We start from the raw sequence: 115,343 nt of genomic DNA on the forward strand, positions 1-115,343 counted from the left end.
GCGGATCCACCGAGGGTTCAAAGGACTCCAGGACACCTTGGAAGCATCATTTATTTAAGTTAGATACATATTATATGTACGAAGGCATTTCATTTACACAAGATTCTTGACGCTACCAAAAAATCCCATCTCAACTTTCTATATTACTAGTATTATGGTTTGTCAACACCGTTAATACCAGATTTTGCATACTCTATTTGACTGTATTTCATATTTATCCTATTTTTTTATAAGCTAACAACATCACTCACTTTTATTTTGATTACAATAATTTTAATACTGAAATAAATACACTCTTACCATGTTCACTTCTTATCCCGTTCCAAAACTAAGTACCGGCGAGTAATGTTTCCTCGCCGTAACCATAGAAATACTTAGAATCAGGTTTAATAAACTTATACTCATTAGTATGCCTATCAAAACTAATTGAGAGAGACTCCACCTAGTTTAATTCAAAACCCATTCCGTTCCCCAAGCTCCGCAAACCACTTTGCCGACTTCTTTAACGTTTTAGTTTGCGTATGGCTATCATTACGAATCAAGCCGTAACGATTATGGTAAGCATGATTCCATGACCAACAGTCAATACCACTCCAAACGAAGTAGCCCTGACAATTGGAGCCAGCCGCAATCCCTTTTGCTAAGGCAGTTAGGTGTTCCTTCATAAAATCGATGCGGTAGTCATCTTGAACGACGCCTTGTTTGTCCAGAAACCGTTCTTCACCAGCAACTCCCATACCGTTTTCAGAGATCATCCACGGAATGTTACCATAATTTTTTTGAATATTGCGTGCAATATCAGTCATCGCCTGTGGGTAAATTTCCCAGCCCCGATCAACGTTCATCATTCGACCTGGCATATCGTATTCCTTGAAGTAAATATCAGGCATCCACGGTTGCAAACTCTTTGGGCTGATATCTGGTCGCTGAACACGGAAGGGGTGATAGTAATTAACACCCAAACAGTCAACGGGATTAGCAGCGATAATTGCCAATTCAGTTGGGGTCGCATCCCATAGTACCCCATCCATTGTCAGTCGCTCGACCAACTTTTCTGGAAAATGTCCTAACACCGCTGGATCTAAGAAGAGGTTATTGGACCACAACTCAGCAAATTCCGCAGCCGCTAAATCAGCTGGATCATCTGACGCGGCATACGCTGGCGTCAAATTCAAAATAATCCCAATCTGTTGTTCCGGTCGCACGCAAAGTTCATGAAACCGAGCAACCGTTTTAGCGGATGCCAAATTCATGTTATAGGCGACCTGTACTGCTTTAGGGCCATTAATCACCTGTGGATAATGCCAGCCATACAAATATTGACCATCAACAACGACTTTAGGTTCATTGAATGTATACCAATGGTCGACCCGATCCCCAAATAACTTAAAGCACTGTTCAGCAAACTTAACAAATAATTCAACCACGTGCTTGGACTCCCATCCATGATATTTATCATAGAGTGCCACCGGTAAGTCAAAGTGGTGCAAATTAATATACGGTGTAATGTGGTGAGTCAACATCGAATCAATCACGTGATTATAGAAGGCGACACCATCAGCATTTAAGCTTGCCGTTTCAAAGTCATCAATTAGCCGTGTCCATTGGATTGATGTCCGCAAACCTTGAACCCCCGCCTGCGCCATAAGTGCAAGGTCATGATCATAATCATTATAAAAGTTCGACGCCGTATCTGGTCCAACACCGGCATCGAATTGTTCCGGCTCCGTTGCGAACCAATAATCGAAAACATTCTGATGCTGTTTATGAAAGTTACCTTCTGTCTGGGGGCCCGACGTTGCCGCCCCCCAGACAAAGCCTTCCGGAAACTCTACCATAGTCACGCCTCCTAACGGTTTTGGGATTGTTCAAAATCAACTGCAGCACCCCGCAAGTTCGCTTCATCGGTATACTGACAAGTCACTAACGTTGGCTTTAACGTGGCAATCTTGACCTGCTGATAAATAGCGGTTAAAGCTCGTTGAATACCCGGAATCAGGTCAGAATTGTTTGAGACACCACCACCCAGAATAATTTTTTCTGGATCAAAACTATACTGAATATTAAAGATACCTTGTGCTAGCGCCGCGTACATTGTGTCAATCTCGTGACGCGCCACTCCATCGCCAGTATCTGCTAACTGGTACAACTGCTGACCAGTCATTTTGCCAGTTTGATTCGTTACTTGCTGATACCGGTGAATTGCATTCGGTACCGTTCCTAATTCGCTCAGCGTTCCTGTGGTATTGATTTTTGTGTAACCAAATTCACCACCAAACAGGTGCGCACCGTGCCAGATCTGCTGATTGAAAATCAATGCACCGCCAACGCCGGTCCCAATGACTAGAAATGCTAGGCTCGTAGCACCTTGTCCGGCACCCGTCGATGCTTCCGCCAGTGCGGCACAATTCGCATCATTTTCAATGCTAACTGGCAACTTAAAACGAGCCGTTAATTCTGCTTGAATCGGGAAATTATGGATGTACGGAATTGCACTCGCACCCTCAATTACACCAGTCGCTTGATTAACTGCCCCAGGAGAACTGATCCCGACCCCAACAATCGCCGCTTGGGCCTTCATTTGTTCCACTTCACGCTGCAATAGATCCATGAACGCTGCCTTAGTCGTCGGGGTAGTGACCGCATGGTGCCGAGTTAGTGTCGAATCTTGCCAAACGGCGAATTTGATCGTCGTGCCACCAATATCGATTAATCCCAATGGTGCCATTATGCTCGCCCCGCTTCCGTCAATAATAACGTTTTAATCTCCATTGGCATTAAGGTATCCGTCGTCACTTCTGGTAATTCTTCTTCAAAGAAGTTGACTGCTTGCTTTGATAAACTGGTTGTCACCTTCAATGGTACTTGACGATCACTCAAATTATAGCCACGTACTGTCAATCCAGTACTATTGTTCGCGCGTTTTAAGCTCGTCACGGCAAATTCAGGTGTCGCGAGCGTCAAGTATTGATCGTCCGCTTCCAAGGTACCGGTATGTTGCCACGTCTGTTGGTTACTAAACGGCGTTTGCATTCCTTGCGCCCGTTGGTAACTCGCAATCCGTTGTGCTTCCGACCCATCGGTTAACTCCAAACTATAATTAAAGGTGAACGCCCCTTGGCATTGCGCCTCTGGGGTTGCAAAGTAGCCCCAATCCCCCATTTCACCCACACAACGTAACATCGTCAGCGCAATAGTATTATCTGCTGGCAAAATCTCGTACTCGTTTAAGCCCAAATTACCGACTGTCACACCATTAGCCTCGTTAAAGACACAGGCAAAGGCCTGTTGGTGTTGCGGGTTAGTTGGGTTTTGCCAGTTCTTAGCTGGTCGGTTCGCACGGGTTACGGTCTCGTAGATCGAATCAGCAACGTGGGTTTCGGCAGTCAGTGCCGTCTTGAATAGCACCCGTAATCGGTGATCTTTTGCTTGGTTATTGACATGTGATTCAAATTGTATTTGCCGACTATTAGGATTCAGACGAATCTTCGTCGTTATCGTCAGTGGCACTTTTTGAGTTGATCGCTGTGCTGTTCGCTGCGTGATATCCACAATGGCATGGGTCTCCTTAGCAAGTTGTTCATCCGCGGATGTTGGAACCTCCAAATAATTGATTAATTCCAACTCGCTGCCCAACTCGTCTGCATGCACAACCCGCACCTCCATTGGAAAATCAGTTGAGTAATAGGCGCGCTTATCAGCTGTTTGACGATAGATATATTCGTTACCCATATCACCCGTATCTTCAAACACAAGCATCTGATGGTAGGTCTTATTGGTCTCCCGATTTGTAATCGTTAAACTACCATCATCTTTCACACCAATTTTCAACCATTCATTACTGATTAATCGTGGTTGGGCCTTGACCGTTGCATTTGGCACTAGCGTTTGTGTGGCTGGTTGTAAAGCTAACGTCCGCCAAGCAAATGCTGGCATATTGACCACGTTCAACTCGATTGTGAGTTCAATTGCTTGGAATGGGTCCCGGAACCGATCTTTTGGTAAATCATAATGGAAGGCCACTTGTTGATCGATTAGTCGAAAGGGCACACTTTGACCATGGGCATCAACTACCATTAATTCTGGTAATTCAGCTAATCGCTGTTCAAGTTGGTGGCGTTGCTCCTGAATGGTACCCGTTGCGCTAAAAGCAATCCGGTCCCACTCTACAACAATTCTTGTCAGACCAGTCTTGGTAAAGCCAGTCGTATTAACAACGACAAACGGTTTCGCTTGTTCATTAAAATCTGTCGTATTGATTTTAGCAGTCAGCGTTGTCAGTGCATCGTGGGCAACAAATCGTGCGACTTCTTGTGATTTTGCAAACCGGGTTAACATCTCGCGGTGAACTTCATCGACAGAGCAACCACAAATACTATCATGGGGATGATTTTGCAATAACAATTTCCACGCATAGCGTAACCGATCGTGCGGATAGTCCGCGGCCGGATAAGCCATCGCTGCCAGTGGCTCCGCTTGATTTTCTAGTAACCGTTCGTTCTTCGTATTTTCCTGCTTCAAGTACACCCGACTGGAGGCCGTATTTGCTAAGGTGTACCAACCATCCGTTTCTTGACTCGTTAATTCGCCATGAATTGTACTTAAATCTTTAGGCAAATCTGCGCTCAGAGTCGCTAGGTAATCAGTAAAGTTAGAATGAATAAATTCATAATCAGGGTATAGTTCATTTGCGACCTTAATTGCCGCCGTCACGTCCAATTGAACAGGTTGGTGATCGACACCATTCATCATTAATAAATTATCCGTTGATGCAAATTTTTCAGCATCCGCGAGCTTTTGATCCCAAAACTTCTTAGCAGCCGTTCGCTCAACCGGAATCTCATTGCCGTTGCTATACCAATTAGCAAATAGCAGCCCTAGAATGCGAGTGCCATCCGGACCTTGCCACCACATTTCAGAATATTGAGATGCATAGTCTGCATCTCCAACCTGATTATTAAAACCAGTCGGCGTCACGCCACGACCAAAGGCAGCTGTCTTCAAATTGGCTAGCGTCATCATTTGTGGCGTTTGTCCCATGTTACCAAACGTATCAGGAAAATACCCCAAAGGAACTTCTTGACCATATTCACGCGCTTGATCGCGGCCAATAATCATGTTTCGAACATTGGATTCAGGACTAATCAGAAAATCATCTTGCAGAATATAAAATGGTCCGATTCGTAATTTTCCAGCCTTGATTGCCGCTGCTAATTCAGGTTTACGTTCTGGTCGTACCGCTAAATAATCATCCAGCGCAATCATCTGACCGTCCAAATGAAAACTGTCGAAATCTGAGTCATTTTTAAAAACATCCAGCAAATTATCAATCAGCGTCACTAAGCGCATATGGTGTTGTTCAAACGGCATATACCATTCACGATCCCAGTGGCTGTGTGAAATAACAAAGACCTTCTTCTTCGTCATGTTTACCTACCTCTCAATCTTAAATCCCAGTGTCGTTAACAATAATTCGCAATACATCATATTGGCCCAAGAGAACCATTCACGGGTAAACTGTGTGTCGTCATCGACATCGAACGATTCATGCATTAAATCAGTGTTTCCTGTCGTTTTAATCAACGTTTGTAACGCGGCCAATTGTTGTTCGTGACTATTGGCGGTTAATCCTTCCATCGCAATTGCAATCGGCCAAATATACCGAGCTGGAGTGTGGGGGCTACCTTGTCCAGCTGCTAGTTTACCGCTGTAGTAATACGGGTTTTCCGGGCTCAATAACGTCTGTCGGGTTCGTTGATAATTTAAGTCCAATAAGTCACAATACCCCAGGTAAGGAGCACTCAATAGGCTAGGAACATTGCCATCATCCATTAACTTTGCATGTCCCAAGCCGTCAACTTCGTATGCGTAGACTTTCTCACCATTAGCATTAGTCGTATAACCATACGTCTCAATACCATTACGCACAGTCGTCTGGAGTCGTTGAGCTCGCGCCACAATTTCTGGATCATCCAGAATGCTACTGAATATCGTCTGTAAATAACCAAGGATTACGACCGCAAACATATTGGCAGGCACCAGATACCCATACTCACAAGCATCATCGCTAGGACGAAAGCCGGACCAAATCATTCCCGTATCTGCAACCGGCGTGCCCCGCCCATCGCGAACCAGTGTGTCCTCAGGGCGATCAATCGTTCGAATAAACCGATACGGCGATGTTGCATGGTGTTGTTCAACTTCAAATGTTGTTAATAGCTTTTTGACACCGGTTACAAAATTATTATCAAATTGCGCGGTGACGCCGGTATTCTTATAGAGCAAGTATGCCAACTGCACCGGATAACATAACGAATCGATTTCGAATTTACGTTCCCAAATCCACGGCCCCATATTAGTTTGATCACTTTGATGACCGTGACCATTCGCCGTTTCATTGAAGGCATTAGCATAGGGATCAATCGCCATATTAAAGAATTGCCGCTGAACAACTCTAGTGATCAGGTCAGCAATGGCTGGTTGCTCATGTGCTAATGCCAAGTATGGCCGCACCTGTGCTGTTGAATCACGTTGCCACATGGCTGGAATGTCACCAGTCAAGATAAAGGCGTAACCTTGCTCATCGTCAGAAATGGTAGTTTCAAGCGTATTTAGGAATGTTTTTTGAAATACTGTACCTAATTTGGGATCAAGTGGTTGGCTCAACTGATTAACCTTAGCAACAAACTGTTGGACATGCTGATCTACATAGTTAGTCGTCATTATTGCACTCCTTATTTGATATATCATTTTCACCAATTATAACATTCAATACCGGTTTGTCTATATCAAATTACAACTAATTCTTCCCTTTTTCGTTCAAAAATGATATATTTACACTAAACTCAATTGACCGGAAAGGATCTTTCGATGCCGCAATCAGAACCGCGCTATTTAACCATTTATAATCAATTAAAAAGCCAAATTACCTCTGGAACTTTAACCGATAATGAACAATTACCAACCGAACTTCAGTTAGCTAAAGCTTACAACGTCAGTCGAATCACCTCTAAGCGAGCCCTCACTGAACTAGAAAGTCAGGGGCTAATTTACCGTAAACAAGGTAGCGGTAGTTTCGTGCAACCGACCGACCAGCCAAAGACTAACAAGCAGCTACTACTTGTCCTGCCGTTTCCAACCGATGCTGGTCTAGGCGACTATGCTTCCGGCGTGAGTTTAGCCGCTAGTGAACATCACTATCAAGCTGTTACTATGGATTCCGCGAGTTTCTTTAATCTCTCAGCCAAGGAGATCCACGAAAATTACGCCGGAGTCATTTATTTACCACAGGATTTGTATCAAGAAGCTGAGCGCATTTATCAACTCAAATTGGCACAGGTTCCAGTCGTTATCTTGGATAAGACATTACCTGCGCTTGAGTTGCCAGTCGTTACCGCTGATAACTTCAGTGGCGGCCAAATTGCAACTGATCATCTACTCCAACTTGGACATCAACAGATCTTGTTCTATGCACAACGTAATAACACAGTCCTGCCAAGTTCCGTCTATGAACGCTACTTTGGTTATTTGACAGCCCTCAATCAGCAACACGTTACGCCGGTCACTGCGCTTGCAGATTTACCCACTCTAAACCAATTCAGCACTAATGACTGGTTGACTTATCTTGCAGACCATCAGATCACCGCAATCGTTGTTGAAAACGATCTGACTGCAATCAAGCTGATGAACACTTTACGTAAAGTTGATCCTAAAATCTGGCAGCGGCTTTCAATTGTTGGCTTCGATAATATTCAAGCTGCTAGCCTGACGTACCCTTCATTGACGACCGTTGCACAAGATTTTAAAGGGATGGGGACTAAAGCAGTGTCCTTGCTGTTGAAGACTCCGGTTCAGCCAACTACTGTCCGCTTGCCAGTTCAATTAATTCAACGTGACTCTACTCAACCATTCCAACCAATTTCTAAGGAGAAATAACGATCATGAAAATTGACCAAATTGATATTCGTCAAGGCACCGCCAACAGTCCCCAACACTCTCATGGCAACTGTTTACCATACAGCGGCGTGCCCTTTGGGATGAATTACTTTGCCGTTCAGACTAACGGCGCTAACGGCGCCTGGTTCTTCCAACCAGATACACCGCGATTTGAAGGAATTCGCCTAACTCACCAACCCAGTCCCTGGATTGGCGACTATTGCCACTTATTACTCATGGGCGTCCAATGGCAGGATGCAACTAAGCGGCCAGACTTTGTCGGAAACTACCGGCCAAACGAAGCAACCTTCAATGCGCACCATCTAGCGATTTACGACGATCACTTTAACGTTCAAACTGACTTGGCACCATCAACGTATGGGGCCATTGCTCGCTATGACTTCCAGCAGTTAGAGCTAGCTCATCACGGCCTCATGTTGCAATTTTCCGATCACTTAACCTTTGAATTTACCCCAACGGGCGTCAAATTATCTGTCAGCGACTACCATGGTGGCGAAGACCCTAACCTAACTATGTACGTTGAATTAACGATTTCAGGCTTTGACCGTGCTAATTCTGGCTATTACGACGACCAAAATCATTGGTTTGTAACAACTGAAGGTCATGGTCATGCCCTAACACTACTTTTAGCTAGTGACCAGTCCCTAATCAACTGTCACCTTGCCACATCCTACGTTGATCGCACGCAAGCCCAGCTTAACTTAAAACGACTCCAAGACGCCGATTTGACGGCTCTTGAAAATGTAAGCGCTGCACAATGGAACGACTATTTAAGCCGAGTAACTATTCGCGATCATCACCCTGAGCTTATTCAAACGTTCTATACTTGCATGTACCGACTGTTCTTATTCCCACAACGTTTTTATGAATTGGACGCCAAGAACAAGCCGATCCACTACGATACAAAGTCTAAAACCATCAAATCAGGTCTACTCTATACGAATAACGGCTTCTGGGATACTTCAAAAACCGTTTACGCCCTATTCTCTATCTTAGCGCCAGAACTCTTACCTAAGTTTTTGGCAGGCTTCTTAACAAGCTACAATGAGACTGGTTTCTTACCACGCTGGTTGGCGCCAGATGAGCGGGGAATGATGCCCGGTAATCTAGTTGACTCAATTATTGCTGAAAGTGCTAAGAAAGGTATCGCATTAGAGCTCATGCCTCGTTTACTGGCTGCAATGCGTGATAGCGATTCAAAACCAGTTAAAAATTGCCGTTATGGTCGGCAAGGCAGTGCTGATTACGATCGTTTAGGCTACATCCCCGCAGACAAGTATCCTGAAAGTGTCAATTGGACTCAAGACTATGCCTATAGTGATTATTGCATTGGACAAGTCGCTGACGTATTGGATCAGACAGATATTGCCAACAAGTACTGGCAACTATCCAAGCGTTATCTCAACTTACTTGATCCGCAGACTGGCTTTTTGCGTCCCAAGAATAGCGATGGCCGATTCAAAGAACCCTTTGTCCCTGACAGCTGGGGGAGTGACTACACGGAAGGCAGCGCCTGGCAAAATAGTTACAGTGCCTTTCACGATATTAACGGCTTAATGACTGCCATGGGAGGTCCCAAGCGGTTCGATGATCAGTTGACAGCGCTCTGTAATACGCGCCCTAGTTATCACGTTGGTGGCTATCAGATGGTCATTCACGAAATGAGTGAAATGGCTGCCGTCGATTATGGTCAGGTCGCTATCTCGAACCAGCCTAGCTTTCATTTACCATATCTCTTTAGTTACACGGGGCACCGTGAAAAAACTCAAGTACTCGTAAAGCAGCTCCGGAAGTTATTCAATGCTTCCACTACCGGGTTCCCAGGAGATGAAGATAACGGCTCCATGGCCGGCTGGTTCATCTTCGCATGTTTAGGATTCTACCCAGTTTGTCCAGCTGATGCGAAATACGTGCTCGGAATTCCGGCTTTTGACCACGTTACACTGCACACGGCCGATCATGATATCCAATTAACTACCACTAACAATCACGATCATAATAATTTTGTGCAAACTATGACGCTCAACGGCCACCACTACGACCAAGCCACGATTAGCCATCAACAGCTACTAAATGCAACCAATATTGACGTCCGCTTAGGGCTTGTTCCTGCTAGTGTTACGAACAAATAAAACAATAATCCGCTATTAAAGATCACCTCCGTTGGTTATAAATTGCTAGTGCCACTTTAAGACCTAGCACAACCTATCGAGGTGATTTTTTCTATGTTTCATTAATACAGCTATTGTTAAATTAACCTAATAACAGCAAAAAAGCGTGATCAAGTTGTCTTGATCACGCTTCAAAAATATTACTTGCCTGCTATAGCGTTGAAATCTATGGGATATCTTAGCATCGCAATACCGAGCACTGCTTCTTTAGTGCGACTTACCTGTTTCTTCCTCTTCATCCAACATAATGGAGTTCTGTGTTTCTTTATCGAAGAAGTGCGCTTTGTTAATATCAAAGCCCATCTGCACTTTTGCACCGGGTTGATGAAAATCACGAGAATCAACATTAGCCACAAACTCAGTATTACCAACTTGACTATAGAGCTGGCTAGTAGCACCTAATAATTCAGACACGTTAATTGTGGCTTCAACTGTCGAATTTGGCCACGTATCAATGAAGATCTCTTCAGTATGAATATCTTCCGGTCGAATTCCGAAGACGATATCCTTGCCATTATAACCACGTTTATCTAAAACTTTAGCCATCCCTTCAGGAATTGTTAGTTGTACGCCCTTATGGTCATCAATAACCTGATCTTGATAATTAACATTGAAGAAGTTCATAGCAGGTGAGCCAATAAAGCCAGCAACAAACATATTCCGTGGACGATCATAAATTTCTGAAGGTGTTCCAATCTGTTGAATCTCACCAACTGACATGACAACCACCCGATCAGCCATGGTCATTGCTTCAGTTTGATCATGGGTCACATAGATTGTCGTCGTGCTAAGCCGCTGATGTAACTTGGCAATTTCGGCCCGCATCGATACCCGTAACTTGGCATCCAAGTTAGATAATGGCTCATCCATTAAAAAGATCGGTGCATCCCGTACAATCGCCCGGCCTAGGGCAACCCGTTGTCGTTGCCCACCAGATAAATCAGCTGGCTTACGGTCCAAAAATTCAGTTAGTCCTAAAATTTCAGCAGCTTGGTCAACTCGCTTGGCAATATCATCTTTTTTATACTTACGTAGCTTCAACCCAAACGCCATATTACCCGCAACGGTCATGTGTGGGTATAACGCATAGTTTTGGAAAACCATCGCAATGTCACGGTCTTTCGGCGAGATATCATTCATCACCTTACCGCCAATTTCTAATGTTCCTTGCGTAATATCTTCCAATCCGGCAATCATCCGTAATGTTGTCGACTTACCACAGCCGGAAGGTCCAACAAAGACAATAAATTCCTTGTCCTTAATATGAAGATCGAAGTCATTCACTGAGTTAGTTTCTGCATTTGGATAACGTTTATAAATATGATCTAAATTAATTTCAACCATGATAAATCCCAACCTTTCTGACACTATTAATTGTATTGGAAAGCGTCTTCATTATGAATGGGCAGGTTATTCAAAAAGTTCGCTTTTATTCGGCAATTTTACCAAAAGTTCCTATAAGCACCATTTCAAGTGGAACAACACTTAATTGTCGAATTCAAAAAAAACACCAAGTTGATATATCAACTTGGTGCCGACTTATATGAACCCACACGCCTTACCGGTTTTTCTCACCTGGTATTACCATATTAATCTAATAAGGAAGCGGCTAACGCAAAGTCGCCCACGGTTGCGGACGCATTATCTGCAAAGTGACTGTGTACGATTAAGTCGGTTGGGACTTGCACGTAACCATTGTTTAGCTGATCAAAGTACTGGCGAACCTTGACCATATCGGCGTCGTTAATCACTGAACCACCAAAGATGATTTTTTCTGGCGTCAAGTTAACATATGCATTAAAGGCCATTTGAGCAGCGTAATAGTCAATGTAATCAAATACAGGATTGTCCCGCTGAAGGTTCTCCCCGCGCTCACCGGTCCGTGCCTCAATGGTCGGTCCAGCTGCTACCCCTTCAAAACACTGATTACCGTGGAATGGGCAACTCCCAACAAAATCATCATCTGGATGCAACATTACCGGCGCATGCCCCATTTCCAGATGCGAGTAACCCCCAATAAAGTTGCCGTCCTGAATCGCACCACCGCCAATACCAGTGCCAATCGTGAAATAAACCGCTGCATCAACGGCTTGAGCCTCACCAGCAATGTATTCACCATAGATTGACGCATTAACATCCGTCGTAAAGTAAATCGGCACGTGTAGCGCTGCCGTTAGAATCCCTACAATATTAGTCCCCGCCCAGCCTGGTTTTGGCGTTGCTAGAATATGACCATAATCGGCAGTGCCGTGCTTAATTCCAATTGGCCCAAATGACCCTAATCCAATGGCATCAACTGGATTAGCCTTAAAAAAGTCAATACAAGCCGCCAATGTCTCTTCAGGGGTTAAAGTTGGAATTCGCTTCTTTGCGCCCATTTGATAAGTCTCATCCGCTACTGCTAAGATAAACTTAGTACCGCCCGCTTCAATGCTCCCTAATCTTCTACTCATTCTTTTCACCTTCACTATTTCTTATTAAGATTAATGTACTCAATCGCTACAATTGGTTACGCGTATACTTATCAAAACCAACTTGTTAAAGTTGATTAACTACTCAGGACACCCGCCTTTCGGTAATCACCAGGCGACATCCCCGTTTGTTTTTTGAATAATTTATAAAAATAACTAGAATTTTGATAACCAACCGCCTCAGCAATTTGACCAATATCCAGATCTGAATCTCGTAATAAATCCACCGCGACATCAACACGATAATCATTGAGAAATTGGGCAAAACTACGTCCAACTTCCTGCTTGAACAATTGACCCAGATACACCGCATTGAGATGCAATTCACTCGCTACTGCCGCTAACGAAAGTTGTTCTGGATATCGCTTTTTAATAATCTGGCGCATTGCCAGCACATTTCTTGAAAACTGTTGAGTACCCTGTTCAGTAGCAAGTTCAGCAACCCACTGTAACTGACCTTTAAGATCACTAACGTCTTTGGCGTGATTGATTGCGGCAATGATGGCTGCTTTATCATCAAATTTCGTCAGTCGGTCACTTAGAACCAGCAATACAACTAGTGCGAACTGTCGTGCTAACAAGTCCGACGCATTTGCCTGCTTCATTGCGTCAAATTGGTGGGTTAACCATATTGAAAATCCAGTCAAATCGATGCCATCCAGTGCTTTTTTGACCTCAGAATAACTTGGCAACGTCGATGAAACGCTCTCTTGCGTATCTGGCAGCATCATTCGCAGCCCTGAAGCAGTTTCAAAAAAGTATTGTCTTGCAATCTCACGACGCAATTGAATATAACGCGTTCGCAATTGTCCGACATTCTTAATTGGAGCTCCAATTAGAAATGGCCGATGTGCTACCCCGATCTGATGAGGTGCTTCATTGATAAATATGTTTAATTGGTCAGTCGTCCCTTGAAAGACAATAATAAAATCTTCCCGCTCAGTATAAAAGCCCTTGACCGCTTTTATCACACGTAGGTAATTCACTAAATCTTTAGGCGGTAAGGGGTTTAGTACCCCAATAAGGCGAACGGTTGTTGGTGTGGCAAACTCAATTCCTAGCGCCTGGATAATTTGCAGTTGCTCTGGCTCGCGATCAGTCGTCAGTAATGTCCGTGTCTGTGTCTGAATTGCCAGCGATGCAATCTGATGTTGCTGTTGTTGTGCTTGTAACCGGTCCAAGGCACCTCGCAGTGTTGCCAACAATTCATCAGTATCAATTGGCTTACGTAAATAATTTACAGCATTTTGCTGCAAGCCAGCACGTACATAGTCAAAATCTGAATATCCTGAGATTACGATCAATTCCATTGCTGGTTGAATCTTCTTGGCAGCCGCTACAAATTCTGGGCCCGGCATCTCCGGCATGTTCATATCTGAAATTAAAATATCAATGTCATTATCTTGTAAATACTTTAACGCTAAGCTGGGATTTTGCTCCGTATTCACAATCTCCAACCCCAATGATTCCCAATCAATTAGTAATTTAAGCCCACGTAATAGCATGTATTCATCATCAACTAACATCACTTTCCGCATCACTTAACCCCCTCACGATCATCAAACTGCAGCAATACCGTAACGCCCTGTTGGTCATTACTATTAATTGTCATTTTAAAACCGTCCCCAAAACTATCGTGCATCCGTGAGTAGACATTCTGTAGTCCAATTGAATGCTGTTGTTCAGCTTCTAATGGTTGCTTCAACTTTTGATTCACAGCTTTAACAGCTTCCGGTGACAGGCCGCGGCCATTATCCACGATCTTAACGTGAACGATACCAGCTTCACGCCAAGCCTTTAAACTTAGGGCATTATCCACCCGTGAGAAGTTGACACCGTGCACGAAGTAATTCTCGACAAGTGGTTGCAAACTAAATTTGGGAATCTCAACCGCAGCGACATCGTCAGCGACCGTAAATTGATAAGCTAGCCGATCAGGAAACCGAACTTGATATAAAAAGACATACTTTTCAATAAAACTAACTTCCTGCTTCAGTGTCGTCCGTGATGATAGATCCGTGTTATTTCGCAATAATGCAGCAAAGCTATACACTACATTGGCGAGTTCTGGCTGATGTGCTTCTAACGCAGCCATTCGAATATACTCTAATGTATTAGACATAAAATGCGGGTTGATTTGTGTCTGTAATGCTCGCCGGTTCGCCTCTTGTTGGGCGATCTGTAATTGATAGATCGTATAAATATGCTGATGAATTTCCGTCAACATAGCGTTAATTCCGCCGGCAAGTGTATGCAAGTCTGTCGGTCGCAGATTCATTGGAACTCGTGCATCTAGATTACCATCAGAAACCGTTTGAACAGTATCAACAATTGTATTCAGTTGGTGCTGGTACCGACGAAAAGTCAGCCACAAGCCCGTACTTAGCCCTAGTAACAAAATCAACCCTAATAAAATTAACGGTAGAACATGTCCGATAATCAGACGACTTAATAGATGCCTATTCAAGACTGTCATCACCGTATAACCGGATGATAATTGTTTCGTGGTAACATGATAATCACGCAACATTTTCATGTTGCCCGCCGTTAGTGCCTGGTTCAGATCACGTTGCTGTTGTCGCGTGACCCGTTTACCAGCAAAGTAAAAGACTTCATCATCAGCCTCTGAACGTACCACAACTTGCAAGGGCTGGGTCGCATTCACTTGTGACAACTGCCGCTTGATCTCGCTCTGATCAAAGCTGATACTGAGAACCCCATCCGTTTCTAAGGATGTCTGATTGATTAACGGAGCATTAATTGCAAAACGTTGTTTAACGTCTTTGGCCGGATATAAGGCGCCACCAGGATTAGCTTGTGTCGCAACAAACACCTTATTTTGACTCAATAATCGTAGTGTCAGTTGAGTTACTTGATCATGCTGAGTAAAGAATTGCCGTGACTCAGTTGGCCAGAAAAAGTATGGACTGCCACTAATACTTTTATCAATCGCATAATTGCTGTAATCAGTGATAGACGAATCAAAATATTTTTCGATACTCGGTAAATTACTCGATGAACTTGTCATTTGAGTCGCGAATTGCGCGGCAATTTGTTGATTCTGATTAAGCATTTGACCAACCTGCACGATGGCCGTATTCTCGGCCTGCTCCAAATCCGCATCATAAGCTCGAATACTAACGGTGATAAAGACGGTTGTTGCCAAAACAACCATCACCGAAATGATGGTTGTATATAACTTAATCAGGTGGGCAAAGCTCGCCTGCATAGCATGACTTTTCAGCAACATCTAAACTGCCCCTAGCATCTTATCAATCTTGTCATACCACCGTCGTGACAATCGATCTGCCCCAACCATATAGATTCCAGGACTTAGGAAAAGGATCATCCCTGGCCACTTCAAAGAGATGACGATCAATACGATCGTGCCAATAATAAAGGTCAATAACTGCGTAAAATTACTAAAGAACTGAACAATTGCTAATTTAATGGCATCTTTGAAGGCAACATCGTAGCGCGACCGCAACATCACGGTAAAAATTGCTAAGCTAAAATCAAGAATCAAAGCAAATACGATAATAAATTGAATGAAAATTATCCATAGTGTATGAATCGAAAGGCTTAAATATAAATTATAAGCCAAGACGGCCCCTACCCCTAAGAACAACCAAGTATGCAAGTTCATTTGCCAAAAATGGCGTTTAAAGCGCTGCCATCCTTCCTTAAAGTGATATAACCGATAATCCCACTGCTTATCCATATGCATCTCAGTTACAGTTCGAAACGCCGGTCCAATTCCTAGTACAACCAACCCAGCGACTGTATAAATCCAAAAATAGACGGTCATTATTAAGAAAATAAATACCCGTGTAAAAATCTTATCCGCTGCGCGTCCAATCATTACTGTCTCCTCCTTTTCATAATCTATCTGTATAGTATCAAAATCCATTCATTGATAATAGCGTTTCCACTTCTAGCTTAATGCAAGGATAAACGCTTCATACGGTCGTAATACCACCCGCCCCAGTTGCTCAGGATAATCTTGATAGTTACTGATAATCAACTCAGATGCTCGCTTTGGTAGATCTACCGTAATAAGTGTATCAGCAAAATTAGCGCAAATTAGCCATTGGGTTTGTTGCCAATTCCGAGTGTAGGCAACGATTGGTGACGGTACCGCTGATAACTCGGTAAACTCACCCTGTTGCAACACCGCCGACTGTTTGCGTAATCTAATTAGCCGCTGATACGTCCACCATATCGATTGGTGGTCCGCTTGGGCGGCCGCAACATTGATCCTCGGATAATTGGCATTGATTGCCAACCATGGTTTGCCCGTTGTAAATCCCGCGTGTTGCTTAGCCGTCCATTGCATGGGCGTCCGCGCATTATCACGATTAAAGATATTGATTTTCTGCATGGCGGTACCAGCATCATCACCCTGTGCTCGTAATTGTCGATAAATTGTCCGGGCTTCAACATCGTTAACTTGATCGATAGTTGCAACTGGGCAATCAGTCATACCAATCTCTTCCCCTTGATAGACAAAAGGTGTGCCTTTTAGTCCGTGTAAAGCAATGGCTAACATCTTCGCACTCAGCTCTCGGTACTGACCCGTAGCCCCAAAGCGTGAAACGGCGCGGGGCAGGTCATGGTTACTCCAGAATAAACTATTCCACCCGTGAGTCGCCATCGTCGTTTGGCAAGCATAGAGCGCTTGTTTCAGTTGTGCAACATCAAGTGGTCGCTGTTCCCACTTTTCGCCGCCAACCTGGCGATCAGCCCATAAGTGGCCGAATTGGAAGACCATACTTAATTCTTCGCGCTGCTCATCACTGTACTGTCGCGCATCTTCTGGACTTGCACTCCAGGCTTCACCGACTGTTAAAAAATCACGGTTCCGCCAAGTCTGACGATTCATTTCATGTAAATATTCATGCAGATGCGGCCCATTCACTAAAATTTTTGCACGTGGCTCCTTGGCAATCATATCTATGACGTCCATCCGAAACCCTTCGATTCCCTTATCGATCCAGAAATTCATCATACGATAAATTGCGCGTCGTAAGTCTGGATTCTGCCAATTCAAATCAATCTGCTTTTTTGAAAACAAGTGCAAAAAGTATTGGCCCGTTAGTTCATCTAGCTCCCAAGCTGAACCGCCACTGAAACCAGATGTCAGATCATTAGGCGCATGCCCATCAACAGCATCCGCCCATACATAATAATCGCGCGTCGGACTATCTGGATTCTGACAAGCATCCACAAACCACAGATGCTCATCACTGGTATGATTCACGACCAAATCCATCACGATTTTTATGCCACGCTGAGCCGCTTGAGCGATCAACTGATCCATATCGGCCATCGTGCCATATGCTGGGTCAATCGCCTGATAATCCGCAATGTCATAGCCGTTATCAGCATTCGGACTTTTGTATACCGGGCTTAACCACAGCGCATCCACACCAAGGGTTGCCAAGTAATCGAGCCGACTGATAATCCCAGGGATGTCACCAATTCCATCCCCGTTACTATCTTGAAAGCTACGTGGGTAAATCTGATAAACCGTTGCGCGTTGCCACCAATGTGCTTGCATGCTGCTGACCCCCTATTAGTCTTAATTATGGCCCAATTTGTATGTAGACAAAGAGGTCGTAGTGCCCAGCACCCGACCTCTTTGTGGTAAATGATTTAAGTGTTACTGTTTAGCTAAGAAGGCGTCGTATTGTTTCTGTAATTCTTTTTGAACTTTATCGTAACCAGCGGCTTTGAGCTCTTTGTCCATCTTCTTAATTGTTGGGACTGGGTCGGCAGTACCAGTATTTAAGATATCAAGATACTTACTCATTACGTTCGATAAGTTCGTAATCTCGGTCTTCAATGAACTCGTATCAGGATTGAAACCAAGTGCTGCAGAAGTCTTCGCATCCTTAATAGATTGATCACGCTTCTTAATCATCGCTTCAGTCGTTGAGTCTTGAGTATAAAGGTTCTTGTTATTACCCATCATCCAAGCACCAATGAATGTGTTAGGCTTGTACTTATTGGTTATCTTGATCTTACCCTTAGCCTTGTCCGTAAAGTTCCATTGAGTTCCTTCAAGACCCCAAGTAATGTTGTTAAGCAAGGTCTTATCCGTGTTCAACAGGTTCAAGACTTGCATCGCTTCTTTCTTATGCTTGGAAGTCTTGGAAATTGTCCATACAGCCACTTGGGATTGAGCAGATGACTTATAAGGATCTGTAATGGTCTTAGACTTCATCTTCTTACCGCCCGCATTCGTAATCAAAGCGGAATCGCCGTAATCGAATGGTCCTTGGGTTTCTTGACGTACGAACCAAGTGTTATCTTGTAAGTTATATTGTGTGCTAGACGTTGCAGCATCCTTAGGAATATAACCCTTTTGGTAATAGCTGTGCAAAGTCTTCAGGATTCCTTGCATTTCACTAGTATCGTAGACATTCACAATCTTCTTACTTGAACCACTAGAGTCAATGGCAAATGGTAGCCCATTACCCAATGGGAAGTCCATGTGTTTTGGTGATGCCTTGAACCCTTGACCGATTGCAAAGGCTGCCACTCCTGGTTTTTCTTTATGGAATTTCGCTAAAGCTGACTCCATGCTTGCGTATGAATCAACATCATTAATACTAATATTGTACTTTTTCAAGAATTCATCGTTGAATGTCAGCATATTCTGCGCGTAAATGTTGGCATTGACTGGGAAGCCATATGTTTTACCGTTAACCTTTAGCCCTTTCCAGTAGGCTGAATCAACTTGTTTGTACGCTTTGTTGGCCACACCACCACTCTTTAATTCGCTATTCATATCGGCGTATGCACCCTTAAGTGCATTTGACGTATAGTTTTGCGCAAAGGCCAAATCGTAACCGCTACCAGAAGTAACCATAACATTGTACTTCTGTTCATAATCGCCCCAGCCGATAAAGTTCATCTTTAAATTGATATTCTTGTAAGTCTTATGAATTTCTTTATTCGCCCGTTTAATCATTGCGTCATAGTTCTTCGGCTTATCACCAGGCATATACATATTAACGGTTGTTGCCTTACTGGATGCTGAATCGCTATTGGACTTACCACAACCAGCTAGTGCCACTGTTCCAAATGCTACGGCACTAACTAGGGCCGCACCCTTTACAAATTTATTCATAGCTGTTCTTCCCCCTCGGAAAAGTTTTTTGAAATGACTTATTAATACCCCGAACAGTTAAAACGAATTAAATACGCAACACTACCAAACTAACCTTTGACGCCACCAATCGTCATTCCTTTGACGAAGTACTTCTGGAAGAATGGGTAGGTTAATGCAATTGGTAAAGTTGCAACAACAACGATTGCGAACCGCATACCTTCACTTGGAACATTGGCGGCACCCGCAATTGCGCCATTGGCTTGCATATTTTGTGTCATAAACTGAATATTGTTTTGAATCTTGATGAGTAAATATTGCAATGGTGTGACGCTATCCTTGTTGATGTATAGCAAGGCATTCATCCAATCATTCCAATAACCTAGTGACGTGAATAAACTAATTGTTGCAATCCCTGGAATTGCCAGAGGTACCACGATACTCCGGAAAATCCGCAACTCACTACCACCATCGATCCGTGCCGATTCAATGATTGCTTCCGGAATGGATGTCTTGAAGAAAGTCCGCATGATCAAAACGTTATACACCCCAAAGCTCATCGGTAAGATTAACGCCCAGATATTATCCTGTAGACCTAGCATTTGAGTCACAACCAAGTAAGTTGGCACCATACCTGGAACAAACAGCATAGAAATCAAAGCGAAAATAGTGAAGAATCTAGCATAGGCAAAGTCCTTACGAGAAATTGCATACGCGTACGTCGAACTAAACAAACTGTTCATTATGGTCCCAACAACTGTTACAAAGATCGTAACACCTAATGAGACTAACACTTGATGACCCATTTTAGCGAGATACTGATAGCTCGCAAAGGTCCAATGTTTAGGCCAGAATTGATACCCATACGTCGTAATATCTGATTCTTGTGTCAACGATAAGATAATGATGAAGAAGAACGGTAAGATACACGATAGTGCAAAGATTGCTAGGAAGATGTTGAAAAACAGGTTGGCGCCAGGTCCGAACTTGCGAATCTCAACAGCTGAAATATGTTTTTTCTTACGCAATGACGGCACCCCCTAAAATAATGCTGATTCTGGCTGTTTACGCCGAACCACCCAATTACAAACAATGATTAACAGTGCACCGACAACTGATTGCATTAGCCCAGCAGCCGTTGACATCCCAATATCATTAGTCGTCGTCAACGCGCGGTAAATATACGTATCAAAGGTCTGTGTCACATTAATCAACGTCCCTGATGAACGCGGAATTAGGTAGAATAGCCCGAAATCGCTACGGAAGATCCCCCCAATATTCAAGATCAACATTAACGTTGCAACTGGTAGGATGTGTGGTAACGTCACGTTTTTAATCTGTTGCCATTTATTTGCACCATCCATCATCGCCGCATCATAGTACGATGGATCAATTCCCATGGCCGTGGCAAAGTACAGAATACTGTTGTATCCGATTCCTTTCCAAACCCCTAGGAAGATAATGATAAATGGCCAGACCCACGGCGTATTGTAGAAGTCAATCGGTGTCCCGCCAAATGACTGAATAATATGGTTCAAAATACCCTTATCCGAACTCAAGAAGGCGTATACGAAGTAGGCCAAGATTGCCCATGATAAGAAATATGGAAATAGCATTGAAGTCTGATAAGCTTTCAAAAGTCGTTGGTTGCGCATTTGACTCATGACAATGCCAAAGAAGATGGCAAAGAAAAAGTTCAACAGTAAGAAGGTTAAATTGTACCCAACCGTGTTACGTAACACGATCCAAAAATCTGCCGATTTGAAGAAAAAGGCAAAGTTCTGAAAGCCAACCCACGGACTATGCAGCACACTATAGATGAAGCCTTGATCCGAGTATTGAAAGTTTTGAAAGGCAACAACGTTAGCCAACACGGGAATGTAGAAGAAGATAATTAATAATATCGCACCTGGAGCAACCATGAGCAAGAATACGCGGTTGTCCCATAAACGCTGGAAGAAATTGCGCTTCTTGACAATTGGAACTGCGGCATTTTGTGCCATCGGTTCTCCCTCCTTTCATTATTACACCTGTTATAGTAACCGCTTTCTCAAACGGCAACAATCAACTAACTTAAGGGATATATTGACAAACTCAAGATTTCATCAAAATTAGGTATAATTTCGACACAAAAATCAACAATCTAATCCTGTTAGAATCAACGGGCCACTCTGATTAAAACGTTTATTAAACAACCTAACAATCGAATTAACACGTTGTTAGCATACCAACATCAGCATATCAAGCTAGTGTCGAGCATTGTGTTAGCATCCATTCCATTATCGTTATCAACCAAAATAAAAACGACACCATTTTTTCGGCGTCGTTACGGTTCTATCTAAAATGACAATTCACAGGCGCTCACAATTTCTTTATACAGCCCGTGCCCGACCAATCCGTTATTGCGCTTATCCATTGGTAATAACGGTTCTCGCAATTCAGCTAAGTCATCACGTCCTGCTAGCCATTCATCAATACGCCAAGTAACCGTCTCACAGCGCGCGATTTGACCACCTAATCGAACATCGATAACCTCAAAGCCATTTCCACGCCGTTGTTGCTGCCAAAGCGCTCGAAAATCGCGTAATAATTGTTCCAGTGCATGCTGGCAACTTGTCACCGCCGCTCGAGCCGAGTCAGCCCGTAATTTGGTTACATCAGAATCAGCAAGGGCTACCACTACCTTTAGAGCTCGTTGTTTTACTAAAACCGTCCGTGCCAATTGCTTGTAAAAGGTCACCATCAATTGATTTTCTTGATGGACGTGTACCTGATCAAGCTTCGTCATTAAGTCCAGATAATGAGCTTCAACATCAATAACTGCTAAGTTAGACCGGTATCGCTGCAACATTAGATCCTCATAAAGAATCAACTTGCTCACATTATCAGCATCGACGTTAACTTTACTCGTAAAGTTATCAAATTGATCTAAGAGTCGATAAAAAGTCGCGTTTTCGCCCTGTATCATGGCATATTCTGTATCGATCATCGCCGATGTGACATCCTCGTAATACTGATAAGTTGCAAAAGCTTGTAGGCCATACCACGCTGCACTAAAAGGTACTTCTGCGCCGTCGTCAAACCACATTGTCGCAACTACTTGCTGCACGCCACTCGCTTTGGCAGCTTTCAAGCCCGCGTCAATCGTTGCCAACATCTTACTTTGATTAGGTGCCAAAGCACTCCACGTCCAGATTCCGCCCGCAAACGCCACATCATCACTAAGTTCGAAGTGTTGGGTAAAGCGCTCACGATAAGTCTGTTCATCTTCATGGTAATAGTCCCAATAAACTTGACCGACTGGCGGTAAACTCGCTTTAAAGGCAGGGTCAAAATGCACATCCGGATCATACATTTCATGCTTTGATGAAGCGAATGTAAACCATAAGTCACTCCACATATAAGCTTTTAAACCTAATTTCTGAGTTAACGATACGACTAATTGTAACTGTTGTAAGATAAGTGTTTCTTGATCTGTAAACCCATTTTGATCTAAATAGCGTCCACGGCCAAGCTGATAGGCTTCATCCATCCCAACGTGAATCTTATTAGTTGTGAACGGGGCACTCGCCGCACGCAAAAGATTAGTGAGGAAATCCTTTGTTGCAGGTGCTCCCACCAGTAACGTATCGTCCGTGTCTTTGACTGCCGCATGCGAATCCCACTTTAACGCATTATGCAGATGTGCTAAAGTCTGAACAGCTGGAACGATCGTCACACCAAAACGATCACCATACAAAGCAATCTCATGTAGTTCGGTCTGCTGATAACGACCACGACCACGACCAAAATATGGTGCCTCTGGGATTTCAAACAGATCCTCTAAATATAGCCATAACTCATTGTAACCCATGCTTGCTAGTCGCCGGATGATTTGCTTTATCATTGCAACTGTTGGTACGCCATTACGAGCAACATCGAGCATGGCAGCCAGCACTTCAAATCTTGGTTGCTGTCGAATATCAAATTGCGTTGCTTTCCGGGCTCGACCACATAACAATGCCGCACCATGCATCAACTCTGCCGTACTGCCATATGTGAGACGCGCCTGATCACCATTGCGTTGAATGTGAATACCAGTTGTCGCATGCTGGCATTCAACACTAAGATCGCTTGTCGGCATGATTGCGGCACAAACCGCCTGTACTGACTGTACTTGCTCAGTAGTCAACCCTTGCCACGTTATCATTTAGAAAATTCCTCCTACAAGTTCATTATTTTTTGGGGTCTGACAAGATCTATTTTTGCGACTGAAATATACCATAATGGGAGTACAGTAAACAGGGTAGCGCTTACATTTTTGAATAAAGTTGTTCCGCTAACTATACCAACTTCCCGTATTATTGGTATTTTATCACCTTTATCTCTCGATTAACGTTGGGGCAGCGCCAAAGTACCGCTTGAATACCTTGCTAAAATAATACGGATCTTGATAACCGACCGCATGAGCAACTTGGCGTACTGTGATTGCTTCTTGCATGAGCAGTTGCTTAGCACGTTGCATTCTTAGCCTTGTCAAATAACTAATCGGCGTTTCGCCTTGAATTGCCTTAAACGTTCGTGACAAGTACGCCGCACTAACATGAAGGGAGGCAGCCACCGTTCCTAATGTCAGATCTTCATTGTAATGCACATCCAAGTAATACGTGGCAGCATTGACCAACGCCTGCTGATCTCGACTAACATTACCTTGATGCAGTTCGGTATAATCGTTACTAACACTATTCTCTGGTAAGGATCGCAATAACCAGCAAAGCTGTTCAATCACCATCGCTTGAATTAACAAGGCGTGCCCAAATACGGTGGGGCGCTGACTTTCCGCTACAATTCGTTGGGCATTTGCCATGAATTCTGCCCGATAATCATCAAGACTAATTAACGCATCTTTAAAGGGCAAGTGGTTAGGCACCTGACCAGGTAGCGCGATATGCCGAAAGCCTATGTGCAGTTGAAGGCTTTGGGTATGCGGGGGCTGAGTCTCCTGATGATGAATGCCAGGGTTAAACAGTAGTGCCTGACCGGCAACAACTCGACGCCATTGTCCTTCCACATTGTAGTCTGAATACCCTTCCAACATTATTGAGAGCTCTAGAAAATCATGTTGATGATAGACGTAGGTTCCTGGATGTTCATTTCGAAACGGAAAGGCGTAAAGGACTTCCGGTTCAAATTCACTTAATTGCAACATTGTGATCCCTCCTTACAAAAAAAGACATTAAACTAGTCAAAATAATCTATTCAATGATCCCTCCAATATCATCATACTTAGCCTTGTCAAGTTAGCCAGCTTTAGCTGGTTACTACGGGAGGTTAATCATGAATCCTTATCAGTGGGTCTGGCAATACGCCCGGCACAGCCGCTGGCAAATCATACTAGCTAGTCTCTTAATTACCGTCAATGCACTTGGTGTAGTAGCAGTACCATTATTGGGTGGCATCATTGTTGACGTGGTCATCAATCAACGACATCTCAACTTGCTTCTGCCTTTATTAGCAGGGATGGTCGGTATCACGTTAATTCGAACCGTGATGCGTTACTGCTACATTATCCTCTGGGAACGCGTCGGTCAAAATTCATTGTATGACATTCGCCATGATTTATTCACGAAATTGCAATCCTTAGATTACCCCTTCTTCAACTCTGTCACTAACGGCGATATTATGGCTCGGTTAACTGGTGATACTGATGCAATCCGACACTTTCTATGCTGGGTTACCTATAACACCGCCGAATGTGTCCTATGGTTCTTAACTGCCGTGATTGTCATGGGTTGGCTCAACTGGCAATTAATGCTCGCACTAATTATCCTAACACCCATTATCGCCTGGTTAACGACACGCATGAGTACCGAAGCACACACTGTCTTCTTTGACATCCGTCAGAGCTTCGCCCACTTGAATGCCATGGTTGAAGAAAACATTTCAGGTAATCGGATCGTGCGGGCCTTTGCCCGTGAAGATTATGAAATCGAGAAGTTCCAGCAACTCAATCATGATTACAAGGAAAAGAACATGGCCTCCGCTGCCGTTTCTAGGCGGTACCTACCGACTTTAGATTTTCTTGCATCCTTGTTATCAGTCATTGTTTTACTGCTCGGAAGTATTCTCGTGATTAATCACCAGATGAGCCTAGGACAACTGGTTTCGTTTAACGGCTTTTTATGGATGCTCAACCAACCGATGCGTATGAGTGGCTGGTTAATTAACGATATTCAGCGCTTTTCAGCCGCAACTATTAAAATCCGTTCAATGCTGAACACGCAACCAACAATCATAACCACTAAATCACAACAAGTGGTTCCTATTCGAGGCGCTGTCCAGTTTCAGCACGTCGACTTTGCTTTCCCAGATACACCTCAAGTCAACGCACTTTTGGATATTAATTTTACTGTCGAACCAGGACAAACGCTCGGAATCCTTGGTGAAACTGGCTCTGGAAAAACAACGTTAATGAATCTCATTGCTCGTTTTTATGATCCCACGAACGGCCGTATCTTAATTGACGGACGCGATATTCAGCAGTGGTCGGCCCAAGACTTACGAAACCAAATTACGATTGTAACGCAAGATCTTTTCTTGTTCTCGGACACCATTACCGACAATATTAATTACGGCAATCACGATGCGTCAATACCATTTATCCGCGAGATGGCGGCTATCGCTGATGCCAATAACTTCATCGATCAGATGCCTGACGGTTATGATACCGTTGTCGGTGAACGAGGCGTTGGTCTCTCAGGTGGTCAAAAACAACGGATCTCTCTAACCCGAGCACTTGTTAAAGATCCTCGTATTTTGATTCTAGATGATACGACTAGCGCTCTCGATATGGAGACTGAAGCAACCATTCAACAACGATTGAAAGCGATTACAAAAAATAAGACAGTCTTCATCATTGCCTCTCGGATTTCCTCACTCCGCCATGCTGATCACATCATTGTTCTACGTCATGGTGAGATTATCGAACAAGGCAATCATGAATCTTTACTTGCTCAGAACGGCTACTATGCAGAGACTTATCGTCGGCAACTCGGACTAATTAAAGATGCGAAAGGAGATGAGTAGTGTGACCAAGCGAAACACCTACAACGAAGACGAAGAACTTACCAGCCGCTTTAATTGGCACGACTACGCACGACTTGGCCACTATCTACGACCTTACTCGTGGCGATTGTGCTTTGTGTTAATCACTATTTTAATTGGCAACATCGCCATCATCTTGGGTCCCTATTTGATGAAAATCGCGATCGACACTGCGATTCCTAACCGTAATCTTCCATTGATCTGGGCATTAAGTGGCACATTTCTAATCAGCTTAGTCATCGCATTCCTGTGTTTTCGATATCGTATCTGGGCAATCACCGAGATTGGTCAAAGTTTACTAATTGATATGCGGACTGATCTATTCACCCATTTACAAGAGTTACCATTTGCTTATTTTGATTCTCGACCGCATGGTAAGATTCTGATCCGGGTGGTTAACTATATCAATACACTAAGTGATCTACTGGCAAATGGCTTAGTTAAACTCATATCTGATATTATCTCAGTCCTCGTCACGTTAATATTCATGTTTGCAATTAACTGGCAATTGACCCTTGATAGTCTCGCATTGATTCCAGTACTAGTTTTATGGGCTTACCTGATTCAAAAAAAGCAGCGTCAAGCCTTTCGCAAACTAAGCGATAAACAGTCCAATCTCAATGCTTATATCCATGAAAGCATTGCTGGAATCAAAGTGACGCAAGGTTTCGCCCAGGAGGCCAACGCGATCCAGACCTTTGATGCGGTTGCTGATGACAATCGGCGTGCCTATATGCAAGCTGTCAAAATTCAATACGCGCTCGGTCCAGGGGTGCAAAACATCTCAACAATTACAACTGCACTAATTTACTTTATCGGTATTCAGCAACTGGGGGTCGTTGTCAGTACTGGGACGCTAATTGCCTTTTTAGGGTACATCAATAATTTTTGGAACCCAGTGATTAACATCGGTAACTTCTATAATTCCTTAATTACTGCCACCGCATACTTGGAACGTATCTTCGAAACTATGGATGAAAAACCACAGATTCTCGATACCCCAGACGCCTTTAACTTGCCGCCCATTAAGGGAGACGTCCGCTTCAACAATGTCTCATTTCGCTATGAAGAAGCCGGCCCGTTGACATTACACGACATCTCGTTTCACGCCCAAGCCGGACAAACAATCGCTTTAGTTGGACCAACCGGCGCTGGCAAAACGACGATAATTAATCTATTGTCGCGCTTTTACAACGTCACAACTGGCAATATTACCATCGATAATATCAATTTGCAGCAAGTTACACTCGATTCACTGCGGCAACAGATGGGTGTCATGCAACAAGAAACATTCATCTTTTCGGGCACCATAATGGATAATATTCGTTACGGTCGACTTGACGCAACGGATGACGAAGTTCGTTCGGCCGCCAAAATTGCTCGCGCAGATGCTTTCATTCAAACATTGCCCGCTGGCTATAATACAACGGTTCAGGAGCATGGTAGCAGCTTATCAGCGGGGCAACGACAATTACTCGCCTTTGCCCGGGTTTTGCTAGCCGATCCGCGAATTCTTATTTTAGATGAAGCCACTGCCGCAATTGACACAAAAACTGAAACCTTGTTACAAGAAGGACTTAATGAATTATTAAAAGGACGAACTAGTTTTATCGTCGCACACCGCTTATCCACCATCCAACGAGCGGATCAGATACTTGTGATCAATCATGGCCGCATCGTCGAGGCCGGTCGTCATGATCAACTAATGGCAATGCACGGCGAATACTATCGTCTCTATGACTCTCAGTACCAAATGCTCCAAGATCAAAATTGACAATGAGTGTAATTTAAGGACTGTTTTACTAGCAGTCCTTTTTTACGTGGTAACCCATTATCCTTGCCCAGTTACCATTCGGTCACTTTCTGTAAAAAAGTATAGTTTGTGCACATCTTGATATAGTTTCTCCCTAGGAATAGACCATGTAAGCGGTTAAAATCAAACTATCATGAAGTAATTAGCCACAAAAATGGTCGGTTTGACTATACCAAGTGGAGGTGGGCAGATGGCTAAATACGAGATCTTATTTAAACAATTGCGACTAGCAATCTTACGTGGCGAGTATGCGCCTAACGATCGATTACCAAGCGAAAATGCAATTGCCATCAAGCATGGTGTTAGTCGTATCACGTCTAAGCGGGCATTGAACGAATTGGCCGCTGCCGACCTCGTTTATCGCGTTCGTGGTGGGGGAACCTTTGTTAAGCCTCACAAGAGTACTACTCAACGGCAAATCTTACTGGTACTGCCATTCCCAGAAACAACGTCCTTTGGGGACTATCCAAGTGGCATTCAAGGGACGCTAGCCGGTACGACTTGGCAGTTAAAATTGATGGCTAACGAGCGTTTTATCCAGCTTAACTTAGACGAACTAGCTTCTCAATACGCAGGTATTATCTATTATCCACAAAACTTAGCTACCGAGCTGCCAATCTTAATGCGGCTATACGCGCAAAAAATGCCACTAGTCGTCCTTGATAAACAACCGGCTGCACTTGCCGTTCCCAGCGTTACAAGTGATAACGTCGCTGGCGGTAAAATTGCCTGCGAACACTTACAAAGTCGTGGCCACCACCGAATTGCCTTCTTACCAGAGACGCCATTTTGGCAAACATTTACTGGTACTGTCAGTGATCGTTTTTTAGGCTACTTCAACCATCTAAAGCTAGCTACTAGCGATGCCGCATTGCCTTTACGTTGGGCGCAAGCCTTGCAGGCTTGTACGACGGCTGTTCAATTAAAAGCCTATATCCAAGCACAGAGAATCACCGCAATTATTGCAGAAAACGATGTTGTGGCCCTACGCGCGTTACAGCGACTTCAAGAACTTACTTCCAATAGCGATACCTCAATTGCACTGGTTGGATTCGACAATTTACCCGCAGCTGCCCGAAATAATCCCGCACTAACTACGGTTGTCCAAGACTTTGCTGCAATTGGCGCTAAAGCCGTCGAAGCACTACTCGATCAAATTAATAATCCTGAACATCTTTTTGATGATCAAATCGTTGTTGGCGTCAAGCTGATGGTCCGGTCATCCACTAATCAATATTAGTCATATTTATTTTTCTAGGGAGGTCATGTTGATGGAAACGCAACAACTATTATCAATTTATCCGCAAGCCACGATTTCTCCTCGACCCTCTGTGGCTAAAAATATGGTCTGTGTGGCTATTGATGCCGGCAAATACATTTGTATTGATACTACAAACCTGAGTAATCGCGAGTTGTCACTACTAGAATTATTAACCCATACTAAATCAAACGCGACAACTGGCGATGCATGGTCAGAATTTTTGACAGGCCGCCACACGACCGCCCCGCAGACGACCGCAAAAAAGTTACAACTACTACAATTTAGAGTACGCTTCACCGAACGACATGCCGACCGTTCGCAATGGTTGAGCGCTATCGCTGACACCTTCGAACACGTCTTACACCGCGCTTTTATCACCGCTGACTCTGGATATCTTTTGCTAACAGAGTCATTAACCGATACCAGTGCTGACTTAGCCAGTCTTTTAGCCCTTATTGACAATGATTTTTATACTAATACCCATTTATTCATTGGTAGCACACATAGGTCGAGCCAAGACCTACCAACCACCTTCGCTTTAGAACAACAATTATTCTCACAGAATCAGCAAGACACGATTGTCACCCTTAGTAGCAGTCTTTTACCCTTTTTAGTCAATCAGCACCAACCTGAACTGCAAGCCTTGCGCAATAGTCTCTCCCTGGATTCCGACAATAAGCAGCTAATCCGCGCGCTTTATCATACCCAGGGCAACGTCCGCCAAGCAGCTAGCAAGTTATTCCTACATCGTAATACTCTACTCTATCGAATCGAGAAGTTTGAACGTTGTAACGGTTTAAATCTTAAGAATATGGATGATCTTGTGTATTGCTATTTGCTGACATTGGGGCAAGTTATTAATCAAGTGGAGAAATGAATAGAGTAGCTGCCATTAGCCCATATGATTCGATTAAAAATACGACATTAAATAATATTAGTGAACACCTTATCAGTATAAAAGTACAATAACATAGCGTACTTTATGTAATCTTGGACTAGCATAGCTAGGTTAAGGCTTTCATATTTCTCTTTCACAAAGAACATAGTATTTCAAACTAAAATATCTGTCGTCAATAATCAAGTTTCAACTTGATTACCTGACAACAGATATTTTAAGATCAGAACTTTATTCAGCTATAATCCGTACCACGCTACCGACTTTAAAATCAGGATAATCGCCCTGCTCAACATATAACGTCCCAGGCAATTTAGCCTCCTTTGCACCCGTAAAACTAATAGCCGTATGGCCTAATCTTCCAAGGTTAGTCTGGACTTCGCCACCAACTGCTGTAATTTGATAGACTTGATTGTCGACTTCAAGTTTCATTCCTGCTGTGATTTGCTCACTTATTGGGACAACTTCGATAATAAAGCAAGAAGGCCGTAATGCGTCTGGAGCTTCATCACCAAATAATACTGCCATGCCAATCGATTTAAAATCAGCAGATTCCGCACCTATTTCTAAGACCTTTGTTGAAAAGATAATTCTCTCTTTTGTCATCATACAATACACCTCAAACCTTCTAAAAATTTATTTTGAATATAATCCAAAACTTGCAATCCAAGCAATAAAGACCCGCGGAACGCCGTTGATAAACCGACTATATAACACTGATGGCACCCCAACTTCAACCGTCTTAGAATCAGCCTCAGCTAGTCCTAAGCCAACTGGAATAAAGTCACAACCATTTTGCGTGTTAATCGCGAATAATGCTGGTAATGCATACTGTGGTGGAATATTACCTTTCCCGATTTCAACGCCAATCAAGGTCCCGATAACTTGACCGATAACTGCGCCTGGCCCAAGCAATGGAGATAAGAATGGTAATGAGCAAATAAATCCTAAAACCATCAAGCCCCAGACATTGCCTGCTAACGGCTCCATGATACTGGCAAAAACCTTACCAATTCCAGAGCCATTAATAATCCCAATAATTAATGCCACAAATGCCATAAATGGAATAATAGTATTAATAACTGTTTGAACAGCATCTTTTGCGGCCTGATTAAACGTCGAAACGACTCGCCCAGCACCAATCCCAATCTTAGTTAAGATCCCAGGATTTTTTGTTTGTGCTGTTAGTGTCTTTGTATTATCGAATTTCGTATCGTCATCTACATTCTCAAATTGGTTAGCGCTTTCATTTTGACTGTCAGAAAATTGCTCCTCCTCAGATGTTACCAACATAATCTGATCAACATCTACATTGGAAACATAATTAGCTTCATTCATAAATTGCGCTAAGGGACCGCTCTTACCAGTCGGTAATACGTTAATTGTTTTGATACCCTTCTTGGGATAAATTCCACACCTTAATGTCCCACCACAGTCTACAACCGCTAATGCTGTTTCTTCATCAGGAATTGACGTCTTAAAGCCATCAACAGCTTCCATTCCTGTCAACTTAGCAATCTTATCAACAATTGCTGGTTTATTACCTCCAGTGACATAAACAAATTTATGCTTCGTGATAGTTGGTGTAATAATTAGCGGGCCGCCCCAGCCACCAGAGCCTTTAACAACTTTGATACTATGATATTCCTTTGCCATGATCTCGTTCCTCACTCTCTCAATTAGCCGTTAAATTCAACTTTCTTGGACAAGGTAATCCCTTGTTGTTTGCAAACATAGGCTGTTGTAAAGTCAGTAATCCAACCACCGATAAAGTTCATTACTAGGCCGACTAATAGATATCGAATCGCCAAATCCATTGTATTCAATCCCAACTTCTGAACCCCTTGCGCAATCCCTAACCAAATGAAATACTCGGAAGGATTGATATGTGGGAATACCCCATTACTAGTGTGGCAAAATTGAGCAATCGATGCATACCAACTAGGTTTATAGTATTCTGGCAAGAACCGTCCCATTGAGTGCGCCATAGGATTACCGAGCATAAATGCCGAAACAAACGGTAAAATTAAATAACGGGTTACAGGATTCTTTGACGAAGCTCTGGCCAACTTGGCCATCTTCTTGTCACCAACAAAGGCAATAATCGCGTTCATCAAGACTAACAGCAATAGCACAACAGGAATAATTGATGTCATCCATCCAATTAATGTTTTACCACCACTCTGAAACAGCCCCATAAAGCCCGAGGCCAAATCTGTGACTACTTTCATAGTATTAATGCTCCTTTACGTTCACTTGTTTTTTTCGCAAACTTGCTAAGCCTTTATAATAAATAGATTTCAGCTTTTCAATCATTGGTAGGCTCCAAATTTTGACACTACCATCGAAATCTTGTGGCGTTAGCTGATTTGCTTTGTAATTTAAATAGTTCTTATAGGCATCCAATAGACAAACTCGCGTTAGCTTATCGAATTGTTTTAATTGCTGGTATGAAGCAGCAATTTCCGCAATATTTTTCTGCCGCAGTTGATGCAATTCCCTAAACTTTGCAAAAATCGTAACCCCCTTCATCATTTGAGCCTCTAAGATCGTGCCGTCATCCTTTATCGCTAATAGAATTAGTGTCCCCGACCGTAATTTTTTAGGATTTTTGCCAATTGCTACTGGCGCTAACACTCGTAATTGATGAAAGGTTTTAGAAAAATTCTTAATTTGTCTTAGTCCAAGGAAACCTTGTAATAGAAACGCACTGACTAGGATCACGCCAAAATAAATTAACATTAAATCGCCTCCATCAACTGATTTAATCCTTGATTTTCATCATAATTTTTCAAGTTATTATAAATATTGCTGTTAGCTGTGATACTGCGAATTAGATCGTATACTTGTGCTAATATTTTGCTTAATGTTGCATCTAGTTTATACGGAATTGCGACCAAAAAAACCACGTTTACCTTTTGATTATCGAATACTACCGGTTTTTCAAACACTCCTACTGTTACAAGGATTCGATTTAGTCCAGATTTATCAATAACGTGTGGCAATGCAACCCCATCACCAAAAATACTACTCGATTGTTGCTCTCGATTAAGCCAAGCTTGCATAAAATCTGGTGTCAGTTGACCATGTTGTATCTCTTGATTAATTAATTTTTTCACTCCAGTGACGTAGGTCTCCTGTTCATCAAACTGCGTGACATCAAATCGACACTGCCCCTGATTAACAGCTTCATCAACCAACGAAATTTGAAGACGTTCACGTAACGTTCCTTGATTAAAAATAGAATTCAACCGAATAATAGGCGCGTGGTTAATTAATTCATTATCTGTTAAAAAACTGTTAGAAAAAATCAGTAAATATTTTTCTGGACTCTGCTCCCATTCACTAATTGAGTTAAAAACATCAATCTGCAAATCATCATCTAACATTTCTTTCAATTTCTCGGAAATAAACTTTTTCATACTAGTATTAATGGGCTCAACTAGTGCAACCCGATGAATAATTGGCGCTGCCATGTATTCTTCAAGCTCCATCTGAAAATAGACTGTTAAATAACCAACCTCCTGGGAACGAATCCGAATATTCAATTTAGTGGCAATGGTTGATAATGTTAATTGCGCTAACTCCGTTGAAACTGGATACTTACTTAACATGTCTACCGAGATAAATCCTTCTGACTTGACATCAAAAATAGCCCGATTAATGAGAAATAATAAATGATATCGCAACTCCATCAACAGCCGTTTAAAGTCCAAATTCACATCTAATTTTTGCTTAAGGATTGGAAAAACCGACTGCATTAAATCCTCAACTTCGACCAATCCCACTTGAACTAACTGATTATCATCCTTCGGTAGCTTTCTAATGTTTAATGGGTATGAAATAAACTCCCATTCGCTAGTGCTTAACGAGCTACCAATTATCTCAGTAACTAGATTCCGCAAGCACGCCATCGTTACATCACTAAGAAGTGGATGATAGTTATTAATACGATCATTGATTTGAATGTTATATTTACGTAACCAATTAATAACTGCAATATTTCTTTTAACCATGGTCACAGTATCATTATTATGATCAAGTTTTTTAACAAGATTAAGCAATTTGACATCTGTCGCTTTATCCCAGGTTGCTTCCAGTTCGTAGTATTTCCCGACTAAAGTTCGTGTAATTACTGCATACATATAATCATGTTCAACCGCTAAATGAATCCCACGATTAGTTTTTGTCTCAATTCTGACTTGGTAATAATCAAGCTGTTGTTTGAGCGCTTTTAAATCCTTATTGATAGTGCCACGACTCACAGCCAATGATTCTGCCAAATCATCCAGAATAACGTAATCCGTGATTTGCTGTAACAATTCTTTTAAAATCGTTGCTTGTCGCTTTGAGGGATCATTGAAATCTAAATCCTTTTTCAAAAAATTAGTTTGTAGCTTAGCCATGGCAGAATAATTATTGATAACTAGGTAAAACTTGGCTTGATTAACGTTGATTTTTGCAATACCCACCAAATAATCATTGATTGCACGAATATTCTTGGTAATTGTGACTCTCGAAACAGAAAAATGGGATTGTAATTCTCTTAGTGTCAATGCATCATTATTAATAAAAAAGTTTAATATTTCAAAACTTTGCCTATCCATTGCCTCACCATGCCCCCAACTAAAATTTAAAGGTTAACCACGACTCTTGCCTCCCGCAACGTTAATCGTAACCCCGGTAATGTAACTGGCACGTTCTGATAGTAAATAGTTAACTGCATCCGCAACTTCTGATAGTTTGCCACTCCGACCAAGAGGTGTGGTTGACGTACTCTTATAGCCTGCCCGAATGTCATCAACAGTTTTATGCCGGGTATAAGCTAACGCCTCTTCATAAGAGCGTGTTCTTAGCCCAGTAGCTTCCATAATACCTGGCGCGACACCAACGACCCGAATATTATGTTCACCTAATTCTTTAGCCCACGAACGAGTGAACCCATTAATCGCTCCCTTAGTTGCTGAATAAACACTCTGTCCTTGTGAACCTTCAAGTCCAGCTTCTGAGGACATATTAACAATAACACCGTACTGTTGCTTCTCGAATTGATGGGTAACTGCCTGCGATACAAGGAAGACGCTTTTCACGTTCACGGCAAACATTTTCGCAAAATCCGATTCTGCAAATTCATACTTACCGTGAGGATCCTTGGCGTCAGCCAATAAACGTGGCAAATTGATACCAGCATTATTTACAAGCCCGTCAATTTTTCCTTGTTCATCAACAACCTTTAAGACCAGCCGATTAACCGCTTCCGCATCTGTGACATTGGTTTCAACAAAGTGTAAATTATCATTTTGCTGATCACCTTGATTGAGGTCAGCATTATAAACAATCGCCCCGTTATTCAATAATTCAGTTACAATTGCTTTACCAATACCGGATGAGCCCCCAGTAACAACGTATACCTTACCCGAAATATTAATCCATGAATTATTCATCAAAATCGCTCCTTAATCATTTCTTTTCTTCACAGATAAATATATACGAAAGCGCATACATTATTAATGCACTCTTTTTTCATTGGCTTTTTAAATTAATGGACTAATGATTCATCAAACATTTAGATGTCTGATATAAACTATAAATATTATGCCGAATTATTTTCATTATCGCCATATCATAAAGCAAATTTTGTAATCGACCATTGTAATCAATAACCGTAAAAATAGAGTCGCTTTAAAGAAGCGTATAACTCCTTCAAAGCGACTCTATTAAATAGTCTTATAGCCATATTAATTTGTTTTAAATCGTCACCGTAACAGCTGCTGCCGCAATAATTAGTATCAGTCCACCAATCGTGACCCACATTTCTTTGGTAGTCTTCTTTTGGCCTAAGAACCAAATACCGGTTAACGTTGCCAATACAACGGAGGTTTGTGAAAGAATAAAGCCGGTTGCTAATCCGTTCATATTTGGTTGCGCAGAGATTAAGTAAGTCAACGCCGCAAACGCGAAGAAGAAACCTGAGATGATGTGCGTGTATGACACCCCTTCAACGAGGGCTAACTTTTCACCTCGTGATGCTAAGAACAGGGCATATACGATCGAAACAATAACCATCCCAATTGCTTGGGGAACGAAGGCTTCCTCCCCACCAATATTGGTTGCTTGGGGCGCAGCCGAATAAGCCCAGTACCCGATTTCACCAACTGCTAACCAGATAACAGCTTGGCGTAAGGTCCGGGCGTTACCTGCATCCTTATGTTCAGACCACACTGTTAGCCAGGCACCAATGATAATTCCAACTAAGGCTAGGCCACCCAAGACCTTGTCCATTGCCCCAGGCCAGTCACCTAAGGCGAAGACGCCCCACAGTGATGCGCCCAACAGCTGGAAGGCCGTCGTAATTGGCATTGCTCGTGAAGAACCAACCATCGTAAACACTTTAAATGTCACGATTTGGGCACTTGCCCAACCGATCCCTGATAGAATTGAAAACCAGAGATTCATGCCGCTTGGAAAAGCAATCCCTTGCACCCATGCATAAATCAGCGCAAAGATTAACGTTCCAATAGTTGAACCCAAGATCTGATTAACAGGCCGACCACCAATTTTCGACGCAATCGTGGGGTAAAGTCCCCAACCAAGTAACGGCCCTAAGCCAATTAGTAAAGCGGTAGTATTCATTCCAATCCCTCCATTAATCACCAACTACTTTAAAAAGTAACGCCACTTTCCAATAGAATATTTGAATAAGGTGTCATTTCACCAGTCCGAACAAAGGCCTTGCAGTCAGCCAAGTCCTTCTTCATTTCTTCATGTGGAATGAAGGTAATTGGGGTGTCTGGTAAGCGCTTCTTGATGGCCGTCAACATCTTAGGATTTTGAACTTTAATTTCTTCTGCCAAATAGATTCGTTGTACTTCAAGCTCTTCCAAGACGTTATTCAAGACTTGCATAAAACTAGGAATACCATTATCAACGGCTAAATCGATTTTTTCGGTTGAACTTGGTACTGGCATGCCAGCATCACCAATACTCAACTTATCGAAATGGCCCATCGTTGCAATAACTCGTGACAAATCTGAATTAATAACTTTTGTTTTTTTCATAATTATTTACCCTCCGCGGCTGTAATTTCATTTTTATAAGGAATTGATGGTTGCGCACCGAAACGTTGTACGGCAATCGATGACGCCCGGTTACCATAGCGAATCGCATCTTCAAGATTACTAAAATCTTTATTTAACACACTACTCATCGCGCCAATAAACGTATCTCCGGCTGAAGTCGTATCCACGGCTTCGACTTTAAAAGCTGGTACGATACCATGTCGCCCATCGATATCATAAAACGCACCCTTACTACCAATCGTAATGATAACAGCTGAAATACCGAGGGCGTGTAATGCAGCGGACGCCTTTAACATGCTGGCTTCATCGGTGATTGCAATCCCAGTCAAAGTTTCCGTTTCCGTCTCATTTGGTACAATCATGTCAGTAACTGCTAAAAGTTCAGCGGGGACTTTTTCCATGGCTGGAGCGGGATTCAAGATTATTCTTACGCCAGCGGCCTGTGCAATTTTAAAGGCTTCGACCGTACTATCGACAGCGCTTTCAAATTGTGCAACCACAAAATCACTAGTTTCAATGATATCACGGTGGGCTTCAACGTCTGCTGGCGTAAAGGCCATGTTGGCACCACCATGAATCATAATTTGGTTTTCACCGGCATCATCAACCGTGACGTAAGCTTGACCTGTCGATTGATTAGTCATCTTTGTGATCCCTGCCAAGTTGATCTTTTCCTGCGTCAATAAATCAAGCATGGTTTTACCAGCAGCATCGTCACCAACCGCACCAATAAAGTGGGTATTAGCACCAGAACGTTGCGCTGCGACGGCCTGGTTCGCGCCCTTACCACCACCGGCTGAAAAGATTTCCTTAGTGTGAATCGTTTCGCCAGGCTTTGGCATGTTTTCAACCCGAATCGTCCGGTCTAAGTTGATACTCCCAATAACGGTTACCGTATTCATAATGGTCCCTCCAAATAGTTAAATTAATCTGAATTTAGTTTTTATTAAAACGTTTTATGAAAACGTTTTAATAACTCGTAAAAAATATAACACATCTGAATAATTAATTCAAATGTGCCGTCGAATTTCTTTCAATTAATTTAACTGGTAAGTGGTGTTCTTCCCATGGCTGCTGCGGATTAGCAATACGGTCGAGTAACTGGTTGGCTGTCGTTTGCCCCAACTCAAAAATCGGTTGTGCGATGGTTGTAAGCTGTGGCGCGACATATTGGCACATTTCGACATCGTCATAGCCAATGACACTGTAATCATCCGGTATCCGCTTATCATGTTCAGCCATGCCTAAGTATACACCGAATGCGATTTCGTCATTGACTGCAAAGATCCCCGTAACCCCAGTCGCCAAAATTTCCGGAACAACTTGGCGACCACCCACTTTAGAAAGCGGCGTCGCGATGACATGTACCGCTGTCCGCGGATACACACTATAAAAACCACTAAGCCGCTTTTGGACATTGGCTGACGGTTTTGCTGGAATAAGAACGGCGACTTGCCGGTGTCCCAAATCTTTTAAGTGTTGAGCAGCTTGCCGCCCCCCATCATAGTCATCAGTCAACACAGAATCACTGAACCCTTCGGCGCGCTTTTGGTCTAAGACGATAAATGGGTGACCCTTTTGCCGTAGAATATCATTAATCGCATTATTGGAAACGGCCGAACTTGCGATAATAAAGCCATCCACACCCCGGCGGCTGAGTTCATCCAAATAGACGCGTTCTTTGTCTTCATCCAGATCAGCATTACACAACATCGTGATGAAATTTTGCTGATACAAGACATTTTCAATGCCTCGAAGTAGCTCACCAAAAAAGGGATTCCGGATATCAGGCACAAGGACCCCAATTGTTTTGCTGGTCTTCTTAATCATCCGCTGAGCAAAGTAATCGGGCTCATAATTTAATTCATCCCGGGCCGCTTCCACCTTAGCAACCGTCGCCGCACTAAACTTATCACCATGCCCGTTTAAAATTTGTGACACGGTCGCAATTGAGCGTTCTGCAAGGCGCGCAACATCTTTGATTGTGACTGCCTTATTTTTCATGGGCTTCTCCTCCGTAAAATTAACTCTTGCATTATTGTAGCCTAGAACGCCGAATTTTCCTAACCGAATCTCAAAAATATTTAGTACACCTATAAGTATATCTATATAGTGTGCAAGCCGATAATTTATCCATATCAAGTCTTCATTTTCTCCTCCTCTGAAAACAAACAGTAAAAACTTTCCAGGTAGTTATTCTAAAACCACATGACAAAAAAGCCCGCGCTCATCATGAGCGCGGGCTCCCTTAATTCACAAAGGGCTATTTTTCAGTACCTTGGCCGTCCCATTCACGTTCAATAATCGCCTTTAATTCACTGATTAAAGGTTCGCGTGGGTTAGCGGTCGTGCATTGGTCTTCATAGGCCAGTTCGGCTAATTCGTCGACGGTGGCGTCAAAGTGCTTCTTTTCGACCCGGTTAGCTTTCAAGGATAAGGTCACATCCATTGAGTGAGCCAAGTCAATGTAAGCTTTAACTAAGCTTTCTTTGAGTTCTTCGTCGGTCTTGCCTGGTAACCCTAAGGCCCGGGCAATGTTGGCATAGTCGGCTAAGGCAGTATTATGGTTGTACTTCGGCCACATTGCTAACTTCGTTGGGATTTCAGCATTGTAACGAACGACTTGCGGATAAGTGATCGCAATTGCCAATCCGTGTGGTAAGTTGAATTCCCCGCCTAATTTATGGGCGATCGAGTGGTTGATACCCAAGAAGGCATTGGCAAAGGCCATCCCAGCTAACGTTGAGGCATTGTGCATCTTCTCACGAGCCATCTTGTCACCATCATAAGAAGCTTTCAAGTACTTGAAGGCTAATTGCAAGGCTTGAATTGACCAGCCGCGTGTGAAGTCAGAAGCCATCGTTGAAACATATGCTTCGGTTGCGTGGGTAATTACGTCGAGACCAGTCCAAGCCGTCGTCCGCTTTGGCACCGTTTCAACAAATTGTGGGTCAACGATCGCAATATCTGGTTGCATTGCGTAGTCCGTAATCGGGTATTTGACGTGCGTCTTGGAGTCCGTAATAACCGCGTATGGCGTTACTTCAGAACCAGTCCCAGAAGTCGTTGGAATCCCAATATAAGTTACTTTTTCGGATACTGGTACTTTGTACGTCCGCTTCCGGATATCCAGGAACTTCTGTTTAGCACCTAAGAAGGAAGCTTCTGGGTGTTCATAGAAGAGCCACATCCCCTTAGCGGCGTCCATTGCAGAACCACCACCGAGTGCAATGATTGTATCTGGCTTAAAGGCCTTCATCCGGGCAACCCCTTTGTAGACTGTGTCAGTCGACGGGTTCGGTTCAACTTCTGAGAAGATGTCGATATCAACCGGATCAGTCCGCTTGTTCAAGACCGCCGTTACTCGATCAGCATAGCCAAATTCAACCATCCCAGGATCACAAACTAGGAAAACCTTCTTAATCCCGGCCATGTGTTCCAAGTAGCGAACGGAATTGCGTTCGAAGTAGACTTTGGGAGGCATTTTGACCCATTGCATGTTATTACGCCGTTTTGCCACAGTTTTGATATTAATCAGATCCATATCTGTAACGTTATGAGAAATCGAGTTGCCACCATATGATCCCGTGCCCAGAGTTAATGAAGGCGCCATGTTATTGTAGATGTTACCTAACCCACCAACTGAAGATGGCGTGTTAACTAAGATCCGGCAAGCTGGCATTTGTAAGCCAAATTCTTTGACCAATGCATCATCGGTCGTATGAATCCCAGCAGTATGGCCTAAGCCACCATAGTGAAGTAATTCATTAGCCCGTTTGAACGCCGCTTCATGCGAATCCGCTTTGTAAACGGTCAGAACTGGTGATAATTTTTCGCCGGATAATGGGTACTTGATACCGACACCATTAATCTCCGCAATCAAGACCCGGCAGTCCTTAGCGACATCTTTCAAGCCAGCCATTTGTGCGATTTGATAAGCTGTTTTACCAGCAACTGGACCACGAACTGTGTGCCGGTTAGGATCAATGACAGCATCACTCAAGGCTTGCACATCTTTAGGTTTAACGTAGTAGCAACCCAAACGAATAAATTCAGCTTTAACTTCAGCATAAATTTCCTTGTCGATAATGGCACTATTTTCAGAAGCACAAATCATCCCATTATCAAACGTCTTCGATAAAACAATGTCGTTAACCGCCTGCTTAATGTCAGCTGTTTTTTCAACATAAGTTGGGCCGTTACCAGGACCAACACCCAGTGCTGGTTTACCTGATGAGTAAGCGGCTGTCACCATACTTGGACCACCGGTAGCCAAGATCGTCGCAACATCCGTATGGTGCATCAAGGCGTCGGTTGCTTCAATGCTTGGGTGTTCGATGTATAAAACAGCATCAGCTGGACCACCAGCAGCTTTAATCGCTTCCCGCATCACATCAGCAGCCGCAGAACTACATTTCTGAGCTTGAGGATGGAAACCAAAGACGATCGTGTTACGCCCCTTTAATGAGATCAACGTCTTGAAAACCGTTGTTGAAGTTGGATTCGTTACGGGTGTAACCCCGGCTACGATACCAACTGGTTCAGCAATTTCCATTAGTTGCTCTTCATCGTCTTCTTTAATGACGCCGACTGTCTTATCATGGCGCATGCTGTTCCAGATATATTCGCTGGCGTAGATGTTCTTAATCGCCTTATCTTCAACAACACCCCGACCGGTTTCCTCAACCGCCAACTTGGCTAACTTCATATGATTGTCCAGTGCGGCAACCGCAACCTTTTCACATAAATCATCGATTTGTGCTTGGGTATATGACTTCAAAACAGCTAATGCTTTCTTAGAACGTTGAACTAATTGATCAACTTCGTCAGTAACTTTGCTTGTTTGATTTTTTTCTGTCTTAATCATGAAGTGCTTCCTCCGTTCAATTCCTTTGTGAATTAATTTACAAACTTTATTATAGCCATCCTTGCTCATAATGCAACAAGAATTTGAAAAATTATTTAATATCATCCAAACAGTACACTTATAAACTCATGTTTAGCAGTATTTATAGCCAATAAAAAAATTCAATTGTTAAGTTCATTAATGAACAATAGCAGTCAAAAACAACCGCAAGCTCCTCATTAGCCATGATGAGCTTGCGGTTGTTAAAATTTCATCAGCTTGGATCTTAATCCCTGTCCCGAGTCTTGATTACCGAACAACGATAACTGAAATAGGTGCTTTTCGGGCCAAACGCGGACCAATTGCCCCAGCAATCTTAGAATGTGGAAATTCAGTATCGGCACCGGTCACTAATAGATCTGGTTTAAATTCTGGAATAACTTGCTCTAAAATGACGTCATCCACATCACCGCCTTCATAGACAAGCGGCTCTACTTGATTAACGCCTCGTTGTTCAGCAAGCTGAACATACTCAGCAACAACATCTTCAACGTGTTTCCGTTTAGCTTGGATCTTCGACGGTGTTAATGAATCAAAGATATTGATATCTTCGCTTTCCAGCACCGAACAAATTCCTAACGGAACATCATAGTCGTGGGCCAAAGTCGTTGCGTATCGAAACGCACGTTCTGAAGAGGTATTATCGTCCTCATCAACGGTCAGTAAAATTCGCCGATAGACAAGTGGCTCTTGCATTTTTTGATTTTCCATAGTTAATCTCCTCATTGAAGTGAATTGATATTGACCACTGCCATTATACCAGTTTCAGAATTCAAACGGCACCATTTCTCACACGCATATAATCATAAGCTGATTTCCTTCAAACGCCGCTCTAAATAATTAAGGGTAGCTTTTAACGCTATGATTCCAGCCACCAGTTAGAGTGGCAGCACTCTCCCCATTACTCCGGTAAGGCTTTCAACGTCTGCTTCAACCAATTCACATAGTAGTCTTCTCGTCCGATCGCATGTTGTAAGATCAAATAGTGACCATAATGTTGCTTAGCAGCTTTAGCTTGCGGGAAAACGGTCGCCAATCGCTGTTGTAAGTGTGCTAACTTAGCTGTGTGCAGGGTGAGCTGTTCCTGTAACATCGCTAGTAGGCGTGGATCACGATCCGTTTGAATAAAGTATAGTTTTAAAATAAATTCATCTTTCGTAGCGGTTAAGTCTGGTGTACCGACACTGATCCACTCATGTAACAGCTGCCGACCAGTTGCGGTGATGTGGTAGAGTTTCTTTTCAAGTTTTTCGCCACTGACCGTAATTTCATGCGTGACGTAACCTTGTTCTTCTAGTCGTTTCAATTGCGGATAAATTTGACTATGTTGAGCTTGCCAGAATTCACCGATCTCGTCATCAAAGGCTTTAGTTAGATCATAGCCCGTTAATGGTTGCTGGTTTAATAACCCTAGAATAATAAATTGTAACTTGTTTTTTTGCGCCATTGGAAATTCCTCCTTGACGATTCCTTGATAACAGTATACACTAACCTTGTTGTTTAAAACATGTAATAAATTACATGATTAAAATGACATATTAGACATAAGGAAGGTAATTCTAATGACAAAAACTTTTAAAACACTTGATGACTTTCTCGGCACACACTTTATCTACACTTATGATAACGGCTGGGAATACGAGTGGTACGCCAAGAACGACCACACCGTTGATTACCGAATCCACGGTGGGATGGTTGCCGGTCGTTGGGTCACTGATCAAAAAGCTGACATCGTCATGTTGACCGAAGGCATTTACAAAATTTCTTGGACTGAACCAACTGGGACTGACGTTGCACTAGACTTCATGCCCAATGAGAAGAAACTACACGGTACGATTTTCTTCCCAAAGTGGGTTGAAGAACACCCTGAAATTACGGTCACTTACCAAAACGAACACATCGATTTAATGGAACAGTCTCGTGAAAAGTATGCCACTTATCCAAAACTAGTTGTACCCGAATTTGCCAATATTACTTACATGGGCGACGCCGGCCAAAACAATGAAGATGTAATCAGTGAAGCACCTTACAAAGAAATGCCGAATGATATTCGCAACGGCAAGTACTTTGATCAAAACTACCATCGTTTAAATAAGTAATGTTTCACGTGAAACATTCTGGTCTACAAATTGGATAATTAGCAGTCTGTCCAATCTTTGAAAATTACTAATCATCTGAAAAACATTCATTTAGCAACACTTCAAAAAGGCCTTCATAAATGTCATGACATTTATGAAGGCCTTTTTCGTAATTATTTTACTTAGGCTTCTGTTACATCCAGCGCAACCTGTCCCAGCCCGGCATCGAAGTCGGCTTGCCAGTGCCCCGCGGTCAAATGTGGTGGTAGGACAAACGTCCCCGACGAAACTCGTTGACCAGCCGTTAATGTCTTACCTTGCTCTGCAAGCTTGCCGACTAACCACTTCAATGACTCAAGCGGGTTACCCAACACTTCACTCGCTTGACCAGTTTTAACCGTTTCCCCATCATGGACTAGCGTACACTTTGGCGTTGCCACTGCATCAGCTGAAGCGAATAACTCGGCAGTCTCCCGTTCAGTTCCATATACCACTAGCCCACCGACTGCGGCATCCGCGACCACCAAATTTTTAGGCAAATCGGGAAACCAGTCAGCAAAACGTGAATCTGGCAATTCAAGTCCCGGCGCGACAGTCGTTTTTTGCCATAAATCGGTCAATGAATCGGTGGTTGACAGGTCTTCTTTAGCCTTAAAGACCAACTCCACTTCGACGAGTGGGTCCATTAGTTGCCCGCGTCGAACCGTGGTTGGTGCCGCCAAAAAGTGATCTGCAACCTGGACACCGTACAGCGGCGTATGAGCATCAAACATCTTTTGAGTTTCCGCACTCGTCAACGAGACCTTGTATCCACCAACCGGCTGCTGTTTTAAGGCCGTTAATGCGGCTTGAACTCGATACGCAGCGTCTTCGTCAACGACACTACTTGTAAAATCAGCCATTGTTAACGCATGCTGTGTCTGATAGGCCGTAAATAGCTGTTGTGCAACTTGAGTTTCTGTTTCTGTGGTGGTAGTTGTCATTATAAAACCTCCATTATGTGTTTGTGGTTACTGTTATCCTAATATGTGTTCGTAATGAGGCCGTCTAACCATTGCTAATACGTTAACTCATTACAATTAATCTAGTTGTCACTTCATTATTTGGATGTATTCAGTGCGCCAGCTAATTGTACGGGCGTCTTAAATACGAATTATTAAGACTACGGGTCATAAATATCGTTCATGTTAAAACTATGTGTGCCTAAACGTATAAATTGCACGTTGCTAAAACTATGTGTTAATCGATACACGTGGTATCGTATGTGATCTACCCGGAGTACTCAGTTATACTATGTGTTTTTGATTCCTTGTTGACCTATGTGTTACTCGAGGAGCAAGTCCTCGTGCGACTAGTTACCATTGCCCACATTTGTTGGTAACTAGCCACCTGAATGTCCGATTCCATACTCCTCACCACCTTTAAATCATAAAAAAACGTCCTTTAACTAACTCCTATGAGTTAATTAAAGGACGTCCAGAACGGGTTACCACCTTTATTCGCGACTACTTCACAATAGTCACCTTAGTACGTACAGCAATTGCGATACGCCGGTACATTAATGGGTACCATCCAGCACCATCTCCACGAATTTCGAGGCGCAACTCCAAGGTGATCTATGTTAAGTGGTATTGACTGCCTTACACCAATCCGCAGCTCGCTAACTAACCAGCTTAACACCGTTCCTTATCACGGTTTTTAATCTAAATTTAATTAATGATTAGATTCTAGCGCCAGATTATCACAATGTCAACCTTAAAATTAAAAATAAATTAGATTAATTAAGTTTGCGCTCATTGGCCATAACATCCACTAATGCCACGTACTGCTCAGTATGCGTATCACGCAACGTATAATTTGGTGGGAGCGCGTCCGCATCTGCTTTGACAATTCGAAACCCTACTTGCGCATAAAATCGCAGGGCATTTTCGTTGGCCATCACACACTTCAACGTGAGTGGTTCGGTTGCATACTGGCGCATTTCTGTCAGTAGCCGTTCACCAACTTTCAAGTGGCGGAAATCTGGGGCCACAAAAAGCAGATGAATGAAGTTGGCCAGCCGGTACAACGAACAAAAGCCAGCCCGCTGACCATCAATCCACGCGACCAGCACGAATTCACCACGGCTGTCTTCGTTAAAATCTTGCAGTTGTGGATCAGTGACCCATGGAAAATCTTGCTGACGGTCCACTAAATATATTTCAGCCAGCGCTGCTTGATCCGCAGCTGTTGCCGGTTTTATCTCAATTCGTTTGGTCATCCTGCGCCCTCCCCCATTTAATGATTCTCATTATGACGTTAGTTGTTGAGAATTTCAAACATTAATCGCCTTAATCTATTCATCAAAGCTAGCTTTCAACTACTGACAAGCGTTATAATGTTAGGCAATACTTTCACCAAATGAAAGCGGGGGAAAAATGAAAACCGCAATTGTAACGGATAGCGCAAGCTACCTCTCAGCGGCCGATGTTGAAAAGTATCATATTCACGTCGTCCCAATTACTGTTATTTTTGGTCACCAAACCTACTTAGAAAACGTCGAAATAACGTCCAAAGAATTTTATGAACGAATGCGTACCGCGCCTGAGTTACCAACGACCACTCAGATTACCCTTGGTCAGATGCAAACGACTTATGATCAGCTGGCAAAGGCGAGCTATGATGCTGTCATTAGTATCCATCTTTCTTCTGGTATCACCAGCTTTATTACTAATCTCGAAAGTTACCTGCCAAACGTAACCAACATCAAGGTTTATCCGTTTGATTCACTAATTACGGCTGGTGGAGAAGCTTACATGGTCTTGTTAGCTGCTAAATTAGTCGCTGAAGGATACTCACCCGAACAAGTTATTGCTCAGCTCAAAAAAATCCGTGAAACAACCGGCGTATATTTTGTTGTCGCTAATCTCAGTCACTTGGTTCGGACTGGTCGGCTCTCAAACGCTTCTGGACTCGTTGGCAACCTCTTACGCATTAAACCCGTTTTGACCTTTCAAGATGGCAAGATCGTCGCTATTCAAAAAGAACGAACGATGCGGCGGGCATACGCAGCCATCAAAGCCAAGCTGGCTGCTGAGATTGCTGCCGTTGACTATCCACTTCGCGTCACAATCGAAAATGGCAACAATCCGAAACTCCAAGCCGAATGGACAGCTGACTTGAAGGCTAGCTTTCCTGATCTCACCATCGATGAAGGCGAGATTGGTCCCGTCGTTGGGGTTCACGTTGGAGAAGGCGTCATGGGACTGATTTGGGCGCGTGACTGGGAAAAATGGACCATTTAGTTCACCATTATCAACCCCTGATAATTCATCATGACAGTCAAAAAACAACTTTTGCTCCTCACGACGAGCTGAGGAGCAAAAGTTGTTTTTTGCATTGCCTTATTTCCGTTTCTTGCCTTATTTCCGTTTCTTGCCTTTTTTCTTTTTCTTGTTCTTTTTCCGCTTTGTGTTGGGCTGTTCGGCCGATTTAGTCAACAACTTCCGTGCCTTTTTGATCAACTTAGATCGTTGTTTGGTATCCAGCTGTTCCCACAATGTTATTAATTCGGGGTCAACGGCAGGGGTTGGCGTGACCGATACTGGAATCGGTACCGCTTCCGGGGCCACCGCTGTTGCAACATCAGTCGTACCTAGCAGCCAATCTGGCGACACATTCAGTACTGTCGCTAACGCCGTAACCTTATCATGTTTAGCCACGTATTTATTACTTAACCACTGGCTGATTGATGAACGACCAATTCCCGTTTGTTTAGATAACTGAGCAGAGGTTATGTTCGCTTGTTGCATCGCTTCTTTTAATCGTTCTGAAAATATTCCCATCACATTACCCTCCTAGTGCAACGGATCCCATGCGGGTAGCCGCTGTGCACGTTCGTTAAGCAGCGCCTGAAATTCCGGTGCCAAGAAATGCTTGTGAACAACTACTTCATAGACGTACTCATTAAACCAATCTTGGCTCATTACGAAGTAGCCTTGATCACCTACTTGCTCACCCCAACTATTTTCGACCTTCCACTTAGTTGGCGTATCAGCCACTAAATCAACGCCGGTTAACGTCATGGCATGGCTAACTTCACCTTCACCTGTTAACAGCCGTTACGCCTTAGTCAGATGATCGTTGGTTCCAAATAACTTGCCAGTTTCAAATAAATGGGCATCCAAGTATCCCGTCTTCCGGTCCATCTGTCGCAACACATCGTTGCCAAACCAAACCGTTTCGCCAGCCTGTAACTGTTGCACAGCAACGTCCGTCAGCACACCCATATCAAGGTTCAAAAATTCGATAGGCTTACCACCAATCACGTTATCCTCGTCTGGCAAGCTATAAAGTCGATTAAACGGCTTATCTGGTGAATTAGTAACGACCACGTAATCATCCAGATCAGTTTCAAAGTAGTCCTGATAGAATTGCTGAGGCGTTAAATTAGCCGTACGATGGTACTGTTGCTCATCATCACGATATTCTAAATCAAAGCTAGTTGGTGGTTCACCAAATGAGTACGCCGTCATCCGATAGACCGTTTGCAACATTGATTTCTCCAGTGATTGTAGCTCGGCCTCGCTTGCACCATCCATCACGAGTTGCCGAAGTTTTAACCCATCTTTACGAAGCTGCCGTGATAAACTGGCTTGAAATGCCGTCGTATTATCAGTGTTGAAGGACTCTGGCATCACACTAGCTGGAACGACACCATACTTTTGAACCAAGCTGGCCGCCATCGCCCACTGACCACCATCTTCGCCCGGATTAGCAAATAAGAACTGAACAAGCCGGTCATCAATCGGCTGACGCGCCGTTTGTTCAACATTCCGATAAAAAATATTAGCCCTTTCAATCTTATCCCAGAAAAACAAATAGTTTTGTGATAACTCAAAGTCTTTGACGTGATACCGGGTCGCAAACTTATGCCGGAGCGTGTTTAATAATGAAAACTCCCAGCAACGACCGCTGTGCTTCTGATTACTGACCTTACCCGTTAGTACTTCAACAGAAAAAGTCCGCGCTAAGCGACTCGCAGCTTGATTATCAAAACTTGCAGCCTCAATCCCATTCTTCGTAATCGCTCGCGTCAATACTGGTGCCATTCGATCCTGCGCATGCGTTGTCCGTAAAGCGGCAAGTGCATCCGGTGTTAGTTCAGTTGCCATATTTACCAGCCTCCATCGTGATACTTGCCATTATTCTAGGCTTATTGACCATTAAATTCAATTTAGATGCTACCTTTTGTTTGCTTTTCTGAACAACATTAGTCACTTTAACCATCCCACGTTGTTCTCCCTGTAAAGAATGACTAACCAACTTAGTTCCCCCCTACCATTCAGTTGGTGAGCATACAAAAAAAGCGCGCTCACTAACGAGTCGCGCTGGCTGCTATTCAGTAACTAATTGAATTAATATTATGGCGCTTAGTTTTATTCGAGTCCCAAAATGGCACTTTGACCACGCCCAATACCTTATTGGCTGGGACAAATCCCCAGTAACGACTATCATTTGACACTGACCGATGATCACCTAACACAAAGTACGAATGCTTAGGGACCTTAGTTGTTTTCAGATTCCAACTGTAACGGTTCTCCAGCGTACTCAAATCCCAATTTGTCGTTCCCTGCGTCCGCTCATACTGACTGATGAACTTCTGCGGGACAAGCTTGCCATTGACATAGAGTCGGCCGTCTTCAGATTTAACTGTATCACCGGGCATTCCGATCACTCGTTTGACATATTTGACCGTCTTGGAGCGTGCGTCTGGATCAACTTGATAGGCGTTAAAAACGATGACACTGAGGTGCTGAATCTTAGCTGTCTTGACCACGGCGACGCGCTCATTGTCATCTAAGTTAGGTTCCATTGACGGTCCATCCACCCGAACCATCGTAAAAATAAAGTGCCTGATCACCATGGCGACGAGTAACCCCACTACAATTGGTAGTACCCAGCTCATAATACTCTTAAAAGTTTTCATCAAACGTTCTCCCTTACCCCGCTATAACTTCCAATCATTATAGTCCAATCAACTCAGCTTGTCTGGTATTGGTGAATCGTTTTTACAAATTTATAAGTAACCTTGCAACGATATCACACTAAAATGACCGCCAAAACAATCTTGACGGTCATTCATAATTTCCTTAATGACTAACTAACACATCTTGATGACATCTTTCTTCCACTCATCAAGATTGTGGTGTATCTTGCAAACTCCAATTGATCTTTCCATGATAGGATCCTGCATACAATTCGGGCTGAACATCGAGAAAAATACCTTGTCGCGCTTGCCAGGTTGCTGCAATATTTGTAGTTTGTTGATTAGGATTTGTATGTGTGCCATGGCCTACCAACGTTTCCTGATTGGTCATCACATGTTTTTGACCAGCAGCATCAATATAGACCAAATCCCCAATTAATGAGTGTTGAGCAGACTTCATTTTAGTTGCGGTGGCATACACATACCACTTTGAAGCAACTGATCGCGTATCATGAACCTCAATTTGCCACTGATTTGTGGGCGATAATAAGCGCTCGCTGTGTGGAATCGTGTTACTCCGAAAACGCATTTGAGCATTGATTTGACCAAACATGAGTCCTGAATTTACATTAACTGTTAACGTATCAATATTAGATCGTTGGCCGTGTTGATCTGACACCCACACTTTCACATCATTAGGCCCTTGTTTAAGCGATTCAGTGGGTAATTTCAGATGAAAATACCCCGCCTTATCTGGCTCATTCACCGAACCATTAGCCTTATAATTAGCGATGGGCGTTCCATCAGCATGGGCAAAGTGGATGGTTAGTGCGTTATTTTTTAAAACAACATCGCGATCAAAATCATTCTGATCAGTCCCCAAGATCATTCCGGTCACTAATACCTTGCGTCCCTTAGCGGTTGAAAAGGTATGACCATTAGTTAAAAACAAGTTGAGCTTAATCGTCGCATCCGTTCGTGGAGTTCCGTTATTAATCACCGTTTCAGTGTGCCCTGGAATATCATCATACGCATTTGTTTCCGTTACCATCAAGTGACCATTACCGCTAAAGCATTTCATCTGCCAGCGCCCCTCATGATCGACTCGTGTTTTTTTGATCTGATTACCAAATTTAGCCGTGATTAGATCACCACCTTGTGTGCCCGTCCCGGTAATGATGCGCTTATTAGCCTCAAATCCAGTAATATGTGGTGATAATTTAATCTGACTAACCATTTGACAGTACTGCTTCGTTACCATGTAAGCAGGCAGTGTTCGAATGGGATTACTGCTCGCATTAGTACTGCTCTTATTACCAATCCAAACCGGCTGACCTGCTTTGATTCCATGCGTCTTGATAGTATCTGTTCGATGCGGTCGCCAAACTCGATTATTGATATTATAAGCCAGGAAAGTTGCACCATACTCTTTGCCTTGGCGATTCAAAACCAGATCCCATAAATTATATAATCCCTTACCATTCGGCGAATGTACTACACCTTTCCCTAAAGTAATTTTCACTCGACTAGTCTTGTGCGTCATGTGACCATCTCGCACATAATTAGCCGCAATGTGTGTAATGGGCCATGGCACTCGACCAATTGTTCGTTGTTCGAAATTAGTTGTAATATCCTGCATCGCACTGGTCGGCTCATCGACAACCTTTGCCTGCCCATTAACAGCCATGAGGCAAACTACCAATAACAGCCCACCCACGACCAACGTGCCAGTAAGTAACCTTCTCACTTCTACGGTCCCTCCTTACCTAGCAATAGCTTTCTTTATTAAACCAACGGATAACCATCAATAATATCAGTAGCACGCTACCGAAACTCGCATAAAACCAGGTTAAGAGCTGCTCATCAGTCTGTGGCAATTGATAATACCCCTTTGGTCTTGTCAACGTCTTTTCTGTCACCACACGATATGGCCTGGTCCCATTAGGAATCTTAACGTTGCGATTATCTATCTGTTGCTGAGTTCTCTGACCAGCATAAAAGCTAACGGTGACTGTTGACCGCCCCCCAACGGCCGCAACTCCCGTTATTGTTAACATTATTAAACTGATTAAAATGGTTGCTACACACACGCTAAACCGTTGCACCATCCTACCCCCATTAATTAACCTAATCCTTCGACCGCCGTTGTCGCCGCCATAGCCAGACGATTACGCCTAACCCTAACCCCAGTACTAGCATTGAAATTGCGCCAATTCCAATTAGCATCCACATACTAACCCCCTTATTATCAATTGACTCATGATTATATTTTTGAGCTGCTGTCATACTAATATGAAAATCTCGTTTAAATCGCCAATGATGACGCTGATTATTAACCGTCATTTGTAACTGATAATCACCCGGTTGTAATTGTTGTGATCCTAATGGCATTGGTGCTTTAAAAACTGTGTTTGGCGCCATCATGACACCCGTTTTCGTATTCTTAATAATGACCTTTTGATGCCGCTTATTAATAATCACCGTTCGGATTTTTAAATTCGGAATGATTCTTGCGACAGGATTACGTAGCGCAACAATAATGCTTCGATGATAATTGTTCAAGCCAGCTTTCACCGGCCCTAGACACAAATTAGGAATTGGCAATTTTCCTGAAGATAATTTCAACCCAATAACATACGAATACTCATTCTTAACGTTGATACTTTTCTCCGTTACTCCTGTTACCTTGTCATCAACCCGTTTAAAATACCATCCACCCAACAAGACGCCATTTACTGGCTGCTTAGGTAACTTCACCTTGATTGCGACCGTTTTGGAGCCTTCAGCCGGAATCGTTATTGTCCGCTCACCCTGAATTGTGGCTAAATCACTGACTCGGTATTTTAACGACTGATCGTACGATTTGGCCGGATTAATATATTCAATCGTCCCATTAGTATTCGTATACGCGGTATGAATAGCCGTTCGAACCTTAATATCCTTATTAGTGACATTGTAAATGACTGTCCGTAACGTCTGCTGTTGACCGCTTGCCATTTTCAAATCAAAAAAAGAATTTTGTTTATGAATCTGATTTTTTGGTATCTCAGCGGCAACACTAAAACCGACATTGTTGTTGTGGACCGATTGTTGCCGATTAGCCGACACTCCTGTCTGTCCGATTAAAATACTAAATCCAAGACTCACACCCATTAGTCTTATGAATTGGATAACCACTTTCAATCTCAACACACCCCATATTATGACGCATCTTTTAAAGCTATCATTTAATAAAAGGGAAGCCACTGCTCGCGATTACATCAACGATTACTTTATCCATAATAACCGTTAGCCATCGCCATCTGCTTTAGCTTCCCCTCTTGGTTATATTCTAACTAACTTGCTGGTGTATCACTCAAACTCCAGTTCAAAGTTGTTTGGTACCCCTGCGCTTTAGCCGTGTTTGCCGGCACCGTTAACTTAACATTACTTGGATCAATTTGATCAACAGTTACACCAGCACCATGATCTTTCGCTGCCGATAATACTGTCGCCGAATTACCATCTAACACATTAAGAGCCTCAGTGGACTGCACGCCATTATTAGTTGCACCAGAATTAGTTACCGTACCTTTTGGTAGCTGAAGCGTTGCCCCTTTCATTACAGAACCGTCTGTACCAGTCAAACTACTCCCGGCAACGGCCAGTGTCCAACCAGCATTACTTCCTCGGACATCAGATACTTCTGTGACTGCTTTTTTGTTCCATAAGCCTGATAAATCCGAATCAGTTTCTGCGGCAGTGTACGTTTCTGGATTTAAAACATCGATCTCATGGCTTCCAAAATCTAATTTATTAGAAACGTAGATCAGCGATAAGCCGCCACCGGCTTTAGCACCGTTACCACTATCACCGCTATTATCAGGCTTATTGGGATTATCCGGATTAACTGGTGATACCGGACTACTATTTCCTTTAAACATCGCCTGAATATCAGTCGTACCAGTCGTATTGGCCGTACTATCTGCGTTGGGAGCAGCGGGCGTATCTGCCTGAGCGATGACACCCGAACTCACTAATAAACTACTTGCCACTAAAATACCACTGACTAACTTACTAACTCTTACCAACAATAACTCCCCCTTTATTTTGTAAACACTGTAAACAATGTTTACTAGTTCTGAAGTATAATACCTTAATTTAATTTAGTCATCATTAATTAAAGTGTTGTTGTTTTTTTAATGAAACGTGTACTAATTAAAAAGTAAGCTCACTAAAAAAGCACAATTCCAAGTTGGAATTGTGCTTTATCGTTAAAAATATTAATTTTTTCTTTCATCATTCGTTAATATCAACTGAACACACCAGTCATAACCTACTACTGATGATTATTGAACTTTAGCGATTCGCCCCTGTTGAATATAAACACTCAGAATTGCAATATCCGCGGGATTAACCCCACTGATCCGTGAAGCTTGTGCAATCGTTGTCGGCTGAATCTTCTTTAGCTTCTGATGAGCCTCAGTCGCTAATCCGTCGATCGCATCATAATCGATCCGATCCGGAATCTTTTTAGCTTCCATCTTCTTCAACCGATCAACACGTTCCTCTGCTTTTTGGATATAACCGGCATACTTGATCTGAATTTCAACTTGCTCAATAACATGCCGTTCTAGTGGTTCGGGTGCTGCCGGGATAAATTTCATTAAATCAGCATATTGTACCTCTGGCCGCTTTAAGAAATCTGCCGCCAACACACCATCCTTAAGCTCACCAGAATTATGAGCACGTAAGAAAGCATTGACCTCATCATTAGGCTTGATTCTTATTTTGCCTAAACGGTCAAGTTCATTCTTGATTGCTTGGCGTTTCGCCTCAAATGCCGCATACCGTTCATCATCAATCAATCCTAACTCGCGGCCCTTATCCGTTAACCGCAAATCAGCATTATCATGCCGTAAGATCAACCGGTATTCAGCCCGACTCGTTAGTAACCGATAGGGTTCATTGGTGCCCTTAGTAACTAAGTCATCAATCATGACTCCAATATAAGCATCACTACGCTTCAAAGTGAATTGACCACGATCAAGGGCTCGCAAACCAGCGTTGATACCGGCAATTAATCCTTGCCCAGCGGCTTCTTCATACCCAGAAGTCCCATTCGTTTGACCAGCAGTATAGAGATTCTTGACCAACTTTGTTTCCAAGGTTGCCTTTAACTGGTAAGGCGCCACCACGTCGTATTCGATGGCATAACCTGGGCGCATCATTTCAGCATCTTCAAGACCCTTAATGGAATGTAAAATCCGCTGTTGAACTTCTTCCGGCATCGACGTTGAAAGGCCCTGAACATACCATTCATCCGTATTACGGCCTTCTGGTTCCAAGAATAATTGGTGCCGCTTCTTATCAGCGAATCGCACGATCTTATCTTCGATCGATGGGCAGTACCGTGGTCCGACCCCTTCAATCACGCCTGTAAACATTGGTGCTCGATCAAGATTTTCACGAATGATCTTATGAGTCGTCTCATTCGTATAAGTTAACCAGCAAGATAATTGATGCTTTAGATCAATGTAGTCAGCATCCTTCGTTTCAAAACTAAAATGATGTGGTTCAGGATCACCAGGTTGTTCTTCCGTAACACTGTAGTCGATCGTATTACCATCGACTCGTGGTGGTGTACCGGTCTTAAACCGTTCCAAGTTAAATCCAAGTCGTTCCAGATCACCAGATAACTTCATCGCTGGTTGCGAATTATTTGGACCCGAAGAATACATTAGTTCACCAATGATAATCTTGCCACGAGCCGCCGTCCCAGTCGTCAAAACAACACTCTTGGCACTATAGCGCGCTCCCGTATTCGTGATAACGCCCTTGCAGACCCCATCTTCAACAATTAAGCCATCGACAATTCCTTGCCGTAACGTCAGATTAGGTTCCCGTTCAATCGTGTGTTTCATTTCCGCATGGTAAGCATGCTTATCAGCTTGGGCCCGTAAAGCTCGAACAGCTGGGCCTTTACCCGTATTAAGCATCCGCATCTGAACGTAAGTCTTATCAATGTTACGGCCCATTTCACCGCCCAAAGCATCAATCTCACGGACGACAATTCCTTTAGCCGGACCACCAACCGATGGATTACATGGCATAAAGGCCACCATGTCTAGGTTGATCGTCATTAAGAGTGTCCGGTTACCCATTCGGGCAGCGGCCAATGCTGCTTCAGAACCGGCATGACCAGCACCAACGACGATAACATCATAGTCGCGGCCTGGGTACTGCTTTACTTCTGTCATTCCAATTTCCTCCTACCACTACTTACCCAGACAGAACTGACTAAATAGCTGGTCTAATAATTCATCTTCATAGCTATCCCCGGTAATTTGACCGAGAAATTCCCAGCAACGGGTCATATCGATTTGAACCAAATCAACTGGCATACCAGCCGCAAGTCCCGTTTGAACATCTTGCAACGCTTGTTTGGCTTGATTCAACAAACCGATGTGACGCGCATTGGTCACCATCACGTTATTTTGACTACTTTCGATACCTTCATTGAAGAACATCTTGGCAATCCGTTGTTCAAGTTGCGTGACGCCACTTTGTTCCAAGACTGACATACTTAAAACGTCACTCAAATCGACTAGTTGCGCCAATTCAGCTTGATCAAGACGGGCTGGTAGATCAGTCTTATTCAAGATAACGATTCGTTTTGACTGGTCAGTCTCTTGCAACAACTCTCGGTCTTCAGCCGTCAACGGTTGGCTATTATCCAACACTAATAAGACTAAATCGGCGGCCCCGATTGCTTTGCGACTTCGCTCGACCCCAATCTTTTCGACCTTATCTTCAGTGTCCCGAATTCCTGCCGTATCGACGAGTTTCAATGGCACTCCACGAACATTGACGTATTCTTCGATCACATCGCGGGTCGTCCCGGCAACATCCGTCACAATAGCTTTGTCTTCATGCAAAAGGTGGTTAAGCAGACTAGATTTACCGACATTGGGACGCCCAATGATCGCCGTTGCCAAACCTTCGCGTAAGACCTTACCTTGCTTAGCCGTCGCTAACAGTTGATTAATGCTTTGGGCGACCTCGGTAGCCTTCTCCTTCAGCATCTTGGTGGTCATTGTTTCAACCGCGTCATACTCTGGATAATCAATATTGACCTCTACTTGGGCTAATACGTCCAAAATATCTTGCCGTAAATGTCGAATCAGCTTAGATAGATCACCATCTAATTGGTTTAACGCGACCTTCATGGACTTATCCGTCTTAGCACGAATCAGATCCATAACTGCTTCCGCCTGTGACAAGTCCAGCCGACCATTCAAGAATGCCCGCTTGGTAAATTCACCGGGTTCCGCCATTCGCGCACCGTGACTCAAGATCAATTGTAAAATTTCATTAGTTGCCACGAGTCCCCCGTGACAGTTGATTTCAACTACGTCTTCACGCGTATAAGTTTTAGGCGCGCGCATTACGGTCGCCATGACTTCGTCGACTTCCTGATGGGTATCAGGATCAACAATATGTCCATAGTTGATTGTGTGTGATTGCACTCGACTGAGATCTTTACCCTTAAAAATCTGGGTCACCACGTTAAACGTTTGGTCCCCACTAATCCGAATAATTGAAATACCACCCTCACCAGGCGGCGTTGAAATTGCCGCGATCGTGTCAAATTCTGTGGTCGTTGGCATACCATCATGTCCTTTCTTGTCAGCGTTTCATCGCCTAATACCATACCAAATTTACTTACAATTAGTTAATAATATGTCCTAAAATGCAGAAAAAAAGCGCCTAGTCCACGCCACCTTAAAGCGTGGATAAAGCACTTTGACTACTTTATCTAAAAGATAAGAATGATTAACACCTACTATAATAGCTCACCCGGAGTTTGTCAAACGCCTGTTTGCGTTACTTTGAATAAACTATTTGCGAATCGCCACAACCACGGCCCGGTGCGGATCGCGGCCTTCTGAGAATGTGGTTACATGGTGATTATTCGCTAGTTCAGCGTGAATTAATTTCCGTTCAAACGATGGCATCGGGTCCAAGAAAACTTGTTTGCCCGTTGCAATCACTTCTCGAGCCGTACTCTCGGCTAACCGCTTAAGTGTCGCAGCCCGGCGCTCCCGATAATCATCCACATCTAGCACCACGTTAACGTGTGACGCGCCATGATGATTCATATAAACTTGCGCCAAATCTTGCAGTGCATTGATCGTTCGACCGTGTTTGCCAATCAGCAAACCCTGCTTAGTTGTATCGAAATTCAATGTCGCATAGCGGTTGCCGAAGTCGACGTCAAGATCCGCCGTGACACCTAGTTCTTTGACCACCGCAAGCAAGTAATCACACAACGCCCGCACCGCGGTCTCGTTAGCTGCTTGGCGCGCTGCAATTTCTGCGGGTGTCCGCGGCGTCTGGCTCTGGTCAGCAGCCACTGATTTGGTCTTACTAGTGGTCGCTGGTTTAGATTGGTCGGTATCAGCGATAACCGGGCCGGTGGTAACCGCCATTGAAGCGGGTTTAGCCACTGCTTTCGCCTTGCTAGTCGCTGGTTTTGCGGCACTGGTCGTGGCCTGACTAGTTTTAGCTTGTCTGGTCGGCGTTGACTTTGGTGTCTGCACGGTTGGCCGCGGCATGGTCGGTGCTGTCGTTGATTCAGTAGCTACTGACTGTTGCGCTGTCGCCGTAGCGGAAGTTGGCGTCGTTGCAGGTGCTGCGGAGGCTGGCACCACCGTTAGCCGTACTTGGGCGGGGTGTTTGCCTAGCCCCAGAAATCCTTTTTTTGCTTCAGCGATCACTTCAACTTCAACTTGATCGCGTGTTCGGTGCAGTTGTTTTAGACCAGCCGCGATTGCGGCCGCGACGGTATTACCTTCAAATACTGTCATGCTTGAATCCTCCTCGTTAAAAATCCTGCTTTCATTATAGCATTACCATTCGCCATGCGAACACCTGAGTATGAACACTTAATGAACCCTTACAACGATTAGGACTTCGGCCGTTCTACTACCCCTGAAAACTCAGACTAGCAAAATCTAGTGCTTATTATGTCAATAACCAACCTGTTCATGGCGCGTTTCAGAGACGCGGCCCACAGCCTCCCTTTGCCGTATTTACTAATTGCCACTCGCGAGCCGTATCAAAGCTGCTCTAAACTCAATAAAACCGATTTTCCCGTCCGTAATGACTAGAAAATCGGTTTATAATGCTAGTATTTTTAGCCGACTAATTCACGGCATCTGACCTACTGATTGGCCACTAAATCAAACCACTATCAAATTCAAGCCAGAACCAGCCCACCTGTCAGTACACTAACTGGTCATATGACGAATCAAGACTACCCACACTTAGCCCTGATTCTCAATAAGACGGACTACCCGACCTGCCGTACAGGAACTTGCTCATCAACACCGGCCGTTTTAGCCGCTTGATGAACTTGAATGCCATGTTGGAAAACATCCTTATCTTGCTGAATAACCCGAATATCTTCGATTGGATTGGCGGTCATTGCAATAAAATCTGCAAATTTACCAGCAGAAATCGTCCCGTATTCATCCGCAACATGCATCGCACGGGCACAGTTGATTGTGGCCGTATCGATGGCTTGTGCGGGAGTCATGCCCGCCTTATCGACATAGAGCTGCATTTCGTATGCTGATTCATCCTCAAAGCCATTATAAGGCGTTCCAGCATCCGTCCCCATCGCGATGGGAATGCCAGCCGCCGCGGCTTTAGTGATACTTGCAAAATGCTTCTTGATGTTGACGATTACCTTTTCACGCGCCCATGCTGGAACGGTCTTCTCGCCATATTTATAAATAGCATACATCGCGTTCATCGTTGGTACGATCACAGTGCCATGTTGCCGCATCATCTCAATTGTTTCATCATCAATATCAAAGGCGTGTTCGACAGTATCGACGCCGGCTTGAACCGCCTCTTTTACCCCGGCATTCCCCTGCGCGTGAGCCGCCACCGTCTTGCCTTTATGATGGGCCTCAGCAACGGCTGCTTGAACTTCTTCAAAATTAAACTGAATATCATCTGGGGTCTCGCCGTTTCGAAGTACCCCACCGGTAACCATCATCTTGATATTATCGACGCCCATTTTAAGGGCCTGGCGAACACCTTGAACGACCGCATCCACACCATCGACTTCGTGGCCGCCATCCGCACCATGACCACCCGTAATTGAAAAGGCCTGGCCAGATGTCATCACGCGAGGACCCGCAATCTTTCCTTCTCGTTGCATCTTTGAAATCGCAACGTCAATATCATACTGGGCGCCAACATTGCGAATATAGGTTACCCCATGGTTTACCATATCTTGCATATTGTGAATCGCATACATGGTATTATACTCACGTGACTCCGGATGGCGGTCTTCCTGGCCGTCATGCCACCAGTAAGTTGGAATACTGGTAATATGTGTATGGGCATTCATGATGCCCGGCATAACATACTTTCCTTGCATGTCTGTCGTTTGTTCAGCAATCGTATCCGGGGTTCCTGTACCGACCGCGATGATTTTTCCGGTTGCGTCGTCAACAGTCATGAATTGATTATCGATAAAAGTTTGCTTTTCTGAACTGTAGATTGAGGCATTGATATAGTTGGTTTTGGTCATAATAATGACTTCCTTTCATTTTGGCAGGTCGCACACCGTTCATTAACGGTAACGGACCATCATTTTCATCACTGCATTGTTGGTTCTCTAACTGACTATTCACCACGCCTCACCACCTTTCATGACAAGTTTTTATTTCCAATAAGCATATTGAAGTTGACTGGACGTTCCAGAAAATTCATCCCATTGCAAGCCACCAACATCCTTGCTGACCAAAAATGCAGAAGAGGCTTGGTAAGTGGGAATCACGGCATCGAGTTTCATCAACCGGCGATCAGCTTGCTTTTCATAAGTCCACCGTTGCGCGGCCGTGTATTTCGCCGTATTAGATACCTTGGCCATCAACGCATCGTACTTCGCATCTTTCCACTGAGTAAAGTTGATGCTATTCGAGCTCTGCATCCCATCCAAAAAGTTTTGGGCATCCGGATAATCCGGCCCCCAACCGACTGTGACGAGGTCAAAGTTCCCCGTAAAATCACGTGATACATGGGTCGCGTGTGGAACCGCAACGATCTTGATCGTCACGCCTTTCAAATACTTTTCGGCCACGCCCTGGACGTATTCAGCGAGTTTCTTCTCAGTATCCGTATCGTCGCATAGAAAATTCAAAGTCACATTTTGCTTGCCGAGTTCCTTTTGGGCCTTCTGCCAATACTGCTTAGCTTGCTTGATATTAGTCGGTGATAAGTTCCCAACTTCCTTAACAAAATCCTCACCAGTAGTCGGATCACTCGCGTAGTTTTTCGGAACAATGTTCGTCGCGGCTTGCGAGCCGTCTTGCAAGACATCTTTTGCTAGTGTTTTTTGATTAATGACCAGGCTTAGCGCGTGCCGGAAATTCTCATTGGCAGTTACGGACTTCTTACTATTGAAATAAATGTAATTATTCCGGCCAGTTTTAGTGACCGTCATTTGACTATTATTGGCATTATTCTTCACGTACTGCCCCGAAATGTTGGTCACTTGGACCGTTCCGGCGTTGAAGAGGTTCTGCGCCGTATTATCATCCTTAGTGACCGTGACTTTGATGCGCTTGATCTTAACGTTCTTGGCATTCCAGTAGTACTTATTCTTAACGTAATACCAACTATCATTAGAGCCTTTCCAGCCCTTAATAACGTAGGCACCGTTCGCTACCGTCGTCGCTGAGTTACTCCCTAACTTAGACCCGTATTTCTGGACTGCCGCCGTATTGAGTGGGTAAAAGCTCGTAAACTCATAATTCATATAAGGCACCGGCTTGCTCAACTTGATGGAAAACGTTCGCTTATTAATAGCCGTCACACCTAATTTATTAACGGCCATTTTTCCTTTATTAACGGCATCAAAGTTCTTGATGTAACTAATGGCATCCAAGTTTTGAGACTTCGTTGTTGGATTAGCTTGCCGCCGCAACGCCGTCACGAAATCTTGTGAAGTGATCTTGGTTCCATTTTGCCAGCGTGCATTTTTGCGAATCGTAAACGTATACCGGGTCTTGTTTTCAGTAGGCTTGACCTTCTTCTCGACTACCCCCGCAACAATCTTATTATTCGCGTTTTTGCGGTAAATCCCTTCACCAGTCTGTGTAATTACGGCACCGCCGTTGGTTTCGATCGAAGTCGTTGGATCAGTCGTCATCGGTTCGCCAGGAATCGTGATGCCTAACGTCCTATTTTGATCAGCCGTACTGGTCGTTTTCGAAGAATTAGAGACCGCCCCCAAGCAGCCGGTTAATAATAAGGCGCTCACCACCCCTATAATGCTATATGTATACTTTGCTTGCATCTCTAATCCCTCCATTATGTTTTGATTTTAATCAGATCAACCGGCATCCCGCAAAACAAAAAGACGCCCTACTAAGCTGTTATGCTTAAAAGGACGTCTTCACGCGGTACCACCTCATTTGCGAGCCAGTCAGACTCACCACTTACATACGGCCAAATTTATTGACGATATGTTGGTACGTTATCGGGTACACCCGGAAATTGCTTCACGCAACTTCTCACTAGTAATCGACTTTTAGCTACCAGTTCAGATCGCTTTTCATCATCCGCGACTCGCTGTAACTGACTGATAACCGACTCCTCGACTGCCGTTCGCTTAATCTAATTATTTTTTAATGTGATTCACATCTTAGCGGTCATTTTTCAATTTGTCAAATCTTTTTTTGGAACTTTTTCATGCGCCGGGTCATTACGTTTTTAATCGCCCGTTCTAATTACGACTGACAAAGTAGCTCTCTCAAACCGCGGCACGCTATTAAAAACATGTGATCAAATGGTGCAGACAATTATTTTTATAGGCACCTTGATCCCCGGATGATTACTATTACCAGTATTTGATCGTTCATTACAATTTCCTCATCACGGACCGTCCAGGGGCCTTACATAAACGCACATTAGCATCCTGCCATCACAGTCCAAATCATATTGACCGATTGGTAAAAATGATACAGAGCCAACAAAAAAGACCCACCACACATGGCAGGTCTACTTGTATTTAACGTTTATGATTACGAATCGCGCGCTTTCTAGCTTTTTCAAGCGTTCGTTTACGATCACGTTCAGCTTGCTTCTTAGCTTCCCGTTCGCGATTAATCTTGAATGGGTTTTGTAATAACAAGGTTTGACCAACTTGGAACGCGTTGGAAATCACCCAGTACAAGGACAACGCTGATGGCACGTTAATGGCCGTAATCAAAATAATCACAGGCATCAAATACGTCATTGACGTTGTCATCCCGTTTTGTTCTGGCTGCGACTTCATCGCTAACCAGGAACTAGCAAACGTAAAGATCGCCGCTAGAATTGGCAAAACGTAGTACGGATCCTTGCTACCTAATTGCAACCATAAGAACGAACCGGTCTTCAAGGCTTGTGTCCGCCAGATTGCTTGGTACAACGCAATCAAAATAGGCAACTGAACTAGTAATGGCAACATGCTGGCCATTGGATGCACACCATGCTTGGCATACAACTTCTTCATTTCCGCTTGGAGCTTTTGCTGAGTTTCCATATCGCGTGACGAATACTTCTTTTGCAAAGCCTTCATCTGCGGTTGGACTTCTTGCATGGCTACCATGTTGCGGGTTTGGAAGATCATCAATGGCAAGATAATGATCCGGATGATCAACGTAAAGACGATGATCCCGAGACCATAACTATGACCAAACAAGTTTGATAACCAAATAATCGCCCGTGAGAAGTTCAAGATGATTAAGCCATCCCAAAACCCGGTGCTCTTATCCGTGATTGGGGTATTACTACACCCACTCAAAACTAGTACGATCGCTAGTACGGCCAGCATTGCCAGTATTTTTCTGTACTTTTTCAAACGAATGTCCTCACTTTAATCATTGTCCAGCAGGTGCGCTAGCTTTAGCGCATGGCTTAGATAAGCTTTGGTTTCGGCTTGCGACTTACCAGCAACGGTTGGTCGGGCAATGACGAGAAAGTCTGCATCTTGCTTAAGCTGCGGCTTTAGCTCGGTGATTGATTGCCGAATCCGGCGTTTGACCCAGTTACGCGCAACGGCGTTCCCGATCTTCTTACCGACCGAAATACCGACGCGGAAATGGGGTTGCCCCGGTTTTTCCAAAACGTAAATGACAAATTGACGATTGGCATACGAGTTGCGGGTCTCAAAAACTTGTTGGAACTCAGTTTCTTTTTTTACCCGATATGATTTTCGCATAATCCATCTCCATGTGTGCGCTCAAGCTCTTGAGCGAATTGCTACACAACTTTACAGCCCTAAACACCTGGTCTAGGACTGTAAAGAAAAAGCCACTGATTATCAGTGGCCTATGCAGACAATACTTTTCTGCCTCGTTGGCGTCGACGGGCTAACACTTTACGGCCATTGCTGGTGCTCATCCGTTTGCGGAAACCATGTACACGTTGACGATGGCGCTTCTTTGGTTGGTAAGTTCTCTTCATCATGACACCTCCTTCTCCATAATGACATGAATCAATTCGATTAAGTCGTTATTTTCAAAACGCAGTTTACATCTAAACGCATTTCCTGACTACTATAGCATATTTTTATTTGTTTGAAAACCAGTAAATTAAATTTCTCCGTAGTAATTCGAGGTCAAAAAATTATTTAATTGCGAATTTATTTGTGGATTATAGCAAAGTGACTTTCCGTTATTCGCAATTTACCCACAAGTTTTTCGACAAATTAACGGGTTGTTATTTAGTTATCCACAGGGCGTATTTGTTGTGTGTATAACTCCGATAAACGCTTTTATTGCGGCTTTAGTTTTAAACTCGTTTTTGTGGATAAGTGCTGTTTTATAAAATTCATTCCTAGTTTTCGACAAGCTGTGTATATTCAAATCCCAGCCTGTGAATTCTCTTAACTTTAACTTGTCCACTTGTGGAAAACTCTATATGTTCATGCTAAAATAGAATTACGTTTTTTAAGAAAAGGGGTATCCACGTGCTGGAACGTAATGACTTATGGAATCTCATTAAGTTCTCTATGGAACAAGATCTGTCCAAGATCACGTTTCAAACGTTTGTCGAACCGGCAAAACCACTCCAACTCGATAAAGCCCAAATGACGATCGAAGTCCCAACACAACTTCATCGTGACTATTGGGAGAAAAACTTGGCCGCAAAGTTCACGGACATTGCGATGCAAGCGACTAACGAGCAGATTCGGCCGGTCATGATAACGGAAGAAGAACGTCAGCAACTTACGAGAGACAAGGACTCGCAAGTGACTACCGGTAACGTTGCGGGACAACAACCAACAACCGCAACTACCCCCACATTTATGCGGGAAACGAAACTCAACCCGAAATACACTTTTGATACTTTCGTGATCGGTAAAGGCAATCAAATGGCCCATGCCGCTGCGTTAGTTGTGTCGGAAGAACCCGGCACCATGTATAATCCGTTGTTTTTCTACGGGGGCGTTGGTCTGGGAAAAACCCACCTAATGCACGCTATCGGTAACAAATTGTTAGAAACCGATCCGACTAGTAACATTAAATATGTGACTAGCGAATCTTTTACGAATGAATTAATTAATGCCATTCAAACTAAAAAACAGGAGGCGTTCCGCGAAGAATATCGGAACGTTGACCTGTTATTAGTCGACGACATTCAATTTTTTGCCAATAAGGAAGCAACCCAAGAAGAGTTCTTCCATACATTTAATGCTTTATATGAAGATGATAAGCAAATCGTGCTTACATCCGATCGCTTACCGAACGAAATTCCGCAACTCCAAGATCGCCTAGTTTCTAGGTTTAAGTGGGGATTATCCGTTGATATTACCCCACCTGATCTCGAGACGCGGATTGCTATTTTGCGCAATAAAGCCGATCTTGAAGGGATCGAAATCCCTGACGATACGTTAAGTTATATCGCCGGTCAGATCGACTCAAACGTGCGAGAACTCGAAGGTGCCTTAGCACGAGTGCAGGCATACTCACGACTGAATAATTCACCGATTACCACCAGTTTAGTGGCGGATGCATTGAAGAGTTTGCACCTTAGCAGTAAACTATCAGAGGTTTCGATTCCCGTCATTCAGGAAAAAGTCGCCAAGTACTTCCATGTAACAATGGCTGACCTTAAGGGAAAGAAACGCAATAAACAAATCGTGATTCCACGTCAAATTGCCATGTATTTATCACGCGAACTGACTGAAAGTTCACTTCCGCGCATCGGTAACGAGTTTGGTGGTAAGGACCATACGACTGTGATCCACGCCCATGATAAAATCACTAAGGCACTCAAAACTGATGCTGAATTACAAAAAGCCGTGGGTGATTTGACAGGCCAGCTCAAATCTTAGTGTGGATAAAAAAGGATAACTCAAAAAGTTTTCCACAACTTATACACATGTGGAAAACTTGATAACGCCGAGTCTTTACTCGGTTTTCCACAGTACCCACTGCTCTACTATTACTACGAACTTTTATTATTAATATATATCTAGTGCCCGTCGCTAGAATAAAGAGGGGATTAACTTATGAAATTCACGATCAATCGATCTGCCTTCATCAAAGAATTAAATAACGTCCAACGGGCCATTTCTTCAAAAACGACCATTCCAATTTTGACTGGTCTTAAACTTGACGTTAATACTGACGCTATTACCTTAACTGGTAGTGATGCTGATATTTCTATTGAAACCACCATTCCAGCAAGTGATGACAACAATACGTTAGTCGTTGAAGATGCCGGTTCAATCGTTTTACCTGCCCGTTTCTTTAGTGAAATCGTAAAAAAATTACCAGAAGACACCATGACTGTTAACGTGGTCGACGGTTTTCAAACACAAATTACTTCAGGGGCCGCTTCCTTTACAATCAACGGCTTAGACCCTGAAAACTACCCACACTTACCTGAAATTGATACGACTAATACCATCACGTTAGCTGGGGATGTACTCAAAGAGTTGATTGGTCAGACCGTTATTGCCGTTTCCAATCAGGAAAGTCGACCAATTCTGACCGGGGTTCATTTTATCTTAGCTAACGGTGAGTTCTTAGCGGTCGCAACCGATTCACACCGCCTAAGTCAACGCCGGATCAAGTTGCCAGAAGCCAATAATGCCAATTATGATGTAATCATTCCTGGTAAAAGTTTGACAGAATTATCTCGGATGATCGGCGACAATAATCCTGACGTGCAGATGCGGTTATCAGAAAACCAAGTCCTATTTGTGCTGGGGAATACGTCCTTCTATTCTCGCTTACTCGAAGGAAATTATCCCGACACGTCACGGCTGATTCCTAAAGAATCTAATACGACTGTTGAAATTTCAGCACCCGCACTTTCAGCAGCAATTGAACGGGCATCCCTGTTATCCCACGAAAGTCGCAATAATGTGGTTCGCTTCTCCGTTAACCCAACGGACAAAACGATTACGATTTTCGGTAACTCACCAGATGTCGGGGAAGTAACGGAACAACTACAGCCCACTGATTTGTCAGGTGACGAACTTGAAATTTCATTTAACCCAGACTACATGAAAGAAGCGTTACGTTCGTTTGGGCAAGCTATGATCAAAATCTCATTCACGATGGCATTGCGCCCATTCACTTTAGTGCCAACTGAAGAAGGCGAAAACTTTATTCAGTTGATTACACCAGTTCGAACGTTTTAATTAGCTGAATAAATATACAATTCTAAATAAAAGGCCCGCATTTCACCGTGAAATGCGGGCCTTTTATGACGGCTAAAACTAGCTAAAGATGGGGCAATGAATAGGCAATAGCGATGATGTAACTTTTGAAGTTTTAACTTATGCATATTATATTAGCTGCTGGTGAATTGTCACGCTAACTATCGATGTTGCCCTACTAAAATCCCACCATCTGATGAACCCCAGTCCTTGCACTCGTTCGCTACAAACGCTCGCTTTCAGATAATGAATGCTGGCTTTAGCCAATTTTTATAGGTAAAAAACAAGATATTTTATTAAAATCCGCAAAATTAGGGAATTTCAGCAAATTTACCCCTAGGCTAGTATCCCGATATTAAAAAGCCCTAAATCGTCTTAAAATGGCTCTGAGTGCGGTTATAAATTGAATTTTCATCAAAAAACAAGTATAATATAACCTGTTAGGAGTGTGTGTAGCACGCCAGACAGTCGTTTAATAGCTTGTAATCAGATAGGCAGGTGACATTGTGAAACAGCCAATAGATATTAAAACCCCATATATGACGTTGGGGCAACTCTTAAAAGAAACGGCCATCATTGGATCGGGTGGTCAGGCGAAGTGGTTCTTAAAAGAAACAACCGTGTTAGTTAATGGTGAACCAGATGATCGGCGGGGTCGGAAACTTTATCCAGGCGATACGATTGAAGTTGAAGACAACGGGTCATTTTTTATTCGCTCAAATCAAGAAACGACTGATTAGATGTACTTAGAAAACTTAGTCTTGCATGATTTTCGGAACTACGCGGATTTGACCATTAATTTTAGTCAGGGCGTTAATGTTCTATTAGGTGAAAATGCGCAGGGAAAGACGAACCTGTTGGAAGCCATTTATGTGTTGGCGTTAACGCGTAGTCACCGCACCGCTAACGATAAGGAATTAATTCGGTGGCAAACCACCACGGCAACGTTGCAAGGCCGGTTACATAAAAGTACCGGTGCTGTCCCCTTGGAACTTGAATTGGGGCGGCGGGGCAAGCGAGCGAAAGTCAATCATCTTGAGCAAGCCAAATTATCCCAGTACGTCGGAAATTTGAACGTGATCGTGTTTGCACCTGAAGATTTATCCATCGTTAAAGGGGCACCCGCGGTTCGCCGTCGGTTTATGGATATGGAATTTGGTCAGATGAGCCCTAAATACCTCTATAACCTAAGTCAGTATCGCACGATTTTAAAACAACGTAATCAATACTTACGGCAATTAAATCGGCAGCAGGCCAAGGATAAGGTTTATTTGGGTGTCTTGTCGGATCAATTGGCTGCATTTGGTGCGGAAATCATCCATAAACGACTACAACTGTTGCAGCAACTTGAGAAATGGGCGCAAGCTGTTCACAGCGAGATTACGCAAGAACAGGAACAATTAACGTTTCACTATGTCACTCAAGTGCCAACTGCCGACCAGACGTCGGTCGATCACATTTATCAAACGCTACAGGCCTTATATCAGCAACAACAAGCCAAAGAAATTTTTCAAGGGACGACTTTATTAGGTCCTCATCGCGATGATTTACAATTTGGTGTTAACGGCAAAAATGTGCAGACTTTTGGCTCCCAAGGCCAACAGCGTACAACTGCTTTGTCCGTTAAGCTTGCTGAAATTGATCTGATGAAAGCTGAGACGGGCGAGTACCCGGTCTTATTATTAGACGATGTCTTATCAGAATTAGACGCTGCACGGCAGACTCATCTGCTGACAGCGATCCAAGATAAAGTGCAGACCTTTTTAACCACGCCAAGTCTTGACGGGGTGGCCCGCAAATTAATTAATGCGCCAAAAGTATTTGAAGTTAGCCATGGCACTTTACATGAGGAGGAACCGCATTGACCGAAAACGAAAAAGAAACCAAACTTGAACAGGCTCGCGAATATGATGCTAGTCAAATTCAAGTTTTGGAAGGTTTAGAAGCTGTCCGGAAACGTCCCGGAATGTATATCGGTACGACGAGTAGCCAAGGACTCCACCACTTAGTTTGGGAAATTGTTGATAACGGAATTGATGAAGCCCTAGCAGGGTTTGCAAACGTGATCCACGTGACCGTTGAAAAGGATAATAGTATTACGGTTACTGATAACGGTCGTGGGATTCCTGTTGATATTCAAGAAAAAACGGGTAAACCAGCGCTTGAAACGGTTTATACGATTTTACATGCCGGTGGTAAATTCGGTGGTGGCGGTTATAAAGTCTCTGGTGGTCTTCACGGGGTCGGGGCTTCCGTTGTTAACGCCTTATCATCGACCCTGGACGTCAAAGTAACTCGGAATGGTCATGTTTATTACATGGACTTTGAACGTGGAAAGGTTAAAACACCGATGAAGATCATTGGTGATGCGCCTGATGATGCTCATGGTACGGCGGTTCATTTTGTTCCGGATCCTGATATTTTCCGGGAAACGACCACCTATGACATTAATATTTTGACGACTCGGATTCGCGAACTCGCTTTCTTAAATAAGGGATTACGGATCACGATTCGGGATAATCGCCCTGATGAACCCACTGAAGATGACTTTCTCTACGAAGGTGGGATTCGTCACTATGTTGAATATCTAGATAAGAATAAGACCGTTCTATTTCCAGAACCGATTTATGTGGAAGGGGAACAGAATGGGATTACGGTAGAAGTTGCGTTGCAATATACTGACGACTACCACAGTAATTTGATGACCTTCACCAACAATATTCATACGTACGAAGGTGGGACGCATGAAGAAGGTTTCAAACGTGCTTTGACGCGGGTCATCAACGACTATGCTCGTAAGAATAACTTGTTGAAGGAAAGCGATGCGAACCTATCTGGCGAAGATGTTCGTGAAGGGATGACGGCTGTTGTCAGCGTCAAGCATCCGGATCCTCAATTTGAAGGTCAAACGAAGACGAAACTTGGTAATTCCGATGCTCGGGCAGCAGTTGACCGGTTATTCTCAGAACACTTTAGCAAGTACTTGATGGAAAACCCAAGTGTTGCCCGTAAAGTGGTCGACAAAGGGTTACTTGCATCCAAGGCCCGGGTCGCTGCTAAGCGTGCGCGGGAAGTTACGCGAAAAAAGAGTGGCTTGGAAATTAGTAATTTACCAGGTAAGTTGGCGGACAATAGTAGTAAAGACCCTGAAATTAGTGAGTTGTTCATTGTCGAAGGGGATTCTGCCGGTGGGTCGGCTAAGCAGGGACGTTCCCGGTTGACGCAAGCGATTTTACCGATTCGGGGTAAAATTTTGAACGTTGAAAAGGCCAGCATTGATAAGATTTTAGCCAATGAAGAAATCCGGTCATTGTTTACGGCAATGGGAACTGGCTTCGGTGGTGACTTCGACTTGAGCAAAGCCAATTATCACAAATTAATTATCATGACTGATGCCGATGTCGATGGGGCACATATTCGGACCTTGTTATTGACGTTGTTTTACCGGTACATGCGGCCATTAGTTGACGCTGGCTTTGTGTACATCGCTCAACCACCGTTGTACCAAGTCCGGCAAGGTAAATTTGTGAAGTATATTGATTCAGATGAAGAATTGAGTGAGGTCATGGGGCAATTGGCACCATCACCGAAACCAGTTGTTCAACGGTACAAGGGGCTTGGTGAAATGGACGCGGAACAATTATGGGAAACGACCATGGATCCAGACAAGCGGCGCCTATTACGGGTTCGTGATGAAGACGCTGCGGATGCCGATGGGGTCTTCTCGATGTTGATGGGGGACCAAGTCAAACCACGGCGAGAATTTATTGAAGATAATGCCAAGTTCGTCCAGGATCTGGATGTTTAGTGTGTCAGTTTAGTCATTTTGACCTAAGAACTGAGGCGCAAGCTGTTAATCAGACTTAGGGTCGTAATGGCACGACGGTTGTCTTAATGGCGACTTTTACTTGAGACATGTAAAGCTTAATCAAGCTTTAATAGCGGCAAAACGGATGAAGGAGGACGAATATTTTGGCTGATTCAGATTTATCGAACAATCGTATTTCGGATGTGAACCTTTCGAAGACCATGCGAACGTCATTCTTAAGCTATGCCATGAGTGTTATCGTGGCACGGGCACTGCCGGACGTACGTGATGGGTTAAAGCCAGTGCACCGGCGGATTCTTTACGGTATGAGTGAATTAGGTGTGACGCCGGATAAGCCGTATAAGAAGTCGGCCCGGATTGTTGGGGATGTTATGGGGAAGTATCATCCCCATGGTGACTCCGCAATTTATGAGTCAATGGTGCGGATGGCCCAAGACTTTAGCTATCGCTACATGTTAGTGGATGGTCACGGGAACTTCGGTTCTGTCGATGGTGACGGGGCTGCCGCGATGCGGTATACCGAAGCCCGGATGAGTAAGATTGCGGTTGAAATGCTCCGCGATATTAACAAGGATACCGTTGATTGGCAACCAAACTATGATGATACAGAACGGGAACCAGCAGTCTTACCAGCACGTTTCCCGAACTTACTCGTTAACGGTGCCACTGGGATTGCTGTTGGGATGACAACAAACATTCCGCCACATAACTTAGCGGAAGTCATTTCAGCAATCCACCTGTTGATGGATAATCCTGATGCAACAGTTGCTGACTTGATGGAAGTCTTACCTGGACCAGATTTTCCAACTGGCGGGATCGTAATGGGAAAGTCCGGTATTCGTAAGGCTTACCAGACTGGTCGTGGGAACATTATTGTTCGTGCGAAGGTCGATATTCAAGACCAAAAGAATGGTAAGCAACGAATTATCGTGACTGAATTACCATATATGGTCAATAAAGCTAAATTGATCGAACGGATTGCTGGTTTAGCTCGAGACAAGGAAATTGAAGGTATCACTGATATCAATGATGAAAGTGACCGTGAAGGGATGCGGATCGTCATTGATGTTCGGCGGGATGCCAGCGCCTCGGTTATCTTGAATAACCTTTACAAGATGACATTGATGCAGACTAATTTTGGCTTTAACATGTTAGCCATCGTTAAGGGTGCTCCAAAAGTCTTAAGCTTAAAGCAAATCTTAATCTATTACCTGGAACACCAAGAAGACGTGATTCGGCGTCGGACTGAGTTTGACTTGAAGAAAGCCCAAGCACGGGCCCATATTCTTGAAGGCTTACGGATTGCCCTTGATCACATTGATGAAATCATTGCGATTATTCGTCAATCACAAACGAGTGAAATTGCGAAGAACCAATTGATGGATAATTACGGCTTGTCTGATAAGCAGGCACAAGCCATTCTTGATATGCGGTTAGTCCGGTTAACTGGTTTGGAACGTGAAAAGATCGAGAGTGAATACCAGGACTTATTGAAAGCCATTGCTGACTACAAAGAAATCTTAGCTAGCAAGGATCGTATCAACCAAATTATTTACGAAGAATTAATGGAAATTCAACGTAAGTTTGGTGATAAGCGTCGGACCGAATTGATGGTCGGTGAAGTCCTCAGTATTGAAGATGAAGACTTGATCGAAGAAGAAGAAGTGGCTGTTACCTTAACTCACAATGGCTACATCAAACGGTTACCAACGACTGAATTTAAGTCGCAACACCGTGGTGGTCGTGGGATTCAAGGGATGGACGTCCATGATGATGACTTTATTGAACATCTACTGACGACGTCGACCCATGATGTCCTACTCTTTTTCACTAATGCGGGTAAAGTTTACCGGATGAAGGCTTACGAGATTCCTGAATACGGTCGTACGGCCAAAGGAATCCCGGTCATCAATTTACTGGGAGTCAATTCTGGTGAAAAAATTCAGGCGGTCGTTAATGTCACGGGCGATGCGAGCGCTTCTGATAACTACCTGTTCTTTACAACCGTTAAAGGGGTTGTCAAACGGACACCAGTTCAAGAATTTGCCAATATCCGTAGCAATGGTTTGAAGGCCATTACGCTTAAGGATGATGATGAATTAATCGGGGTTACAATCACGGATGGTCACCAAAATGTAATCATCGGGACGCACGACGGTTATGCCGTCAGTTTCGACGAAACCACAGTGCGGTCCATGGGCCGGACGGCTTCTGGGGTTCGCGGGATTCGCTTACGCGATGATGACTTTGTGATTGGCTTTGACGTTTTGAAGCCCGACAGCAACGTCTTCATCATCACGGAAAAGGGTTATGGGAAACAAACGCCAGCTGCCGATTACCCAATTAAGGGGCGTGGTGGCAAAGGAATCAAGACCGCTAACGTGACTGAGAAGAATGGTCATTTAGCTGGTTTGACGACGGTTGATGGTCAAGAAGATATCATGGTAATGACGAACCAAGGAGTCATGATTCGCTTCAATATCGCAACCGTTTCTCAGACTGGTCGGGCAACCTTAGGTGTTCGTCTCATGCGGTTAGGCGATGATGGTCAAGTCGCAACGATGGCCAAGGTTGATCCAGAGCCAGAAGTTGATGAGACTGTCGCAACGGATGCAACGACTGAGGCACCAGTTGACGATCAAACCGTCAACGCCGATGCCACTACGACAGAACCAACAACTGATTCAAACGATTCAAACGAATAAATTGATAAAACAAGCGTGGTCGACAATCTTGTCGACCACGCTTGTTTTTTTATGCGAGTCAAGAATTATTTTGGCAACGGGTCGTGTGTGATTTACCGGTCATCGGTCCTATTCTGGCCTCCAAAGTCTTGTTTTGAACCGGTAGAAACAATCTTCCTGCGAAGAATAATTTGACTGCTGGAGGCTCATCACTTAGTCTTGCCATCTTCCAGTGATTGGCAGAAATGCCGATAAATTGGGAGAGGACAACATGAAGTAAGCAATTTTAGATTTACGCGGTCAAAACTGGCTTGTGCGATTGAGAGGATTACAGCAGTGCGTGTTATTCTGACGTCGACTTGGTTTAAATTAATGCTGTGTGGGTGTGGGAAAATGTAAGCGAAGGGGAGAATTTCAGAAAAAAGAAATATTTCCCGGGAAATAAAATGAAATATCGCTCAATTGACGTAATTGATTGGTGTAACGGATTCAGGATCTTTTTGTAACAGTCGGCCGCTTCAACCCTTGCAACAAACTGATTTAGATGCTATACTTTAAATTCGTGAGTATCTAGCATTAGCTAGATTACTTTCCTTGCTCTTCAAAAAGAAGGGCCTGAAGTCCATAAGGAGGTGCAAATTTCATGAGTGAATCAAAGAAATATGAAATTACTTACATCGTACGTCCCGACATCGACGATGCTGCCAAGACAGCTTTAGTTGATCGTTTCGACAAAATCTTAACTGATAACGGTGCGCAAGTAATTGATTCAAAAGACTGGTCAAAGCGTCGTTTCGCATACGAAATCGGTGGCTTTAACGAAGGTACTTACCATATCGTTAACTTAACAGCAACTGACGATGCTGCTTTAAACGAATTCGACCGTCTTTCAAAGATCAATGATGACATTTTACGTCACATGATCGTTAAACGCGAAGACTAATAGACAAAATTAATTTTAAGAGAGGAGCGCTTCTGCATGATTAACCGTACAATTCTTGTTGGCCGACTGACAAGAGATCCGGAATTACGTTACACGAATGGTGGTGCCGCCGTCGCGACGTTCACTATTGCCGTAAACCGTCAATTCACGAATCAAAATGGGGAACGTGAAGCAGATTTCATTAGTTGCGTCATTTGGCGTAAAGCTGCTGAAAATTTTGCGAACTTTACTCATAAAGGTTCACTTGTTGGTATCGATGGCCGGATTCAAACCCGGAACTACGAAAACCAACAAGGGGTACGTGTTTACGTTACAGAAGTTGTCGTTGAAAACTTCTCATTATTAGAATCACGGGCAGAGTCTGAACGTCATCAGTCTGCCAATGGTGGTAGTGGTAATAACAATTACAACAATGGTAATTCGAATTACAACAACAATAATAATGGGTATAGTAATCAAGGCCAAAATGCGGCTCCTCAACAATCATCAGCGAATAACAATAACCCATTTGGTAATGGTAATACTGGTAATGCTAGCAGTGCGGCACCATCAAGCAGTGCTAACAACAATAATCAGGCTGACCCATTCGCTAATAATGGCGATCAAATTGATATCTCGGATGATGATTTACCATTCTAGTCTAATTGCTTAGACAGATAACGAGGAGGGAAATATCAATGGCACAACAAAGAAGAGGTGGCCGTCGTCGTCGTAAAGTCGACTTCATCGCCGCAAACCATATCGAATACATCGATTATAAAGATACTGACTTATTACGTCGCTTTATTTCAGAACGTGGGAAGATTTTGCCACGTCGTGTAACGGGGACTAGTGCTAAGAACCAACGTTCTTTAACTATCGCCATCAAGCGTGCACGGATCATGGGCTTATTAGCCTTTGTATCTGAAGACTAATTTTTAGTCATTCAAAAACCACAGACTTCGGCTCTGTGGTTTTTATTTACCCTTAACTTGACTAGATAGGGTGGTGGCCGTTCAATGAAGCGTTTACGGTGATTGACACGAAACGCTGAAGCGGACGGTGGTTTGTGATAAAATATAGTCATTACTGAGAAGGCTTGAGGGATTTTTAATATGAAAAAGATCTTTTCGCGTGAAAAAATTCCATTTTTCCTACAAAATCAGCAGTTACGACTCTTAGCGTTGGTTATTTTTAGCTTGTCGTTAATTATGCTCGTCACTGGTTATTTAATGAACTGGATTTTTGGGACCGTTGTCCTCATCTTGATTGTGATGGCTGTGGTGATATCTTATAATACGTTGATTGAGCTCAGTTCGAGTGCAAATGAATATATCTCAGACTTGTCGTATCGTATTAAGCGCGGCGAACAAGAGGCACTGATTCAGATGCCTATCGGAGTAATGATTTTTAATTCCGACCAGACCATCGAATGGATCAATCCTTATCTTCAGCGCTATTTCGGTGATAAGGACGTCTTAGGATACCGCTTGGAAGATATTGAGCCAACACTGGCAGCGACGCTGAACGCTCATCTGGACGAGCCCGCGACGATTCGTTGGCAAGACTACCAGTTTGATGTACGTGTCCAGCAGAGCACTAATACGGTCTATATGATGGATGTGACCAAGTATGCTGAGCTGACGGATCAATTCGAAGATGAAAAACTCGTGATTGGACAAATCTTTTTGGATAATTACGATGAAATCACCCAGTCGATGACTGATACGGATATTTCCAACCTGAACAATTACGTGACCAATGAATTGTCTAAGTGGACCCAGATGTTTGGGATGTACCTGAAGCGCTTGGATGATGATCACTTCTTCTTGTTGGGCTATGCTAGTAGTTTACGACGTGTTGAAGAGAATAAGTTTCGCATTTTAGATCGAATTCGGGAGTCGACTTCTAAGCAAAATTTCCCACTAACATTGAGTATTGGGATTGCTTATGGTGAACGGAACATGAACAATTTGGCCGATTTAGCGCAGAGTAACATGGACCTTGCCTTGGGGCGGGGTGGTGACCAAGTTGTGGTGAAGTCTGAGGACGAACCTGCTCGTTTCTACGGTGGTAAAACCAACCCGATGGAAAAACGGACGCGGGTACGGGCCCGGATGATCAGTCAGACGTTACAAGAGTTAATGAATCAATCTGACCAGATCTTTGTTCAGGGGCACCGCCAACCAGATATGGATGCCGTTGGGGCCTGTCTCGGGATTCGCCGAATTGCTGAAATGAATGGTAAACAGTGTTGGATCGTCTTGGATGAGCAAAATGTGCATTCAGACATTCAGCGTTTACTGGACCAGTTGAAGTCTGATGAGAACATCGAGTCAGCGATTATCTCGCCGGAAGAAGCACTTGAGAAGGCCACTGACCAAAGTTTATTGATTATGGCTGACCATTCTAAGCCAAGTATTTCAATGTCACAGGCCCTTTATGAGCGGCTCGAAAATCGCGTTATGATTATTGATCACCATCGACGGGGCGAAGAATTTCCAGAAAACCCAGTTTTGGTTTATATTGAACCGTATGCTTCGTCGACTTGTGAGCTGATTACCGAGATGTTTGAATATCAATCGCACGATGCCGAACCAATCAATAAGATTGAGGCAACCGCAATGTTGACCGGAATCGTTATCGATACGAAGTCGTTTTCATTACGATCAGGATCGCGGACGTTTGATGCTGCTAGTTATCTACGATCAGCCGGTGCGGACTCGTTACTCGTTCAACAATTTATGAAGGAGAACGTTGATAGTTATCTACAACGCAATCATCTGATTGAAACCGTTGAATTTGTTAACCAGGATATGGCATTATGTGTTGGTGAAGATGATCAGGTCTATGACCCAGTAACGGCGGCTCAAGCTGCTGATTCACTATTATCTATGTCTGGTGTCGACGCATCATTCGTGATTACACGTCGTGAAGATGGACGGGTCGGAATTTCGGCACGATCACTTGGCGAGATCAACGTACAAGTTTATATGGAAAAATTGGGTGGTGGCGGTCATTTATCGAATGCTGCAACCCAGATTGAAGGGCAGTCAGTTGAAGCCGTCAAACAATCGTTGATTGATTTGTTAACGGCAACTGATGAGCCGACCACAGAATCTAATTAGGAGTGAGTCTAAATGCAAGTTATTTTTTTGAATGATGTCCGTGGTAAGGGCAAGCGGGGCCAAATCAAGAATGTCCCGGATGGTTACGCGCAGAACTTTTTAATTAAAAAGGGATTGGCCAAGGAAGCCACTAAAGCGGCAATCAATACGTTGAAGGCTGAACAGAAGTCTGAAGCAGCACGTGCCGCTGAGGAATTAGCCGAAGCTAAGCAAGTCAAGACAGTTTTGGAAGCTGATGAAACGGTTGTTGAATTGAAGGCCAAAGCTGGTACTGATGGTCGGTTGTTTGGGTCAATTCCTAGCAAACAAATTGCAACGGCGTTAGCTGACCAATACCAAGTTAAGCTTGATAAACGCAAGATCGAATTACCAGAACCAATTCGGGTATTAGGTTACACAAACGTGCCCGTTAAGTTACATCCAGAAGTAACGGCGAAAATTCGCGTGCACGTTGTCGAAAAGTAAAAGGACGGATCACAAATGAACAACGATGTGCTGGATCAAACCCCACCACAAAATATTGAAGCTGAAAAGGCAGTCTTGGGGGCTATTTTCTTAAACAGTGACGCCCTCGTGGAAGCGATGGAGTTTGTCGAAGCGCAAGATTTCTATCGGCGCGCACATCAGATCATTTTTGCCAGCATGGTGACTTTAAATGACCGTGACGAGGCTATTGATGCGGTGACCGTTAGTGATTTATTAACGGCCCAAAATCAATTGGATGATGTTGGTGGGATGAGCTACATTGCTGAATTAGCTGGGTCCGTACCGACTGCGGCTAACGCTGGCTACTATGCTAAGATTGTGGCGCAAAAGGCGACGGTGCGGCGGTTGATCAAGACGGCCACGGAGATTACGCAAAAGGCCTATACGGAAAATGATGACGTGACCACGTTATTAGATGACGCGGAACGCGACATTATGAACGTGTCTGAACAGCGTAATCAGAGTGGGTTTAAGTCGATTTCAGATGTGTTGAACGCGTCGATTGAAGAAATTGACCGCTTGTATCAAAATGATGATGACATTACCGGTTTACCGACTGGTTTTGCGGAGCTGGATAAAATGACCGCCGGCTTACAACCGGATAATCTGATTATTTTGGCTGCCCGGCCAGCCGTTGGTAAGACAGCCTTTGTCCTGAATATTGCCCAAAATGTGGCGACTAAAACGGATACGACAGTGGCCATTTTCAGTTTGGAAATGGGTGCCGAATCCTTAGTCAACCGGATGCTGTGTGCAGAAGGTAGTATTGACGCTGGGCATTTACGGACGGGGCAACTGAACGAAGAAGAGTGGGAACACTTGGTGGTTGCCATGGGGAGTTTGTCTAAAGCTAGTATTTTTATTGACGATACCCCCGGAATCAAGATGTCAGAAATCCGGGCCAAAAGTCGCCGCTTAGCGAAAGAGCAAGGTAACCTCGGCTTGATTGTGGTCGATTATTTGCAACTGATCGAAGGTAGTAACACAGAAAGTCGGCAACAGGAAGTTTCCGAAATTTCGCGGCAAATGAAGAAACTGGCTAAGGAACTAGGTGTTCCAGTCATTGCCTTATCACAGCTATCTCGTGGTGTTGAACAGCGTCAAGATAAGCGGCCAGTGCTTTCCGATATTCGTGAATCGGGTTCAATTGAACAAGATGCTGACATCGTTGCCTTCCTATACCGGGAAGATTATTATGATCGCGAAGGCGGCGACGATGATGATGGCGGTAATTTTGGTGGCGGTGGTGACTTTAATGGCGGCGATCCGCGGGACGAAGATGCTTCTGAGGATGTTGGTGAAGTTGAAGTGATTATCGAAAAGAACCGTGCTGGGGCGCGGGGAACGGTCAAACTATTATTTGTGAAACCATTTAATAAGTTCTCCTCAGTCTCTTATGCGCAGGATCCCCAAGCTTAATTGCAGTCGATCAATAAATTTGTTATCAAATTCCTCTTAAACTAATTAAGAGGAATTTTTTGTTTATCACGTGCCGAGGCTACTTGTTTTCCGCCAATTGGTTGGGCTGATGCACCAATTTGGCCGTGATAATAATGAGTTAGTGAGATAAATGTCCCTGTTATTTTAAATAAACTTTGCTATGATGAAAAGTAGACAGATTTAATAATGGTGGTGATGGCGTGGCACAAAAGCAACTCATTAAAACGCCGTGGCTAATTGCCGGGCAGTTTATGAATAACATTGGTATGAGTTTCATTTGGCCGTTAACGACGATCTACATGCACAATGTGTTAGGTAAGTCGTTGACGGAGACTGGAATTGTCCTGATGCTCAATTCAGTTGCCAACGTTTTGGCAAGTACGATTGGTGGGCGTATATTTGATCGAGGTAATCCTTATCACCTGTTACTGATGGGAATCACGTTGAATGGCCTCGCGAACTTTGCTCTGATCTTTTTTCATGGATGGCCGTGGTATCCGATGTTGTTAGTCGTGACCGGGTTTGCTAGTGGCTGGCTAAATACGATGTTTAATGCTTTGGCTGCCAGTGTCCCCCGCGATAAAGTGCGGCGAACGTTTACGTTGATGTATCTCGCTGCCAATCTCGGAGTTGTCTTCGGCACGATGCTGGTTGGTATCGTGTATAGCATGGGGATGGCCTTGCTATTCTCGATGACCACGAGCCTCTTCGTGATTTTCTTGATTATTGCATTATTTGAATACAATGTGGATTCGTCGAACGTGACCGGGGTTGATCCGCGCCAAGGACAAGATGTGCACTTGCCACGGGCCAATTTTCACATTGTCTGGACCTTCTTTATTAGTTTATTTATTATCTGGTTGCTATACGAACAGTGGGTCAGCAATTTATCCGTCTACATGACGAATTTGGGGATGCCGCTGCGGAATTACAGTTTTCTATGGACAATCAACGCGGGCTTACTGGTCCTTATTCAGAGTATTTTAAGTTTGCTGGGGAATCGGATTAAAAATTTATATAATCAATTTTTCTTCGGCATGCTATTCGTGGGCTTATCATTTCTATCACTTGTGATTGCGCATGATTACCCACACTTTATCTTTGCCATGATTTTATTGACGATTGGTGAAGCAACTTGGTCACCAGCCATGCCAACACTAGTGAGTCAGTTATCACCAGTTAGTGCTAAGGGGCGTTACCAAGGACTAGTACAAGCCTTTTGTGCGTTAGGGCGCTCGCTAGGGCCGTTATTTGGTGGTGTGATTATCGATAATTGGTCTTATAAGGTGCTGTTTTTGTTGGCATTTGTGGTTTTATTGATCGTGTTGGCAGTTAATATCGGTGTCGTTCACTTTAATTTACGCAAGGCCGTTAATTATATGAAGACGGACGTTCAGACCGATGTTTCACGTGAAACAAAATAATTAGAGAAGTTGGTGGCAGTAGTGAAAGTGATACGAAAACTAAAGGCTAAACGAGTCGTGATTAAAGTCGGGACAAGCACGCTAGTTTATCCAGATGGATCGATCAACTTACGGGCAATCGATCAATTAGCCTTTGTCATTAGCGCAATGCGACACCGTGGGCGTGAAGTTGTCTTGGTTTCGTCAGGGGCTATTGGTGTTGGCTTGAATTATATGGGACTCAAGCAACGTCCAAAAGCAATTCCTGAACAACAGGCGATTGCGGCGATTGGGCAAACTGAATTGATTTCGATTTACAAAGAACGTTTCGCCATTTATGAACAAAAAATTGGCCAGTTGTTATTAACACGTGATATCTTTGTTTATCCTAAGAGTCACCATAATGTGTTGAATACATTTGAGGCGCTATTAAAACAAAACGTGGTCCCAATTGTTAATGAAAATGATACGGTCGCGGTCGATGAATTGGATCATGAAACAAAGTTCGGTGATAACGATCAACTATCCGCAATCGTGGCCACGAATATCGGGGCGGATTTGTTAATCATGCTATCCGACATCGATGGCTTTTATGATGGTAATCCCAATGCGGATGCCCGAGCCCAGTTATTAGGGCACATTGAGAAGGTTGATCAACATACTTATAAGCTAGCTGGCGGTAGTGGCAGTCGGTTTGGTACTGGTGGGATGGTCACTAAGCTAAAAGCGGCAGAACGGATGATCGATGCGAATGGTCAAATGATTTTAGCCAATGGTGCGGATCCCACAATTATTTTTCAAATTTTAGCAGGCGAACCAGTCGGAACGCTATTCGGTTAAGTTGGGGAGGTTATCAAAATGGTAGATTTAGAACAGTTGGGTCAGCAGGCTCAACAAGCTAGCTATACGCTGGGGTTACTTTCAACGGCGCAAAAAAATCAAGTGTTGACCGCAATGGCAACGGCGTTAACGAGCCATCAAGATGAGATATTGGCAGCTAATGCGCAGGATTTAGAGAACCCGCAAGTACCAGTTAAGTTTGTTGACCGGCTCCGGCTAACAGCAGACCGCATCCAGGATATGGCGATCGGGCTCAAACAGGTCGTGAGTTTGCCAGATCCAATTGGAAATGTGGACCGCGCGTGGCGCAACGAGGCCGGGTTGATGATTGCCAAGGAACGGGTACCATTAGGTGTTATCGGCATGATTTTTGAAGCGCGCCCCAATGTGACGGTGGATGCATCAGCACTGTGTTTTAAAACCGGAAACGCTGTAATCTTACGCGGTGGTAAGGAAGCCCTTCACTCTAATCAAGCACTTGTCCAAGTCTTACGTGGTGCATTACGGGCCGAAGCGGTCGATGAGAATGCGATTCAACTGATTACGGATACGTCGCATGCGACTGCGGCTAAGTTCATGCAGCTCACTGATTACGTGGACGTCTTAATTCCACGCGGGAGCGCCCGTTTGATTCAAACGGTGTTGGCTAAAGCAACGGTACCCGTTATTGAAACGGGAGCCGGTAATTGTCACGTATACGTGGACAAAGACGCGCAATTGCAAATGGCAACCGATATCGTGATCAATGGGAAAGTTCAGCGGCCATCAGTTTGCAACGCCACTGAAAAGCTTCTAATTCATCGTGAGGTTGCGGCCGATTATTTACCTAGCATGATTCAGGCACTTCGTGAACAAGGCGTAGAAGTACGCGGGGATGCCGCAACTCAAGCCATTGTTCCTGATGTGGTTCCAGCAACGGATGCGGACTGGGGAACGGAATATAATGATTTAATTATTGCAGTGAAAGTTGTTGATTCAGAAGCAGCGGCCATTACGCACATCAATCGTTACAATACCCAACATTCCGAAGCTATTGTGACGGATAATTATCAAGCTGGGAAGCTCTTCCAGCAACGGGTCAACGCAGCGTGTGTTTATATCAATGCTTCCACCCGGTTTACGGATGGCTTTGAATTTGGGTTTGGCGCTGAAATCGGGATCTCAACGCAGAAGTTACATGCTCGCGGTCCGATGGGATTAGCGGAATTAACATCTTATAAATACGTCATTGATGGCAATGGTCAGATTCGCCATTGATGGGCAAGTATCGTTATTAGTCAGTATATCGGCTAATAGCGATTTTTTTATTGCCGATTGGGGGGACAAGTGTTTATCCGATTTTTGACTTCTTGATTTGATAACCCACCATAGCCGGTCTAGTTTTAAGCTCGCGTACCATACGTTTGGTTCAAAAGCGCAAGCTAGTTTCGGCCTGAATAGTGAAGGCATAATACCATGGTGACTTAGAATGCTGAGCGAAACTTTTAGTTGACAGATGTAAACTTAAAAGCTAATCTTATCTTAATTAGTTTTTAATCTAAGGGGAGGAATCATGATGATGAACGCAGGATTGCAAAACGTTATTGTAGTCGTGAAAACCAGTAATTACCGGTTTACCACGGATAACGGAGGCTTACCGTTGATGTGTTGTTGTCGGCGCCAATCGAAGTATCGTTGCCAGTAACCGACATCATCGTTAAGTTAGGAGTCAGCATTCATGAAAAAAAGAATATGGATCAGCAGTATTGCTATTGTAGCCCTAGGATTAGTGTTAACTGGCTGCGGTAGCCAGCAGAGTAGTCAGCAGAAGACGTTGAACGTAACGGCGACCCAGTCGATTGCGACCGCTGATCCTAATAAGGCCGACGATATCGCTAGTCAGGCCGCTATTGCTCAGTTTATGGAAGGCTTGTACACAACTAATCAAAAGGGGAAAGTCGTGCCGGCAATTGCCAAGAAAGTCGTCAAACCGACTAATAATGGGAAGACTTATACCTTTAATTTGCGGCACAATGCCAAGTGGTCGAATGGAAAAAAGGTCACGGCCGCTGACTTTGTTTATTCCGTGCAACGCCAGGTCGATCCGAATACCAAGTCACAGGAAGTCGGACACGTTGCTGAAATCAAGAATGCAACGGCAATCACGGCTGGTAAGAAGGCGGTGAAGACCTTAGGCGTTAAAGCGTTGGGTAAGTATAAGTTACAAATTACATTGCAACAGCGCGTGCCGTATTTTAATTATCGGCTAGCCACAGAGATCTATCCGTTAAACAAACAATTTACTGAGAAATACGGGAATAAGTATGGGACATCGGCACAGCGAACGCTCTCTAATGGTCCCTATGTCTTGAAGAGTTGGAATGGGACGAATGACACGTGGAAATATGTGAAGAACCCGTATTATTATGACCGTAAACAGGTCCGAATCAAGAATATTAAGGTGCAGACGGTCAAAAATAACAGTACGGCCGAGAACCTCTTCCAAAGCAATGAGGTCCAAGTCACCCAGATTACGGGCACCCAAGTATCGGCAGCTGAGCAAGGGTCACTAAAAAGTCAGATGAAGGTTACGAAGTTAAATCAACTCTACTTCATGTTGTGGAACCAGAAGCGCTCAGCATTGCAGAATACTGACTTGCGGCGTGCTGTGAGTTACGCTTTGAATCGCCAGTCATTGGTTAAGAACGTTCTCAAAGACGGCTCAGTAGCGGCGACGTCATTAGTTCCTGCTGGCAATACCAAGAACCCGACAACAGGGAAAGATTTTAATACGGATACCGGAAATTTGTATCCATACAGTCCAGCAAAGGCTAAACAGTATTGGCAGAAGGCTCAGGCGAGCTTAGGAAAGCAAAAGTTAACACTGCAATTATTGACGAACGATAATGATATTAATAAGTCGGTGGCAGAATATATTCAAGCTGCAATTGAGAAAAATCTTAGTGGTGTCACGGTCAATGTCAAGTCAGTACCACTGACAAATGAGATTTCAACTTTAAGCAAGGGTGATTTTGACTTTGCCACGTTGTCGTGGTCGAGTGATTTCCAAGATCCAGTTGATTTCTTGAATAAGGCTTCGATAACTAATTCTGTCAACTTTGGGAAGTTTAACAATGCGAAATATGAGCAATTAATCTCAACGATTACGGCCGATAAGCAGTCAACTAAGGCCCGATATCAGACGATGCAGCAAGCGGCTAAGCTAGTCGCTCAGCAACAGGGGGTCACACCGATTTATCAAACTGCTGCTGCTCACTTGATCAGTAACAAGGTTGGTGGGGTTCACTTCACATTGTTGCGAGACGCCCTTTATCGCTATGCCTACTGGAAGTAATCAGTCAGATAAATATTATTAATTTGATAGAAATGTAATTGAATAAATCAACTAGCCCGAAAAAACGCGTTTTTTCGGGCTTTTTTTGATGTTTTGGCAAACGGCGCAATAAAACGGATAACCACGGGCTTAACTGTGAATAGTTGTCCTGAATCAGTTTGCAGTGTTCTGGGTGACCAGTCATAATAATCGTTATCTTTTAGGGGTTTGTGCCCTGTTTGACCACTAAGTAAGGCGACCTTATCAAGGATAGGCAAACACCCTGTCACCTTCTTATAATAAGATTAATTTTATAAACTGCTCAGTTAATCACATAGGGGGTGTGATGCTTTGGTTAAACAAACTACGGAAATGAATGATGCAAGTTACTTATTTAATACCGGCGCAGGATTTAATAGTCAGGATTACTTAGGCTGTCATTTGGCCGCATCTGGTCGGGCGGTATTTCGCGTCTGGGCGCCGCATGCTAAGGCGGTCGGGGTTGTTGGCGATTTTAATGACTGGCAACCAAGCGCACTAAAGTTATTAGGGGCGACTGGGATTTGGCAAGGACAAGTTCCGAACGTTCATGCGGGTCAGTTATACAAGTTTCAGATCACAACACCAACTGGCCAAGTGCAACTAAAGATTGACCCGTTTGCACAACAGTTCGAACGAAAACCGGGGGATGCGGCCGTAGTTGTTGAGCCGATGACGATGCGTTGGCACGATAGTTTGTGGCTAGCTCGCCGGAAGAAGTCGCGCGCTGCCAATCGGCCAATTAACATTTATGAGGTGCACTTAGGTTCGTGGCGCCGTCATCTTGATGGTAGCTACTACACTTATGCGGAATTAGCCGCTGAACTGATTCCCTATGTAAAACAACGGGGCTATACCCACATTGAATTAATGCCCGTGATGGAACATTTATTAGATGCGTCTTGGGGTTATCAGCAATTAGGGTATTTTGCGCCAACCAGTCGTTTTGGCAAGCGTGACAGTTTTCTCAGCTTTGTTGACCAGTGTCACCAAGCGAATATCGGGGTATTCGTTGATTGGGTACCGGGTCACTTTATTCGCAATTATGATGCGTTGTACCAGTATGATGGTACGCCGACATTTGAATACGCTGATCCTGAGCGCGCGAATAACCGTCGTTGGGGGGCGTGGAATTTTGATCTCGGTAAAACACAGGTTCAGAGTTTTCTGATTTCAAGCGCCGAATATTGGCTCGACCAGTGTCATCTAGATGGCTTGCGAGTGGATGCTGTCTCTAACATGTTGTATTGCGACTATGATGAAGGGCGCGAAGGGCAGGTTAATCAGTATGGGGATAATCGTAATTTAGAAGGCATCGCCTTTTTACAAAAGTTGAACACCACGGTCTTAACCCACCATCCCGATATCTTGATGATTGCGGAAGAGTCGTCCGCCTATCCGCAGGTTACGGGTTCGGTGGCCAATGGCGGATTGGGATTTAACTATAAGTGGAACATGGGGTGGATGCACGATACCCTGGATTTCTTTATGATGGATCCGTTATATCGGCACGATCACTTTAATCTACTGACATTTGCATTCGTGTACATGTTCGATGAACGGTTTATTCTACCGTTTTCACATGATGAAGTCGTGCACGGCAAGAAATCATTAATGCATAAAATGCCGGGGGACCGCTATAATCAGTTTGCAAATTTGCGGACGATGCTAACTTATATGGCTGCCTTTCCAGGAAAACAACTGAATTTTATGGGTTCAGAGTGGGGGCAGTTTCTAGAGTGGCGGGACTGGAGTGCGTTGGAATGGGTCGACTTAAAGGATGATCTCAACCATCGGATGCAACAGTTCACAACGCAACTGAACGCGGTCTATCGGCACAATCGGCCGTTGTGGGAACAAGACCATGATCCTGCGGGGATTATTTATACACATACCGATGATCCTGACAGTTCGACCATGGGGTTTATCCGGCAGGCCAAACGAAAATACAGTTTTGTGGTCGCTGCTTTCAATTTTGTTCCTGTTGAACGTCAAGATTACCGGATTGGCGTACCGTATCGTGGCCGTTATGAGTTGTTACTCAATACTGAAGCGCAGGCTTTTGGCGGCACGTGGACAAAGCTAGAAACAACGTTTACGGCGGTCGATAAGCCGTATCGGGGGCAACCAGCTAGTTTTACCGTGACCTTGCCGGCGATGGGTGCATTGTTGATTCGACCAGTTAAAGTGATAGGGGGAGTTAAGCATGCAAGATGAAATGTTAGGGATTATTTTAGCGGGCGGTCAGGGCACCCGGCTTGGTAAGTTGACAAAGGATACGGCTAAGCCCGCCGTGCCATTCGGCGGTCGTTACCGAATTATTGATTTTACACTCAGCAACTGTGCTAACTCGGGTGTGAATACTGTTGGGGTTATCACGCAATATCAACCCCTAGAACTGAATGCACATATTGGTAGCGGTGCGAGCTGGGGCTTTGATAGCTTAAATGGTGGGGTGACGGTTTTACAACCATACTCGTCTAGTGAAGGTGAGAAGTTCTTTCAAGGGACGGCGCACGCCATTTATCAAAATATCGAATATATTGATCAACAAGACCCCAAGTACCTGCTCGTCTTATCTGGCGATCATATTTATAAGATGGATTATGACGCTATGCTGAAATATCATCAGGAGAAGAAGGCTTCGTTGACCGTTGGGGTGATCCACGTGACTAACGAAGAAGCCAAACGCTTTGGCATGATGAATACGGATGCGACGGATCGAATCATTGAGTTTGAGGAAAAACCGGAACATCCTAAGAGTGATAAAGCCTCGATGGGTATTTATATCTTCAATTGGCCGACTTTGCGGGATTACTTAGTTAAGAGTTATGCTACCGATAAGTCACTTGAAGACTTTGGTAAAAATGTCATTCCATCATACTTAGCCAATAATGAATCCGTTTACGCTTATGCTTTTAAGGGTTACTGGCGAGATGTTGGAACGATTAAGAGTCTGTGGCAAGCCAATATGGAATTCCTATCGCCCCATAACCGGTTAAATATCGGCGATCGTTACTGGCGGATTTACTCTAAAGCAGAGGTGCTACCACCGATGTTTTTGACGGAAACGAGCCAGGTCAATAATGCCATGGTCGTTGATAGTTGTTACGTTGCGGGCGAAATTGATCATTCAATCTTATCGCAACGCGTGTCAGTTGGGATGGGTAGTCGCGTGGTTGACAGTATGATTATGCCCGGTGCAACGATTGGAAAAAATGTGGTGATTGACCACGCATTGATTGGCGAAGATGCAGTGATTGGTGATGATGCCCAGATTATTGGTACGACTGATAAGATTGCAGTTGTTGGGTATCACGAAACGATGGGGGTGGAACAACCATGAGACGTGAACAAGTGAGTGCCATTATTAATTTACTGGAACCAAGTGACGCGTTACAACCATTGACTGCAGTTCGGCCAGTTGGAATGTTACCCTTTGGTGGTCGTTATCGGTTGGTTGATTTTCAATTATCGAGTGTCATCAATGCGGGGATTCAAAATGTGATGGTGACGGTCCCGCGGTCAGGGCGTTCCGTGGCTGACCATTTGCGTAGCGGGCGTGACTGGAGCCTGAACACAATTCGCGGCGGCCTATTCTTGTCCCCATACAATGACTTGAAATTAGTGGCGCCAGAAAAGAAGGCCGCATTACTGCACCATTACTATGATAATTCGATTCAGTTTCTGAAATGCAGCCAGAGTGAGTACTCGGTAGTGATGAGTACTCGCAATGTTGGTAATATTGATTTAAAGGCGCTACTACGGTATCACGAGGAACGTAACAGTCCCGTGACGGCGGTTTATAAGCGCGTTGATCCAGCTAGTTTGATTCCCGAAAATACAATCTTACAATTGACTGCTAAGGGAGAAGCAACGGCGGTCGTTCCGATGAGCAAGGCCAAGATTAGCCCGAAGACGAAACAAGTTGCCAAGAGCATGGCTATTTACTTGATGAGTACGGTCGATTTAATCGAATTATTGCAGTCGGCCAATCAACGGGGTGACATGATCAGCCTAGAGGAATTGATGCGGCAAGCAGTCATCCAACATAACGCTAATGCTTTTGAATATACGGGCTTTCAGGCGAATATTCATGATATCAACAGCTACTTTGCGGCCAATATGGCCGTTTTGGATGAAGCTAATTTCCGAGCGTTATTCTACAGTTCGCGCCGTATTTACACCAAGGTCAAAAATGAAATCCCGACGTTCTTTGCGACTGGTTCACAGTGTCGTGATAGTTTATGTGGTACTGGGGGCTATATTGAAGGGCAACTTGACCACTCCGTCATCTTTCGGGATGTACTGATTAATCGTGATAGCCAAGTTAAAAATGCCATCATTATGCAGGGGGCCCGGATCGGTGCCGGTTGTAAGTTAGAAAACGTCATTATCGATAAAGACGCCGTAATCGGGCCCAACCTAGTGCTTAAAGGAACTTCAACGACACCGTTAGTCATCAGCAAAGGGCAGCACGTCTTTCAACAAGCGGAGGTGGCTGTGCATGACTAGGGTATTATTCGCGGCGGCAGAAGCGGCCCCTTTTTATAAGACTGGTGGCTTAGGCGATGTTAGTATGGCGTTACCGCGCGCCTTGCAAGCGGAAGGAATCGAGACGCGTGTAGTGATTCCGTATTACCCTCACCAGATGCCGACCGAATATCAGCAGCAGTTAGTGCCAGTGACGCATTTTACTGTTCAAGTGGGTGAACATGCGATGTATTGCGGTATTAAAACTCTGACAGTCGCGCACGTTCAGTATTATCTAATTGATAATTTAGATTATTTTGGTCGTGAAGGATTATATGGTTATTGGGATGATGGTGCACGCTTTGCCTTCTTTCAGATGGCGGTTTGTGAAATGATGGAGCAGATCGATTATATCCCTGATATTTTACAACTCAATGATTGGCATACGGCGTTTATTCCTGTCTTGCTAGCTGAAAAGTACTATTGGATCGAAGCGTATCGTGATATTAAAACGGTGCTGACGATTCATAACTTACAGTTTCAAGGTGTCTACGATCCGATTATTTTGGATAGTCTCTTTCGAATCGGAACTGAGACTTACACCGAAGCCGGCGTGGCGTTTTACGATCAAGTGAACTGGCTGAAGGGCGGTATTAACTTTGCAGATGCCGTTAATACGGTGTCACCGACCTACGCACAAGAGATTCAAACACCAGCTTTTGGGGAACGTCTCGACGGGGTACTGCGGGCCAATCGGTACAAACTGAGTGGGATTCTTAATGGCATTGATATGCAATTATACGATCCCGCAACCGACCTGGCACTAACGGCGAATTATTCGGCTAAGAATTTGAAACCTAAACGTCAGAATAAACGTGCTTTACAGCGCCGATTAGGGTTGCCTGTCAAAAACGTGCCGGTATTGGCAGTCGTTTCTCGGTTAACGAAGCAAAAGGGTATCGACCTCTTGCTGGATGCATTGAATCCATTCTTGCAGCAACAAGATGTGCAACTCATTGTTTTGGGAACGGGTGACCCAGCATTGGAACGCGCGTTACGCACCTATCAGTCGGCGTATCCGCAAAAGGTGGTCGCCGCGATTCAATTTGATACGCAGCTAGCTCAGCAAATCTATGCGGCCAGTGATATCTTTCTTATGCCTTCTGCCTTTGAACCGTGTGGCTTGTCGCAGATGATGGCGATGCATTACGGGACGTTACCGATCGTGCACGCGGTCGGTGGGTTGCGGGACACGGTCATTCCGTACAATCGCTATACCGATCAGGGAACCGGCTTTAGCTTTGACGACTACCAGCCAGCGGTTCTACGTAAAATTATGGTTCTAGCCGTGACCTTATATCGGCAGCATCCACTGGTTTGGCGGCAGCTGCAGCACCAAGCAATGACTTGTGATTTTGGCTGGGAACATTCTGCACAGCAGTACCGTGCGACTTATCAGAAGCTAATGCGTTAGGTTTGATGGGGGTGTGAATTTGAAATTAACGTGTGCGCAATTTAAAAAGGACTTTCTAAGTGAAATTGAGACCTTGTATTCAACATCGCTGAGTGACACCTCGACGATTGGGCAATTTATTGCACTGGGACAGCTAGTTCGGCGCTATAACAGTCAGAGTTGGACACGAACAGCTAAATTTTACCGCGATCATCATCAGAAACAAGTCTATTATTTTTCCATCGAGTTCTTGCCGGGACGCTTACTCGCTTCTAATTTGTTGAATCTCAACTTATTGACGACGGTAAAAAAGGGCTAACGGAATTAGGCTTAGACTTTGAGACAATCAGTCAGGCTGAACCTGATCCGGCGCTTGGTAACGGAGGATTAGGTCGGTTGGCAGCCTGTTATATGGACGCGATGGCTAGTTTGAAAATTGCCGGCAACGGTAACGGCATCCGCTATCGTTACGGCTTGTTCAAACAAGTTTTCATGGATGGCTATCAAGTAGAATTACCCGATGATTGGCTCCATCATGGCAACGTGTGGGAGACCCGGCGCGATAACAAGAGCTGCATTGTCCAGTTCGGCGGCAATGTGTGGTTACAACCGCAAGCGGATGGTAGTTTACAACCGCAATCTGAAAATACGGAAGACGTGCTAGCGGTTCCTTACGACGTTGGTATCGTCGGGTATCACAACGATATTACGAACACCTTGCGTTTGTGGTCCGCGGAGTTACCACCCAGTGCGACCTATTCTTCGCAGGATCAGCGTGATCGAATCAGTGAGATTACCAAGGTCTTGTATCCTGACGATTCTAACTCGGCCGGGCAACAACTGCGTTTACGCCAAGAATACTTTTTCTCTTCTGCGGGTGTTCAAAGTATCGTGCGTGATTTTTGTGCGACGCACCATGGCATCAAATTGTTAGGCAAAAAGGTCGCGATTCACATTAACGATACGCACCCGACGCTGGTGATCCCTGAGATGATGCGGCTATTAATGGATGAACATCACTGTTCATGGGAAGTTGCGTGGACGTTAACGACGCAAGTCATGAGTTACACGAACCATACGATTTTACAAGAGGCCCTCGAGACTTGGCCAATCGATATGTTTAAAAACCTGCTACCTCGGATTTATCAGATTATTGCGGAAATCGACCGGCGCTACCGGGAACAACAAACGCCGATTTTTGGCAAAGCGCTCGTTGATCAGACGGCGCCTTTAGGCAACGGACAAGTACGGATGGCCTACCTAGCTGTGATTGGGAGTCACAGTGTGAACGGTGTCGCGCCACTGCATACGGAATTACTGAAAACGGATGTGTTACGGGGCCTGTATCAAGTTTATCCGGAGCGGTTTAATAATAAGACGAATGGCATTGCAACCCGGCGGTGGGTTCAATTGGCGAACCAACCACTAGCGCAATTGATTGATCAGACGATTGGTTCGGACTGGCGGCGGCAACCAGATTTATTACAGACGCTACTGCCGTATCAACAAGATGACCACTTTTTGTACCAGTTAGGTCAAGTTAAACTGACTAACAAGCAAGCTTTAGCCGCGTACGTTCAGCGTACTATGGGGATCAAGATTCGCACCGACGCGATTTACGATGTTCAAATCAAACGGTTGCATGCTTATAAGCGGCAACTCCTACACGTCTTTGAAATCTTGCGCGAGTATTTTGCCATTAAGGATCATCCGCAACAGCCAGTCGTGCCGCGAGTACACATTTTCGGTGCCAAGGCGGCTCCTAGTTATCACTATGCCAAGGCGATTATCAAACTCATTAATGTCGTCGCTGACATGGTGAATCAGGACCCGGCGATTGGTGATCGGTTAAAGATCGTCTTTATTCCGAACTACGGGGTCTCCATTGCCGAACTGATCATTCCCGCCGCCGACCGTTAGCGAGCAGATTTCAACGGCCTCCAAAGAAGCGTCGGGGACTAGTAACATGAAACTGATGGCCAACGGTGCATTATCATTGGCAACGTATGACGGCGCGAATATCGACATTATGCAAGCGGCGGGTGCTGAAAATGAATATCCGTTTGGGCTTAAGGTCAATGAAGTGTACGACTATTACCATCGCGGCAACTATCACGCCGCTGACTTTTACGATGCTGATCCTGAATTAAAACGGCTCTTAGATAGTTTGATTGATGGCACGATTCCGGGAATTCCAACGGTTGGTCGGGAAATCTATGATTCATTACTGCGGTATAATGATGAATTCTTTGTCTTAGCCGATTACCGGGCTTATGTCACCCAACAACAGCAGATCAGTCGTGATTTTCAAAATCAACCCACTTGGCAACAACGCTCGTTAGCCAATATTGCCGCTTCGGGACACTTTGCCGCGGACTTAGCAGTGGCGCGGTATGCTGACGATATTTGGCAAGTGCCCCACGAACGACTGAATTAAGAAAGGAAGGGTGACGGATGCAGGTAACGTATAACTCATTTTTACCCACGTATAAGACGCCCTTTGGTGCCGTGACCCGCCAGACACCCGTTCAATTCACAATCAGTGTTCAGACAGTAACGCCGGTTAAGCAGATTGATTTATGCGTGGCTCATGATGGTCAGTGGGATGATGAACAGGCCTTACCGTTACATCCAATCAGTCCCACAATGTATACGGCCACGTTTATACCGACCCAGGTTGGCCTGTACTTCTACTATTTTCGGATTGAAACGGCGACCATGACCGCTTATTATGGTTGCGTTGATGGTGGTTATGGTGGCCCGGGCGTTCAATACGTCTTGCGCGAGCATGTTCAAATGTATCAATTGACAATCTTGAAAGCAGTAGAAACATTGCCACAATGGTATCGTGAAGGGGTTGCTTATCAGATCTTTGTTGACCGCTTCAATAATGGCAACGCGGATGGCCACGTTAATGCGCCCAAGCCAAATAGCTTTATTTATGGTCAACTAACGGATCGCCCACTATACGTGCGTGATGAACACCGGGCGATTTTACGCTGGGATTTTTACGGTGGTAATTTGCGCGGTATTAGTGCTAAGATTCCATATTTACAGCGACTCGGTGTGACAATTATTTATCTGACGCCGATCTTTGAGGCCAGCAGTAATCATCGGTATGATACGGGTGACTATCTGAAGATTGATCCGGTCGTCGGCGATTTGACGGACTTTGATAACCTGGTCGCGGCCGTACACCGGGCCGGTATGCGACTGATCTTAGACGGTGTTTTTAACCATGTTGGTGTGGATTCTAAGTATTTCAATCAGGCGGGCCATTACCCGACGGTTGGGGCAACTCAGTCGACCACGAGTCCGTACTACCCGTGGTTCACATTCATTCATTATCCCCACGATTACGATAGCTGGTGGGGCATCCGTGATCTGCCGACAGTTGATAAAGACGATCCAACATACCGCGATTTTATCTTTGGTAAACCCGATTCGGTCATTGATTATTGGACGCAACGCGGTGTGGATGGCTGGCGCCTAGATGTCGCGGATGAGTTGCCAGACGATTTCATTGCTGGAATTCGACGGACCCTTGACCGTTATCCGGATAAGGTTTTGATCGGTGAAGTTTGGGAGGATGCCTCTCATAAATTAGCGTATGGGATGCGCCGGCACTACTTAGAGGGCGGCGGCTTACAGGCTGTCATGAATTATCCGCTCCGCCGCTTGATTATTCACGTTTTAAACGGCACGCTAACACCGGCCGAATGGTGGCGTGAACTAATGACCCTCAAGGAAAATTATCCCGCTACGACGTTTCGCTTTAACTTCAATAACATCGGTAGCCATGATACGCCCAGAATCCTGACTATGTTAGCCGAAGATCGCCAACGCCTACGTTTGGCCGTCCAACTACTCTTGACGCTTCCAGGTGTACCGTGCCTGTATTACGGTGATGAGGCGTTGATGATGGGGGGGAAAGACCCTGATAACCGTGCGTTTTATCCGTGGCAGGACGCAGATCAGGCGCAAGTTCAGTTAGTCGCTGACTGGGCGAATTGGCGTCAACGGCACCCGTGGTTAAACACAGCCCACTTTGTGCCGTTTTACTTGGCAGATTATGGCATTGGCTACCTTTATTGGCAGGCTGATCAGACCGTGATGGTGATTGTCAATGTGACTACTGAGCCGCGAACCATGACGAGTCACGATTTAAAGTTGAGTGGTGTGCCCATAAAATTAGCACAAGCGATTCAACGCTGCCTTGTGACGCAGACGCTGGGTGGTGAACAGTTGCGCCTTATTGAAAACTTTACCTAAATTTTACAGGAACTTGATGATTGTTAGTACGGTTCAGCCGTATAGTATAATTGTACTTTTTAATAGCACCCCGCTATTGATTATGTATTACGAAGTACTCATCGATCCTTAATGAGACGTAGGCACATTAGTGCGTGGCTTTCCTTGATTGGCCACGCATTTTTGTGCGCTTATAAGCAGAATGTCTGCGTTGTTCAGACGAGGTGCTTATAATAAAGGTAAACACTAAAGCACCTTTTCGGATGGTTTTAAATAGACGTCATCACGAAGGTAATTAGTGTATTGGTGGCGCTGGTTATTGGCCAGTGACTGATTAATTAGGGGGTAATTGGTTGTATCAAGCAGTAGTGTTTTTTGATTTGGATGGAACGTTAATGCAGGACGATAAGACGGTTGCGGCCAGCAGTGTGCGGGCAATCCAGCAATTACGAGCTAACCACGTCCTACCCGTCATTGCCACGGGTCGCAATGTATTCGAAGTTCAAGATGTGATGACAACGACGGGGATCGATTCAATCGTCAGTGCGAATGGGAGTTACGTCGCGTATCAAGGGCAGTTTTTGAGTGCGCACGAACTGGATAAGGAGCTTTTGACCGATATTACTCATTTTGCCAATCGCCAACAGAATGCGCTAGCTTATTATAATAACGCCGGTTTTGCGTTAAGCCATCGTGATGCATTGACAACCAGTAATTATCGGGCACTCAGACAGACGGCCCGGGTCGCACCGCACTTTTATGAACATCAACATATTAATTTCTTACTGACGTTTGATCCGTTGAATGCGGCGCAATATCGGCAGCGATATCGAGGCCGACTACATTTTGTTCGTAATAATCCGCGTGCGCTGGACACTATGCAATGGGGCGTCTCCAAGGCGGTTGGAATTCAGGATATCTTAACCAAGGCGCATTTAACTAAGGTACCGACCTATGCGTTTGGTGATCAATTAAATGATATTGAGATGTTCCGAATGATCCAGACACCGATTGCAATGGGCAATGGTCATCCGCAGGTCAAACAACTCGCGCGGTACGTGACCGCTGACAACATGCACGGCGGGATTGCCCAAGGATTGCAACATTTTGATTTGATTTGAGAATTGACAGCTAGTCTGATAATTATAAGCTTCCAGTGAGCAGTCCAACTGGTGAGATTAGCGACTGGCTTAAACAAAACAAACCGGATTTGGTAACCATGACGTGGTCGCCAAATCCGGTTTGTTTTGTGATGAGTTTAATGGAAATACGTTAGTTTAGTTGTGCCTTAATATTGGCGAGTGTGAGCTGAGTCGTATCGGTAAAATTGATATCTGCCGCCGCTAAAACGGTCGGGTCACCAATACCGATGGCAGTTTCGCCAGCGCCTTTGATCGATTGTACGCCAGCCGCCGCGTCCTCGACACCAATACAGTCAGCTGGATTAAGGCCTAAAATCTCAGCACCGCGCCGAAAAATCTCGGGATCAGGTTTACCGTGTTTGAGACTAGCGGGGTCGACGGCCTTCGTAAAGTAGTCACTAAGACCGAGTTTACGTAGCACAAGCGGAGCATTTTTTGATGCTGAAGCGAGTGACAATGCGTAGCCAGCCGTTGTTAATTCAGTCAAAAAGGCGGTGATGCCTGGTAGAATGTTGGCTGGGGTCATTTGGTTAACGAGCTGCAAATAATTGGTGTTCTTTTCCGTAGCTAGCGCTTGTTTTTGGGCCGGTGTGAAGTCATTTTCTCGGTGCCCTTGAGCTAGAATGAGGTTGAGTGAATCCATCCGACTGATACCTTTGAGCGCGTCAGCTAATTGATCATTCCAACTGACCCCGACTTTATCGGCGATCTGGTGCCAAGCTTGGCTATGAAAAGTAGATGTGTCCGTGATAACGCCATCGAGGTCAAAGACAAACCCCTTGATTGCTGCAAATTTAACCATGTTGATTGCCTCCTAGATTAATCGGTATAAGTGACGGAAAGTGGTTTCTTAGCTTGTAATTGGCAATGCTGTTTTCCAATCATAATCGTGCTGGGTTGGTCCGCAGTGACGGTTACCCGTTGATGATCGATAACGAAAACATAGTGAACACCCCGAAAGAGATGCTTGAATTTCAATGTTTGCCAGTGTTCAGGTAGCCGTGGGCTCACCTGTAAGTGGGCACCTAGTGGATTGACCCCGCCAAAGTTCCGTGTCGTCAGGTTTAAGGTCGCACACATGACGCCGAGGTGAATCCCTTCAGCGGTCGTCCCACCTTGAATGTCGTAATAGTCGGATGCGAGGGCCTCTGAGAAAAGCTTCCAGGCGTCATCGTCATTATCGTCAAGCTGATTCAAAACGGCGTAAACGATCCGCGAGAGAGTGGAACCATGCGTTGTGCGCGCTAAATAGTATTGAATGTTATGGGTCAGATACTCTTTAGGAAGTTGATATCCCATTTTTTCAATAATCTTCTGAACAGTTGTGACATCGAAGTTATAAAAGGCCATCAAGGCGTCTGCTTGTTTGGCCACTTGGTAAGCATCGGGTGTCTTAGACTCTGCTTTCAAGATCCGGTCCATCCGGGCGATGTCACCGTACTTTTGCCGGTAAGCTTGAAAGTCAAGCGTCGGTAGGTTGAAGTACCCCTCAAATTGAGCAATGATTCCCCGACGGTTGATTTCAAGTGTTAATTGATGACTGATCGTCGTTAACGCTTGCTCAGCCGTTGAGTCAAATTGTGCGGCCTGAGCTGCCGCTTGAAAAGCAGCTTGGGGCATCTGCGCCCGAAGCGTGGTAATCGTGTCAAAGAGCCACGCAACCATGATATTGGTATAGGCGTTATTCTTCAATCCAGCGGTCGTGCTGTTTGGATAGTTTTCATGGAATTCATCTGGTCCCATGACCCCACTAATGTTATAACGGCCATTAGCTTGGTCATAATCTGCTTTACTGATCCAAAAGGCTGCGATCGATAGCAACATTTCCATACCATAATGAGTTAAGAAATCACGGTCCTGAGTAACGTGGTAGTAAAACCAGACGTTGTAGGCAATATCTAACGAGACGTGTCGCTGGAGCCGGCTATTATCTGGATCCCAGGTTTTAGTAATGGGATTTAAGTGAGTGAATTGAGATTGTTCATCACCCTTGGATGCTGATTGCCAGGGGTACATGGCTCCCGCATAGCCTTCTGCTTCGGCATTTTTACGCGCCATTGGTAGTCGCCGGTAACGATAAGCTAAGAGTTGTTTGGCTAGTTCCGGTCGGTGCAACGTGTAGAATGGTAAAATGAACATTTCGTCCCAAAAGACGTGTCCCCGGTAAGCTTCTCCGTGGAGCCCCCGAGCACCAACGGAAGCGTCTAATTGGCCGCTTTCAATTGCGGCAGCGGAAACGAAACTGTGGTAAATATTGACGCGCAGTAAGCGTTGGCTTGTAATATCGCCACGGATCTTAATATCTGTGGCGCGCCAAGTCGCTTCCCAATAGTCCTTGCTAGTGGTTACCGTATTGTCAAAACTGGACTGGTCGAGCTCGGCTTGGACGTGGGTCAACTGGGGATCACTATGGTCATTACTAGTTGCAATGACGACGTTCTTATCGAAGGTATACGTTTTACCAGCTTCTACCGCCAGTGAAACGGTTTGCTGAACGCCCTGAGGTTGTTGCGTGCTATTAAAGTTCTCAATTGCAGGAACGTCTGGGCTAGTTAGTTTGGCCCCAATCGTGTAATTGATATGTGATGATTTGGTCTGACCAGAAAGGTAGACGGTATTAGCAGCCGTTTCGATGCCCATAGTCTTCAGATGATGCTGATCGAAGACGTTATAGCGGCTAACGTTGCTATTCACGACGCTACCGTCGATTTCGGTATAGATTTGTAGACTACCCGCAAAGTTGAGTGGGGTGACTTGGTAACGAATGCTGTAACGGTGCCAATCACGCATGTTGGCGACTTTCTGCGACCGGATTCTGAGTTGATGTCCGGAAGCGAGCTGAATCAATTTAGTGGTCGTCAAGAGTCCCGTTTTCAAATCAAGGCTCCGATAAGCATCTTGTAAATCATGTTCGTTGAGTGTAAAGGGAGTCTGATGATCAATACCGAAAGTCATGAACTGAGCGTTCGGTAAATTGACTAAATCTTCATTCTTCACTTGGTGGTCATGAACAGTCGTGGTGGTTTGATCATAGACCCCGGCAACGTATGTCCCAGGATAATTGTCCTTGTCGGCGTGACTTTCCAAAAAGGCGCCCCGTAGACCAAAATAACCGTTACCAATGGTCAACATGGCTTCTTGACCATTATTACGGACACCGTGGTATTGGCCGTAGTAATCCAAATGCCATTTTAAATAGGCACTTTTAGCTTTAACTGCGGCTACTAGTCCAAGTTGATCAACGGCAGCTTGGCTAACGACTGGGATATTAAGCAAATTAGTCAAAGCTAGCCCGACATCAATGCGATCATAGTTGACACCGACGATTGTGTCTGAGAATGGATAGGACAGTCCGTTTTCAAGAATAGCAGCATCGAATTGAAGTCCGGCTAAGCGAACCTTGATGTTCTCTAGATTTTCACCAATTGTTTGGTCAGAATTATAGGCAATCAGGTAATGGGCCGTTGCGGCTTGCCCCGATACTGGATGATAAGCGATATCCATCGCGTCATTTTCAATTCGCAATCTAATAAGTTTCATAAGTCCACACTCCTTAGTTCGGTCATTAAAAATTGCAATAAGTAATCCTAAATATAAAAATATTAACCATAACTACAGCCTAGTCTCTTTTTACAAGACTCGCAAATATTGGTGATGAAAGTAGGGGCTGACGAGGTTGAAAGTGGCGTTGTTTTCGAAGGTGAATGAACAAAGTGTTCTGGCTTGTGCTGATGATACTTGGTCTTTGATGCACGTCCGGAATAGTCGGACGTGCTTGCATTAATAACTGGTTTGAAAGTGATATCACGCTTCGAGCCATGCTAGTTGTTGGGTGACCAAAGCACGAAGCGCCACAACTAGAATTTGCGTAGAATCTAGTCGTGGCGCTTCGGTTGTGTCTTTCTGAGAAGGCCTAATTTGTAACGGCTAATCTAAGTGAGCGGGGCCGTCAGTGGGCTGATCAACGAGTTCGAGATGGTCGATCGTCATCATCTGGCGAATCTTGATTGAACTTGTCTGAAACCTGAGAATGACGGGGTCTTTGTAATTTAGTTGCTGCTGAAAGTCCGTTAGTTCAGCCCGCCAATCTTGTTCAAAAACGTTGGTACCGACTAATGAGAGTTTTCCCCGAAGCATAATTGACGCATAGTCTGACAGTTGGTAATAGAATAAACTCGCTTGACGCCAGTTTTGAATGTTCTGCGTTGTTGAAGTTTGACGACTAGTATAGAAGTAAAGTTCTTCTAGGCTCCGTTTGATAGGTAAGGGACTGAGCGCTACCATGGTCGGAAAGCCGTCCGCATCAACAGTTGCTAACGTGAAGACGGGGGCGGTTTGGATCATATGTAGGGCTGCCTGACGAGTCGTGTGTTGCATACTTAGTCACCCCTTTACACCTCAGTATGCAGGAATCATGGGGGAAAGTCATACGTTATGCACACCGTTTTCAGCGATTAAAAACTAGGGATGTGATATACTTAAGCCACTTAACGCGTGGAACGTTATGATTGATTGGCGCTCCCAAGGTTAACGATGTTGTTACTGCAGTCAGTTCTGAGAGGACTTATCTAATAATGAAGAATGGTACAGTAAAATGGTTCAATGCGGATAAAGGGTTTGGTTTTATTACGGGTGAAGACGGTACCGATGTCTTTGTTCATTTTTCAGCGATTCAAACTGATGGCTTTAAAACCTTAGATGAAGGTCAAAAAGTAACTTATGATGAAGAACAGGGCGATCGTGGCCCCCAAGCAACGAACGTTCAACCACAATAGTAACTGTTGGGCCGAACCATTATCATTAACTGGTTCGGTTTTTATTTGAAGTGACGGGTTGTCAGCTAAACAAGAAAGCTAAGTGGTCGGAATGGATTTTGTAGATGTTTACGGCATTAAGCATGAGAATTGTACGTTAGTTGCACCTGCGCGTGAATATCAGCGGGTCGTTATTTTTATGGACGCATTGGGCCGGCGCTTTGTTGCAATGGGACCGGATCCACAACCAACTAAATATGGAAGTAGTAGCCAACATTGGCATCAAGCACAGCCGAGTGCAGCTCCTGAAGGTTATTTCCATATTGATCAAGAATAACCCTAGCAATTGAGTTACTTAGCTACGCTGATGGTAAACATTAGATCGTTAGAAAAAGCCTCAGGGACGTCACACGCACTTTGCGTTGTGCTTCCTGAGGCTTTTTTGTAGGAATAAAAAAATCAGCTTTCACGGTGGATTATCACGGCGTGAAAACTGATTAGTGTGGTTATATGATGGGCAGTCAGGGGTTTGAACCCAACTGAAACATAAACGCTATTAAACCAGTGCTTATGCGGTGTTTCACGTGAAACTTTTTACCCTTGGCTTACCAATTGGCTTACTTTTACTATAGAACGTTAAAATAACCCGGTTTCCTGCTGGAGCTGAAACTTTTCGTTTTAACGTGGTACACGTGGTACACGCGGACAATCGTTGATTTAACAACGTTTCAAAGTGCCCTAACGTGGTTCATTACCCAGTACAACGTGGTACACTTAGTAAAAATTGTCTGAATATACCAAGTTTAAAAGCCTAAATAATTGGCTAACTTGTTGGCCGCCTGTTGATTTTGGCCCTTAGTGACGTGTGTGTAAACATTTAGGGTTGTTGCAACGTCCTCATGGCCTAATCGGGTTTGTACTTCTTTAATGGTAGCACCAGCGGCAAACAGAGCGGAGGCGTGACTGTGTCGAAAGCCATGTATGGTAATACTAGGGGTTAGGTGGTAGTCAGTGATGATCCGCTTTAACCACTTACCCGGAGTATTAAGCGATTTAAAACCGTTCTTAGTGTTAGCAAAAACTAACTGATCCGGTTGTAACGTATTAAAACCTAAAAACAAATAATATTCACGTTGCTGTTTATGCCAGCGTTGTAATATTTCTACCGTCGTATTGTCTAAGCTGACAGTGCGGCGGCCTTTTTTTGTCTTAGGGGCTTGAATAATCTGCTTGCCGCGTTTCCCTTGGGTGAGCGTTTTATTAACCCGCAAGGTCTTATGGACAAAGTCAATGTCTTGCCATGTCAGGGCTAAACACTCGCCGCGTCGCACGCCTGCAAACGCTAGTAGCCGGAAGAGACAATACTTTTCGGGCTCTTTTTGTTGGTCAATGCACTTGAAGAACGTTTTTAGTTGATCGCGATCCCAAAAGTTATCGGGCTTGTCGCCCCAACTATCAGGCTTGACTGGCATTGTAATCATTCTAGCTGGATTATGTGTGATATAGCCGTGTTTTAAGCCGTATTCAAAGACTGCTACCAGATAATTGTACCAACGCTTGTAATTGTACGTGACTTCTTTAAACCACAGATTAACAGCACGCTGGCACTGGTTGACGGTGATGGTTCGCAACCGCTTGTTACCAAACAACGGCAAGATGTGATTATCGAACATGCCGGCAGTCCGTGCCCAAGTGCTTTCACGAACGGTATTAATATACTGGTCGTACCATTCGTGATAAACGTCAATGAAAAGAATATTATTATCAACTGGTAAAACCGGTTCTTGTTGTAACTCTACTTCAATTCTGGATAAAGCAATACGAGCAGCGCTTTTTGATTTAAAACCCCGCCGCCGGGTTGATTTCTTTTTACCAGTTTGAGGATCAACACCTAAATAAACTTGAAACTGATAACGGGTATTCCCGTCCTTGTCCTGATATTTCTTGATTGTTGCCATTTATAATTTCCTCCATAACGTACCGTGCGGGGGCAGTGTTATGTAGAGAAAAATCATATTAATACTCAAACATAGTTATTAATGATCTTCCAATAAAACATGATCATCTTTTTCGTGCAATGTAAAGCTATATACGCTTCCTTGATTGGGGACGTTAAATACAATAGAGACTTTTTGGGGAAGAGCTATTTTTTTATTCCAATAATTTTCTAAATATATCCCAGTAGCTTGTTTACTAATGGAAGCTCGATTTCTTTCGTTGAGTGACACTAGCCATTTTGTGGTTTTCTCTTCCGAATCGGTTGGTGTATTAAAAAAACCACTACCAACTGGCAAACCAACAAAAAAGATTGCTTCATTATCAGTGTATGAAATTAATTTTACATGAAAAATGTTTTCTTCGGCATCAGCATCATACATAGAATTTTCGACAATTGATTTGTGTATGACTGTTTCTTTTACCCCTATGGCGTATATTGCGTCGTCTTTGCTTTTTTGGGCGGGCACTTGAACTATATAATCATCAGGTAAAACTTTAATTATATCATTCGGTGTACAGGTTAAAAAGCGACATATTTTATCAAGGGTATCGAATTGGATACCTGTTGACACGTTTCTGCCTAATACTGATAGTGTGTTCATTGAAATACCAGTAGCCTTTGAAATGTCTGTCAGAGTAAAACCTTTCGATTTTGCCAGCTTTTTCAAATCTATTTTAATCAAAGCAATCACTTCCTTATATTTAGAATATACAACAACTCGGACTTAACTGCAAGGGATAAAAAAAATAACCGTCAACAGTTATTTTATCTTGAACCATACAGTAATTTATGTTACTGTTTAAATGTAATCGAGAAGAGGTGAATTTATATGAATAGCAAAGACAAAAGCTGGCTTACGTACCAGCAAGTGATGGAAGAGCTTCACATTGGTAGTGTGAATACAGTCTATAAGATGATTAATGACGGTTTAAAGGTAACTAGCATTGGTAGATTAAAACGCATTGAACGCAAAGAGCTAGATAAGTATTTAGCCTCAAAAACAATTTAATTGTACCGTGCGGGGGCAGCATAAGTTTGAGGAGGTGATTTCATGATAGCAACAACAATCTTATGGGCAATCAAGTTTATGATTGTGTCGTTTGTCGGCAACGTGGTAGTTAAGTTAATCAAGAATCCACGTCGGTATTTTGGAGTGTGAGGTCAGTCGCATGGGAAAGCATACAAAAAAGACCTACTTTACTTTGGAAGGTAGTAGGTCTAAGAGAAATAATCAAAATATGCTTTCCCTTATTTTAACACGAATAAGGAGAATGGAAAATGACAAATAAAGAATTAATGGAACAATCTGAAAAATTAGCAACGGCGTGGGAATCATTGAAAGTAAGTATTGATAATTTATCAATGGCAATGACTGTTGTGAAATATGATAGTGATTGGTGCAAATACTTCTTCAAAAGCGAGCAGTCAAGCAACCTTGAAAGTAATCTATTGAATATTGCTAGTGTGATGTTGGACGTTAGCAATGACATTTGTCCCGAAGATTAGGCGGTGATGAACAATGAAAGAGTTCGCAACGCTTGATAAAGCCATTGAGCTGGCCCAACAAGGCTATGCGGTTTACCCACTGATTGAGAATACGAAGAAGCCACCTAAAGGGGTGGCCGGCTACCAAGCCGCAACTAGTGACCAGAACAACATCTTTGCATGGTTCAAAAAGCACCCGACTTACAACTTAGGCTTGCGGCTAGACTTATCGGATTTATTAGTCGTTGACATTGATATGCACGAGCCAACTAAAAACGGCCGGACTAGCTTGGTACAACTATTTAAGCAAGGGCTGACATTGCCGAATGATACCTACATTGAACGGACGGCTAACGGCGGCGTGCATTACTTTTTGAAATACACGGATGCTAAGGTTCGCAAAATTGACGTTTGGCCCGGGATTGATTTGCTAAGTGACTTCACAGTGATCGCACCAAGTGAGATTAACGGCAAAATGTATGAACCTTTAGATGGTCGAACCTTAGCTGATATTAAGCCGGCTCCTCAATGGTTAGTCGATAAGTTGACGGGGCAAAAAGTGAACTGGACGTCAGAACACGCCTATGCCACACGCCAAAAGAAGTATACCGGTCGCTTGTTAGATGAAATGGTAACCGGGACAACCCAAGGCAATCGCAATGCTTGGTTAACTAAAATTGCCGGTCGAATGTTTGGCGTCGGTGCTGATCCCAAGACAGTCTATAACATGCTGTCAGTGATCAATGATTCGTTCGTGGATCCGGCACTACCAAGCAAGGAAGTTAATGTGATTTTTCAATCCATTTTAAAACGAGAAAGTAAGGGGGTTCATTAATGGGTAAAGCGATGGATTTACCAGCAGAGACCCAAGAAGCGGCCAACAATGTTATCAAAATGCAACGTGCCGCTGATTGGCAGAACGATTTTAAAAAGAATTCGGACGATGGAATCAAAACACAGTCTCTTTACAATATCCGCTTAATTATGGAACATGACGAAATGTTGAAAGGACTAATTGTCTTTGACGAGTTCTCGGAACAAATTGTTAAAACACCACAAGCAGAAAATTCACTGTTCAAAAAAGGTTTTTGGAATGATGGTGATGACACGTTATTGAGAAGTTATATTGAAGATCATTACAACTTGTTATTCAGCAAGGAAAACATTACTGATGCGGTAGTTACAGAGGCACGCCGCAAGACAATCAATCCGGTTAAGGCTCGTATTGAAGCGGTAGAATGGGATGGCCAGCCACGTGCTGAACGTTATTTCATTGATTACTTAGGTGCCGAAGATAATCACTATACCCGCACCATCACTAAGAAATGGCTAACTGGTCTTATTGCCCGGGCCTATGTTCCCGGAGTTAAGTTTGAAATTGTCCCTATCTTAGAGGGAAGCCAAGGACTTGGCAAGAGTACGGCTGGTAAGAATCTATACCCGGATAAATTCAATGATTCGTTGAAAGGAATGGGTAAGCAGAAAGACGATTATCAACAGTTACAAGGTAGTTGGATTATTGAAGTTGCCGAGCTTTCCGCCATGAAGAAAACGGACGTTGAGGGAATTAAAAATTTTATTAGTGCACAATCCGACACATATCGGAATAGTTACGGCCGCTATGCGTTGCCACACCCGCGTAAATGCGTATTTATTGGCACAACTAACCAAACCGACTATTTAAAGGACGCGACCGGTGAACGGCGCTTCTATCCAATTAAATGTGGGGTCAACAAGGCCAAATTAGATGTATGGCACCCGGACGAGAATTACATGCTTCAAGTATTGGCGGAGGCCGCGTACTGGTTTAGGAATGGCGAACAGCTATATCTGGATCAGGCCACCATGAAAGAGGCTAAGGCGTATCAGATGGCTGCGGAAGCTGTCGACCCTATGCGAGATGCCATCGAAGCGTTTTTAGCAATGGAAGTTCCCACAGATTGGGAAAACATGAGTACCGGCTTAAAACAAAGCTATGTCAGTGACTACGGCCATCAATCTAAGTGGTTACAAGATCAAGTTAGTAATGAACGGAAACCACTCAACCAAACAACAACTCTGGAAATCATGGAAGTTGTCTTCCATAAAACAGTTGATCGTTATTTAACCGGGCGAACAAACTCGGAAGCTAAGCGAATCAAGTTATTAATGGACAATATGGACGGCTGGGAAGCTAAAAGAATTAGAATGAATGGAAAGTTTCCACATGGATATGTTCACGTACAATGATTGAAAATGCTAAGTGTACCACGTTGTACCACCAAATGTACCACGCCAAGGCACTTGAAAACACTGTTATATCAACGATTGTCCGCGTGTACCACGTGTACCACGTTAAAACGAAAAGTTTCAGTTACAGGAGGAAACAGAGAAATGAAAGTAATTTATCCAAGTTTGGTTGAGCAAGCTTTCAACATCTACGTTAAACAATATGGACCAGTTGTTCCAAGTAGAGTTAACGAATTAAAATCATATATTTACGGAGTCTTGATTAAAAATGGTGTTTTAGACCAAAATGGTGATCCAACTCAAAAAGCAAAAGATAAAGGATTGGTTGGGAGCTTTACCCTAAATGAAGATGGAGAATATGAGCCAGAAACTGTAAGAGACTTAAAACTCATGTACCCCATGTATGCACAATTTAGTGACGATCACTTTATGAAATCAAGTCAAGGGTGGTTAGCTGACGCCTACGTTATCCGAAACGTTTCAAGCCAAGTTTTGAATAATCCTTTAAGCGATGAAGAACAACGCAAAAATGCGTACAAGATGTTGGAACAATTAGATGATTAATATATAGAAAGGATCTAACTATAATGAAAATTAGAATGATTGACTGTGACAATAAGATGGGGCAATGTGAGTTATTCGTTACTCGGGAACCTAACCAACATGAACATTTATATTTACGAAATGGGAGTGAGGTGGTAGTTCTTAATATTTATCAATTTGTGCGAAATACAAAAGACAATTTTGCCGAAGAACCTGATTTCGTGGCAATTGTCCAGTATCAAGAAAATGGTAATCCGGCACTAACAGACTTACGCAAAGAGGAAAGCCAAGCGGTACTAGATTGGTTCAATAACCCCGAATCAGGATTGTTAGGTGGTAGCAATGAAGAACTATAATCTAAGTCGACTAAATAAGCGGGTACAGTTTGGCGTTGAGAAAATGTCAGGGTTCAATAATAACACTGGTGAAAACATTACTAAGTTCTCGCCGACTTTCTCGGTATGGTGTGGTGAGTATACGTTGACCATCAGTAACACGATTAGCCTTACTGGTACGACTGCGACAACCAACCAGCTAATTGCGGTGCGTCATGACGATCGAATCACGACGACCTTGGAAGCAATATTAGATGGGGTGACGTATCGCGTTGCTGGCGTTAGTTCTGAGAGTGAGATGAATGCTTATGACGTGGTCACACTAACTAAGGTCAACGGTCATGGCTAAGCCAATGAAGCAATGTGAGCACCCGGGTTGTCGGACGCTAGTTGCTTATGACACGCGCTACTGCGAGAAGCACCGCAAGGCGACTAACAAGTGGCGGTACCACAAACGCATGTACGATTCAGATGAAAGCAAGTATCAACAGTTCTACAAGTCGTCAGCATGGCGCAAGTTGTCACGGCGGTTCCTTGAAAGCAATCCGGTATGCGTGCAATGCTACCAAGATGGTGTGATCCGTAAAGCCGATGTGGTCGATCACGTTATTGAAATCAAAGACGATTGGTCACGTCGCTTAGATGAAAGTAACCTACAACCATTATGTTACCGACATCATAACCGGAAGACCAGACTGGCTAGAGAACAACGGGAACAACAAACTAAATAACCAATGAGTGTCGTGCTGAAAGGTGCGGCGCTTTTTAGTATCTGCGGTCGCAAGTTACGACCCCGACGCACTAACTTGGTGCACTAGCTGACTCGCTAAGATGACGTGACAGGTTGCTTGTGTTACCTAAGCTTAACTTAGATAGGTAAATAAAAAGCCGCCCGTTAAGGCGACCACTGACATCTATGATAATTAATTGGCAAAGTTAATTATATCACGTGAAAGCGAGAAAATAATTTGTGAGTTTCAATTTCATACCCACAATTCAAGATTCATATTAAAAGGTGTTTCCACAAATGTGCGGAATAATCTGCGCAATACTGCGCTGAACTTTCAGCTGAGTTACTGAGTCGAAATTTTCGACCTTGTTAACCAACCCGCATTTTGCGTCTACGTTGCCAAAATTGGCAATGGACTGCGACGATTTTTCGGCCGAGTGAGCAATCCAAGTTGGCGGCTGAATTTTCGGCCACGAGACTAATTCAAAACAGCATGACAGCCCAGAAACGCTGATATGGGGGGGTTATGGTCGACCCGAAAGGAGCGGACAGCATACTTTTGTGTTTATAAAAGTCCCTTTTGAACTTTGATTTTTTGCTGATTTTGCTGGATTGTGAAATATCACTACTAATAATGCGAAATTTAAACAAATAGCCAGTCAGGGGGTGACGTGTAAATATATACATGTTATTAATTGCACTTTTTGGAAATATGTGCGATAATATAGATATAATAAACGAATTCTGGATATATGTATCAATCAGCCGCTATGGGTCTAACCCGTGGGGGCTTTTTGGTACGTAAATTTAAACGAAAGGAGTGCTCCGAATGAGCCAAAAAGTAAAAGCCTTAGCCAGTATGAAGAAACATTTAACCAATGATGAGCGTGATCAACGTAAAGACGCTGAAAAAGCGTTATTTGATTATCCGGTGCTTGATTTAACCCCGCCAGATTGGTTACATGATCGGGCCTTAACTGAATGGCAACGGGTAGCGCCTTATTTAAAGGCCAATACCCCAATTAGTGAACTTGACCGGGCCATGTTAGCCAGTTATTGCCGCGCTTATGCTACAGTACAGACTTGTGAGAATGATATTCGTAAGAACGGACTGGTACAAACTAATCAAGAGACTGGCGCCCGTAAGCCCAACCCGTACGTGGCCTTGCAGTCACAAGCAATGAAAGATTTAAAAGCCTTAGCCAATGATTTAGGCATGTCGCTATCAAGCCGGGCCCGCATGGAATTAAACAAGCAAAAAGATGAGACACCCGAAGATACTTTCGAGGCGATGTTGTCATGATTGAATATGTTGACCAAGTGTTATCGGGTCAAGTATTGGCTGGTCAAAAAATCAAATGGGCGTGCGAGCGATTTAAACGCGATTTAAGCCGTTCTAAGGACGACAGCTTCCCGTTCTACTACGACGAAGACAAAGCGGCACAGGCAGTTAAATTTATCGAATTAATGCCTAAGACTGACGGTAGCCAACTCACCATGCAACCCTTTCAAAAATGGCTTATTAGTGAGCTGTATGGCTGGCGTGAAAAAACTACTGGTAACCGCCGTTATGATCGGGCGTTTATTAGTATGGCCCGGAAGAACGGTAAAACCTATCTGGCTTCTGGTATGGCCGCTAATGGTCTTTTAAGAGAACGTCAGCCCGCCCGCAACCGACAAGTATTATTCGTCAGCAACGCCCTTAAACAAGCTAAATTAGGCTACGACATGCTTTCAAGTGGGCTACGGCAAGTCCGCAAGCAATCGAAGTACATGCGGCAACGGATTAAGGTACAGAAACAAGCCATTACTGACTTAGAAACTGATTCGCAAGCCTTGGCCCTTGCCAGTGATACCAGTACGCTTGATGGTTATGCCGGGACTACCGTTATTTTAGATGAATGGCACGAAGCTAAAGACCGCAAGGTGTACAACGTTTTAAAGTCTGGTCAAGCACAAGAAGATAACTCCCTGCTGGCGGTGATTTCCACCTCGGGCCTTAACCTTAACGTCCCAATGCACGCCGAATATGACATGCTGACGGACGTTTTAAAGGGCAAGACTGAAGCTGACCGTTACTTTGTGGCAATCTGGGAACTGGACGACCGCGAAGAAGTTTACGATCAAGCCAATTGGATCAAGGCCAACCCGTTATTCAGTGAACCACACGTTAAACAACGCATGACGGAAAAGATTCAGGCCGATGTTGACCTGGCCATTAAACAAAATAATCTCATTCCGGTACTGGTTAAGAATTTCAATATGTGGTTGCAAGCCAGTGAGGACAGCTATATTTCAGCCGACGATTGGGCCGCTGGTAAATTGGCCAAGGTACCCGACTTACATAATCGTGACGCCTATATTGGCATTGATTTATCTAAAAGTAATGACTTGACCGCAGTTAGTTGGCTTGTTCCAATTGGCAACGGTCAGTTTTATTGTGATAGTCATTCTTTTGTGGGGACTAAATATGGCCTCGATTCTAAGATTAAACGTGATGGGATTGATTACCGGTCAATGGAGCGTGCCGGTGAGTGTAGTATTACTCGCCTTGATAGTGGTGTGATTGATTATGATGAGCTATTCGACTATGTACAAAAGTTGGTCGGTCAATATAACTGGAAAGTTAAGGCGATTGCCTATGATCCGTATAATGCGCAGACCTTGATTACTAAGTTTGAAAAACTCAATTATCCATTGTTTGAAGTGCGACAAGGCACCAAGACTTTGAATATTCCAACCCGCAATTTTCGTGATCAGCTTTACGATGACAAGATCAAACATAACGGCAACAAGATTCTCGCTTATGCGGTCAATAACGCCATCTTGAAGGTGCTAAACAATGGTTGGCAACTAGATAAAGCCCGCAATAGTAACCGGATTGACCCGATTGCGGCGTTGATTAACGCGTTTGTAGCGGGTATGGACTATTACCAAGAAAGTGAGGATCAACAACATGCAGAAGATTACTACAAAACAGCGACTGCGGCGGATCTGTTCTGATTATGTACAAACGATCTTGTTGGTGATTGGCTTAATCTGCTTAGTGATTGGTTTTGGCTGCTGGATCAGTTGGCAAGCGGGGTTAATATTGGCTGGTATAGCCATGATTCTGCTGGCCTTGCTAATTAATTATGAAAAGCAAAGAGGTGATTAAATGAGTTTCTTCGTTAAAAGCAGTAGCACCAGTGGCACGCATGATCCGGTGGCCGACGCCTTGGTTAGTTTATCAAGCAATGACCCCTATACGTTTGTGAGTGCGGCGGTGTTGCGTAATAGTGACATTTACGCGGCAATTAACATTATTGCGAGCGACATTGCCAGCAATCCGATTGTTTGCGATACGGCCATTTTTAACACGATGATTAATCAGACCCCCAATAGCCAAATGGACGGCTACCATTTCAAATATGCGTTGGCGGCCAACCTGTTACTCAATGGTAATAGTTTTGCGGAAATTTTGCCTAATCACACACTTAAATTTGTGCAAAACAACCAAATAACAGTTGAACAAGATGACGTCAGTGGGGCGTTGACCTACACCTATACCCCGATTGGTGGTAACAGTCGTCAGATCACGCCTAACAACATTTTACATTTTAAATATTTCACCAAAGATGGTGTATCGGGGATTAGCCCCTTATATGCCCTCAAAGATGAGCGCCAGATTCAGTCGGCCGGCAATAAATTGCTAACCGGCTTTTTTACTGCTGGTGTGCACGGCACCACGATTATTAAAGTCCATCAATCTGATTTAGGACCGGAAGCTAAGGGCAATATTCGCAACCAGTTTGATGAAGCCAATACGGGTGACAACGCGATCAACACGATTGTGACTGACGATACGATGGACATTAGCAACTTAGCCTTAAATACCGATGTATTAAAGCTGGTCAATTCGAATGACTGGACGACTCGACAAATTGCTAAAGCCTTTGGCTTACCACCGGAGCGCTTAGGGGTTGAAAACGATCATTCTAACCAAGAACAAAGTGGCGTGCAGTATCTGCAAGGCACGTTGCAACATTACTTTGATAGCTTTACCAGCGAGCTGTCATTCAAGCTTGGCCATGACTTCACGTTTAATACGGACAAGTTATTGAGCCTTGACCCGCAAACCCAGCAAGCCCAAGCCGTGGCCGGCTATACGGGCGGTATTATGAGCCGCAATGAAGCGCGGGCCAAGATTGGCTTACCACCAACTGACGATGGCAATATTTTCCTAAACTTACAAAAGAATGGAGTGAATACGAGTGAAGAATAAGCAACGATTTACCTTGGCGGCTGAACTGAAAGCTGAAAAACGCGACGCCGTCCCAACTGAACCCGAAAATCAGGATCAGTCTAATCCCGGTGAACCAGCCACGCAAGCCCAACAAGTTGATGGCAAACCGGTTATTTCGGGTTATGCCGTGGTGTTCAATAGTCCCTCATTGAAAATGAGTACGAATGATGGCACTGAATTTGTTGAAATGATTGACCCCGCCGCCCTTGATGGCTTGGACTTATCAAAATTAGTCCTATTGAATAGTCATAATTGGGCCCAACCGTTAGCCCGAGCCGACAACGGAACCCTCACCACGAGCGTTGATGATACGGGTTTAAAGTTTACGGCGGAGCTAGACCCTAGCGTTAGTTATGCGATGGATACGTATAACAATATTAAAAATGGGGTAATCGGTGGGTGCTCGTTTACCTTTGATTTAGACAATGGCGATGATACTTGGACGCAAGATACTGCGAGCGGTCAAGTTACCCGGACGGTCAATCATATAAAAGACTTATACGAATTAACGACTACGGCTATTCCAAGTTATGGACAGTCGAGTGTTCAGCAAGTAATTCAAATTGAAAGTCGTAGTTACGAAAAATTTATCAATCAAGCAAAGGAGCCTGATAACATGGCAAAACAAACAATTATTGATCCTAATACCAACGACAATGGCAACGAAAACAAAACTGGTATTCCCGCCTTTGAACAATTTGTGCGGACACACGGGGAAACCCGAGACGGCTTAAAGACGGACGGTGCCAGTGCCGTTATCCCTAAGGAACTGATTACCCCCGTTTTCCAATTAAAGCAATCTAAGTACAACCTTGCCCAATATGCAACGGTTAAGCAAGTTTCTAGCGGTTCCGGGACTTATCCAATTGCCACTAGTCAACAATCTGCGGTACTGGCTACCAAGGATGAACTAGCGGACATTGCCGACGTTGACGCGAACATGTTTACGGAAGTGCCGTTTGATGTGAAGACCCGGGCGGGTAAGATTGCCTTATCTAATGAAGTGGTGGAAGACGCCGAAGTTGATATTGTCAGTGAAGTTAAAACGCAATTACAACAATTGGTT

The 115,343-nt window shown here is 44.0% G+C and carries 94 protein-coding genes and 2 pseudogenes (1 of these 96 running past the window's edge); 46 read left to right on the forward strand and 50 right to left on the reverse strand.

The features are described from left to right. Positions 1-452 precede the first annotated feature (452 nt). From MZO41_RS02335 to MZO41_RS02350, 4 genes are read right to left on the reverse strand one after another with little or no spacing between them, the layout of a single operon-like run. Entirely contained in the window at positions 453-1,838 is a 1,386-nt protein-coding gene (locus tag MZO41_RS02335; protein ID WP_003641574.1) for a glycoside hydrolase family 1 protein, read from the reverse strand. An 11-nt stretch (positions 1,839-1,849) separates the two neighbouring features. After that, positions 1,850-2,728 carry an ROK family protein gene (locus MZO41_RS02340; RefSeq protein ID WP_003641575.1) on the reverse strand — a complete coding sequence of 293 codons (879 nt, stop codon included), beginning with the start codon at positions 2,726-2,728 and terminating at the stop codon, positions 1,850-1,852. After that, positions 2,728-5,427 (reverse strand): alpha-mannosidase, encoded by a 2,700-nt coding sequence (locus MZO41_RS02345; protein WP_013356071.1) that lies wholly within the window; start codon positions 5,425-5,427, stop codon positions 2,728-2,730. Before MZO41_RS02345 ends, MZO41_RS02340 begins: the two co-directional genes overlap by 1 nt. Positions 5,428-5,433: 6 nt before the next feature. Continuing rightward, positions 5,434-6,723, reverse strand: coding sequence for a glycoside hydrolase family 125 protein (locus tag MZO41_RS02350; protein ID WP_013356072.1), 1,290 nt, complete (start codon positions 6,721-6,723; stop codon positions 5,434-5,436). A 147-nt stretch (positions 6,724-6,870) separates the two neighbouring features. Here MZO41_RS02350 and MZO41_RS02355 point away from each other — a divergent pair, with 147 nt between their 5' ends. Both MZO41_RS02355 and MZO41_RS02360 read left to right on the forward strand, forming a co-directional pair. Next, positions 6,871-7,935 carry a GntR family transcriptional regulator gene (locus tag MZO41_RS02355; protein ID WP_013356073.1) on the forward strand — a complete coding sequence of 355 codons (1,065 nt, stop codon included), beginning with the start codon at positions 6,871-6,873 and terminating at the stop codon, positions 7,933-7,935. A gap of 5 nt (positions 7,936-7,940) precedes the next feature. Beyond that, positions 7,941-10,088, forward strand: coding sequence for a GH92 family glycosyl hydrolase (locus MZO41_RS02360; RefSeq protein WP_013356074.1), 2,148 nt, complete (start codon positions 7,941-7,943; stop codon positions 10,086-10,088). Between the two features lie 246 nt (positions 10,089-10,334). On the opposite strand, the gene MZO41_RS02365 is transcribed toward MZO41_RS02360, so the two are convergent. The 11 genes from MZO41_RS02365 to MZO41_RS02415 all read right to left on the reverse strand — a co-directional run bounded on the left by MZO41_RS02365 (position 10,335) and on the right by MZO41_RS02415 (position 24,900). Next, positions 10,335-11,471, reverse strand: a complete 1,137-nt coding sequence (locus MZO41_RS02365) for an ABC transporter ATP-binding protein (RefSeq protein WP_013356075.1) — start codon at positions 11,469-11,471, stop codon at positions 10,335-10,337. Between the two features lie 245 nt (positions 11,472-11,716). Then, complete coding sequence (locus tag MZO41_RS02370; RefSeq protein WP_003641581.1) at positions 11,717-12,580, reverse strand: ROK family protein; 864 nt, start codon at positions 12,578-12,580, stop codon at positions 11,717-11,719. A gap of 95 nt (positions 12,581-12,675) precedes the next feature. Beyond that, complete coding sequence (locus MZO41_RS02375) at positions 12,676-14,136, reverse strand: response regulator transcription factor (RefSeq protein WP_003641582.1); 1,461 nt, start codon at positions 14,134-14,136, stop codon at positions 12,676-12,678. Further along, a complete protein-coding gene (locus MZO41_RS02380; RefSeq protein WP_013356076.1) occupies positions 14,136-15,848 on the reverse strand; it encodes a sensor histidine kinase in 1,713 nt (570 codons plus the stop codon). The genes MZO41_RS02375 and MZO41_RS02380 overlap by 1 nt, the downstream gene beginning before the upstream one ends. After that, positions 15,849-16,460 carry a YesL family protein gene (locus MZO41_RS02385; RefSeq protein ID WP_003643597.1) on the reverse strand — a complete coding sequence of 204 codons (612 nt, stop codon included), beginning with the start codon at positions 16,458-16,460 and terminating at the stop codon, positions 15,849-15,851. Between the two features lie 72 nt (positions 16,461-16,532). Next, the gene (locus tag MZO41_RS02390; protein WP_013356077.1) at positions 16,533-18,158 is read right to left on the reverse strand and encodes a glycoside hydrolase family 13 protein; all 1,626 of its coding nucleotides are present in this window, start codon (positions 18,156-18,158) and stop codon (positions 16,533-16,535) included. A 102-nt stretch (positions 18,159-18,260) separates the two neighbouring features. Beyond that, positions 18,261-19,733, reverse strand: a complete 1,473-nt coding sequence (locus tag MZO41_RS02395) for an ABC transporter substrate-binding protein (RefSeq protein ID WP_013356078.1) — start codon at positions 19,731-19,733, stop codon at positions 18,261-18,263. Between the two features lie 89 nt (positions 19,734-19,822). Beyond that, the gene (locus tag MZO41_RS02400; RefSeq protein WP_003643598.1) at positions 19,823-20,740 is read right to left on the reverse strand and encodes a carbohydrate ABC transporter permease; all 918 of its coding nucleotides are present in this window, start codon (positions 20,738-20,740) and stop codon (positions 19,823-19,825) included. 12 nt (positions 20,741-20,752) lie between these two features. Beyond that, positions 20,753-21,715 (reverse strand): ABC transporter permease, encoded by a 963-nt coding sequence (locus MZO41_RS02405; RefSeq protein ID WP_003641588.1) that lies wholly within the window; start codon positions 21,713-21,715, stop codon positions 20,753-20,755. Positions 21,716-22,050: 335 nt separating this feature from the next. Continuing rightward, positions 22,051-23,901 carry a beta-N-acetylhexosaminidase gene (locus MZO41_RS02410; protein WP_013356079.1) on the reverse strand — a complete coding sequence of 617 codons (1,851 nt, stop codon included), beginning with the start codon at positions 23,899-23,901 and terminating at the stop codon, positions 22,051-22,053. Positions 23,902-24,072: 171 nt separating this feature from the next. Continuing rightward, on the reverse strand, positions 24,073-24,900 hold the full coding sequence (locus tag MZO41_RS02415) for an AraC family transcriptional regulator (RefSeq protein ID WP_003641590.1): 828 nt from the start codon (positions 24,898-24,900) through the stop codon (positions 24,073-24,075). 128 nt (positions 24,901-25,028) lie between these two features. Between MZO41_RS02415 and MZO41_RS02420 the strand changes: the two genes are divergently transcribed. The 4 genes from MZO41_RS02420 (at position 25,029) to MZO41_RS02435 (ending at position 30,746) form a co-directional block, all read left to right on the forward strand. Beyond that, entirely contained in the window at positions 25,029-26,777 is a 1,749-nt protein-coding gene (locus MZO41_RS02420) for an ABC transporter ATP-binding protein (protein WP_003641591.1), read from the forward strand. Beyond that, positions 26,758-28,569: an ABC transporter ATP-binding protein gene (locus MZO41_RS02425; RefSeq protein WP_164905384.1), complete on the forward strand. Its 1,812-nt coding sequence runs from the start codon at positions 26,758-26,760 to the stop codon at positions 28,567-28,569. Before MZO41_RS02420 ends, MZO41_RS02425 begins: the two co-directional genes overlap by 20 nt. A gap of 229 nt (positions 28,570-28,798) precedes the next feature. Then, positions 28,799-29,848 (forward strand): GntR family transcriptional regulator, encoded by a 1,050-nt coding sequence (locus tag MZO41_RS02430; protein WP_003643602.1) that lies wholly within the window; start codon positions 28,799-28,801, stop codon positions 29,846-29,848. A 31-nt stretch (positions 29,849-29,879) separates the two neighbouring features. Then, a complete protein-coding gene (locus MZO41_RS02435; protein ID WP_013356081.1) occupies positions 29,880-30,746 on the forward strand; it encodes a PucR family transcriptional regulator in 867 nt (288 codons plus the stop codon). 249 nt (positions 30,747-30,995) lie between these two features. Here the strand turns inward: MZO41_RS02435 and MZO41_RS02440 are convergent, their stop codons facing one another. From MZO41_RS02440 to MZO41_RS02500, 13 genes are all read right to left on the reverse strand, one after another. Next, complete coding sequence (locus tag MZO41_RS02440) at positions 30,996-31,373, reverse strand: PTS glucitol/sorbitol transporter subunit IIA (protein WP_003641596.1); 378 nt, start codon at positions 31,371-31,373, stop codon at positions 30,996-30,998. 27 nt (positions 31,374-31,400) lie between these two features. Beyond that, complete coding sequence (gene srlE / locus MZO41_RS02445) at positions 31,401-32,420, reverse strand: PTS glucitol/sorbitol transporter subunit IIB (RefSeq protein ID WP_003641597.1); 1,020 nt, start codon at positions 32,418-32,420, stop codon at positions 31,401-31,403. A gap of 23 nt (positions 32,421-32,443) precedes the next feature. Then, a complete protein-coding gene (srlA, locus tag MZO41_RS02450) occupies positions 32,444-32,995 on the reverse strand; it encodes a PTS glucitol/sorbitol transporter subunit IIC (RefSeq protein ID WP_003641598.1) in 552 nt (183 codons plus the stop codon). A 4-nt stretch (positions 32,996-32,999) separates the two neighbouring features. Next, on the reverse strand, positions 33,000-33,506 hold the full coding sequence (locus tag MZO41_RS02455) for a transcriptional regulator GutM (RefSeq protein WP_003641599.1): 507 nt from the start codon (positions 33,504-33,506) through the stop codon (positions 33,000-33,002). After that, positions 33,506-35,371: a BglG family transcription antiterminator gene (locus MZO41_RS02460; protein ID WP_003641600.1), complete on the reverse strand. Its 1,866-nt coding sequence runs from the start codon at positions 35,369-35,371 to the stop codon at positions 33,506-33,508. Before MZO41_RS02460 ends, MZO41_RS02455 begins: the two co-directional genes overlap by 1 nt. Positions 35,372-35,404: 33 nt before the next feature. Beyond that, positions 35,405-36,208, reverse strand: coding sequence for an SDR family oxidoreductase (locus MZO41_RS02465; RefSeq protein WP_003641601.1), 804 nt, complete (start codon positions 36,206-36,208; stop codon positions 35,405-35,407). Between the two features lie 304 nt (positions 36,209-36,512). Then, a complete protein-coding gene (gene rbsU / locus MZO41_RS02470) occupies positions 36,513-37,397 on the reverse strand; it encodes a ribose/proton symporter RbsU (protein WP_003641602.1) in 885 nt (294 codons plus the stop codon). 29 nt (positions 37,398-37,426) lie between these two features. Further along, on the reverse strand, positions 37,427-37,822 hold the full coding sequence (gene rbsD, locus MZO41_RS02475; protein ID WP_003641603.1) for a D-ribose pyranase: 396 nt from the start codon (positions 37,820-37,822) through the stop codon (positions 37,427-37,429). A gap of 2 nt (positions 37,823-37,824) precedes the next feature. Continuing rightward, complete coding sequence (gene rbsK, locus MZO41_RS02480) at positions 37,825-38,745, reverse strand: ribokinase (protein ID WP_058906956.1); 921 nt, start codon at positions 38,743-38,745, stop codon at positions 37,825-37,827. 103 nt (positions 38,746-38,848) lie between these two features. Beyond that, entirely contained in the window at positions 38,849-39,847 is a 999-nt protein-coding gene (rbsR, locus tag MZO41_RS02485) for a ribose utilization transcriptional repressor RbsR (RefSeq protein WP_003643604.1), read from the reverse strand. A gap of 259 nt (positions 39,848-40,106) precedes the next feature. Further along, entirely contained in the window at positions 40,107-42,710 is a 2,604-nt protein-coding gene (adhE, locus tag MZO41_RS02490) for a bifunctional acetaldehyde-CoA/alcohol dehydrogenase (protein WP_013356084.1), read from the reverse strand. A gap of 288 nt (positions 42,711-42,998) precedes the next feature. Next, positions 42,999-43,460 (reverse strand): universal stress protein, encoded by a 462-nt coding sequence (locus MZO41_RS02495; RefSeq protein ID WP_003641607.1) that lies wholly within the window; start codon positions 43,458-43,460, stop codon positions 42,999-43,001. A 190-nt stretch (positions 43,461-43,650) separates the two neighbouring features. Then, positions 43,651-44,196, reverse strand: coding sequence for a PadR family transcriptional regulator (locus MZO41_RS02500; protein WP_003641608.1), 546 nt, complete (start codon positions 44,194-44,196; stop codon positions 43,651-43,653). A 115-nt stretch (positions 44,197-44,311) separates the two neighbouring features. Between MZO41_RS02500 and MZO41_RS02505 the strand changes: the two genes are divergently transcribed. Then, a complete protein-coding gene (locus MZO41_RS02505; RefSeq protein ID WP_003641609.1) occupies positions 44,312-44,848 on the forward strand; it encodes a phenolic acid decarboxylase in 537 nt (178 codons plus the stop codon). 161 nt (positions 44,849-45,009) lie between these two features. Here the strand turns inward: MZO41_RS02505 and MZO41_RS02510 are convergent, their stop codons facing one another. Both MZO41_RS02510 and MZO41_RS02515 read right to left on the reverse strand, forming a co-directional pair. Next, positions 45,010-45,810, reverse strand: coding sequence for a 2-keto-4-pentenoate hydratase (locus MZO41_RS02510; protein WP_022638375.1), 801 nt, complete (start codon positions 45,808-45,810; stop codon positions 45,010-45,012). Between the two features lie 794 nt (positions 45,811-46,604). Then, positions 46,605-47,087 carry a GNAT family N-acetyltransferase gene (locus tag MZO41_RS02515; RefSeq protein ID WP_003641611.1) on the reverse strand — a complete coding sequence of 161 codons (483 nt, stop codon included), beginning with the start codon at positions 47,085-47,087 and terminating at the stop codon, positions 46,605-46,607. A 157-nt stretch (positions 47,088-47,244) separates the two neighbouring features. Here MZO41_RS02515 and MZO41_RS02520 point away from each other — a divergent pair, with 157 nt between their 5' ends. Next, complete coding sequence (locus MZO41_RS02520; RefSeq protein WP_128650841.1) at positions 47,245-48,111, forward strand: DegV family protein; 867 nt, start codon at positions 47,245-47,247, stop codon at positions 48,109-48,111. A gap of 117 nt (positions 48,112-48,228) precedes the next feature. Here MZO41_RS02520 and MZO41_RS02525 read toward each other — a convergent pair whose 3' ends face one another. The 15 genes and pseudogenes from MZO41_RS02525 to rpmH all read right to left on the reverse strand — a co-directional run bounded on the left by MZO41_RS02525 (position 48,229) and on the right by rpmH (position 65,306). Next, positions 48,229-48,651 carry a helix-turn-helix domain-containing protein gene (locus tag MZO41_RS02525; RefSeq protein WP_003641613.1) on the reverse strand — a complete coding sequence of 141 codons (423 nt, stop codon included), beginning with the start codon at positions 48,649-48,651 and terminating at the stop codon, positions 48,229-48,231. A 12-nt stretch (positions 48,652-48,663) separates the two neighbouring features. Continuing rightward, positions 48,664-49,980 (reverse strand): annotated as a pseudogene (locus MZO41_RS02530) (C1 family peptidase). Positions 49,981-50,207: 227 nt separating this feature from the next. Next, entirely contained in the window at positions 50,208-50,795 is a 588-nt protein-coding gene (gene lepB / locus MZO41_RS02535; RefSeq protein ID WP_003641616.1) for a signal peptidase I, read from the reverse strand. A 208-nt stretch (positions 50,796-51,003) separates the two neighbouring features. After that, positions 51,004-52,542 carry a cell surface protein gene (locus MZO41_RS02540; RefSeq protein ID WP_033098925.1) on the reverse strand — a complete coding sequence of 513 codons (1,539 nt, stop codon included), beginning with the start codon at positions 52,540-52,542 and terminating at the stop codon, positions 51,004-51,006. A 19-nt stretch (positions 52,543-52,561) separates the two neighbouring features. Next, positions 52,562-52,852, reverse strand: a complete 291-nt coding sequence (locus tag MZO41_RS02545) for a cell surface protein (protein ID WP_223843864.1) — start codon at positions 52,850-52,852, stop codon at positions 52,562-52,564. A gap of 70 nt (positions 52,853-52,922) precedes the next feature. Continuing rightward, positions 52,923-53,948 (reverse strand): WxLIP family cell surface protein, encoded by a 1,026-nt coding sequence (locus tag MZO41_RS02550; RefSeq protein ID WP_003641619.1) that lies wholly within the window; start codon positions 53,946-53,948, stop codon positions 52,923-52,925. 182 nt (positions 53,949-54,130) lie between these two features. Next, positions 54,131-54,868, reverse strand: coding sequence for a WxL domain-containing protein (locus MZO41_RS02555; protein ID WP_003641620.1), 738 nt, complete (start codon positions 54,866-54,868; stop codon positions 54,131-54,133). Between the two features lie 255 nt (positions 54,869-55,123). Beyond that, positions 55,124-57,034 carry a tRNA uridine-5-carboxymethylaminomethyl(34) synthesis enzyme MnmG gene (gene mnmG, locus MZO41_RS02560; protein WP_011102289.1) on the reverse strand — a complete coding sequence of 637 codons (1,911 nt, stop codon included), beginning with the start codon at positions 57,032-57,034 and terminating at the stop codon, positions 55,124-55,126. Positions 57,035-57,052: 18 nt separating this feature from the next. Then, positions 57,053-58,444 carry a tRNA uridine-5-carboxymethylaminomethyl(34) synthesis GTPase MnmE gene (gene mnmE, locus MZO41_RS02565; protein ID WP_003641622.1) on the reverse strand — a complete coding sequence of 464 codons (1,392 nt, stop codon included), beginning with the start codon at positions 58,442-58,444 and terminating at the stop codon, positions 57,053-57,055. Between the two features lie 231 nt (positions 58,445-58,675). Beyond that, the gene (gene jag / locus MZO41_RS02570; RefSeq protein WP_011102290.1) at positions 58,676-59,644 is read right to left on the reverse strand and encodes an RNA-binding cell elongation regulator Jag/EloR; all 969 of its coding nucleotides are present in this window, start codon (positions 59,642-59,644) and stop codon (positions 58,676-58,678) included. Positions 59,645-60,129: 485 nt separating this feature from the next. Beyond that, on the reverse strand, positions 60,130-61,383 hold the full coding sequence (locus tag MZO41_RS02575) for a metal-dependent hydrolase family protein (protein WP_011102291.1): 1,254 nt from the start codon (positions 61,381-61,383) through the stop codon (positions 60,130-60,132). Between the two features lie 132 nt (positions 61,384-61,515). Further along, entirely contained in the window at positions 61,516-63,153 is a 1,638-nt protein-coding gene (locus tag MZO41_RS02580; RefSeq protein ID WP_015826199.1) for a peptide ABC transporter substrate-binding protein, read from the reverse strand. A 714-nt stretch (positions 63,154-63,867) separates the two neighbouring features. Next, positions 63,868-64,701, reverse strand: coding sequence for a membrane protein insertase YidC (yidC, locus tag MZO41_RS02585; RefSeq protein WP_003641627.1), 834 nt, complete (start codon positions 64,699-64,701; stop codon positions 63,868-63,870). A gap of 15 nt (positions 64,702-64,716) precedes the next feature. After that, positions 64,717-65,061: a ribonuclease P protein component gene (gene rnpA / locus MZO41_RS02590; RefSeq protein WP_003640224.1), complete on the reverse strand. Its 345-nt coding sequence runs from the start codon at positions 65,059-65,061 to the stop codon at positions 64,717-64,719. Between the two features lie 110 nt (positions 65,062-65,171). Beyond that, complete coding sequence (gene rpmH, locus MZO41_RS02595) at positions 65,172-65,306, reverse strand: 50S ribosomal protein L34 (RefSeq protein WP_003640225.1); 135 nt, start codon at positions 65,304-65,306, stop codon at positions 65,172-65,174. A gap of 505 nt (positions 65,307-65,811) precedes the next feature. Between rpmH and dnaA the strand changes: the two genes are divergently transcribed. The 23 genes and pseudogenes from dnaA to MZO41_RS02710 all read left to right on the forward strand — a co-directional run bounded on the left by dnaA (position 65,812) and on the right by MZO41_RS02710 (position 97,896). Continuing rightward, positions 65,812-67,179: a chromosomal replication initiator protein DnaA gene (gene dnaA / locus MZO41_RS02600; protein ID WP_003641628.1), complete on the forward strand. Its 1,368-nt coding sequence runs from the start codon at positions 65,812-65,814 to the stop codon at positions 67,177-67,179. Between the two features lie 177 nt (positions 67,180-67,356). After that, on the forward strand, positions 67,357-68,496 hold the full coding sequence (dnaN, locus tag MZO41_RS02605) for a DNA polymerase III subunit beta (protein ID WP_003641629.1): 1,140 nt from the start codon (positions 67,357-67,359) through the stop codon (positions 68,494-68,496). 524 nt (positions 68,497-69,020) lie between these two features. After that, entirely contained in the window at positions 69,021-69,254 is a 234-nt protein-coding gene (gene yaaA, locus MZO41_RS02610) for a S4 domain-containing protein YaaA (protein WP_003641630.1), read from the forward strand. Beyond that, a complete protein-coding gene (recF, locus tag MZO41_RS02615; RefSeq protein ID WP_003641631.1) occupies positions 69,255-70,379 on the forward strand; it encodes a DNA replication/repair protein RecF in 1,125 nt (374 codons plus the stop codon). Beyond that, entirely contained in the window at positions 70,376-72,322 is a 1,947-nt protein-coding gene (gene gyrB, locus MZO41_RS02620; RefSeq protein WP_003641632.1) for a DNA topoisomerase (ATP-hydrolyzing) subunit B, read from the forward strand. Before recF ends, gyrB begins: the two co-directional genes overlap by 4 nt. Before the next feature lie 164 nt (positions 72,323-72,486). After that, positions 72,487-75,048: a DNA gyrase subunit A gene (gyrA, locus tag MZO41_RS02625; protein WP_003641633.1), complete on the forward strand. Its 2,562-nt coding sequence runs from the start codon at positions 72,487-72,489 to the stop codon at positions 75,046-75,048. A gap of 622 nt (positions 75,049-75,670) precedes the next feature. Next, positions 75,671-75,970 (forward strand): 30S ribosomal protein S6, encoded by a 300-nt coding sequence (gene rpsF / locus MZO41_RS02630; protein WP_003637271.1) that lies wholly within the window; start codon positions 75,671-75,673, stop codon positions 75,968-75,970. A gap of 36 nt (positions 75,971-76,006) precedes the next feature. After that, a complete protein-coding gene (ssb, locus tag MZO41_RS02635) occupies positions 76,007-76,609 on the forward strand; it encodes a single-stranded DNA-binding protein (RefSeq protein ID WP_003641634.1) in 603 nt (200 codons plus the stop codon). Between the two features lie 38 nt (positions 76,610-76,647). Further along, positions 76,648-76,884: a 30S ribosomal protein S18 gene (gene rpsR, locus MZO41_RS02640; RefSeq protein ID WP_003641635.1), complete on the forward strand. Its 237-nt coding sequence runs from the start codon at positions 76,648-76,650 to the stop codon at positions 76,882-76,884. 180 nt (positions 76,885-77,064) lie between these two features. Further along, positions 77,065-79,077 carry a DHH family phosphoesterase gene (locus MZO41_RS02645; RefSeq protein ID WP_003643610.1) on the forward strand — a complete coding sequence of 671 codons (2,013 nt, stop codon included), beginning with the start codon at positions 77,065-77,067 and terminating at the stop codon, positions 79,075-79,077. Between the two features lie 12 nt (positions 79,078-79,089). Continuing rightward, the gene (gene rplI, locus MZO41_RS02650) at positions 79,090-79,542 is read left to right on the forward strand and encodes a 50S ribosomal protein L9 (protein ID WP_003641637.1); all 453 of its coding nucleotides are present in this window, start codon (positions 79,090-79,092) and stop codon (positions 79,540-79,542) included. A gap of 15 nt (positions 79,543-79,557) precedes the next feature. Then, a complete protein-coding gene (gene dnaB / locus MZO41_RS02655; protein ID WP_003641638.1) occupies positions 79,558-80,982 on the forward strand; it encodes a replicative DNA helicase in 1,425 nt (474 codons plus the stop codon). Positions 80,983-81,203: 221 nt separating this feature from the next. Then, positions 81,204-82,427 (forward strand): MDR family MFS transporter, encoded by a 1,224-nt coding sequence (locus tag MZO41_RS02660; protein WP_003641639.1) that lies wholly within the window; start codon positions 81,204-81,206, stop codon positions 82,425-82,427. Between the two features lie 21 nt (positions 82,428-82,448). Continuing rightward, on the forward strand, positions 82,449-83,246 hold the full coding sequence (gene proB / locus MZO41_RS02665) for a glutamate 5-kinase (RefSeq protein WP_003643611.1): 798 nt from the start codon (positions 82,449-82,451) through the stop codon (positions 83,244-83,246). An 18-nt stretch (positions 83,247-83,264) separates the two neighbouring features. Continuing rightward, a complete protein-coding gene (locus tag MZO41_RS02670; protein WP_003641641.1) occupies positions 83,265-84,503 on the forward strand; it encodes a glutamate-5-semialdehyde dehydrogenase in 1,239 nt (412 codons plus the stop codon). 460 nt (positions 84,504-84,963) lie between these two features. Next, the gene (locus MZO41_RS02675) at positions 84,964-86,580 is read left to right on the forward strand and encodes a peptide ABC transporter substrate-binding protein (protein ID WP_003641642.1); all 1,617 of its coding nucleotides are present in this window, start codon (positions 84,964-84,966) and stop codon (positions 86,578-86,580) included. A 351-nt stretch (positions 86,581-86,931) separates the two neighbouring features. Further along, on the forward strand, positions 86,932-88,815 hold the full coding sequence (gene glgB / locus MZO41_RS02680) for a 1,4-alpha-glucan branching protein GlgB (RefSeq protein WP_031275296.1): 1,884 nt from the start codon (positions 86,932-86,934) through the stop codon (positions 88,813-88,815). Continuing rightward, the gene (locus MZO41_RS02685) at positions 88,805-89,944 is read left to right on the forward strand and encodes a glucose-1-phosphate adenylyltransferase (protein WP_003641645.1); all 1,140 of its coding nucleotides are present in this window, start codon (positions 88,805-88,807) and stop codon (positions 89,942-89,944) included. Before glgB ends, MZO41_RS02685 begins: the two co-directional genes overlap by 11 nt. Beyond that, positions 89,941-91,113, forward strand: coding sequence for a glucose-1-phosphate adenylyltransferase subunit GlgD (gene glgD / locus MZO41_RS02690; protein WP_003641646.1), 1,173 nt, complete (start codon positions 89,941-89,943; stop codon positions 91,111-91,113). Before MZO41_RS02685 ends, glgD begins: the two co-directional genes overlap by 4 nt. After that, positions 91,106-92,545, forward strand: a complete 1,440-nt coding sequence (glgA, locus tag MZO41_RS02695; RefSeq protein ID WP_003641647.1) for a glycogen synthase GlgA — start codon at positions 91,106-91,108, stop codon at positions 92,543-92,545. Before glgD ends, glgA begins: the two co-directional genes overlap by 8 nt. A gap of 19 nt (positions 92,546-92,564) precedes the next feature. Continuing rightward, positions 92,565-94,961: pseudogene (locus MZO41_RS02700) on the forward strand (glycogen/starch/alpha-glucan phosphorylase). 17 nt (positions 94,962-94,978) lie between these two features. Continuing rightward, the gene (locus MZO41_RS02705; protein ID WP_022638278.1) at positions 94,979-96,796 is read left to right on the forward strand and encodes a glycoside hydrolase family 13 protein; all 1,818 of its coding nucleotides are present in this window, start codon (positions 94,979-94,981) and stop codon (positions 96,794-96,796) included. A gap of 332 nt (positions 96,797-97,128) precedes the next feature. Beyond that, positions 97,129-97,896, forward strand: coding sequence for a Cof-type HAD-IIB family hydrolase (locus MZO41_RS02710; RefSeq protein ID WP_003641650.1), 768 nt, complete (start codon positions 97,129-97,131; stop codon positions 97,894-97,896). Between the two features lie 151 nt (positions 97,897-98,047). Here the strand turns inward: MZO41_RS02710 and pgmB are convergent, their stop codons facing one another. The 3 genes from pgmB to MZO41_RS02725 all read right to left on the reverse strand — a co-directional run bounded on the left by pgmB (position 98,048) and on the right by MZO41_RS02725 (position 102,294). Beyond that, positions 98,048-98,719, reverse strand: coding sequence for a beta-phosphoglucomutase (gene pgmB / locus MZO41_RS02715; protein ID WP_003641651.1), 672 nt, complete (start codon positions 98,717-98,719; stop codon positions 98,048-98,050). Positions 98,720-98,736: 17 nt separating this feature from the next. Continuing rightward, positions 98,737-101,457, reverse strand: a complete 2,721-nt coding sequence (locus MZO41_RS02720) for a glycoside hydrolase family 65 protein (RefSeq protein WP_003641652.1) — start codon at positions 101,455-101,457, stop codon at positions 98,737-98,739. A 387-nt stretch (positions 101,458-101,844) separates the two neighbouring features. Next, complete coding sequence (locus tag MZO41_RS02725; protein ID WP_003641653.1) at positions 101,845-102,294, reverse strand: pyridoxamine 5'-phosphate oxidase family protein; 450 nt, start codon at positions 102,292-102,294, stop codon at positions 101,845-101,847. A 197-nt stretch (positions 102,295-102,491) separates the two neighbouring features. On the opposite strand from MZO41_RS02725, the gene MZO41_RS02730 reads away from it, so the two are divergent. Both MZO41_RS02730 and MZO41_RS02735 read left to right on the forward strand, forming a co-directional pair. Then, positions 102,492-102,692 (forward strand): cold-shock protein, encoded by a 201-nt coding sequence (locus MZO41_RS02730; protein ID WP_003643615.1) that lies wholly within the window; start codon positions 102,492-102,494, stop codon positions 102,690-102,692. Between the two features lie 91 nt (positions 102,693-102,783). After that, entirely contained in the window at positions 102,784-103,008 is a 225-nt protein-coding gene (locus tag MZO41_RS02735) for a hypothetical protein (RefSeq protein WP_003641655.1), read from the forward strand. Positions 103,009-103,474: 466 nt separating this feature from the next. Here MZO41_RS02735 and MZO41_RS02740 read toward each other — a convergent pair whose 3' ends face one another. Beyond that, positions 103,475-104,629 (reverse strand): site-specific integrase, encoded by a 1,155-nt coding sequence (locus tag MZO41_RS02740; RefSeq protein WP_128650842.1) that lies wholly within the window; start codon positions 104,627-104,629, stop codon positions 103,475-103,477. Between the two features lie 78 nt (positions 104,630-104,707). Continuing rightward, positions 104,708-105,361 (reverse strand): helix-turn-helix domain-containing protein, encoded by a 654-nt coding sequence (locus MZO41_RS02745; RefSeq protein WP_252129638.1) that lies wholly within the window; start codon positions 105,359-105,361, stop codon positions 104,708-104,710. Between the two features lie 138 nt (positions 105,362-105,499). Here MZO41_RS02745 and MZO41_RS02750 point away from each other — a divergent pair, with 138 nt between their 5' ends. The 13 genes from MZO41_RS02750 to MZO41_RS02810 form a co-directional block, all read left to right on the forward strand. Then, on the forward strand, positions 105,500-105,679 hold the full coding sequence (locus tag MZO41_RS02750; protein ID WP_064578500.1) for a helix-turn-helix domain-containing protein: 180 nt from the start codon (positions 105,500-105,502) through the stop codon (positions 105,677-105,679). Between the two features lie 269 nt (positions 105,680-105,948). Then, positions 105,949-106,176: a hypothetical protein gene (locus MZO41_RS02755; RefSeq protein WP_128650844.1), complete on the forward strand. Its 228-nt coding sequence runs from the start codon at positions 105,949-105,951 to the stop codon at positions 106,174-106,176. A 13-nt stretch (positions 106,177-106,189) separates the two neighbouring features. Beyond that, positions 106,190-106,990 (forward strand): bifunctional DNA primase/polymerase, encoded by an 801-nt coding sequence (locus tag MZO41_RS02760; protein WP_128650845.1) that lies wholly within the window; start codon positions 106,190-106,192, stop codon positions 106,988-106,990. Then, the gene (locus MZO41_RS02765; protein ID WP_128650846.1) at positions 106,990-108,384 is read left to right on the forward strand and encodes a virulence-associated E family protein; all 1,395 of its coding nucleotides are present in this window, start codon (positions 106,990-106,992) and stop codon (positions 108,382-108,384) included. The genes MZO41_RS02760 and MZO41_RS02765 overlap by 1 nt, the downstream gene beginning before the upstream one ends. Positions 108,385-108,528: 144 nt before the next feature. Then, entirely contained in the window at positions 108,529-108,948 is a 420-nt protein-coding gene (locus MZO41_RS02770) for a hypothetical protein (protein ID WP_252129639.1), read from the forward strand. A gap of 23 nt (positions 108,949-108,971) precedes the next feature. Next, positions 108,972-109,283, forward strand: coding sequence for a hypothetical protein (locus tag MZO41_RS02775; RefSeq protein WP_063489183.1), 312 nt, complete (start codon positions 108,972-108,974; stop codon positions 109,281-109,283). Then, complete coding sequence (locus MZO41_RS02780; protein WP_128650848.1) at positions 109,270-109,611, forward strand: phage head closure protein; 342 nt, start codon at positions 109,270-109,272, stop codon at positions 109,609-109,611. Before MZO41_RS02775 ends, MZO41_RS02780 begins: the two co-directional genes overlap by 14 nt. Next, a complete protein-coding gene (locus MZO41_RS02785; protein ID WP_069137353.1) occupies positions 109,604-109,993 on the forward strand; it encodes an HNH endonuclease signature motif containing protein in 390 nt (129 codons plus the stop codon). Before MZO41_RS02780 ends, MZO41_RS02785 begins: the two co-directional genes overlap by 8 nt. An 828-nt stretch (positions 109,994-110,821) precedes the next feature. Continuing rightward, entirely contained in the window at positions 110,822-111,295 is a 474-nt protein-coding gene (locus tag MZO41_RS02790; RefSeq protein ID WP_063489180.1) for a phage terminase small subunit P27 family, read from the forward strand. Continuing rightward, on the forward strand, positions 111,292-112,995 hold the full coding sequence (locus MZO41_RS02795) for a terminase large subunit (protein ID WP_128650849.1): 1,704 nt from the start codon (positions 111,292-111,294) through the stop codon (positions 112,993-112,995). Before MZO41_RS02790 ends, MZO41_RS02795 begins: the two co-directional genes overlap by 4 nt. Further along, positions 112,949-113,149, forward strand: coding sequence for a hypothetical protein (locus tag MZO41_RS02800; RefSeq protein ID WP_072535853.1), 201 nt, complete (start codon positions 112,949-112,951; stop codon positions 113,147-113,149). The genes MZO41_RS02795 and MZO41_RS02800 overlap by 47 nt, the downstream gene beginning before the upstream one ends. Further along, a complete protein-coding gene (locus tag MZO41_RS02805) occupies positions 113,150-114,256 on the forward strand; it encodes a phage portal protein (RefSeq protein ID WP_128650850.1) in 1,107 nt (368 codons plus the stop codon). Continuing rightward, on the forward strand, positions 114,246-115,343 hold the 5' portion of the coding sequence (locus tag MZO41_RS02810; protein WP_128650851.1) for a phage major capsid protein. Its footprint extends 483 nt past the window's final position; 1,098 of the gene's 1,581 nt are visible here — the first part of the coding sequence; its start codon is at positions 114,246-114,248; its stop codon lies beyond the right edge, outside the window. Before MZO41_RS02805 ends, MZO41_RS02810 begins: the two co-directional genes overlap by 11 nt.

The sequence above is a fragment of the Lactiplantibacillus sp. C232 genome (assembly GCF_023806725.1).
GTDB lineage: Bacteria > Bacillota > Bacilli > Lactobacillales > Lactobacillaceae > Lactiplantibacillus > Lactiplantibacillus plantarum.

Coding starts and splice junctions, on each gene's coding strand:
- MZO41_RS02335 (WP_003641574.1), bottom strand. CDS start 1,838: ATGGTAGAGTTTCCGGAAGGCTTTGTCTGGGGGGCGGCAACGTCGGGC.
- MZO41_RS02340 (WP_003641575.1), bottom strand. CDS start 2,728: ATGGCACCATTGGGATTAATCGATATTGGTGGCACGACGATCAAATTC.
- MZO41_RS02345 (WP_013356071.1), bottom strand. CDS start 5,427: ATGACGAAGAAGAAGGTCTTTGTTATTTCACACAGCCACTGGGATCGT.
- MZO41_RS02350 (WP_013356072.1), bottom strand. CDS start 6,723: ATGACGACTAACTATGTAGATCAGCATGTCCAACAGTTTGTTGCTAAG.
- MZO41_RS02355 (WP_013356073.1), top strand. CDS start 6,871: ATGCCGCAATCAGAACCGCGCTATTTAACCATTTATAATCAATTAAAA.
- MZO41_RS02360 (WP_013356074.1), top strand. CDS start 7,941: ATGAAAATTGACCAAATTGATATTCGTCAAGGCACCGCCAACAGTCCC.
- MZO41_RS02365 (WP_013356075.1), bottom strand. CDS start 11,471: ATGGTTGAAATTAATTTAGATCATATTTATAAACGTTATCCAAATGCA.
- MZO41_RS02370 (WP_003641581.1), bottom strand. CDS start 12,580: ATGAGTAGAAGATTAGGGAGCATTGAAGCGGGCGGTACTAAGTTTATC.
- MZO41_RS02375 (WP_003641582.1), bottom strand. CDS start 14,136: ATGCGGAAAGTGATGTTAGTTGATGATGAATACATGCTATTACGTGGG.
- MZO41_RS02380 (WP_013356076.1), bottom strand. CDS start 15,848: ATGTTGCTGAAAAGTCATGCTATGCAGGCGAGCTTTGCCCACCTGATT.
- MZO41_RS02385 (WP_003643597.1), bottom strand. CDS start 16,460: ATGATTGGACGCGCAGCGGATAAGATTTTTACACGGGTATTTATTTTC.
- MZO41_RS02390 (WP_013356077.1), bottom strand. CDS start 18,158: ATGCAAGCACATTGGTGGCAACGCGCAACGGTTTATCAGATTTACCCA.
- MZO41_RS02395 (WP_013356078.1), bottom strand. CDS start 19,733: ATGAATAAATTTGTAAAGGGTGCGGCCCTAGTTAGTGCCGTAGCATTT.
- MZO41_RS02405 (WP_003641588.1), bottom strand. CDS start 21,715: ATGGCACAAAATGCCGCAGTTCCAATTGTCAAGAAGCGCAATTTCTTC.
- MZO41_RS02410 (WP_013356079.1), bottom strand. CDS start 23,901: ATGATAACGTGGCAAGGGTTGACTACTGAGCAAGTACAGTCAGTACAG.
- MZO41_RS02415 (WP_003641590.1), bottom strand. CDS start 24,900: ATGTTGCAATTAAGTGAATTTGAACCGGAAGTCCTTTACGCCTTTCCG.
- MZO41_RS02420 (WP_003641591.1), top strand. CDS start 25,029: ATGAATCCTTATCAGTGGGTCTGGCAATACGCCCGGCACAGCCGCTGG.
- MZO41_RS02425 (WP_164905384.1), top strand. CDS start 26,758: ATGCGAAAGGAGATGAGTAGTGTGACCAAGCGAAACACCTACAACGAA.
- MZO41_RS02430 (WP_003643602.1), top strand. CDS start 28,799: ATGGCTAAATACGAGATCTTATTTAAACAATTGCGACTAGCAATCTTA.
- MZO41_RS02435 (WP_013356081.1), top strand. CDS start 29,880: ATGGAAACGCAACAACTATTATCAATTTATCCGCAAGCCACGATTTCT.
- MZO41_RS02440 (WP_003641596.1), bottom strand. CDS start 31,373: ATGATGACAAAAGAGAGAATTATCTTTTCAACAAAGGTCTTAGAAATA.
- srlE (WP_003641597.1), bottom strand. CDS start 32,420: ATGGCAAAGGAATATCATAGTATCAAAGTTGTTAAAGGCTCTGGTGGC.
- srlA (WP_003641598.1), bottom strand. CDS start 32,995: ATGAAAGTAGTCACAGATTTGGCCTCGGGCTTTATGGGGCTGTTTCAG.
- MZO41_RS02455 (WP_003641599.1), bottom strand. CDS start 33,506: ATGTTAATTTATTTTGGCGTGATCCTAGTCAGTGCGTTTCTATTACAA.
- MZO41_RS02460 (WP_003641600.1), bottom strand. CDS start 35,371: ATGGATAGGCAAAGTTTTGAAATATTAAACTTTTTTATTAATAATGAT.
- MZO41_RS02465 (WP_003641601.1), bottom strand. CDS start 36,208: ATGAATAATTCATGGATTAATATTTCGGGTAAGGTATACGTTGTTACT.
- rbsU (WP_003641602.1), bottom strand. CDS start 37,397: ATGAATACTACCGCTTTACTAATTGGCTTAGGGCCGTTACTTGGTTGG.
- rbsD (WP_003641603.1), bottom strand. CDS start 37,822: ATGAAAAAAACAAAAGTTATTAATTCAGATTTGTCACGAGTTATTGCA.
- rbsK (WP_058906956.1), bottom strand. CDS start 38,745: ATGAATACGGTAACCGTTATTGGGAGTATCAACTTAGACCGGACGATT.
- rbsR (WP_003643604.1), bottom strand. CDS start 39,847: ATGAAAAATAAGGCAGTCACAATCAAAGATGTTGCGCGCCTTGCAGAA.
- adhE (WP_013356084.1), bottom strand. CDS start 42,710: ATGATTAAGACAGAAAAAAATCAAACAAGCAAAGTTACTGACGAAGTT.
- MZO41_RS02495 (WP_003641607.1), bottom strand. CDS start 43,460: ATGGAAAATCAAAAAATGCAAGAGCCACTTGTCTATCGGCGAATTTTA.
- MZO41_RS02500 (WP_003641608.1), bottom strand. CDS start 44,196: ATGGCGCAAAAAAACAAGTTACAATTTATTATTCTAGGGTTATTAAAC.
- MZO41_RS02505 (WP_003641609.1), top strand. CDS start 44,312: ATGACAAAAACTTTTAAAACACTTGATGACTTTCTCGGCACACACTTT.
- MZO41_RS02510 (WP_022638375.1), bottom strand. CDS start 45,810: ATGACAACTACCACCACAGAAACAGAAACTCAAGTTGCACAACAGCTA.
- MZO41_RS02515 (WP_003641611.1), bottom strand. CDS start 47,087: ATGACCAAACGAATTGAGATAAAACCGGCAACAGCTGCGGATCAAGCA.
- MZO41_RS02520 (WP_128650841.1), top strand. CDS start 47,245: ATGAAAACCGCAATTGTAACGGATAGCGCAAGCTACCTCTCAGCGGCC.
- MZO41_RS02525 (WP_003641613.1), bottom strand. CDS start 48,651: ATGGGAATATTTTCAGAACGATTAAAAGAAGCGATGCAACAAGCGAAC.
- lepB (WP_003641616.1), bottom strand. CDS start 50,795: ATGAAAACTTTTAAGAGTATTATGAGCTGGGTACTACCAATTGTAGTG.
- MZO41_RS02545 (WP_223843864.1), bottom strand. CDS start 52,852: ATGTTAACAATAACGGGAGTTGCGGCCGTTGGGGGGCGGTCAACAGTC.
- MZO41_RS02550 (WP_003641619.1), bottom strand. CDS start 53,948: ATGGGTGTGAGTCTTGGATTTAGTATTTTAATCGGACAGACAGGAGTG.
- mnmG (WP_011102289.1), bottom strand. CDS start 57,034: ATGACAGAAGTAAAGCAGTACCCAGGCCGCGACTATGATGTTATCGTC.
- mnmE (WP_003641622.1), bottom strand. CDS start 58,444: ATGCCAACGACCACAGAATTTGACACGATCGCGGCAATTTCAACGCCG.
- jag (WP_011102290.1), bottom strand. CDS start 59,644: ATGACAGTATTTGAAGGTAATACCGTCGCGGCCGCAATCGCGGCTGGT.
- MZO41_RS02575 (WP_011102291.1), bottom strand. CDS start 61,383: ATGACCAAAACCAACTATATCAATGCCTCAATCTACAGTTCAGAAAAG.
- MZO41_RS02580 (WP_015826199.1), bottom strand. CDS start 63,153: ATGCAAGCAAAGTATACATATAGCATTATAGGGGTGGTGAGCGCCTTA.
- rnpA (WP_003640224.1), bottom strand. CDS start 65,061: ATGCGAAAATCATATCGGGTAAAAAAAGAAACTGAGTTCCAACAAGTT.
- rpmH (WP_003640225.1), bottom strand. CDS start 65,306: ATGAAGAGAACTTACCAACCAAAGAAGCGCCATCGTCAACGTGTACAT.
- dnaN (WP_003641629.1), top strand. CDS start 67,357: ATGAAATTCACGATCAATCGATCTGCCTTCATCAAAGAATTAAATAAC.
- recF (WP_003641631.1), top strand. CDS start 69,255: ATGTACTTAGAAAACTTAGTCTTGCATGATTTTCGGAACTACGCGGAT.
- rpsF (WP_003637271.1), top strand. CDS start 75,671: ATGAGTGAATCAAAGAAATATGAAATTACTTACATCGTACGTCCCGAC.
- ssb (WP_003641634.1), top strand. CDS start 76,007: ATGATTAACCGTACAATTCTTGTTGGCCGACTGACAAGAGATCCGGAA.
- rpsR (WP_003641635.1), top strand. CDS start 76,648: ATGGCACAACAAAGAAGAGGTGGCCGTCGTCGTCGTAAAGTCGACTTC.
- MZO41_RS02645 (WP_003643610.1), top strand. CDS start 77,065: ATGAAAAAGATCTTTTCGCGTGAAAAAATTCCATTTTTCCTACAAAAT.
- rplI (WP_003641637.1), top strand. CDS start 79,090: ATGCAAGTTATTTTTTTGAATGATGTCCGTGGTAAGGGCAAGCGGGGC.
- dnaB (WP_003641638.1), top strand. CDS start 79,558: ATGAACAACGATGTGCTGGATCAAACCCCACCACAAAATATTGAAGCT.
- MZO41_RS02670 (WP_003641641.1), top strand. CDS start 83,265: ATGGTAGATTTAGAACAGTTGGGTCAGCAGGCTCAACAAGCTAGCTAT.
- MZO41_RS02675 (WP_003641642.1), top strand. CDS start 84,964: ATGAAAAAAAGAATATGGATCAGCAGTATTGCTATTGTAGCCCTAGGA.
- glgB (WP_031275296.1), top strand. CDS start 86,932: ATGAATGATGCAAGTTACTTATTTAATACCGGCGCAGGATTTAATAGT.
- MZO41_RS02685 (WP_003641645.1), top strand. CDS start 88,805: ATGCAAGATGAAATGTTAGGGATTATTTTAGCGGGCGGTCAGGGCACC.
- glgD (WP_003641646.1), top strand. CDS start 89,941: ATGAGACGTGAACAAGTGAGTGCCATTATTAATTTACTGGAACCAAGT.
- glgA (WP_003641647.1), top strand. CDS start 91,106: ATGACTAGGGTATTATTCGCGGCGGCAGAAGCGGCCCCTTTTTATAAG.
- MZO41_RS02705 (WP_022638278.1), top strand. CDS start 94,979: ATGCAGGTAACGTATAACTCATTTTTACCCACGTATAAGACGCCCTTT.
- pgmB (WP_003641651.1), bottom strand. CDS start 98,719: ATGGTTAAATTTGCAGCAATCAAGGGGTTTGTCTTTGACCTCGATGGC.
- MZO41_RS02720 (WP_003641652.1), bottom strand. CDS start 101,457: ATGAAACTTATTAGATTGCGAATTGAAAATGACGCGATGGATATCGCT.
- MZO41_RS02725 (WP_003641653.1), bottom strand. CDS start 102,294: ATGCAACACACGACTCGTCAGGCAGCCCTACATATGATCCAAACCGCC.
- MZO41_RS02730 (WP_003643615.1), top strand. CDS start 102,492: ATGAAGAATGGTACAGTAAAATGGTTCAATGCGGATAAAGGGTTTGGT.
- MZO41_RS02735 (WP_003641655.1), top strand. CDS start 102,784: ATGGATTTTGTAGATGTTTACGGCATTAAGCATGAGAATTGTACGTTA.
- MZO41_RS02740 (WP_128650842.1), bottom strand. CDS start 104,629: ATGGCAACAATCAAGAAATATCAGGACAAGGACGGGAATACCCGTTAT.
- MZO41_RS02750 (WP_064578500.1), top strand. CDS start 105,500: ATGAATAGCAAAGACAAAAGCTGGCTTACGTACCAGCAAGTGATGGAA.
- MZO41_RS02755 (WP_128650844.1), top strand. CDS start 105,949: ATGACAAATAAAGAATTAATGGAACAATCTGAAAAATTAGCAACGGCG.
- MZO41_RS02760 (WP_128650845.1), top strand. CDS start 106,190: ATGAAAGAGTTCGCAACGCTTGATAAAGCCATTGAGCTGGCCCAACAA.
- MZO41_RS02765 (WP_128650846.1), top strand. CDS start 106,990: ATGGGTAAAGCGATGGATTTACCAGCAGAGACCCAAGAAGCGGCCAAC.
- MZO41_RS02770 (WP_252129639.1), top strand. CDS start 108,529: ATGAAAGTAATTTATCCAAGTTTGGTTGAGCAAGCTTTCAACATCTAC.
- MZO41_RS02775 (WP_063489183.1), top strand. CDS start 108,972: ATGAAAATTAGAATGATTGACTGTGACAATAAGATGGGGCAATGTGAG.
- MZO41_RS02780 (WP_128650848.1), top strand. CDS start 109,270: ATGAAGAACTATAATCTAAGTCGACTAAATAAGCGGGTACAGTTTGGC.
- MZO41_RS02785 (WP_069137353.1), top strand. CDS start 109,604: ATGGCTAAGCCAATGAAGCAATGTGAGCACCCGGGTTGTCGGACGCTA.
- MZO41_RS02790 (WP_063489180.1), top strand. CDS start 110,822: ATGAGCCAAAAAGTAAAAGCCTTAGCCAGTATGAAGAAACATTTAACC.
- MZO41_RS02795 (WP_128650849.1), top strand. CDS start 111,292: ATGATTGAATATGTTGACCAAGTGTTATCGGGTCAAGTATTGGCTGGT.
- MZO41_RS02800 (WP_072535853.1), top strand. CDS start 112,949: ATGCAGAAGATTACTACAAAACAGCGACTGCGGCGGATCTGTTCTGAT.
- MZO41_RS02805 (WP_128650850.1), top strand. CDS start 113,150: ATGAGTTTCTTCGTTAAAAGCAGTAGCACCAGTGGCACGCATGATCCG.